Source organism: Halomonas maura, assembly GCF_030409305.1.
In the GTDB taxonomy this organism is placed as follows: domain Bacteria; phylum Pseudomonadota; class Gammaproteobacteria; order Pseudomonadales; family Halomonadaceae; genus Halomonas; species Halomonas maura.
This window is the reverse complement of record NZ_JAUFPQ010000012.1, coordinates 169,478-280,529: the sequence shown is the minus strand read 5'-3', so window position 1 is coordinate 280,529 and position 111,052 is coordinate 169,478. Positions and strand designations below refer to the sequence as shown.

Sequence of the window (111,052 nt, the reverse complement as noted above, 5' to 3'; positions counted from 1 at the left end):
CCTCCACCCCGACGTTGAGCAGGGCGACGCGAGGATGCGCGAGACCGTCGACATGGCGTGCCATGACCTCGCCCATCAGCGCGAAGTCGATCAGCCGGGCCGCCTCGACATCGACATTGGCGCCGAGGTCGAGCAGGTAGCAGCGGCCGTCCTCGCGGGTCGGGATGGCCGTGCTGATCGCCGGACGCGGCACACCGCCGACGGTCCCCAGCGCCCGCCGAGCCAGGGCCATGAGGGCGCCGGTATTGCCGGCGCTGACGCCGGCCTCGGCCCCGCCCGTGGCGAGGCAGTCGAGCATGGCGGCCATGCTGGTGTCACGGCCGTGGCGCAGCGCCTGGGCGGGACGCTGGTCCTCGCGCACCACGGCCGGCGCATCCTCGACCCACAGATGCGACGACGCCGCGGCCAGTGGCCGCGGCAGCCGGGAGATCTCCTCGTCCAGCTGGCGGGCGGGGCCGAACAGCCGAATCTCGAGATCGGGGTCGGCCATGACGGCACTGGCGGCGCCTACCACGGTGGCGCGGGGACCCAGGTCCCCGCCCATGGCATCCACGGCTATCCGCATGTCAGCGGCCAGGCGTCACGGCGATGCAGTCGCCATCGCCTCAGGCGTCGACGACCTTGCGACCGCGATAGAAGCCGTCCGGAGAGACGTGGTGACGCAGGTGAGTGGTACCGGTCTCCTTGTCCTGGGACAGCGCCTGGCCGGTCAGGGCGTCGTGGCTGCGACGCATGCCGCGCTTGGAACGGGTCTTGCGGTTCTGTTGAACTGCCATGAGATATCACTCCAGAGTGAATCGATGAGTATCAGGTTTTGCCCTTGAGGTGCTTGAGCACATCGAAGGGACTCTTGGAGGGCGCGTCCGACGCGTCGGAGCCCGCCCCGCTGCTCAGCTGGTCGCGCGAGACCGCGCAATCGGCCTCGTCGTGGTAAACCACCTGGGGCAGGCTGAGGATGAGCTCATCCTCCACCACCCCCAGCAGGTTCAGCTGTTCGTTCTCCACCAGCACCGGCTCGTGGGTGCTCGGCAGGTCGGCCGCCAAGGCGTCGCTGGTGACCATGCCCAGCAGGAAGTCGCTGGCGACGTCCTGGGCCATGGGCGAGAGGCAGCGGCGACAGGGCAGCTGCAGCTCGGCCTCGAGATGACCACTGATCACTCGACGCCCCTGGGCATCGATGGTGAAGTCCAGCCACACCCGGGCGTCACCCCGCTGCGCCCCGACTTCCTCGGCGAGCCGCGGCAGGTCGGCCAGCGCAACCAGGCCTTCGAGATGTTCGGCATGCGTGGCGAGCTTGTAAGGCTCGACCCTGCCAGGGAGTCGTGAGGTCAACATAGGCGCGCAATGATAGGCACTCCCCCTGCCCCTGTCAAAGCCACCGTGATTCACGGTTACAATGCCCGCGGGGTGCAGGGTTGCGCCCTCGCCACAGCGGCGTTCGACCACCTCTGGAGGACCTGCCATGCCACGCCTGGTGCTCGCCTCGGGCTCCCGCTTTCGCCGCCAGCTGCTCGACCGGCTGGAGATTCCCTATGCCTGGGACAGCCCCGACATCGACGAGACCCCACGCCCCGGGGAATCCCCCCGGGCCCTGGTGCATCGCCTGTCCCTGGCCAAGGCCGAGCGGCTGGCCGGGAACTGGCCGGACCACCTGATCATCGGCTCCGACCAGGTCGCGGTCTTCGATGGCGAGGCGCTCGGCAAGCCCGCCGACGAGGCCGCCGCCCGCGCCCAGCTGGCCCGCTTCTCGGGGCGGCGGGTCAGTTTCCTGACCGGGCTGGCGCTGATCGACACGCGCCACGCCAGCCACCGGGTCTGCCACGAGCGCTACGACGTGGTCTTCCGCCGCCTCGGCGACGACGAGATCGCCCGTTACGTGGCCCGGGAGCGCCCCCTGGACGCCGCCGGCAGCTTCCACATGGAAGGGCTCGGCATCAGCCTGTTCGAGCGGCTCGAGGGGGACGACCCCAACACCCTGGTCGGCCTGCCGCTGATCCGGCTGTGCGCGCTGCTGCGCGAGGCCGGGCTGGATCCGCTGGGCGAGCCATAAGAGGCAACAAGGAAGCGGCAAGGGAGGATGGCCGCCCTCCTCCCCTCCTGCCGCCGCCCAGCGGCGCGCTTCCTGCTGACGACCTTCAATTGAGCTGGTAGCGCAGCGGCGAATCGGCCCGCGGCACCCCGAGCCATTCCGCGACGACGCGCCCGAAGCGCCGCGACAGCCGCTCGAACGGGTCGAGCCGTGGCGTGTAGTCCTTGACCCGCGGCGTCTCGAGGCGCGCCCGGGCGATGCCGTCGAGGCTGTCGAGGTCATCCACCAGCCCCAGCGCCCGGGCCTGCTCGCCGGTCCAGATCAACCCGCTGAACAGCCGCTCGTCGTCGGCCAGCCGCTTGCCGCGACCGGCCTTGACGTCCTCGATGAACTGGTGGTGGGTGGTGGCCAGGACCCCCTGCCAGAACGCTCGCTGGTCGGCGGAGATGTCCGAGAAGGGATCGAGGAAGGCCTTGTTGTCGCCGGCCGTGAAGACCCGTCGCTCCACGCCGAGCCGGTCGATGGCCTCCTCGAAGCCGAAACCGGCATGGATCACGCCGATGGAGCCGACCAGGCTGGCCGGGGCGGCAACGATCTCGTCCGCCGCCGCGGCAATATAGTAGGCGCCGCTGGCACCGATATCCTCGATCACCGCGATGATCGGCTTGTCGCCCGAGGCACGCAGACGCATCAGCTCGTCATAGATGCGCTGGGACTGGACCGGGCTGCCGCCGGGACTGTCGATATGCAGCACCACCGCCTCCGCTCCGGGCGCCTTCCAGGCTCGCTCGACCCCGTCGAGGATCCGTTCGGCGTTGGCCGGGGATTCGCGGTCGATGACGCCCTCCACGCGCACCACCCCCAGGTGCGGGCCTTCCGTCCCTACCGGCCCCGGCACCAGGAAGAGCCCATACAGGGTGGTGGCCAGCGAGGCCAGGATCAGCAGGGCGAAGAAGAAGCGGAAGAACAGCTTCCAGCGCCGCGAGCGCCGCTGCTCGGTGAGCACGCCATCGATCCAGCGGTCGAGCATCGCCTGCTGGGCGAGGCGCCGGCGCTCGCGCAGCGTCTCGGCATCCTCCGCCGAATCGGCGGGCGCCGGCCGCCCCTCCCTCGCCTGGCGCGCCTGCTCGGCGGTGAGCTCGGCCCCCTGGGTCCACTTGTCGTCGCGTCGATCGTCGGCCATGAAATGCTTGCCTCCCTGCTGCCACTCAGGCGTGCAGCCAGTCGATGAGTTCGGAAAAGGCCTCGGCGGAGAACACCGGTCGGCTCGCCGCCAGGCGCTGCGGGGCGTGCACGCCGTAGGTCACGGCCACGCGATCCATGCCCAGCGCCCGGGCCATTTCCAGGTCGTATTCGGTGTCGCCGATCATCACCGCCTCCTCCACCGCCACGTCGAGCTCCGCGAGCAGCTCCTCCAGCATCCGGGGGTGAGGCTTGGAGCGCGTCTCGTCGGCGGTGCGGCTGGCATGGAACCAGTGACCGCAGTCGTTCTCGTGGAAGATCCGGTCGAGCCCTCGGCGACTCTTGCCGGTCGCCACCGCCAGGCGGGACGCGTCATCGGCGCGCAGCCGGGCCAGGCCCTCGACGACCCCGGGATAGAAGGGCATCGGGGTGACATCGCCCTCGACGAAGTGGTAGGCGTAACGGCGTCGCAGCGCCTCGGCACGCCCGGGGTCGATGCCCGGACAGAGCCGCTCGATGGCCTCGGGCAGGCCCAGGCCGATGATGTCTCGCACCTGATCCTCGCCGAGCGCTCCCCAGCCGATGTCGCGCCCCGCGGCCTGCATGCAGCCGACGATGCGGGCCACGGAATCCATCAGGGTGCCGTCCCAGTCGAAGATCATCAGTCGATAGCGCATGGGCATCGTTCAGCCGTCCTGGCGGGCACGGGAAAGCACCGCGTCGAGCTCCTCGCCCAGGGGGGCGCGGATCCTCACGGGCTTGCCGCTGGTGGGCTCGGGAAAGGTCAGCGCGGCGGCATGCAGGAACAGCCGCGACAGCCCCAGCCGGGCCGCGAGACGTCCACCCTCCCGGGTGCCGTACTTGTCGTCGCCGAGCAGCGGGTGGCCGGCATGGGCGGCATGCACGCGGATCTGGTGGGTGCGACCGGTGATGGGCTCCGCCTCGACCAGGGTCGCGCCGGCGAAGGCCTCGCGCACCGCGAAGCGGGTACGCGCCACCTTGCCGGCCGAGTCCACCCGCACCCGCCGCTCGCCATTGCCGGCGTCGAAGCGATCCAGCCGAGCGCTGACGAAGTCGCGCCGCGCCGGCCAGCGCCCGGCCACCAGCGCCAGGTACTGCTTGGTCATCTCGTGGCGCTTGAGGGCAGTGTTCAGGGTCAGCAGGGCGGGACGCGACTTCGCCAGCAGCAGGCAGCCCGAGGTATCGCGATCGAGCCGATGCACCAGCTCGAGGAAGTCGAGATCCTCGCGAACCTGGCGCAGCGCCTCGATCAGGCCGATCTTGACCCCGCTGCCCCCGTGCACGGCGAGCCCCGAAGGCTTGTTGATCACCAGCCAGTCGCGGCCCTCCAGCAGCACGCTGCCGGCCAGCAGGTTGCGCAGGTTGTCGCTGACCTCGCGCACCGCCTCCCGGGGGGCCAGCCGCAGCGGCGGGATGCGCACCACGTCGCCCAGCGCCAGCCGGGTGTCGGCCTTGACGCGCTTCTTGTTCACGCGCACCTCGCCCTTGCGCACGATGCGGTAGATCAACGCCCGGGGCGCTCCCTTCATGCGTGTCATCAGGAAGTTGTCGACCCGCTGGCCCACCTGGCCCTCGGTCACTTCCACCCACTGTACTTCGCGGCCCTCGGCCATGCCGACACTCCACTGGCAACCTGCGGAAATGCCGCATTCTATCGCAGTGCGCGCCATCCTGCCGCCCAATTGCCGGTCACCCCCTTTACTGTTATATTGCCAACTCGCTCCAGTGGGTCGACTCTGGCCCGTTCGAGCGCCTGCACGACAGACACGCAGGCCGGAGCGAATAGATCAGGCCGCGACGATACTCGCCGATTCGAGGTCCCGCCGCCGACAAGCAAGCGATACAACGCCACGCCCGCCCCGCCCCTCACCGATGAACGGGCGGCGATCACGGGATACGTACAACATCGTGCCGGAGGCCGGCGTTGGCGAATCGATGAATGCCAGGTGTTGGCGGTGACCGCAGGGCCGGATGGGCGAAGACCCGCCGAGACACGTCCTGCCTCCGCCCCGTACTCAACATGATCTTGCCGTGCCGGGCGGCCTCCACCGGTAACCCGACACGGCCGGGCGCAGTTCCGCATCCGCGACATGCGCTGAGCACAAGCACGCAGCACCCAGCGGTTCGCCTTCGCCGATGCACGGAAGCCTCTCGGGCTTGACCGATCACGGTGAGGTGCCAGGATTTCGAGACAAGGTTAGTGACCCCGGAAACGAATAGCACGCTATCGAAACCCCGGGATCGCAGGACATTGGCCGGAAACCGGGCCTCGCCAACGGTCGGTATCAGCTGAGAGAGACTCCCTGGGCGCCCACCGGCGCGTCCAATTTGCGAGACGACATGAAACGGATGCTCATCAACGCGACCCAGCCCGAAGAGCTGCGCGTCGCCCTGGTCGATGGACAACGCCTCTACGACCTGGACATCGAATCCGGTGCCCGGGAGCAGAAGAAAGCCAACATCTATCGCGGCAAGATCACCCGCGTGGAACCCTCCCTCGAAGCCGCCTTCGTCGACTTCGGCGCCGAGCGCCACGGCTTCCTCCCCCTCAAGGAAATCTCCCGCGAGTACTTCGTCAAGGACCCCTCGGGCCGGCCCAGCATCAAGGAAGTGCTCAAGGAAGGCCAGGAAGTCATCGTCCAGGTCGACAAGGAGGAGCGTGGCAACAAGGGCGCGGCCCTGACCACCTTCATCAGCCTGGCCGGCCGCTTCCTGGTGCTAATGCCTAACAACCCTCGTGCCGGCGGCATCTCGCGGCGCATCGAGGGCGAGGAGCGCAGCCAGCTCAAGGAGGCCATGAGCCAGCTGACCGTGCCCGACAAGATGGGCCTGATCGTGCGTACCGCCGGCATCGGCCGCTCCACCGAGGAGCTGCAGTGGGACCTCGACTACCTGGTGCAGGTATGGGAATCGGTGACCGAGGAAGCCGGCAAGCGCCCCGCGCCCTTCCTGATCTACCGGGAATCCAACGTCATCATCCGCGCCATGCGCGACTACCTGCGCCAGGACATCGGCGAGGTGCTGATCGACAGCGAGCAGGTGCACCAGGAGGCGCTGGCCTTCATCCGCCAGGTGATGCCCTCCTACCAGCAGAAGATCAAGCGCTACGCCGACGAGGTGCCGCTGTTCTCGCGCTTCCAGATCGAATCGCAGATCGAGACCGCCTACGAGCGCGAGGTCAAGCTGCCCTCCGGCGGGTCCATCGTCATCGACCACACCGAGGCCCTGGTCTCCATCGACATCAACTCGGCCCGGGCCACCCGCGGCAGTGATATCGAGGAGACCGCGCTGCAGACCAACAGCGAGGCCGCCGACGAGATCGCCCGCCAGCTGCGCCTGCGCGATATCGGCGGCCTGGTGGTCATCGACTTCATCGACATGAGTCCGGCGCGCAACCAGCGGGAGGTCGAGAATCGCATGCGCGACGCCCTCAAGCTCGACCGTGCCCGGGTGCAGATCGGCCGCATCTCGCGCTTCGGCCTGATGGAAATGTCGCGCCAGCGCCTGCGTCCTTCGCTGGGCGAGACCAGCGGCGTGGTCTGCCCCCGCTGCGACGGCCAGGGCACCATCCGCGACGTACGCTCCCTCTCGCTGTCGGTCATGCGCCTCATCGAGGAGGAGGCCATGAAGGAGCGCAGCGCCCAGATTCGCGCCATCCTGCCGGTGCCGGTCGCCACCTACCTGCTCAACGAGAAGCGCGCCGTGCTGGCCGAGATCGAACGCCGCCAGGGCGTGCGTGTGGTGCTGCTGCCCAACCCGGACATGGACACCCCTCACTACGACGTGCAGCGCCTGCGTGACGACCATGTCGACGAGGAAGGCACGGCGGGCGCGTCCAGCTTCGAGCTGCCCACCGAGACCGAGATCGGCAAGGAGCCCGAGGCGGCCTTCGGCAAGCCGATCAAGCGGGACGAGGCGGCGGTCAAGACCGTGGTCCACCACGAGCCGGCCCCGGCCTCGCTGCAGCAGGAGCCCCCCGCCAAGGTGGCCGACGAGACACCCGCCGCGGCCACCCGGCCGGCGCCGGCGCCCCGCCCTGCCCCGGCCACCCGGGAAGGGGTGCTGGGTCGCCTGGTGAAGGGCTTCACCCGCCTGCTCGGCGGCGAGGAGACCAGCGGGACATCGGCGGCCCAGCCGGCCACGCCGCGCCAGGGCGAGGAGCGCAAGGCCCGTGATTCCCGCCCGGCCGGCGCCGTCCGTGAGCGTGACGACAAGGCGCCCGGCGGCAATGGTCGCCAGCGGCAGCGCCGTGGCCAGCGCCCCGATCGCGGCGAAGGTGGCCGCGACGACAGCCGGGCACCCAAGGGGCGTCAGCCCACCGAGGATCGCCCGGACCAGGCGGAGAGCCAGGGCCGCGGCAACCGCGGCGGTCGCGGTCGTCGCCAGGATGACGGCCGCAGGCCCCAGGAGGCCCGCAAGCCCCAGGAGGCTCGCAAGGGCCAGGACGGCCGGAGCAAGTCCCCGGAGGCCCGCAAGCCCCAGGACACCGCCGGGGAGCGCGCCAAGGGCGACGCCGCGGCCACTCCGCCCCCCCAGAAGACCGAGGCACCGGCAGAGGCCGCCAGCGCGGATGCCAAGCCCAAGCGCACGCGCAACAACCCGCGTCAGCGGAGCCGCCAGCATGCACTGAACCCCCAGGCCGAGGCCGAGCAACAGCGCCTGCAGGCCCAGGCCGCCACCGGCGAGGCCGAGGTCCCGGCGGAGACCGGGCCCAAGCCGGAAGCCAAGGCGGAGCAGCCCGAGCCCCAGGCGGGTGCCAAGCCGCAGGCCAGGGTCGAGACCCCCGCGCCCCAGGCGGGTGCCAAGCCGCAGGCCAAGGACGAGAAGCCCGCGCCCCAGGCGGGTGCCAAGCCGCAGGCCGAGGTCGAGAAGCCCGCGCCCCAGGCGGGTGCCAAGCCGCAGGCCGAGGCCGAGAAGCCCGCGCCCCAGGCGGGTGCCAAGCCGCAGGCCGAGGCCGAGAAGCCCGCGCCCCAGGCGGGTGCCAAGCCGCAGGCCGAGGTCGAGAAGCCCGCGCCCCAGGCGGGTGCCAAGCCGCAGGCCAGGGACGAGAAGCCCGCGCCCCAGGCGGGTGCCAAGCCGCAGGCCGAGGCCGAGAAGCCCGCGCCCCAGGCGGGTGCCAAGCCGCAGACCAGGGTCGAGAAGCCAGCGCCCCAGGCGGGTGCCAAGCCGCAGGCCGAGGCCGAGAAGCCCGCGCCCCAGGCGGGTGCCAAGCCGCAGGCCGAGGCCGAGGCCGAGAAACCCGCGCCCCAGGCGGGTGCCAAGCCGCAGGCCAGGGACGAGAAGCCAGCGCCCCAGGCGGGTGCCAAGCCGGAACAGCCCAAGGCAGACGCCAAGCCCGAGGCCAAGCCGGAACAGCCCAAGGCAGACGCCAAGCCCGAGGCCGAGACCCCCGAGCCCCAGGCGAGTGCCAAGCCGGAGCCGAAGCCCGGGGCCAAGCCGGAACAGCCCAGGGCCGAGGCCAAACCGGAGCAGCCCAAGGCAGACGCCAAGCCCGAGGCCAAGCCGGAACAGCCCAAGGCAGACGCCAAGCCCGAGGCCAAGCCGCAAGCCAAGGTAGAGCCGCAAGAGGCGGCGGCCAAGGGCGAGGAAAAGCCTGCCGAGCGTCGCCGCCGTCGCCGTGCCCATAATGACCCGCGGGAGATCCGCCGGCGCGAACTGGAGGCGCAACGCCAGGAGGGCAACAAGGGCTGATCACGGCCCTGTACCGACGATGACAAACGCCCGTGGCCAAGGCCACGGGCGTTCTTCGTTCGAGGAGGCGCCGTGCGTCGAGCCGTGGCTGGCTAGCCGGCGCAAGCCTCGGCCAGCCGCGGCTCGCGCTCGAGTGCGATACCGAAGCGCGCCTGCACCTCCTCGGCCACGGCATCGGCAAAGTGCAGCAGCTCCTCGGCACTGCCCCCGCCGTGATGCACCAGGACCAGCGCCTGACGATCGTGGACCCCGAAGTGCCCCCGGCGCCAGCCCTTGAGTCCGCAACGGTCGATCAGCCAGCCGGCGGCGAGCTTGACTCGCCCCGCCGACTGGGGAAAGTGCGGCAGCTCGGGGTGGGCCTGCAGCAGGCGCTCAGCCTCGGCCGACGACACCACCGGGTTCTTGAAGAAACTGCCGGCGTTGCCCAGCGTGGCGGGATCGGGCAGCTTCTCGCGGCGCACGGCGCAGACCGCCTCGGCCACCTCGAGGGGCGTCGGCGCGGCACCGACCCGGCTCGCCAGGTCGCCATAGGCCAGGCGGGGGGCCGCCCGGTGCGACAGGCGCATGACCAGCCGGGTGATCACCACCCGCCCCGCCAGGGCCCGCTTGAAGACGCTGTCACGATAGCCGAAGGCACAGTCCTCGGGACCCAGGACGGCCTCGCGGCCATCGTCCAGGTGGATCAGGTGCACGGCCTCGAGCGCGTCGCACAGCTCCACGCCATAGGCGCCGATGTTCTGGATCGGCGCCGCCCCGCAATGCCCGGGAATCAGCGCCAGGTTCTCGAGGCCCCAGAGGCCGCGCCGGGCCAGGGCCATGACCAGCTCATGCCAGACCACGCCGGCCTCGGCATGCACCCTGGCTCCCTCGGGGCCGTCGTCCTCGAGCCACCACTCGGCCATGGCGGGACGCAGCACCAGGCCGGGGAGGCGCGCGGGGAGGATCAGGTTGCTGCCGCCGCCGAGCAGCAGGGTCGGCCAGCCCCGGGCCTTGGCCAGGTCCAGTGCCTCGTGCAACTGGGGCAGGGTCCGTGGCGCCGCGACGCGCTCGGCGATGCAGGGCAATCCCAGGGTGTTGGCCCCGGCGAGATCGACCTCGCGCCGCAGCGCGAGGCTCAAGAGTCGCCCTCCAGGCGCCGGCGCACCGCCTCCACCAGGCCCAGGGACGCCGCCTCCACCAGGTCGAGCACCTCCTCGAAGCCCTGGTCACCGCCATAGTAGGGGTCGGGGACCGCACGGCCCTGCAGGCCGGCGAAGTCCAGGAAGAGGCCGACATGGGCGTGGCAGTCCGCCGGTCGCCGGGCCTGGAGCGCGACGAGGTTGTCCTCGTCCATGGCCAGCAGGTAGTCGAAGCGCGCAAAGTCACCCGCCGCCAGCTGGCGGGCTCGCTGGGCGGAGAGGTCGAGGCCGCGCTCGGCGGCCGCCCCCTGGGCGCGGGGGTCCGGCGCCTTGCCCACGTGCCAGGGACCGATACCACAGGAATCGACCGCGACGCGATCGGCGAGGCCCGCCTCGTCGAGGTGGCGCCGGAACATGCCCTCGGCGGTGGGCGACCGGCAGATGTTGCCGAGGCAGACGAAGAGCACGCGCATCACCGACCTCCCCCGTCGGCCCGCACCGCCTCACGGACCCGCTCCAGGTCCTCGGCGGTATCGACGCCCGCCGGATGCGGCTGGCTCGCCAGGGCGACCTGGATGGCATGGCCATGGTGCAGGGCGCGCAGCTGCTCGAGCTGCTCGAGCTGTTCGAGGGGCGACGGCGACCAGTCCCGGTACTCGGCGAGAAAGCCCACGCGATAGGCATAGAGGCCGATATGGCGCAGCCAGGCATCGGTCTCGAGCAGCTCGGGCCGGGAGGCGAAGGCCTCACGATCCCAGGGAATCGGCGCCCGGGAGAAGTACAGCGCGCGTCCCGACAGGGCCCGGACCACCTTCACCGCATTGGGGTTGAAGAGCGTCTCGACGTCGCCGATGGGTTCCGCCAGGGTGGCGATCGAGGCACCGGGATCGGCGAACAGGCGGCCCGCCACCTGGTCGATCAACGCCGGCGGCAGCAGCGGCTCGTCGCCCTGCACGTTGACCACCACCGCCTCGTCCGGCAACCCCAGCCGCTCCGCCACCTCGGCCAGGCGATCGGTCCCCGAGGGATGGTCGTCGCGCGTCATCACCACCTCGGCACCGACCCCGGCCATGGCCGCGCGGATGCGCTCGTCGTCGGTGGCCACCACCACCCGGGCGGCGGCACTGGCCTGCGCCTGGCGCCAGACATGGGCGACCATCGGCTCCCCGGCGATCTCGAGCAGCGGCTTGCCCGGCAGCCGCGTGGAGGCAAAGCGCGCCGGGATCACGGCGATGAAATCCTGCATGGGTCCTCCTCAGGCCTCGCCGTGGCGACCGGCCGACGGCGGCAGTTTCTCGTCCACGTCCAGCGCCCGGGCCTCTTCCGGCAGCATGACCGGTATCCCGTCGCGCACCGGGTAGGCCAGGCCGTCGAAGCGACAGATCAGTTCCTGGGCCTCGCGATCGTAGGTCAGCTTGCCCTTGCACAGCGGGCAGACCAGCATCGCCAGCAGTTCCTTGTCCATGTGTCACGCCTCCGTGATCAGAGTCGGCGCCGCCGGTACGGCGGGCGCCCGGATTGTCATCGCGCCGCCAGGCGCGCATCGAGCCAGTCGACGAAGCCCGGCGCGGGGGCCGCCTCCACCTCGAGAACCCAGGTCCCGGGCCCCGCCAGGTCGCGGCACTTGACCGCGTCCTTGGCGGTCATCACCACCGGCAGGTCATCGCCGAACGCCAGGTCGGCGGCCGTGAAGCGGTGGTGGTCGCCGAAGGGATGGGGATCCACCTCGAGCCCCAGCCCACGCAGGGTGGCGAAGAAGCGCGCCGGTCGGCCGATACCGGCCACGGCGTGCACCTCACCGGCGAAGGGCGGCGGCGCGACCGCGTGCCGCTGGCCCCCGGCCAGCGACCGCCAGGCGATCGGCTCGAGGGTCATGGCGTGGCCGCCGGTGGGCAGCGGGCGACGAGGCTCGCCGTTGACCACCACCGCATCCACCGAGGCGAGCCGTCCCGCCGGCTCACGGAGCGGCCCGGCCGGCAGGCAGCGCCCGTTGCCGAGCCCCCGGTGGCCATCCACCACCAGGATCTCCAGGTCGCGCCCCAGCCCGAGATGCTGGAGGCCGTCGTCGCTGAGCAGGATATCGCAGCCCTCCTCCAGCAGCCGCCGCGCCCCGCGGGGACGGTCCGGGTCCACCACGACCGGCACGCCGGTCTGGTCGGCCAGCATGCGCGGCTCGTCGCCACTGGCCGCGGCCGAGGTCTGGTCGGTCAGGCACAGCGGATAGTGCGCCGAGCGCCCGCCATAGCCCCGCGACAGGATGCCGGGCGACCAGCCCCGCGCCTGCAGATGACGGGCCAGCCAGGCCACCAGCGGCGACTTGCCGGTGCCGCCGAGGGTGATGTTGCCGACCACCACCACCGGCACCGGGGCCCGCCAGACGTCCCGGCGTCCCTCGGCGTAGGCCCGGGCCCGGCGCGCGACGGCCAGACGGTAGAGCGCCTCCAGCGGCCGCAGTGCCACCAGCCAGGGCGAGCCGGCATAGGCCGCGCGGAGCCAGTGCTCGCCGATCCCGGCGCTCATGCCGGCTGGGGATCCTGGAACTGCAGGCGGTGCAGGGCCGCATAGGCGCCGTCGCGGGCCAGCAGCTCGGCATGGGGGCCCTGCTCGACGATCTCGCCGCCCTCCATCACCAGGATGCGGTCGGCCCGCTCGATGGTGGAGAGCCGGTGAGCGATGACGAAGGTGGTGCGGTCCCGACAGACTTCCTCCAGGGCCGCCTGGATGTGCCGCTCGGACTCGGTATCCAGGGCCGAAGTGGCCTCGTCGAGGACCAGCAGCGGGGCGTCCTTGAAGATCGCCCGGGCGATGGCCAGTCGCTGGCGCTGGCCGCCGGAGAGCATCACGCCGTTCTCCCCCACCACGGTGTCGTAGCCCTTGGGCAGCCGTTCGATGAACTCGTGGGCGTGGGCGGCCCGAGCCGCGGCCTCGATGGCTCCCGGCGTGGCGTCATCCACTCCATAGGCGATATTGGCGGCGATGCTGGCATTGAACAGGGTCACCTGCTGGGATACCAGGGCGATCCGCCGGCGCAGCGGATGCAGGCGATAGTCCTCGAGGGACACGCCATCGATCAGGATACGGCCGGCGGTCGGCCGGTAGAACCGCGGCAGCAGGCCCATCAGGGTCGACTTGCCGCTGCCGGAGCGGCCGACGATGGCGACCATCTCGCCGGGCGCCACCTCGAGGTCGATGCCCTTGAGCACCTCCGGCTGGTCCTCGCCGTAGGCGAAGCGCACGCCCTCGAAGCGCACCCGGCCCTCGAGGCGCCCCGGCTCCACGGTGCCTCGATCCTCTTCGGGCGGCTGCTCCAGCAGCCCGAAGAGTTCGCCGGCGGCGGCGATGCCCTTCTGGATGGTGGCGTTGATCTCGGTGAGCTGGCGGACCGGCTTGGCCATCAGCGATGCCGCGGTGATGAAGGCGACGAACTCGCCGGGGGTCATGTCCGCCATCAGCGCCGGCGACATGGCCAGCCACACCAGCAGCGCCAGCGACAACGCCACCAGCAGCTGGATCACCGGGGTGCTGGTGGCCTTGGTCAGGGCCTCCTTCATGCTCTGGCGACGATTGATCTCGCTGGCCCGGGCGAAGCGGGCCTTCTCGAAGGCCTCGGCGCCGTGGGTGCGCACCACCCGATAGCCGGACAGCGCCTCGGAGGCCACATGGGTGACCTCGCCCATGGAGCGCTGGATGCGTCGGGAGATGCGCCGGAAACGCTTGCTGGCGTAGCTGACCACGCCGCCGATCAGCGGGGTCACGGCCAGGAACAGCAGGGTCAGCATCCAGTTGGTCCACAACAGGTAGGCGACCAGGCCGACCACGAAGAGCCCCTCGCGCAGCAGGATGGTGATGGCCTTGGTGGCGGCGCCGGTGACCTGCTCCACGTGGTAGGTGACCCGTGAGATCAAATGGCCCGAGGAGTGCGCGTCGAAGAAGCGCCCCGGCAGGTGCAGCATGTGATTGAAGACGTCGCAGCGCAGGGCGTGGACCAGGTTGCGGGCCACGTTGCTCATGAAGTAGGTGCCGAGGAAGGTGCCCAGGCCCCGGGCGGCGAACATGCCGACCACGAACAGCGGCAGCATCATCCGGAAGCTCGCGTCGGGATTCTGGATGCCGTCGATCAGGCGCTTCATCATCTCGGCCAGGGCGGTGCTCGAGGCGGCGTAGATGACGTAGCCGAGGACGGCCAGGGCGAACGCCTTCCAGTGTGGCCTGACGTAGCCGAGCAGGCGCTTGTAGAGGGTCCAGCCGGAGTGTTCGATCACGGTATCTCCGCTTCAGTGGGTGTCGCCTCGGCGGTGGCGATGCGGACCTGACGAATGCCCAGGGCTCCGGCCCGGTCGAGGACACGCACCACCGCGGCATGGGCGGCCCGGCCATCGGCTTCCACTACCAGGCCCAGTTCCCGGGCGCGTTCGGCCTCCTCGGCCAGCGCCGAGGCCAGCGCGCCAGGCGCCAGGTCCCGCTCGCCCAGCCGGTAGTCGCCGCTGGCGGTGACCACCACGGTGACCGGCGAGACCTCCGCGGCCACCCCGGTCTCGCTCCTGGGCAGCTCGAGCTCCAGCGCCTGGCGAGTCTCGAAGGTCGTCGAGACCATGAAGAAGATCAGCAGCAGGAAGACCACGTCGATCAGCGGGGTGAGGTTCACCTCCACCGGCTCGCGTCGCGTGCGGGGAACCCTCATGAGGGCTTCACCCGCGGCGCACGGTGCCCGTCGGCTTCCTGCCGCTCGTCCTCCTGGGGCTCATGACGCTCCGCCAGGGTCAGGTCCCCCGGGTAATGCGCCAGGAACTCCACCACCTGCCCGGCCTGCTCCTCGATCCGCACGGTGATGTCCTCCACGCGGCGCTGGAAGTAGCGGTGGAACATCAGGGCGGGAATCGCCACGGTCAGGCCCGCGGCGGTGGTCACCAGGGCCCGGGAGATACCGCCGGCCAGGTCGGCGGTGCGCTCGACGCCGTCGCTGGCGACGATCACCGTGAACACCTCGATCATGCCCACCACCGTGCCCAGCAGGCCGATCAGCGGCGTGATCGAGGCGATGGTGCCGAGCGGGCTCAGGAAGCGTTCCATGTCGTGCACCACCGCGGTGGCCGCCTCCTGGAAGCGCGCCCTGACCTGCTCGTGGCCCAGGCGGGCGTTGCGCAGGCCGGCCGCCAGCACGCCGCCCAGCGGCGAGTGGCTCTCCAGCCAGTAGAGGTTGACCTGGCCGCGGTCCACCAGCGTGCAGACCTCCTGGCCGAGCCCCCGCGGGGCGATGCGTGACGCCCTCAGCGTCCACAGGCGCTCGATGACGATCACCACCGCCACGACCGAACATCCCAGCAACGGCACCATCAGCCAGCCCCCGGCGATCAGGGCCTCCATCATGTTCATATGGCGGTCACCTCTTTCGCGCCCTCACCGGCGAATCTCCGGCATCGATGGGGGCGATTCTACCGCAAGGCAGCCGCCTCCGACACCGCCGCGGCGCCCGGCGGGCGGCCGCTCGGCCCGCACCACCAGGCCCTCCCCGGGGCCCAGGCGCAGGGTCACCGCCCCGTCCCGGGCCGTGTTCCACAGGCAGCTGCCCACCCGCCGGAACCGGCGGACCACCAGCGGGTCGGGGTGGCCGAAGGGGTTGTCCCGGGCGGCACTGAAGATCACCTGGCGCGGCGACACCCGGCGCACGAAGCCCGGCCCGGAGCTGGTACGGCTGCCGTGGTGGCCGGCCACCAGCACCGTCACGGGGCCAGCCAGGGCGGGCAGCAGGCGGCGCTCCACCCGTCGCCCGGCATCGCCGGTGATCAGCAGGCGGTGGGCGCCGGCCGTGACCAGCAGCACGCAGGAGCGGTCGTTGTCCGACAGGCCCGCGACCGTCTCGGGGGGCCACAGCACCCGGAACGCCACGCCGTCGTGTCGCCATCGGCGCCCCGTGGTGCAGGGCGTCGTGGCCACCGGCAGGGAGGCGTCCGGAGGGGCCAGGTAGCGGTCGACCCGGTGGTCGGCGACCAGACCGGGGAGACCGCCGGCATGGTCCCGGTCGGCATGGCCGATGATGACGTCGTCGAAGTGCTGGCCCGGCGGCCACAGCGAGGTCAGCGGCATGAAGCCGGAGCCGAAGCGCGGCCCGGTGTCGACCAGCGCCCGATAGCCGGCGGTGCGCAGGCTCACCAGCTGGCCCTGGCCGACATCGTGGATGCGCACCCACAGCGTGCCGGGCGCCGGCTGCGGCGTCGCCAGCCACAGCGGCAGGGTCGCCAGCAGGCCGCTGCCGGCCAGGCGCAGGCGACGGTCCAGCCCGGGCAGGGCCCAGAGCAGGCTGAGCAGCCCCAGGCCGAGGGCCAGGGGCTGGATCCAGGCGGCCGGCGGATGCCACAGCGGCAGGAGCTCCACGCTCCGTGACAGCACCACGGCCAGCCCCGCCGCCAGCTTCGCGAACAGCCACCAGCAGGCGTCCCCCAGGGGCGGCACCCAGGCCAGCAGCCAGCCGGCGAGGCCCAGCGGCACCATCAGGCTGCCGACCAGCGGCACGGCAAGCAGGTTGACCAGGGGGCCGGCCGGGGCGAGGCGACCGAAGGCCAGCAGCACCGCCGCCGCCATCAACGGCGCCAGCAGCAGCTGGGTGCGCCCCAGCGCCCACAGCCAACCCCGCCAGCCGCGGGGACGCGCCCGCCCCTGCCAGACCAGGATCAGCAGCGCCACCGCGGCGAACGACAGCCAGAGCCCGGGCCGCCAGATCGACAGGGGATCGACCACCACCACCAGGCCGAGCGCCAGCCACCAGGCCTGCCAGGGGCCCGGCGCATGGCGACCGCTGGCCACCCAGAGCCCCAGCAGGGTCATGACCATGGCACGCAGCGCGGGGGGCTCGAGACCGGCCAGTCCGGCGTAGCCCACCGCCGCGGCCGCGGCCAGCCACCAGGGCCACACGGCCATGCGCCAGCCCGCCGGCGCCAGGCACCAGGCCAGGGCGCGTCCCAGCCACAGGGCGAAACCGGCCACCAGCCCCACGTGGAGCCCCGAGATCACCATCAGGTGGGTGGTGCCGCTGGCATTGAGCAGCTCCCAGTCCGCCGCCTCCAGGCGCTGGCTGGCGCCCAGCGTCAGGGCCGCCAGCCAGCGGGCCGCTCGCGGTGGCAGGTGGTGGTCGTCGAGCCAGGCCAGGGCCCGCTGCCGCCACGAGGGAGACGCCGCGGCGAGACGTCGCGGCGGCGGGTCCTGGCGCACGTAGCCGGTGGCCTGGATGCCTTCCCGCCACAGCCAGGCCCGATAGTCGAAGGCGCCCGGGTTGGCGAAGCCGCTCGGCGGTCGCAGGCGCACGACCAACCGCCAGGTCGCCCCCGCCTGGAAGGTGCGGCCCGTGGGAAGGGTCCCCGCGAAGGCACTGAGCCGGACCCGCGACAGTCCGCTGCAGCTCGGCAAGCCGGTCGCCAGGGGCCGGCAGTCGCTGACCGCCAGGTCCAGGCGCCACTGGCGCTGCTCCCGGGAGGCGGCCAGCAGCCGCCCCTCGAGGCGCAGGTCCTGCCGGCTCAGCCCCGGGGCCAGCTCACCGCCACGCACCATCAGCAGTTGGGCGGCCACCGCCAGCAGGACCAGCACCAGCAGCGTCTCCCGGCCGCGCCGGGCGGCGGCCAGGCCCAGCAAGGCCAGGCCCAGCGCCTGGAGCAGCGCGGTCGAGGTCAGGTGGCCCGTGAGTCCGCCCCCCAGGGCGGCGAGAGCCAGGGGCATGGCCAGTCCGCATCGCATCGCATCGTCCCTGATCGGCACCATGGCACGTGCTCGTTGACGCACGGCATGGCGAGGCAGTCGGCTTGTATGGATAATAGCCCGGGTATCGAAGCCGCGAGCCCGATCCCATGCCGCGCCGAGTCCTGCAGCGCTACCTGCCCCACCCCGAGACCCTCAGGCGCCAGCGCTCCCTGCGCTTCCTGCGGCACCTGTTCGGCAACCCGTCGCTGTGGATGCTGTCCCGACGCAGCGTGGCCAATGCCTTCTTCGTGGGCCTGTTCAGCGCCCTGCTGCCGATCCCCTTCCAGATGGCGGTGGCGGCCCTGGGCGCCTGGGGCCTGCGCGGCAACCTGCCGCTGTCGGTGGGCCTGGTGTGGATCACCAATCCCCTGACCATGCCACTGATCTTCTACGGCAATTACCGCCTCGGCGCCTGGCTGCTGGACCTTCCCGTCCGCGAGGCCCCCGAGCGGGTGTCCACCCACTGGGTCGCCGAACAGATGCTCGACATCCTCCCCGCCCTGGCGCTGGGATCGCTGGTGGCCGCGGTGCTGGCGGGACTGGCGGGAAGCCTGGTGATCCGGCTGATCTGGCGCTGGCAGGTGGCGCGCAGCTGGAAGCGCCGCGCCCTGCGGCGGCGACGCTGCCAGGCCGGCGAGCGCGCCTGAACGCCGGCCCGCCGGCAGCGGGCGCGGCGGGGAGGGTCAGCCTCGCTCGGACTGGGGGGAGAGACGACCGCCGTCCAGGCGCATCACGCGGTCCTGATGGGCGGCCAGGGCGGGGTCGTGGGTGACGATGACGAAGGCACAGGCGGCACTGTCGGCCAACTCGTCCATCAGCGCCAGGATGCTGGCGGCGGTGGCCTGGTCGAGGTTGCCGGTCGGCTCGTCCATCAGCACCAGGCTGGGGTCGGTGACCAATGCCCGGGCGATGGCCACCCGCTGGCGCTCGCCGCCGGAGAGCTCGCCGGGCTTGTGATCGGCGCGGTCTTCCATGCCCACCCGGGCCAGCAGCTCCAGGGCCCGGGCCTCGGCGACCTTCTTGCGCTGCCCGCGCACGATCAGCGGCAGGGCGGCATTCTCCAGGGCGGTGAATTCGGCGAGCAGGTGGTGGAACTGGTAGACGAAGCCGATATGGCGGTTGCGGAAGCGCCCCAGGTCGGCATCCCCCAGGGCCTGCAGCGACTGGTCGGCGATGCGCACCTCGCCATGGCTGGGCCGGTCGAGGCCGCCCAGCAGGTTGAGCAGGGTGGTCTTGCCGGAACCGGAGCTGCCCACCACGGCCACGCGCTCGCCGGCCCGCACGTTCAGCTCGAGCTCGTCGAGCACGGTGAGATCCCGGGGCCCCTCGCGGTAGATGCGGGTCAGGCCGCGGCACTCCAGCATCACCTCGCCCTGCACCGGCTGGCGGTCGAGGGTCCGGGTCATGGCGGTATCATTCATAGCGCAGCACCTCGGCAGGCTGGACCCGAGCCGCACGCCAGGCCGGGTAGAGGGTCGACAGGAAGGTCAGCACGAAGGCCGCGGCGATGATGTTGCCCACATCCGACCACAGCAGCTGGGACGGCAGCTCGCTGATGAAGTAGACCCCGGCATCGAGGAAGCTGATCCCCAGGGTCGACTCGAGGAAGCCGATGATGTCGGCCACCGTCAGCGCCAGCAGCACCCCGAGGCCCACGCCCATCAGGATGCCGATCACGCCGATGGCCAGTCCCTGGACCATGAAGATGCCCATGATCGAGCGGGGCGTGGCGCCGATGGTGCGCAGGATGGCGATGTCGGCGTGCTTGTCGGTGACCACCATCACCAGGGTCGAGACGATGTTGAAGGCGGCCACGGCGATGATCACGGTGAGCAGCAGCGCGATCATGCGCTTCTCCATCTGGATGGCCTGGAAGAGGTTGCCCCGGGTGTAGGTCCAGTCGAGGCCCCGGTACCCCGGCCCCAGGTCGTCGATGATTGCGCGGGTCACGCCACCGGCCTGGAAGAGGTCGTCCAGTTCGAGGCGCAGGCCGCCCACGGCATCGCCCATGCGCGCCAGGGTCTGCATGTCCTCGATGTTGGCATAGGCCAGGCTCGCGTCCAGGTCAGCGCCGACGCTGAAGATGCCGCTCACGGTGAAGCGCTTGAGACGGGGGAAGACGCCGGCGGGAGTGATCGAGGCCTCGGGCACCAGCAGGGTCACGCGGTCGCCCACGCCGACCCCGAGCTGGCGCGCCAGCAGCGAGCCGAGCACGATGTTCCACTCGCCCGGCGCCAGCTCATCGAGGCTGCCCCGGCGCATGTGCTCGTCGACGATCGACACCCGGCTCTCCCACTCGGGGTCGATGCCATTGACCATGGCCCCCTGGTTGCGACCGCCCACCGAGAACATGCCCTGTTGCTGGATGTAGGGGGCGGCCCCGATGACGTGCTCGCGCTGGGTCAGCCGCTCGGCCAGGGGTTGCCAGTCGGTCAGCCCGGATGGCACCTCGATGCGAGTGTGGGGGACCATGCCCAGCACGCGGGTGCGCAGCTCGCGGTCGAAGCCGTTCATCACGGACAGCACCAGGATCAGCACGGCCACGCCCAGGGTCAGCCCCAGCATGGAGGTCAGGGAGATGAAGGAGATGAAGTGGTTGCGACGCTTGGCGCGCACGTAGCGCAACCCGATCAGGAAAGGCAGGCGGTCCAGCATAAGAGCGTTCCTTGTCGGCGGGCGCTCATGGTACGGTTTTTTGCCAGGCACTGCATCGCCGTCGGGGGCGATTTGCGCGATCCTTGCATCATCCGCCCCGCCGGCCTAAATTCGCGCCTTTCATGACACGCGACGAGACCCCGCCGATGGCCAATCGCCTGCTGCCCGAATGGGCCCCCCAGGATGCCGTGCAACTCACCTGGCCCGGCCCCGACAGCGACTGGGCGCCGCTGATGGCGCGCATCGAGGCCACCCTCGAGAGTCTGGTGATGGCCATCGGCCGCTACCAGACGGTGCTGGTCGCCGTGCCCGACGCGGCGACCCGCGCCCGGCTGGCCGAGAGGTTCGCCCGACGCGGCCTGCCCGCCGGGCGCCTGCGGCTGATGGTCGCCGAGGCCGACGACACCTGGGCCCGGGACCATGGCCCGATCACCGTGATGCAGGACGGCACTCCCCGGCTGCTGGACTATGTCTTCACCGGCTGGGGCGGCAAGTTCGCCGCCACACGCGACGACAGCCTGACCCGCCGCCTGGCCGAGGCCGGCGTCTTCGCCTGCCCCCCGAGTTCCCGCGACCTGGTGCTGGAAGGCGGGGCCATCGACACCGACGGCGAGGGCACCCTGCTCACCACCGAGGCCTGCCTGCTCAACGACAACCGCAATCCGGGCCTCGACCGCGCCGCCATCGAGGCCCGGCTCGCGGCGGACCTCGGCGTCTCCCGGGTGCTGTGGCTCGCCCACGGCCACCTGGAGGGTGACGACACCGACAGCCATGTGGACACCCTGGCCCGCTTCTGCGACCCCGGCACCATCGCCTACGTGCGCTGCGACGACCCGGCCGACCCCCACTACCCGGCGCTGGCCGCCATGGAGGCCGAGCTGCGGTCCCTGCGCCGCGCCGACGGCGCGCCCTACCGGCTGGTGCCGCTGCCCTGGCCGGCCCCCTGCCACGACCCCGAGGATGGCCACCGGCTGCCGGCCACCTATGCCAACTTCCTGATCATCAACGCTGCCGTGCTGGTGCCGGTGTACGGCGACCCCGCCGACCACCGGGCCCTCGACGCCCTGGCCGACGCCTTCCCGGACCGCGACATCGTGCCCATCGACTGCACGACCGTCATCCGCCAGCACGGCAGCCTGCACTGCCTGACCATGCAGCTGCCCCGGGGCACCCTGGCCCCGCTCCCCGTTCCCGCCGAAGGAGAGAGCCCATGACCCGCACCCTCAAGGTCGGACTGGTCCAGCAACCGGCCTGGCCCGACAAGGCCCGGAGCCTGGCCGAGAGCGAGGCCGGCATCCGCGAGCTGGCCGCCGCCGGCGCCGAGCTGGTGGTGCTGCAGGAGCTGCACGCCACCCACTACTTCTGCCAGCACGAGGCCGTCGAGCTGTTCGACCTGGCCGAGCCCCTGGACGGCCCCACCGGCTGCCAGCTGGCGGGACTGGCCGCGGAGCTCGGCATCGTGCTGATGGGCTCGCTGTTCGAGCGTCGCGCCGCCGGTGTCTATCACAACACCGCCGTGGTCTACGATCGCGACCGGGGCCGGGTCGGCCACTACCGCAAGATGCACATTCCCGACGACCCGGGCTTCTATGAGAAGTTCTACTTCACGCCCGGCGACCACGACGCCGCCCGGGGCCAGGGCTTCGAGCCCATCGACACCTCGGTGGGCCGGCTCGGCGTGCTGGTGTGCTGGGACCAGTGGTACCCGGAGGCCGCGCGGCTGATGGCCATGGCCGGCGCGGAACTGCTGCTCTACCCCACCGCCATCGGCTGGCATCCACCCGACGACGACGACGAGAAGGCCCGCCAGAAGGAGGCCTGGACGCTGATCCAGCGCAGCCATGCGGTGGCCAACGGCCTGCCGGTGGTAGTGGCCAACCGGGTCGGCCACGAGCCCGACCATTCCGGAGTCAGCCCCGGCATCGACTTCTGGGGCGGCAGCTTCATCTGCGGCCCCCAGGGCGAGATGCTGGCCCATGCCGGCGGCGAGGCCGAGCGCCTGCTGGTGACCCTGGACCTGGACCGCGGCGAGGACGTGAGGCGCATCTGGCCCTACCTTCGCGACCGCCGTATCGATGCCTACGGCGACCTGACCCGGCGCTATCGGGACTAGCTACGCTCGAAGCTCGAAGCTCGAAGCTCGAAGCTCGAAGCTCGAAGCTCGAAGCTCGAAGCTCGAAGCTCGAAGCTCGAAGCTCGAAGCTCGAAGCTCGAAGCTCGAAGTCAGGATAATGACCCCATGAAAACCAAAACCCCCTCGGGCTTGACCCGCGGGGGTTTTCTTCCAGCTTCCAGCCGCGAAGCGGCGCTCTTCCAGCTTAACGCTTCATTTCCAGAAGTCGCGGATCGAAGCGATCCCCTGGGCCCCCACGGCCCGGGCATGGTTGGCGTCGAAGCGGGTCATGCCGCCCAGCGCGAAGACCGGCATCCCGGCATACTCGACCAGCTGCTGGAAGTCGTGCCAGCCGATCGGCGCCACTTCCGGGTGCGAGGGCGTGGTGCGCAGCGGCGAGAGGGTAACGAAGTCACAGCCGATGCGGTGCGCCTGGACCAGCTGGGCGCGGTCGTGGGTGGAGGCGGACAACCACTTGCCCTCGGGCAGGGGGCGCCGATCGAGGCTCATCAGCCGCTCGCTGGTCAGGTGGATGCCGTCGGCGTCGAGGCCCTCCAGCAGCTCCGGCTCACCGTTCAGTATCAGCCGCGCCTCGTGACGACGGCACAGCGCCAGCGCCTGCTCGGCACGCGCCAGGTACTCGCCCCGCGCCAGCCCCTTGGCACGCAGCTGCACCAGGCGGATGCCATCCTCGGTCAGGGCCCGCTCCAGGCGCGCCTGGAAGCCCCCCTCCTCGTCCTCCTCGCCGGTGATCAGGTACTCGGTGGGGAGCATCACCGCCCGCAGGATCGGCACGTTGGCCGCCGGGAACGGATAGTTGACCAGCTCCTCCATGGGCACCCAGCGCACCGCCTGCCCTTCGCGGCCGAAGGGCTCGCCGGCGAAGTCATGCACCTGCCAGACATCGAGCAGGATATGCTTGTCGGAGTACTCGTGATGGATGCGGATGAGCGGCTGGGCGCGCCGGATCTCCACGCCCAGTTCCTCGTGGAGTTCGCGCTTCAGGGCCTCGAGCCCCGTCTCGTAGGGTGCCAGCTTGCCGCCGGGAAATTCCCACAGGCCGCCGTGATCCACGCTGGACGGACGCCGGGCAAGCAGCACCTCACGACCGTCGGCACTGATGATGGCGGCAGCCGCCACGTGCACCCTTCTCTTCACCATTGCGTTCATTCACCTTTCCAACTTGTCCACGCACCCGGCGGTGCGGGGGATTTCTCGACTGACTCGACCGGCCTGGCGCGCCCTCGATGGGGTCAGCTGCGATAGTCGGCATTGATGGCGACGTATTCCCGGGTCAGGTCCGTGGTCCACACGGTGGCACTTTCCTCGCCGCGCCCCAGGCCGATGCGAATGGTGATCTCGTCCCTGGCCATCACCGCGCTGCCGGCCTGCTCCGTGTAGCCGGCAGCACAGCCGCCCTGCTCGACCAGGCGCACGTCACCGAGATCGATGGTCACCCGGGACACGTCGAAGCCTTCCAGCGGGGCACGGCCGACGGCGGCAAGAATGCGTCCCCAGTTGGCATCGCTGGCGGCCAGGGCGGTCTTGACCAGCGGCGAATGGGCCACGGTGAAGGCCACGTCCAGGGCTTCTCGCCGGGTCACCGCCCCTTCCACCTGCAGGCTGACGAACTTGGTGGCCCCCTCGCCGTCGCGGACGATGGCCTGGGCCAGCTCGGTCATCACCCGCTGCAGGGCGATGCGGAACACCGCCAGGCGTTCCTCGTCGGCCACCGCGGCTCCGCGCCCGGTGCTGACCAGCATGCAGGCATCATTGGTGGAGGTGTCGCCATCCACCGTGATGCAATTGAAGGAGCGCGCCACGGTCTCCTCCAGCAGGGTCTCCAATACCCTCGGCTCGATGGCCGCATCGGTGGCCACGAAGGCCAGCATGGTGGCCATGTTGGGCTTGATCATGCCCGAGCCCTTGCTGATGCCGTTGATGGTCACCGTCTCATCGCCCAGCGACACGCTCAGGCTGGCCCCCTTGGGACGGGTATCGGTGGTGAGGATGCCCTCACCGGCCGCGGCCCAGCCGGCGGCCCCCTCGTCCAGGGACCTCAGCGCCTCGGGCAACCCGCCGAGCAGCCGCTGCATGGGCAGGGTCTCCCCGATCACCCCGGTGGAGAACGGCAGCACCCTGTTCTCCGGCACCCCGGCGAGACGCGCCAGTTCGGTGCAGGTGGCCCGGGCATCGCGCAGGCCGGTCTCGCCGGTGCCGGCATTGGCATTCCCGGTGTTGATCACCAGGTAGCGGGGGGCCTGGCCACGGGTGGTGCAGGCGGCCAGGTGCTCGCGGGCCACCGTCACCGGGGCCGCACAGAAGGCGTTGCGGGTGAAGCTTCCCGCCACGGCAGCCCCCTCGGGCACCTCGATCACCACCAGGTCCCGGCGATCGGCGGTCTTGATGCCGGCACGGGCCGTGCCCAGGCGCAGGCCCTCGATCCGCGGCATGTCCGGAAAGCTTGCTTGACCCACTGCCATCGCCTCGTCTCCTGTTTGAATTCGCGTCGAGCGTCGCCCGTCAGCTAAGTTTGCCGCAGCACTGCTTGAACTTCTTGCCCGAGCCACAGGGGCAGGGATCGTTGCGCCCCACCTTGGGGCCCTCACGGCGCAGGGGGCGGCCATCGCTGCCCGGCGCCTGGTCGGCCGCCGCGGGTTGTCCCCCCTGCTCCTCGGCGGCGGCCTCCGGGGCGTCGTGCCGGCTGGCGGCCGCGGCCTTCTCGCGCTCCAGCGACTCGCGGCGCTGCTGCTCCAGGGCCTCGACCTCCTCGGGGCGACGAACCTTCACGTGGCTGAGGATACGGGTCACGTCGGCCTTGATATTGGTCAGCAGCATCTGGAACAGCTCGAAGGACTCGCGCTTGTACTCCTGCTTGGGGTTCTTCTGAGCATAGCCGCGCAGGTGGATGCCCCGGCGCAGGTGGTCCATGGACTGCAGGTGCTCCTTCCAGCGGGTATCCAGCACCTGCAGCATGACCTGCTTCTCGAAGCGGCGTATCAGCTCGGAACCGGCGACCTCGGCCTTCTCCTCGTAGGCCCAGCGATGCATCTCCTGAAGGCGCTCGCGCAGCTGCTCCTCGTGGAAGCGCTCGTCCTGCCGGGACCACTCCACCACCGGCGCCTCGAAGTTGAACTCGGCCTTGAGATGGGCCTCCAGGCCGGCCAGGTCCCACTGCTCCGGCAGGCTCTGGGGTGGCACGAACTCGCTGATCGCCTCGTCCAGCACCTCCTCGCGGATGCCGGCGACGTTCTCGGCGACCTCCTCGGCGGCGAGGATCTCGTTGCGCTGCTCGTAGATGACCCGGCGCTGGTCGTTGGCCACGTCGTCGTACTCGAGCAGCTGCTTGCGGATATCGAAGTTGCGACCCTCGACCTTCTTCTGGGCCCGCTCCACGGCGTTGGAGACCATCTTGTGCTCGATGGCCTCGCCACGCTCCAGCCCCAGCGCCTGCATCAGGCGCTGCACCCGGTCGGAGCCGAACAGGCGCATCAGGTTGTCTTCCAGCGACAGGAAGAAGCGGGTCGAGCCCGGGTCGCCCTGGCGGCCGGCCCGGCCACGCAGCTGGTTGTCGATGCGCCGGGACTCGTGGCGCTCGGAGCCGACCACGTGGAGGCCGCCGGCCTCGAGCACGGCATCGTGACGCTGCTGCCACTCGGCCTTGAGCCGCTCGACCTGGGCCTCGCTGGGGGCCTCGAGCTTGGCGGCCTCGGCCTCCCAGTTGCCGCCCAGCACGATATCGGTCCCCCGGCCGGCCATGTTGGTGGCGATGGTGATGGCCCCGGGCCGCCCGGCCTGGGCGATGATCTCGGCCTCGCTCTGGTGCTGCTTGGCGTTGAGCACGTTGAAGGCCAGGCCGGCGCCCTTCATCAGGTTGGCCAGGTACTCCGAGGTCTCGATGGAGGCGGTGCCCACCAGCACGGGACGCCCGGCCTCGGTCTGCGCCTTGACGTCCTCGATGATCGCTTCGAACTTCTCCTCGGCGGTGAGGTAGACGAGGTCATTGAGGTCGGCCCGGACCAGCGGCTTGTTGGTGGGGATCACCACCACGTCGAGGCCGTAGATCTGGCGAAACTCGAAGGCCTCGGTATCGGCGGTGCCGGTCATCCCGGACAGCTTCTCGTAGAGGCGGAAGTAGTTCTGGAAGGTCGTCGACGCCAGCGTCTGGCTCTCGCGCTGGACGGTCACGCCCTCCTTGGCCTCCACCGCCTGGTGCAGGCCCTCGGACCAGCGGCGGCCCGGCATGGTGCGGCCGGTGTGCTCGTCGACGATCACCACCTGGCCGTCGCTGACGATGTAGTCCACGTCGCGATGGTAGAGGTGCCGGGCGCGCAGCGCCGAGTGCATGTGCTGCAGCAGGTTGAGGTTCTGGGCCGCGTACAGGGAGTCCTCCTCGCCCAGCTGGCCCTCGGCGCGCAGCAATTCCTCGACCCTGTGATGGCCGCCCTCGGTGAGCTCCACCTGCTTCTGCTTCTCGTCGAGGGTGAAGTCGCCGCTCTCCGGATCCTCCTCGTCGGTGCACTGGGTCAGGTTCACCGCCAGGCGGTCGATGATCCGGTAGAGCTCGGTGTTCTCGTCCACCGCCCCGGAGATGATCAAAGGCGTTCTCGCCTCGTCGATGAGGATGGAATCGACCTCATCGACGATGGCGAAGTGCAGCCCGCGCTGGACCTTGTCCTCCAGCGAGAAGGCCATGTTGTCGCGCAGGTAGTCGAAGCCGAACTCGTTGTTGGTCCCGTAGGTGATGTCGCAGCCGTAGGCCGCGCGCTTCTCCTCGGGCGTCTGGCCGGCATAGATGGTGCCGACCGAGAGGCCGAGGAACTCGTAGAGGGGGCGCATCCACTCGGCGTCACGACAGGCCAGGTAATCGTTGACCGTGACCACGTGCACCCCCTTGCCCGGCAGGGCATTGAGGTAGACCGCCAGGGTCGCCACGAGGGTCTTGCCCTCGCCGGTCTTCATCTCGGCGATGCGGCCGTCGTGCAGGGTGATGCCGCCGATCATCTGCACATCGAAATGGCGCATGCCCATGACCCGCCTGCCGGCCTCGCGGACCGTGGCGAAGGCCTCCGGCAGCAGCGCATCGAGGGACTCGCCGCCATCGAGACGCTCACGGAAGGCCGCGGTGCGGGCCTTGAGGGAGGCATCGTCGAGACTCTCGAGCTCGCCTTCCAGGGCGGTGATACGGCCCACGGAGCGGCCCATGCGTTTGACTTCGCGGTCGTTCTTGGAGCCGACGACCTTGCGCAACAGAGTATTGATCATGAAGGGTCCCGAAATTGCGGGTGGCATCCTGCCGGGAATTCCCCGGCCTCTCGTCGTTCAACCTCGACGAGCGGATGGCGGCCCCCGCCGTGTCAGGACATCGTGGGCGGCCACGGCCCGTCGCGGCACGCCGCGGCCGAGGACGGGCCGCTCCGGGCGTGCCGCCATCACGGGCAGGCGAGGCCCGGGCCAGCGGCGATGCGCCCGACGCCGGGCCTGCAGGCGGGAGCTGGCTCGGATCAGCGCGGGGGCCAGGATGCAGATCTGGATGACCCGCTCGACGGGGCGCGACGACTCCAGCTGGGCGAGCCCCGCCGGCAACAGGCAACCCACCAACAGGCCCGCCAACCACCAGCGGGTCGGGCGGCGCTCCATCGGGCGACGCGCCGTGGCGCGAATGTCCGCGGTGAGGGTGGCCATGCTGTCGAGGGACTCCCTTGCGTGTGCTAGGCTCTTGCGTTCAGGGGTCGCCGGCGCGAGCGGCCGACGGCCAACGTCAGGGGTTCGCCCCCGAGAATCAAGCTGATGAGTATAAAGGTTAAGCGGTTCCGAGCACAGCCCATGTCCCGGCTACTGGAAGGCCGCGGGGAGCTGGGCACGCTGATGCGCATGGCCCGACTCATCGAGCGGGGCCAGCAGCACCTGCGCGACCAGCTTCCCGCCGAGCTCGCGGAGCACCTCTTCGTGGGCGGCTTTCACGACGGTCGCCTGACGGTGATCACCGACCGGGCGGTGTGGCTGACCCGCTTGCGCTACGAGCAGGCGCAGCTGCTGTCGCGGCTCCACGAACTCCCCGGCTTCGAGGCCGTGCGCGGTTTCGACTTCAAGGTCCGGCCGGTCCGCCCTCCCAAGGCGCCGGTGCGCCAGACCCGCCGTCTGCCCGCCCGGGCCGCCGACGAGCTCTCCAGCTGCGCCGCCGACGTGGATGACCCCCGGCTCAAGCAGGCCCTCGAACGCCTCGCCTCCCACGCCGAGCAAGAGCCGTAAGCCCGCAAGCTGGAAGCTGGAAGCTGGAAGCTGGAAGCTGGAAGTGGATCGTTCCGCCTGGTTACCGATAGAAAACCCCACCGGTTTATGCCGGTGGGGTCTATTCTTACAACGTAAGGCTTAGCGCGCTCGGCGGAGTCGGGCGGATCAGGCCATGGCCGGGGCCGCGTAGGAGATGGGCGCCTTCTGGGTGTCGTCCTCGAAGGTGACGATCTCCCAGCACTCCGGCTGCTCCATCAGCGCGCGACACAGCTGGTTGTTGAGGGCGTGGCCGGACTTCACGCCGCGGAACTCGCCGATCAGGCTGTAGCCCAGCTGATAGAGGTCGCCGATGGCGTCCAGCACCTTGTGCTTGACGAACTCGTCATCGTAGCGCAACCCGCCCTCGTTCACGATGCGATAGTCATCGACCACGATGGCGTTGTCGAGACTGCCGCCGAGCGCCAGGTTGTTCGAGCGCAGATGCTCGAGGTCGCGCATGAAGCCGAAGGTCCGCGCCCGGGACACCTCCTTGACGAAGGAGGTAGTGGAGAAGTCGACCACCGCGGTCTGCTTCTGGTCCTCGAACACGGGGTGGTCGAAGTCGATGGCGAAGGACACCTTGAAGCCCTGATGGGGCAGGAAGATGGCTTCCTTGTCGCCCTCGCGCACCACCACCTCTCGCTTGATGCGGATGAACTTCTTGGCGGCACTCTGCTCGGCGATGCCCGCGGACTGGATCAGGAACACGAAGGGCCCGGCGCTGCCATCCATGATCGGCACCTCGGGGGCGCTCACGTCCACGTAGGCGTTGTCGATGCCCAGGCCGGCCAGGGCCGACATCAGGTGCTCGACGGTGGCCACCTTGACGCCATCCTGGGACAGGGCCGTGCACAGGGTGGTGTCGGCGACATTCTCGGCGCGAGCCGGGATCTGCACCTCGGGGGCCAGGTCGGTGCGCACGAAGATGATACCGGTGTCGACCGGGGCCGGCCGCAGGGTCAGGTAGACCTTCTTGCCGGAATGCAGGCCGACGCCGGTCGCGCGGATGACGTTCTTGAGAGTGCGTTGTCTGATCATGGGCAGTCGCCAGGCAGTCGTTGGTTATCAAACACCGTTCACTATAACACCGAACGAGTGTTTCAACAAAACTTCCATCCCCTCAGGCTGCCTATGCTCGCAATAGCGCCTCTCAATCGGCCTGACGCCGCAGGAACGCCGGTATATCCAGGTAGTCGTCCAGTTCCTGGGACTTGCGCGGCTCCGCCTGAGGACGCGGGGCATCCTGGGGCTCCGCCTTGGGCGCGGCCGCCGCGGCACGATTGACCGAGGCCTGGGGCCGGGCGGCCACGGACTGACGCTGGCGATAGTCCCCGCCGGCATCGGCACGGCGCGTGGTCTGGCTCGCCGCCTTGGCCTGACGCTGCCCGTCGAGGCCGGCGGCCACCACGGTGACCCGTAGCTCGTCGGTCATTTCCATGTCGATGGAGGTGCCGACGACGATGGTGGCGTCCTGGGAGGCGAACTCCTGGACCGTGGCCCCCACGTCGTTGAACTCACCGATCGACAGGTCGGGACCGGCGGTGATGTTGACCAGGATGCCGCGCGCACCGTGCAGGTCGATATCCTCGAGCAGCGGGCTTCTGATCGCCTTCTCGGCGGCCTCGCGGGCGCGATTCTCGCCGGTGGCGCCGCCGGTGCCCATCATCGCCATGCCCATCTCGGACATCACGGTGCGCACGTCGGCGAAGTCGACGTTGATGATGCCGGGGCTGGTGATCAGCTCGGCAATGCCCTGGACGGCACCCAGCAGCACGTCGTTGGCGGCGCTGAAGGCGGTCAGCAGGCTGGCGCTCTTGCCCAGCACCGACAGCAGCTTCTCGTTGGGGATGGTGATCAGGGAGTCGACGTGCTCGGAGAGCTCCTTCATGCCCTCCTCGGCGGCCCGCATCCGCTTGGGCCCCTCGAAGGGGAAGGGACGCGTGACCACCGCCACGGTCAGGATGCCGAGTTCCTTGGCGACCTGGGCGACCACCGGCGCACCACCGGTGCCGGTGCCACCGCCCATGCCCGCGGTGATGAACACCATGTCGGCACCGCCGAGCAGTTCGGCGATGCGCTCGCGGTCCTCCATGGCCGCCTGGCGTCCCACGTCCGGGTTGGCGCCGGCGCCGAGTCCCTTGGTGATCTCGCTACCGAGCTGGAGAACGGTCTTGGCCGCCACCCGCTTCAGCGCCTGGGCATCGGTGTTGGCACAGATGAATTCCACGCCTTCGATGCTACTCTCGACCATGTGGTTGACGGCATTCCCGCCGCCGCCACCGACACCGATAACCTTGATGACCGCACTGCTAGAGGGTGCGCTATCTACAAGTTCGAACATTAGCCCCGTCTCCTGGACCGCGCACGCGGCCCTGTCAGAAATTTCCTTTGAACCAGCCTTTAAGCTTTACCAGCGCCGGAATCCCTTCCTCCAGTCCGCGCCGGGAGACGTCACCACGCCTCGGTTGCGCCGAGATGCTGCTACCCTGCCCCTGAGTACCCTGATGGCCATGCCCCTGACGGGCTTCCTGTAGAGCGTAATGTAGCAAACCGACCCCCGTCGAATAAATCGGGTTACGCACTACATCGGCGAGCCCCCGCACGCTCTGCGGGCAGGCGATTCGCACCGGCATGTGGAAGATCTCCTCGGCCAGCTCGACCACCCCTTCCATGCGCGAAGTGCCCCCCGTGAGGACGACCCCCGCGGCGACCAGGTCCTCGTATCCGCTGCGACGCAACTCGTCGCGCACCAGGGTGAAGAGCTCCTCGTAGCGTGGCTCGACCACCTCGGCCAGGGACTGGCGGGACAGGTCCCGGGCCGCCCGGTCGCCGACGCTCGGCACCTTGATCATCTCGTCGCTGGCGGCGAGCTGGGTCAGCGCACAGGCGTACTTGACCTTGATCTCCTCGGCATGCTGCGTGGGCGTGCGCAGCGCCATGGCGATGTCGTTGGTGACCTGGTCACCGGCGATGGGAATCACCGCGGTGTGGCGAATGGCGCCCTCGGTGAAGACCGCGATATCGGTGGTGCCGCCGCCGATGTCGACCATGCACACGCCCAGTTCCCGCTCATCCTCGGTGAGCACGGCGTGGCTGGAGGCCAACTGCTCGAGGATGATGGCATCCACTTCGAGACCACAGCGCCGCACACACTTCTCGATGTTCTGTACCGCATTGAGGGCGGCCGTTACCAGGTGGACCCTGGCCTCCAGGCGCACCCCGGACATGCCCAACGGCTCGCGGATGCCGCCCTGGGTATCGATGGCGAACTCCTGGGGCAGCACGTGCAGGACCCGCTGCCCCTCGGAGATGGCCCGCGCACGGGCGGAATCGATGACCCGGTCGATATCGGAGGGCGCGACCTCGCGCTCCTTGATGGCGACCACGCCATCGGAATTCATCGAGCTGATATGGCTGCCGGCGATGCCCACATAGACGGAGTGGATATCGCAACCCGCCATGAGTTCCGCTTCCTCCACGGCACGCTGGATCGATTGCACCGTGGACTCGATATTGATCACCACCCCTTTCTTCATCCCGCGGGAGGGATGGGAGCCGATACCGGCGATTTCAACGCCGCCATCATCGGTGGGTTGCCCCACGATCGCCACGACCTTGGATGTTCCGATATCCAGCCCGACTACCATATTGGACGCATTGGATGGACCTGACATGAGCCGGGAAATCTCCTCGAGCCGAACCCGCTAGGGGACATACATGATTGAAACGAAAAAACCTGGGCCAATTATAGGAACAACTCACCGTGATCCACCAGCCCATGGGAAGAAACACCCGTCACGATACGGCGATTTTCTTCCGAAAGGAACACCCTGGTGCCCCGGAGGCCGGGCAATTCACCATGAGGTGCCGTTCAGCCTTGATCGGTAGTGGCATCGTCCACGGGTTCGGTTTGTCCATGCCAGGCCACGGCCACGCCATTGGGGTAACGCAGATCGATGTAGCGGATATGCGACGCGGTCTCGCCGAGCTCACGCTCCCAGGCCGCCAGGAAACGCGCCAGCCGCTCGTCCCGATGATTGCGCCCCAGCATCACCCAGAGTCCACCCTCCAGCTGGAACCGCCAGGCGCCGCGCGCCTCGAGGCGCAGCTGGCGCAGAAACAACTCCTGGGGCGCGAGCCGTGCCGCCAGGGCGTCGTGATAGGCCAACACCTCGGCGCCACTGTTCGCCGGCCCCGAGAGCTCGGGCAGTTCCTCGGGCACCTCGAGGGGCGCGGGGTCGAAGGGCTCGCCGTCAGCATTCAGCAGCCGGTCGTCATTCCAGCGCGCCACGGGTACCTGCTCGACCAACTCGAAGACCAGTGCATCGGGCCACTCGCGACGGATGCGCACCTCGCTCAGCCAGCCGATGTCCCGAGCCCGCTCGCGCAGCTCGCCCAGGTCCACCGACAGCCAGGTCCGGCCCTGGACGAGGGGCGCGAGCCGGCTACGCAGGTAGTCGGCCCCGGCATGGTGCAGCTCGCCGCGGATCGAGACCCGCTCGATGGGGCGATCCAGCCACAGCCACAAGGCACGGCCACCGGCACCGACCAGCAGCGCCAGCAGCAGCACACCGAGCAGGGTTCCACGACGCGCCATGGGCTAGTCCCGCCCGGCGGTGTCGAGGATGCGCATCACCAGCGCATCGAAGTCGATGCCGGCATGCGCCGCCGCCTGGGGCACCAGGCTATGGTCGGTCATGCCGGGCACGGTGTTGACTTCGAGCAACCAGAACCGCCCCTGGGCGTCGCGCATGACGTCGACCCGCCCCCAGCCGGTGCAGCCGATGGCCTCGAAGGCCTCCCGGCACAGCGCCGCCAGGCATCGCTCCTCGTCCTCGGCCAGTCCGCAGGGCAGATGGTAGAGGGTCTCGTCGGAGAGGTACTTGGCCTCGTAGTCATAGAAGCCGCTGGGCACCTCCACGCGGATCGCCGGCAGCACCCTGTCGCCGAGCAATGACACCGTGTATTCCTCGCCACGGATGAAGCGCTCGGCCATCACCCGGGCATCGAAGCGCACGGCATCGCGGTAGGCGGCCGCCAGGGCCTCGGCACTGTCGACGATGGTGATGCCGAGCGTCGAGCCCTCGTGGACCGGTTTGACGATCAGCGGCAGGCCGAGCCGCTCCACCACCGCCGCCCAGTCGGCATCGGGGCCGAGCATCACGCTCTCGGGGGTGGGCAGGCCCAGCGCCTGCCAGACCAGCTTGGTGCGCTGCTTGTCCATGCCCAGCGCCGAGGCCAGCACGCCGCTGCCGGTATAGGGGATGCCCAGCAGCTCCAGCGCGCCCTGGAGGGTACCATCCTCGCCGCCCCGGCCATGCAGGGCGATAAAGACCCGATCGGGGGCGAGCGCCTCTAGGCCCGCGAGACCACCCTGCTCGGCCGGGTCGAAGCCGATGGGGGCCACCCCGGCCCGCTCGAGGGCGGCGATGACCTCTGCCCCGCTCTTCAGCGAGACCTCCCGCTCGGCGGACTCGCCGCCGTAGAGCACCACCACCCGACCGTGGCCGGTCATGACCGCCGTCATAGCGCCACCTCGTCGAGATCCAGTCGGGCATCGGCCAGGCGCTGGGCGATGCCCCCCACGTCGCCGGCGCCCTGGGTGATCAGGATATCACCGGGACGCAATACCTTGGCCAGCAGCCCCGGCAACTCGGCCTTGTCCTGCACGAAGATCGGGTCGACCTCGCCGCGCTGGCGGATCGAGCCGGCCAGGGTGCGGCCGTCGGCCCCGGGGACCGGCGCCTCGCCGGCGCTGTAGACATCCAGCAGCAGCAGGGTGTCGACCCCCGCCAGCACCCGCACGAAATCCTCGTAGAGGTCGCGGGTGCGCGAATAGCGATGGGGCTGGTAGACCATCACCAGGCGCCGCTCGGGCCAGCCGTCGCGGACGGCCTTGATCACCATCTCGACTTCCCGGGGATGGTGACCGTAGTCGTCGACCAGCATGACCTCACCCGCCTCGGCCGGGGCCGCGAAGTGGCCATGCACCTGGAAGCGGCGGCCGACCCCGGCGAAGCCGGCCAGCCCACGCAGGATGGCCTGGTCGTCGACGCCGGCGTCGCTGGCCACGGCGATGGCGGCCAGGGCGTTGAGGGCATTGTGGCGCCCCGGCATCGCCAGGCGCACCTCGAGCGGCGCCAGGCCATCGGGACGCACCGCGGTGAAGCACACCTCACCGGCCTGCTGGACGAAGTCCTCGAGCCGGTAGTCGGCATCGGCGCTGAAGCCATAGGTGACGAACTGGCGGTTGACCCGCTCGATCAGCCCACGGACATTGGCGTCGTCGATGCACAGCACCGCCAGGCCGTAGAACGGCAGGTTGTGCAGGAACTCGATGAAGGTGCCCTTGAGGCGCTCGAAGTCGCCGCCATAGGTGGCCATGTGATCGGCATCGATGTTGGTGACGATGGCCACCATCGGCTGCAGGTGCAGGAAGGAGGCATCCGACTCGTCGGCCTCGGCCACCAGGTACTCCCCCTCCCCCAGGCGGGCATTGGTGCCGGCGCTGGTCAACCGGCCACCGATCACGAAGGTCGGATCCAGGCCGCCCTCGCCGAGCAGGGTGGCGGTCAGGCTGGTGGTGGTGGTCTTGCCATGGGTGCCGGCGACGGCGATGCCGTGGCGGAAGCGCATCAGCTCGGCGAGCATCTCGGCCCGCCGCACCACCGGCACGCGATGCTCGTGAGCCCAGCGAATCTCGGGGTTGGTCTCGTCCACCGCGGTGGAGACCACCACCACGTCGGCGTCGCGGGCATTCTCCGCCGCATGACCGATGGCCACGCCGATGCCGCAGCGCTCCAGCCGCGCCACCACCGGCGAGGCCCTGAGGTCGCTGCCGCTGACGCTGTAGCCCTGGTTGGCCAGCACCTCGGCGATGCCGCACATCCCGGCGCCGCCGATGCCGACGAAATGGATGCGCCGGATGCGGCGCATGCCCAGCCCGAGGCCGGGACGCGGGGGCGTGGCTTGGCCGGGAACCGGCCCGAGGGTCTCGTCACTCAAAAGCTGTCTCCATGCAACCGGCCACCAGGCGCTCGACGGCGTCGAGATGCGCACAGCGTCGTGCCTGCGCCGCCATGGTGGCAAGGACTTCGGGGTCGAGCAACGTCGCCAGGCGCTCGGCCAGCGCCGCTGCGGTCATCTCGTGCTGCGGCATCAGGGCGGCGGCGCCCTCCTCCACCAGGGCCGCGGCATTGGCGGTCTGGTGGTCATCCACCGCATGGGGAAAGGGCACGAACAGCGCCGGCTTGGCCGCCGCCGCCAGCTCGGCCACGGTCAGCGCCCCGGCCCGGCATACCACCAGGTCGGCCCAGTCGTAGGCCGCCGCCATGTCGTCGATAAAGGCCGTCACCTCGGCGGCCACCCCCTGCTCGGCGTAGGCCTCGCGGGTCGCCGCGTCCTTGTCACGGCCGGCCTGGTGGCGCACCTCGGGGCGGCCCGCCGCCGGCAGCCGCGCCAGGGCTTCGGGCAGCCGCTGGTTCAGGGCCAGGGCCCCGAGGGAGCCCCCCACCACCAGCAGGCGCAGGGGGCGCTCGCGCATGGCGGCGGCCGCCCTCGGCGACTCGCCCAGGGCGGCGATCTCGCCGCGCACCGGGTTGCCGACCACCTCGGCCCGTCCCGGGAAGGCCTGGGGAAAGGCCGCATAGACGCGACGCGCCAGGCGTGCCAGGGCGCGATTGGTGAGGCCGGCCACGGCATTCTGCTCGTGGATCACCAGCGGTCGCCGCTTGAGCCAGGCGGCCAGGCCGCCGGGGCCGCTGGCGAAGCCGCCCAGCCCCACCACCAGCTGCGGGTCGACGTCACGGATCACCCGGGCGGCCTGCCCTACGGCCCGGGCCAGCCGCCAGGGCGCCAGCAGCCAACCGGCCAGGCCGTTGCCACGCAGGCCGCTCACCGCGACGTGGTACAGGGGGATGCCGGCGGCCGGCACCAGGCGATTCTCGATGCCTCGCGGGCTGCCCAGCCACGCCACCTCGACCCCGGCCGCCGTCAGCGAACGGGCCAGGGACAGGGCGGGAATGACGTGGCCACCGGTGCCACCGGCCATGATCAGGGCACGGCGACCCTCGCGTCGACTCATGTTCCGCTTCCTTGTGTCTTGCCGGTCGACGCCGCCCGGGGGGCCGTGGGCCGGGTTCGCCGCACCGCCTGGCGGGTCTCGATGTCCGCGCGCAGCAGGATCGCCATCATCACGCAGCTGATCATCAGGCTCGAGCCGCCATAGCTGAGCAGCGGCAGGGTCAGCCCCTTGGTGGGCAACATGCCGGTACTGACGGCGATATTGATGAACGCCTGGGCGCCGATCACCAGCGCGATGCCGTAGCTGATGTAGGCGGCGAACGGCAACTTGGCCAGCTCGGCCCGCCGCCCCACCGCCATGGCTCGCCACACCAGCAGGGCGAACAGCCCCACCACGGCGACGGCGCCGACCAGGCCCAGTTCCTCGGCGAGTACGGCGAAGACGAAGTCGGTGTGGGCCTCGGGCAGGTAGAACAGCTTCTGCACGCTGTTGCCGAGCCCCATGCCCAGCCAGTGTCCGCGGCCGAAGGCGATCAGCGCCTGGGTCAGCTGGTAGCCGCTGGCGAACTGGTCGGCCCAGGGATCGGCGAAGCTGGTCAGGCGTGCCATGCGATAGGGCTCGGCGATGGCGGCGATGGTACCCAGGGCCGCCACCAGCACCATCAGCAGCAGGAAGCGCCCCCAGGGCGCCCCTGCCATCAGCAGCATGCCCATCACGCAGCCGGTCATCACCACCACCGCGCCGTAGTCCGGCTCCAGGATCAGCAGCCCGCCCATCACCGCCATCACCGCCAGCGGCCGCAGGAAGGCGCCCCACTCCCGGCGCACCTGGGGCAGGAAGCGCTCGAGGTAGCCGGCCAGGTAGGTGATCAGGCACAGCTTGGCGACTTCCGAGGCCTGCAGGTTGAAGGGCACACCAGGCAGCGACAGCCAGCGCCGACTGCCGTTGACCTCGCGGCCGACCACCAGCACCAGCGCCAGCAGCACCATGCCCACCAGCAGCAGCAGGGGCCCGTTGGCCTTCCACCAGCCCAGGGGGACCCGCAGCGCCAGGGCGGCGATGACCAGCGACACCAGCAGGAAGATGCCGTGGCGCAGGCTGAAGTACCAGGCGTTACCGGTGAGGCTGGACGCCACCTCGGTGGAGGCCGAGGTGACCATCACCCAGCCGATCAGCAGCAGTGCCAGCGCCGCGAGCAGCAGCCAGCCGTCGAAGGGCTGCTCGGCGGTGGACAGGCGCTGCCTCAGGCGGGACAGACGACTCATGGCGCGCCCTCCCCCGCCAGACGCCGCACGGCCTGGCGGAAGGCCTCGCCACGCGCCTGATAGTCGCGGAACTGGTCGAGACTGGCACAGGCCGGTGACAACAGCACGCAATCCCCCGGCTCGGCGATCGCCACGGCTCGGGCCATGGCCGCCTCCAGGTCGTCGACCCGGGTCAGCGGCACGGCATCGCCGAGCGCGGTCGCCAGGCGCTCGGCATCGCGGCCGAAGAGGATCGCCTCGCGAGCATGGCGGGCCAGCGGCGCGGCCAGCGGGGTGAAGTCCGCCCCCTTGCCGAGCCCGCCGGCGAGCAGCACCAGGCGGCCCGCCAGGGTCGGGCCCAGGCCGGCGATGGCGGCGAGGGTGGCGCCGACGTTGGTGCCCTTGGAGTCGTTGATCCAGCGCACCCCGCCGTGCTCGGCCACCAGCTCGCCGCGGTGGGGCAGGCCCGAGAAGCGTTCGAGCACCCGACGCATGGCGGCAAGCCCGAGCCCCAGGCGATGCCCCATGGCCAGGGCCGCCAGGGCGTTGGCCTGGTTGTGCCGACCGGGCAGGCGCACCGCCTCGGCAGGCATCAGCGGCACGTCGCCATGCATCAGCCAGGGCCGGGGCCCCGCGCCGTCGTCATGCTCGCCGATGCCCCACTCCCCCGCCTCGGGCGGACGGGTGGTGAAACGGTCGAGCACCGCCAGTGGCGCGGCCGGCCAGGTATCGGGTTGCTCGGCGTTGACCACGCCATGGCGGGCCCCGCGGAAGATTCCCAGCTTGGCCGCCCGGTAACCGGCCAGGTCGCCGTGGCGGTCGAGGTGGTCCTCGGAGAGGTTGAGGAAGGCGGCGGTCTCGGCGCCGAGGCAGGGGGTAGTCTCGAGCTGGAAGCTCGACAGCTCGAGCACGTACAGCTCGGCGTCGGGCCGCTCGGCGAGCAGGTCCAGGGCCGGGGTGCCGAGGTTGCCGCCCACCGCGACGCGACGGCCGGCCTCGGCGGCCATCTCGCCGAGCAGGGTGGTCACCGTGGACTTGGCGTTGGCCCCGGTGATGGCGGCGATGGGGGCCCGACAGGCGCGCACGAAGAGCGCCATCTCGCCCACCACCAGGGGCTCGCCCTGCGCCCCGCGGCGGCCGGCCAGGGCGTCGAGGCCCGGCGAGCGGGGATCGACGCCGGGGCTCACCACCACCTCCCGCGCCGCGTCCATGTCGAGGTCGGTGAGCGGTCCGCAGTGGACCGCGACCCCCGGATGGGCGTCGCGGAAGGCCTCGAGGCCGGGCGGCTCTGCCCGGGTATCGGCGACCATGAAGGGACGCCCCAGGCGTTGCAGGTGGCGACAGATGGCTCGACCGGACACACCGAGCCCGACCACCAGTGTCATTCCCTTGGGCACCTTGACCATCAGCGGCTCCTCGCGTGGACGGCGAATGTCGGGCTCCTCGGGAGCGTCAACGGATCTTGAGGGTGGCGAGGCCCAGCAGCACCAGCACCACGGTGATGATCCAGAAGCGCACGATGACCCGCGGTTCCGGCCAGCCCTTGAGCTCATAGTGGTGATGCAGCGGGGCCATGCGGAAGATGCGCCGCCCGGTCAGCTTGTAGGAGCCCACCTGGAGGATCACCGAGACGGTCTCCATGACGAAGATGCCGCCCATGATGAACAGCACGATCTCCTGGCGCACGATCACCGCCACCACGCCGAGGGCGGCGCCCAGGGCCAGGGCGCCCACGTCGCCCATGAAGACCTGGGCGGGATAGGTGTTGAACCACAGGAAACCGAGCCCGGCCCCGGCGATCGTCGCACAGAACACGGCCAGCTCGCCGGCCCCCGGGATCATCGGGATCTGCAGGTAGTCGGCGAAGACCACATTGCCGCTGGCGTAGGCGAACACCGCCAGGCCCATGGCCACCAGCACGGTGGGCATGATCGCCAGGCCGTCGAGGCCATCGGTGAGGTTCACGGCGTTGGAGCTGCCGACGATCACCAGGTAGGTGAGCACGATGTAGAACACGCCGAGCGGCAGCACGAACTCCTTGAACAGCGGCAAGATCAGGCTGGTCTCCACCGGCGAGGCGGCGGTGACGTAGAGGACGGCCGCGGCGGCCAGGCCGATCACCGACTGCCAGAAGTACTTCCAGCGGGCCGGCAGCCCCCGGGGATTCTTCTCCACCACCTTGCGGTAGTCGTCGACCCAGCCGATGGCGCCGAAGCCCAGGGTCACGGCCAGCACCACCCACACGTAGTGGTTGGTCAGGTCGCCCCACAACAGGGTGCTGACGGCGATGGCCATCAGGATCATGGCGCCGCCCATGGTCGGGGTGCCGGCCTTGGAGAGATGCGATTGGGGACCGTCGTCGCGCACCGCCTGGCCGATCTGGCGTTCCACCAGCCGGCGGATCACCACCGGGCCGAGCCACAGGCACAGCACCAGGGCGGTCAGGGTGCCCAGGATCATGCGCAGGGTCAGATAGTTGAAGACGTTGAAGGCGCTCTGGAATTGCGCCAGCAGTTCAGCCAGAAAAAGCAGCATGTAGTGCGTTACCTTGATGCATCCGGACACAGCGCCGACACCACGGCTTCCATGCCGGCACTGCGCGATCCCTTGACCAGCACGCTGGCCCCTGGCGGCAGATGATGGAGGACGTGGCGCGTCAGCGCCTCCCGATCGTCGAAATGGCAACCCGCCTCGCCGAAGGCGCGGCTGGCCGGCCGCGCCGCCTCGCCGAGGGTGCCGAGAAAGTCGATTCCCTGTTCTCTTGCGTATCGCCCGACCTCGCCATGCAGCCGCTCGGAGGCCTCGCCCAGCTCGCCCATGGCCCCCAGCAGGCACCAGCGCGGTCCCGGCAGGGTCACCAGCAGGTCGAGGGCGGCCTTCACCGCCCCGGGGTTGGCATTATAGGTATCGTCCAGCAGCCGCGAGGACCTGATGCCGGCCACCACGCTGAGCCGCCCCGGCATCGGCGTGACGGCTGCGAGGCCGGCCAGGATATCCGCCTCGTCCAGGCCCATGGCCAGCGCCGCGCCGGCGGCGGCCAGGGCGTTGGCGACATTATGACGACCGAGCAGGGTCAACTGGACCCGGCCGAGCTCGCGACCGTCCAACAACAGCGTGAAAGCATAGCGTCCGAGGGCATCGCAGACCAGTGTCTCGGCACGCAGACGCGCCGGCCCCTCCACGGAGAAGTCCAGCACTTCCCGAGGGGCGGCGAGACTCGCCCAGCCGGGGAAGTAGCGATCGTCGCGGTTGAGCACCGCCACCCCGTCGTCGGGCAGCGTCACGAGGATCTCCGCCTTGGCCTGGGCGATCCGGCCGGGGCTTCCGAACTCACCGACATGGGCGCCGGTGACGTTGGTGATCACCGCCACCCGAGGCTCGGCCAGGCTCGCCGTCCAGGCGATCTCGCCGAGATGATTGGCGCCGAGTTCGACCACCGCCTGGCGGTGCTCGCGAGACAGCTCGAGCAGCGTCAGCGGCGCCCCGATATCGTTGTTGAGGTTGCCATGGGTGGCCAGGGTCGCGCCGCGACGGGCGAGCAGCGTGGCCAGCATCTGCTTGACCGTGGTCTTGCCGCTGTTGCCGGTCACGGCCACCAGGGGACCGCCCCAGGCCCGGCGTCGTGCGCGTCCCAGCAGGCCCAGCGCCAGCCGGGTGTCGGCCACCTCGAGCTGCGGCAGGGGATCGTCGATGCGCCGCTCGACCAGTGCCGCCACGGCCCCGGCCTCGCGCGCCTGGGCGAGGAAGTCATGGGCGTCGTAGCGGGCGCCGGCGAGGGCCACGAACAGCGCCCCCGGGGCCAGCCGGCGGGTATCGGTGACGATCCCGGTCAGCGGGACGTCCTCGGCGGGCGCTGCCAGGCCGAGGGCCCGAGCGACCTCGGCCAGTGTCTCGGGGCCTACGCCGCTCATGCTGCGCCCTCCCGTCGGGCGGCGAGCGCCGCCTCGGCCTCGGCCAGGTCCGAGAAGGCATGGCGCTCCCCGCCGATCTCCTGATAGGTCTCGTGACCCTTGCCGGCGATCAGGATGACGTCCTCGTCGGCGGCCTCGCGGATCGCCTCGCGGATCGCCGCCGCTCGCCCGTCGCGTGCCCGAACGGCACCGCGCGCCCTGGCCGAGAGGCCGTCGAGGATCTCGCCGCGAATCGCCGCCGGCGACTCGCCGCGGGGATTGTCGTCGGTGACCACCAGGCGGTCGGCATGGCGCTCGGCGGCGGCGGCCATCAGCGGCCGCTTGCCACGGTCGCGATCGCCGCCGCAGCCGAACAGGCACCACAGGCGCCCGCTGCCGGGCAGGTGGGCCCGCAGTGCCGCCAGGGCATTCTCCAGGGCATCGGGGGTGTGGGCATAGTCGATGACCACCGAGGGCGCGCCCTCGGTGGTCAGCGCCTGCATGCGACCGGGCACCGGGGCGAGTTCGGCGGCGGCGGCGAACAGCGCCTCGAGGTCGGCGCCGAGGCCGTAGAGGGTGGCCATGGCCAGCAGCACATTGGTGAGGTTGAAGCGCCCCATCAAGGGCAGCGTCAGCACCCGTTCGCCCTCGGGCGTGGCAATCAGGGCGCGCTGGCCTTCGGCATGCGGGATCCAGTCCATCACCCGCAGGGTGACGGCCTCCTCCTCGCCCACCGCCAGCACGCGCACGTCCTCGGCCAGGCCGGCCAGCATCAGCCGTGCCAGGGGATCGTCGGCGTTGACCACCGCCAGGGCCAGCTCCGGGCGGCGGAAGAGCCGCGCCTTGGCCGCCGCATAGGCGGCCATGCTGCCGTGATAGTCGAGATGGTCACGGGTCAGGTTGGTGAAGACGGCCGCCTGGAGCCGGCAGCCGTCGAGACGCCCCTGTTCCAGCGCATGGGACGACACCTCCATGGCCACCCGGGTGATGCCCTCGCCGGCCAGCTCGCCGAGGGCGGCCTGCAGCGCCAGGGGGCCCGGCGTGGTCAACGCCCCCTGACGCAGTGCCCCCGGGCGACCGTGCCCGAGGGTGCCGACCATGCCGGCATCGCGACCCAGGGCCCGGCTGAGGGCGGCGATATGGTGGGTCACCGAGCTCTTGCCGTTGGTGCCGGTGACGCCGATCAGCTCCAGGGTCTCGGGGACGGCGAAGAGGGCGCCGCCGAGTTCGCCGAGCCGCTGGCGTAGATCCGGCAGCCACAACACCCGGGGATCGTCGGCCGCCGTGCCGGCGTCGGCGCCATCGTCATGGGCCAGCACCAGCGCGGCCCCCGCCGCCAGGGCGGCGGGCACGAAGTCTCGGCCATCGGCCGCCACGCCCGGTACCGCCAGGAAGACATCGCCCGGCGCCAGGGTCCGGCTGTCCAGGCACAGCGACAGCCGCGCGGGCAGCTCGAGGTCGGCCAGGACCGTCCGATGGCTCGGCCAGTAGCGGGTCAGCTCGGCGATCAGGCGGGAGGCAGTCAGGTCCATGGGGTGCTCTCGTCACGGGGGAAAAGGAAGGTGTCAGGTCGCATCATCGGCCGACTCCCGGTCGCCCGTGACCCGGTCGGGCGGCACGTCGAGGATCCGCAGGGTATTGCCGGCCACCCGTGAGAACACCGGCGCCGCCACGGCCCCGCCGTAATAGGAATCGCCCCGGGGGTGATCGATCATCACCACGGTGATCAGGCGCGGGTCGGACACCGGCGCGATGCCCACGAACAGCGAGCGGTAAGCATCTTCCTCGTAGCCCGTGCCGCCGGACTTGCGCACCGTCCCGGTCTTGCCGGCCACGCTGTAGCCGGGCACCATGCCACGCCGCGCGCCGGTCCTCGGCGCCACCACCTGGTCCATCATGCCCAGCACGCGGTCGGCGACCGCCGGATCGATCACCGGCTCCCCGGCCGGCGGCTCGTCGAGACGCAGCAGCGAGGGGGGCAGGCGTTGGCCATGGTTGGCGATGGCGGTATAGGCGCTGGCCAGCTGTAGCGCCGAGACCGACAGGCCATAGCCGTAGGACAGCGCCGCCCACTGGCTGCTGGACCAGACACGCGGCGACGGCACGCTGCCACTGGCCTCGCCCGGGTAGCCGGTGCCCGGCGCACTGTCCAGGCCCAGCGCCCGATAGCGCTCGGGCACCACCGGGTCGTCGAGTTGCAGGGTCAGCTTGGACATGCCGATGTTGGAGGACTTCTCGAGGATCCCGGCCAGGCTCAGCTCGCCATAGTTGCGGATGTCCTTGATGGTGTAGCGATCGATGACCATCCAGCCCGGCGAGGTGTCCACCACGCTACCCGGCGGGAACTTCCCCGTCTCGAGCAAGGCCGACATGGCCAGCGGCTTCATCACCGAGCCGGGCTCGAAGACATCGACGATGGCCCGGTTGCGCAGCCCCTGGGGATCGAGGCCGGTGCGGTTGTTGGGGTTGTAGGACGGCTGGTTGGCCATGGCCAGCACCTCACCGCTCCGGGCGTCGAGCATCACCAGCACCCCGCCGTCGGCCTCGTGCTCGTCCACCGCCGCCTTGAGTTCGCGGTAGGCCATGTACTGCAGGCGCTGGTCGATGGCGAGCGTCAGGTCGCCACCGGGTTCGGCCTCGCGCAGCACCTCGAGGTCGCGGACCAGCCGCCCACGGCGGTCCTTGACCACGCGCCGCCGGCCGGGCTCGCCGGACAGGTAGGGCTGATAGGCCAGCTCGAGGCCCTCCTGGCCCTGGTCGTCGATGTTGGTCACCCCGATCAGCTGGGCGATCACCTCACCGGCCGGGTAGTAACGCTTGTACTCGGCGCGCTTGTGCACGCCGGGGACGCGCAGGTCGAGCACTCGCTGGGCGGCCTCGGGGGTCAGGCGACGGCGCAGGTACATGAACTCGCGATCGGCATAGCGCTCGATGCGCGCGTTCAAGGCGTCCAGGTCCTGGCCCAGGGCCCGGGCCAGCTGCAGGCGCTGGATGCCGTCATCGGGCAGGTCCTGAGGATTCGCCCACAGCGTCACCACCGGGGTGGAAATCGCCAGCGGCTCGCCGTGACGGTCGGTGATCATGCCGCGGTGGGCGGGGATCGCATCGACGCGCAGGGTGCGGGCATCGCCCTGCCCCTGCAGGAAGGAGCGGTCGAAGACATGCAGGTCGACGATGCGCCCGGCCAGCAGCGCCAGGCCGACCAGCACCAGGGTCATCATCACCCGGTAGCGGGCCTTGCCCATGGGCGCCATGGGCGGCGGCTTGCGCGAGGACACGGCCGGGCGCGGGGACTGACTCATGGCCGGATCACCTCCACTTCGTCGATTTCCGGCAAGCGCATCTCCAGGCGCTGGGTGGCCAGGCGCTCGATGCGGGCCGGGGATGACCAGGCCCCCTCCTCGAGCAGCAGCTGGCCCCATTCGGTCTGCAGTTGCTGGTGCTCGCGCTCGAGTTGCTGCAGGCGAGCATACTGGTCGCGGGTGAGATGGCTGGTGGCAATCACCGCCAGCGCCGAGCCCAGGCACAGCGCCAGCAGCACGCCGTTGCCGATCAGCGACAGGCTGGGGAACAGGCGCACCGGCCAGTCGAAGGCGGAGCTGGGGGCATTTCGTCCCTGAGCCATGGCGAGCCTCAGTAGCGTTTGCGCGCCGCGCGCATCACCGCGCTGCGCGCGCGAGGGTTGGCCTCGACCTCAGCCGCGCCGGGCCGGCGCGCCTTGCCCAGGGCCTCGAGGCGGCGCTGGATCTGGTCGTCGCGCAGCGGCACGCCACGCGGCACGTGGGTATCGCCGCGCACGTGGTCGCGGATGAAGCGCTTGACGCGACGATCCTCCAGGGAATGGAAGCTGATCACCACCAGGTGTCCGCCCGGCGCCAGGGCCTCCAGGGCCGCCGCCAGGGCGGCGTCGAGCTGCTCCAGCTCGCCGTTGACCTGGATGCGCAGCGCCTGGAAGGCGCGGGTCGCCGGGTGCTTGCCCTTCTCCCAGGCGGGATGGGCGGCCTTGATCACCTCGGCGAGGTCCGCGGTGCGGGTGAAGGGCCGCTCGCCACGGCGCGCGACGATGGCTCGCGCCAGCCGACGGGCGAAGCGTTCCTCGCCGTAGGCCTTGAAGACCCGGGCGATCTCGCCCTCGCCGGCCCGGGCGAGCCAGCCCGCGGCGCTCTCGCCCCGGGTCGGGTCCATGCGCATGTCGAGCGGGCCGTCGCGCAGGAAGCTGAACCCGCGCGCCGGATCATCCAGCTGGGGCGAGGACACCCCGACATCGAGCAGCACCCCGGCGAGCCGGCCGTGGAGGTCGTGATCGCGGGCGAAGTCCCCCAGGCGAGCGAAATCGCCCCGCTCGATGGCGAAGCGGGGATCAACGATGGCCGCCGCCTCGGCGATGGCCTGGGGATCGCGATCGATGGCCAGCAGGCGCCCCTCGGGCGCCAGGCGCTCGAGGATCGCCCGGGAGTGGCCACCGCGGCCGAAGGTGCCATCGAGGTAGGCACCGGCCGGATCATGGACCAGGGCGTCGACGGCGCCGTCGAGCAGCACGCTGGCATGGCGAAAACCGCGGACGGGGTGTTCGGGAGCGGATGACGACATGCACTTCTCGTTGGCGGCTGGCAGGAACCGTGCGCGACGGCGAATGAAGAAGATGGGGGAGTCGGCCGATAAGCCGGGTTCTGTCGAGGACAGTCATTCCTCTAGGGACGACGTCACCGTCGCCCTCAAGCAACCTACCCGAACCCAACGCGGGCCACGCCATGGGGTTCCTATTTGGTCTTGCTCCGAGTGGGGTTTACCGTGCCACGCACTGTTGCCAGGCGCGCGGTGCGCTCTTACCGCACCCTTTCACCCTTACCGGCCTCCCGGGGGAGACGTAGGCGGTCTGCTCTCTGCTGCACTTTCCGTCGGCTCACGCCGCCCAGGCGTTACCTGGCACTCTGCCCTGTGGAGCCCGGACTTTCCTCCCCCGGCCCGATCCGAGAATCGGGCGCAGCGGCGACTGTCTGGCCAACTCCCGCGGCAAGCATACCAGCGCCTCGACCCCCTCTCAATCCCCGTCCTTGAGCGCCTGGGCCCTGGCGTACCAGGTCTTCTTGGCGCCCCCCAGGGTGCGGGCCGCCACGGCGGCGGCCTGCTTGACGCCGACCCCCTCGGCCAACAGGGCCGCGAGCAGCGCCTCGGCCTCGATGGCCGCGGCCTCGCCGGCCTGCCGCGGCGCGGCCCCGGCCACCATGACCACGAACTCGCCGCGGGCCTGGTCCGGGTCCTCGGCCAGACGCGCCAGCAGCGCCTCGGCGCTGCCGTCCAGGAAGGTCTCGAAGGTCTTGGTCAGCTCCCGGGCCAGCACCACCCGACGCCCCCCGAGGGTGGCCGCCAGGTCGGCCAGGGTGTCGCGGATGCGGTGCGGGGACTCGTAGAACACCAGGGTCTCGTCGCGCTCGGCCAGGGCCTCGAGGCGCGCCCGGCGCGCGCCGCCCTTGGCGGGCAGGAAGCCGCTGAACAGGAAGCGGTCGGTGGGCAACCCGGCCGCGGACAGCGCCGCCACCAGGGCACAGGCGCCGGGCACCGGCACGACCCGCCGCCCCCGGGCGCGCAACTCGCGCACCAGCACGAAGCCGGGGTCGCTGATCAACGGGGTGCCGGCGTCGCTGACCAGGGCGACCGATTCGCCGGCGACCAGCCGGGCATCGAGCTGGTCGACCCGGGCGGCCTCGTTGTGCTCATGCAGCGAGAGCATGGCCGGCGCGATGCCCAGGTGGCGCAGCAGGCGGGCCGTATGGCGGGTGTCCTCGGCGGCCACCAAGGCAACCTCGCCGAGCACCCGGGCGGCCCGGGGGCTCAGGTCATCCAGATTCCCAATCGGCGTGGCGACCACGTACAATACCCCTTCATCGGCGTCTGACATTTCGGCTCCCTGGGATGCATTCCGGACATGAGGACAAGGAAGGATTCATGAAGATCTCGTCTCGCGGCCCCCTGGCCGCCGCGCTCCTGGCGCTGCTTATCGCCGGCTGCAGCCTGCAGCCCGGCATCACCCAGCGCCCGCCCGCCGGCGACCCGGACCGGCTGCTCCGGCAGGCCGAGCAGCAGGCGCCCGAGCAGGCCGCGCTGTCCCGTCTCGAGGCGGCGGACATCCTAGCACGCCAGGGACGCCGCCCCCAGGCGCTGGAGGTCGCCAAGGACATCGACGACGCACGCCTGCCGGCCGAGGCCCGTCGCCGCTGGGCGCTGCTGCTCTCCGACCTCGGTGAGACCGAGGATGATCCCTGGGCGGTGATCCAGGCCGCCCAGTTGCTCGACGAGGCCGAGCTGCCCCGCGAGGCGGCCAACCAGCTGCGCGAGCGCCAGGGCCGCGCCCTCGGCCGGGTCGACGAACCCCAGGCCGCGGCGCGGGTGCTGATGCGCCTGCAGGCGGACACCGACCGCCGGGACCTCAACGACCCGATCTGGGAGCAGCTCTCGCGGCTCTCCCCCGCCAGGGTCGACGAGCTGCGCGACGGCGCCGATGAGGCGACCCTCGCCTGGCTGGCCCTGGCCGACCTGGTACGCAGCGGCAGCGGCGACATCGAGCGCCTCTTCACCCGCCTCGACAACTGGCGGGGCCGCTACCCGGAGCACCCGGCCGCCCGCCGCCTGCCCACCGATATCCTCGCCCTGCGCGAGCTGCGCGGACAGGACGTCCGCCATATCGCGGTCTTCCTGCCCGAGTCCGGCCCCCTGGCCGGCGTCGCCGACGCCATCGAGGAAGGCCTGCGCGCCCACCACCTGAATGCCGTGAACAGCGGCGCCAGCGGCACCCAACTGACGTTCTTCGACTCCGCCCGGGGCGACCTCGAGGCGCTCTACCGCGAGGCCCGCAACCGCGGGGCCCAGGTCGTAGTGGGGCCGCTGGACAAGGCAGCCGTCAGCGCCCTCGAGCGCCGCGACCGGGTGCCGATGCCGACGCTCGCGCTCAACTACGGCGAGGCCGAGCGCAACGGCGCCGAAGGGCTCTTCCAGTACGGCCTCTCCGCCGAGGACGAGGCCCGCCAGGTCGCCGCCCGCGCCCGTCTCGACGGCCACCGCACGGCCTCGCTGCTGGTGCCGGACAACGCCTGGGGCCGGCGGGTCGGCGAGGCCTTCGCGACGGCCTGGCAGGACCGCGACGGCGACATCGCCAACGCCGTGCGCTACAACCCCGGCATGCCGGCCACCGAGAGCACGCGCCGCGCCCTGGGCACGAACCGGGCCGACCTGCTGTTCCTGCTCGCGCTGCCCGATTACGCCCGCCAGGTGCCGCCGACCATCGACTACTACGCCTATGAGCAGGGCCTGCCGGTGTATGCCACGTCCCACCTCTTCGAGGGACGCCCGCAGCCGCGCCTGGACCAGGACCTCAATGGCGTGATGTTCGTCGACATTCCCTGGCAGATCCCGGACGCCGCCGTCGGCGGTGAGGACGCCCTGCCCTTCCTGGCGAGCTTTCGCCAGCTGCGCGAGGAATCGGATCCGACGATGTTCCGGCTGATGGCCATGGGCGTGGACGCCTACGAACTGGCCCGGCGCCTGCCCCAGTTCCAGGCCATCCCGGGCAGCGAGCTGTTCGGCGCCACCGGGACGCTGAGCGCCGGGGACGACGGCCGCATCCACCGCAGCCTGCCCTGGGCGCGCTTCGTCGATGGCGTCCCCCAGCCGGTCCTCGGCTCGCGGCTGCTGGACCATGAGCGGGCCCGCTGACGCCCGCGCCCGCGGCGCGCGGATCGAGCGGCTCGCCGCCGACTGGCTGGCGGCCCGCGGCCTGACCCTCGAGGCCAGCAACCAGCATGCCCACGGCGGCGAGCTCGACCTGGTGATGCGCGATGGCGAGACCCTGGTCTTCGTCGAGGTGCGCCACCGCGCCGACAGCCGCCATGGCCATCCCCTCGAGACCATCACGACGACCAAGCAGCGCCGCCTGATCCAGGCGGCGCGTTTTTATCTCCAGCGCAACCGGCTATCATGTGCCTGCCGCTTCGATGTGCTGGCCGTCACCGGCACGCCGCCCCGCCTCGAGTTCGAATGGGTGGCGGGCGCCTTCGAAGCGTTCTGACCGCCCAAGGACCAGGAAGCCAAGATGGATTTCCAGACCCGCATTCTCGGACACTTCAACGCCAGCATCGACACCAAGACCTACGCCAGCGAGGTGCTGCCCCCGTTCATCGAGGTGGCCAGCCAGATGATGGTGCAGAGCCTGGTCAACGAGGGCAAGATCCTGGCCTGCGGCAACGGCGGCAGCGCCGGCGACAGCCAGCACTTCTCGTCCGAGCTGCTCAATCGCTTCGAGCGCGAACGCCCCAGCCTGCCCGCCCTGGCGCTGACCACCGACACCTCGACGCTGACCTCCATCGCCAACGACTACAGCTACAATGAGGTCTACTCGAAGCAGGTGCGCGCCCTGGGCCAGCCCGGTGACGTCCTGCTGGCGATCTCCACCAGCGGCAATTCCGGCAACGTCATCCAGGCCATCCAGGCCGCCCACGACCGCGAGATGACCGTCGTCGCCCTGACCGGCCGCGACGGCGGCAACATGGCCTCGCTGCTGGGCCAGGATGACTGCGAGATCCGGGTGCCGGCGACCTCCACTGCCCGCATCCAGGAGGTTCACCTGCTGGTGATCCACTGCCTGTGTGACCTGATCGACGAACAACTCTTCGGCGCAAGCGAGTGATTTCATGTCCTACAAGTCTTTGCTGTTTACCCTGTCCCTCGGCCTGATGCTGGCCCTCTCCGGCTGCACCACCATGACCGCGGCCACCACGCCCGGTACCATCCAGGAGAACTACGGCAAGCGCACCCTGGGCACCAAGGTCGAGGATCAGAGCATCGAGACCAAGATCGGTCATAATCTGGGCCGCACCGATGCCCGGCTGAGCGATGCCCGCATCAACATCGACAGCTACAATGGCGTGGTGCTGCTGACCGGCCAGGTGCCTAGCCAGGAGCTCAAGAACATGGCCGAACAGGTGGCGGGCCAGGTGCGCAACGTGCGCCGGGTCCACAATGAGCTGACCGTCGCCGCCAACCTGCCCGCCAGCCAGCGGCTCAGCGACACCTGGATCACCACCAAGGTGCGTACCGCGCTGGCCACCAACGAGGCCATCGACGCCAGCCGGCTGTACATCGTGACGGAGAACGCCAGCGTCTACCTGATGGGGATCGTCAGCCGCGCAGAGGCCGACCGCATCGTCTCGGCGGTGTCCAACGCCGGCGGCATGCAGCGCATCGTCAAGGTCTTCGACTACCTGGACTGACCCCGGCGCGAGCGCACTCGCCGACTCAAAAGCAAACGGCAGGCCGGATGGCCTGCCGTTTGCGTTGGTACGACGTGCAAGACCGGTCGCCGCAGGGGCCCGGCCTCGAGGGTCACTTGACGACGCGCAGCGAAGGACGCCCCTTCCTGGCGGGCTCGCTGCGCTCGTCCTCCTCGGCATCACCGCCGGGCCCCTCGACGCCGGACAGCGCCGGACCGGTCTCCGCCTCGGGTTCGTCGGGCTCGGCCGTAGCCGGCATGACCGGCTCGTGGCCGAAGACCATGCCCACACCGTTCTCGCGGGCATAGATCGCGATCAGCGCCTCCATGGGCACCATCACCTGCATCGGCTGACCGCCGAAACGCGCGGAGAAGACGATGGCCTCGTTCTCCAGGGACAGGTCGCGTACCGCGGTCACGCCGAGGTTGAGCACGATCTGGCCGTTCTGCACGAACTGCCGCGGCACCTCGACGCCCGGCTGCTCGGCGTCGACCACGATGTAGGGCGTCAGCTCGTTGTCCAGCAACCACTGGTACAGGGCCCGGGCGATATAGGGACGGCTCGACTGCATCGATTGGCCCTCCTGGGTTGGCGCCCCGACGAGGCCGGGGCTTGGCATTAAGGGATGATCAGGGGCGCATCTCGCGCTCGCCCTCGCTCAGCGCGGCCTTGAAGCCCTCGCGATCGAAGACCCGCTCCATGTAGCCCATCAGCGGCTTGACCTGCTTGTCCGGCAACTCGATGCCCAGCACCGGCAGGCGCCAGAGGATCGGCGCCAGGCAGCAGTCGACCAGGGTGAACTCCTCGCTCATGAAGAACGGCATGTCCTCGAAGATCGGCGAGATGCCGATCAGGCTCTCGCGGAGTTCCTTGCGCGCCTTGTCGGCTTCCTTCTTGGGCCCCTGCTGGATCTGCTCGACCAGCGGGCACCACTCGCGCTCGATGCGATGCATCCACAGCCGGCTCTGGGCACGGGCCACGGGATACACCGGCAACAACGGGGGATGCGGGAACCGCTCGTCCAGGTACTCCATCATCACCTTGGACTCGTAGAGCACCAGGTCGCGATCCAGCAGCGTGGGCACGCTGTTGTAGGGGTTGAGATCGGCGAGCTCCTCGGGGTGGCGCTCCTCGGTGACCTCGACGATGTCTACGGCCACGCCCTTCTCGGCGAGCACGATACGCACCCGATGACTGTAATGATCATCGCCTCCGGAGTAGAAGATCATCGACGACCGCTTGGCCACTACACCCATGAAACAATCCTCGCATCAATTCGTGCCGGGATGATAACACGACGCACCCTCTCCCGGGGGCGCCGCAAGCTTGCCCATTACCCGGGCAAGGACCATAAGGGGCGCATGGCTCGCACCATGCGCCCCCCACTCTCCGTCGCGGACGGATCAGTGAATATCGCGCCAGTACTCGCGCTTGAGCAGGTAGGCGATGACCCCGAAGATGAAGATGAAGATCAGCACCTTGGGGCCCAGCGCCTGGGCCTGAAGCTTGGAGGGCTCACCGACATAGGCGAGGAAATTGGTCAGATCGTAGACCGCCTCCTCGAACGCCTCCGGCTCCATCTGCCCCGGCTGGGTGACCTGCAGGGTCTCGCAGGACTGGTACTTGCCGGTCAGCGGATCGAGCTCGGCGCCCTCGATCGGCTGGTCGGAGGCCGCGCAGACCTTCTCCTGCACCCCCTGCAGCGGCTCCAGCACGTTGGGCATGGCCACCAGCGGGAAGACCCTGTTGTTCACCCCGGTGGGGCGCGACGGGTCCTTGTAGAAGCTGAGCAGGTAGGAGTAGACCCAGTCGGTGCCGCGCAGGCGGGCCTCGAGGGTCAGGTCGGGGGGCGCCGCGCCGAACCAGTTCTCGCCATCCTCGCTGCGCATGGCGTTGTGCATCTGATCGTTGTAGCCGAGCTCCTCGGCGAAGATCAGGTTGTCCTCGACCAGGTCCTGGGGCATCCCCAGGTCTTCGGCGGCCCGTGCGAAGCGCTGGTGCTCGAGGGAATGACAGCCCATGCAGTAGTTGACGAAGAGCTTCATGCCGTTCTGCAGCGACGCCTCGTCATGGAGATCCGGGTTCATCTCCTGCAGGTGCACGCCACCCCCTCCGGCGGCAAACCCGGCCATCGGCACCAGCGCGAAGAGCAGTGCGAACAGTTGCTTTTTCATTAGCCAGTCACCCTTTCCGGAACGGGTTTGGTCTTCTCCAGCCGGGTGTAGAACGGCATCAGCAGGAAGAAGGCGAAATAGACGGCGGTGCACACCTGGGCCAGGACGGTGCGACCCTCGGTGGCCGGCAGCACGCCCAGCACGCCGAGAATGACGAAGCTCACGGCGAACAGCGCCAGCATCACCCTGGAGATCCAGCCCTTGTAGCGCATGGAGTGCACCGGGCTGCGATCGAGCCAGGGCAGCACGAAGAGCACCGCGATCGCCGCGCCCATGCAGACCACGCCGAGGAACTTGGCGTCGAGGCCGAACAGCGAGAAGGTGATGGCGCGCAGGATCGCGTAGAAGGGCGTGAAGTACCATACCGGCGCGATGTGATCCGGCGTCTTCAGCGGGTTGGCCGGCTCGAAGTTGGGCTTCTCGATGAAGTAGCCGCCGCCCTCGGGGAAGTAGAAGATCACCACGCTGAACACGAACAGGAAGACGGCGACGCCGAACAGGTCCTTGACCGAGTAATAGGGATGGAAGGGAATGCCGTCCAGCGGCTTGCCGGCCTCGTCCTTCTTCTTCTTGATGTCGATGCCGTCGGGATTGTTGGAACCGACCTCGTGCAGGGCGATGATGTGCAGCACCACCAGCGCCAGGATCACGATCGGCAGCGCCACCACATGCAGGGCGAAGAAACGGTTCAGGGTGATGCCGGAGATCAGGAAGTCGCCGCGCACCCACTGGGCCAGGTCCGGGCCGATGGCCGGGATGGCGGAGAACAGCGAGATGATCACCTGGGCGCCCCAGTAGGACATCTGCCCCCAGGGCAGCAGGTAGCCCATGAAGGCCTCGGCCATCAGGGCCAGGTAGATGGTCATCCCGAAGATCCATACCAGCTCGCGGGGCGCCTTGTAGGAGCCATAGAGCAGGCCGCGGAACATGTGCAGGTAGACCACCACGAAGAACGCCGAGGCACCGGTGGTGTGCATGTAGCGGATCAGCCAGCCCCACTCCACGTCACGCATGATGTACTCGACCGAGGCGAAGGCACCTTCCGCCGAGGGGTTGAAGCTCATGGTCAGCCAGACGCCGGTGAGGATCTGGTTGACCAGCACCAGCAGGGCCAGCGAGCCGAAGAAGTACCAGAAGTTGAAGTTCTTCGGGGCGTAGTACTTGGACAGGTGCTCCTGCCACATCTGGGTCGCGGGGAAGCGGTCATCGACCCAGCGCATGACGCCGCTTTCCGCCTTCGCCTTGTTCGGATTGCCCATCAGGCTGTCTCCTTGTCTTCGCCGACGACGATCACGCCGTCGCTTTCGAAGCGGTATGGGGGCACCTCGAGGTTGATCGGGGCGGGCACATTGCGGAACACCCGGCCGGCCAGGTCGAAGCGTGAGCCATGGCAGGGGCAGAAGAAGCCGCCCGGCCAGTCATCGACCCCGACACCCTCGGCATTGGGCTCCGGCTTGAACAGCGGCGAGCAGCCAAGATGGGTACAGATGCCGATGATCACGCCGATCTCGGGCTTGATGGAACGCAGGGGGCCGTTGGCGTAGCTCGGCTGCTGCGGCTCGCTGGACTCGGGATCGGCCAGCCGGTCGGCGCCGAGCGCCTCGGTGCGCTCGATCATCTCCGGCGTGCGATTGAGGATCCAGATGGGTCGCCCACGCCACTCGACGGTCATGCGCTGCCCGGGCTCGAGCTTGGACACGTCCGCCTTGACGGGGGCACCCGCCGCCCTTGCCCTGGCACTGGGCTGCCAGGAAGCCACAAAGGGGACCGCTACCCCGACAGCGCCCGCCGCACCTACCACGGTGGTCGCGCCCACGAGGAAACGGCGCCGCCCTTTGTTCACGCCGTTATCTGCCATCTTCAGGTTTCTCCCATCAGCTTACCCGCTGTTCCATCACGAGTTCCGGATGACCCGCGACCACGGATTGCGAAATGTGTTATATGGTAAAAAAACGGATCGCCCCGCACAAGGACAAGCCCCTGGCCTGCAGCCGAAACTTGCCGGCAAATACTTGACCCAGAACAAAAAAACGCCCAGGTCTGGGACCCGGGCGTTTTTTCGTCGTATAGACGTCCGTCTTAACGCTTGGAGAACTGCGGACGGCGACGTGCCTTGCGCAGACCGATCTTCTTGCGCTCGACCTCGCGGGCGTCACGAGTGACGTACCCGGCTTCCCGCAGCGGCTTGCGGAAGTCCTCGTTGTACTCCATCAGGGCACGGGTGATGCCGTGACGGATGGCGCCGGCCTGGGCGCTGCCGCCGCCACCCTTGACGGTGACGTAGACGTCGAACTGGCCGAGCGTCTCGGTCAGCTCGAGGGGCTGACGGACCACCATGCGACCGGTGACGCGACCGAAATACTCGTTGAGATCACGGCTGTTGACGGTGATCTTGCCGGTGCCCGGCTTCAGGAAGACGCGCGCGGTAGAGGTCTTGCGGCGCCCGGTACCGTAATACTGCTGTGTCATGGCGAAGACTCCCTCAGATGTTCAGTTCTTGCGGCTGCTGGGCGGCGTGCGGATGCTCGGTGCCGGCGTAGACCTTGAGCTTGGAGTACATGGCACGACCCAGCGGGCCCTTCGGGAGCATGCCCTTGACCGCGGACTCGATGACACGCTCGGGGGCGTGAGCGATCATCTTCTCGAAGTTCATGGAACGCAGACCACCCGGGTAGCCGGTGTGGCGATAGTAGTTCTTGGCGCTGGCCTTGTTGCCGGTGACCTTCACCTTCTCGGCATTGATCACGACGATGTAGTCGCCGGTATCGACATGCGGGGTGTATTCCGGCTTGTGCTTGCCACGCAGGCGGCGAGCGATCTCGGTGGCCAGACGGCCGAGCGTCTTGTCCGCAGCGTCGACGACGTACCAGTCGCGCTGGACGGACTGCGGTTTGGCAGTGAACGTCTTCATGGGTGAATCACCAAATCGATGTATTGGGTCCTTTCCCGGCAGCGCGGTTCGGACCATCCCTATTCTTCTTGGTTGCCGCCACGCGGGCGACAACGGTCGAGCGAGCGCGCATTCTACACGAGCCGCCACCGCCAAGGCAATGGCGGCGCGCCAGCGGGAAGCCGGAAGAACTGCGCGCCGCCTCCAGGAGCCAGGCCGAGGGGGTGCTTCCAGCCTTCGGCCGCGCAGTGGCGCGCATTCAGCTTCCGGCCGGCGCCGCCGGCCGGGTCAGGGCTTGTGCGGCAGCGCCAGGTACTCGTGCGACTGCATCTCCTGCAGCCGCGACAGGGTGCGCTGGAACTCGAACGCCAGCCGGCCATCGCGGTACAGCGCCTCGGCCGGCGCCTCGGCGGACATCAGCAGCTTGACCCCGCGGTCGTAGAACTCATCGACCATGTTGATGAAGCGTCGCGCCTGGTCGTCGCTGGCACCGCTCATGCGGGTGACGTTGGAGACCAGCACGCTGTGGTATTCCCGGGCCAGTTCGATGTAGTCGTTCTGACTGCGCGGCCCGTCGCAGAGCTCGGTGAACTCGAACCACACCACGTCGTCGTGGAGCCGACGCGTATGCAACACCCGGTGATTGATCTCGATCGGCGCCCCCGCCTCGCCCTCGCAGCCGGCGATCTCGCGGAAGCTGCGCGCCAGCTCCGCCTCGGCCTCGGCGTCGAGGGGCGAGTGGAAGATCTCGGCGCGCTCCAGGGCGCGCAGCCGGTAGTCGATGCCCGAATCCACGTTGACCACCTCACAGTGACGCTCGAGCAGGTCGATGGCCGGCAGGAAACGAGCCCGCTGCAGGCCGTCACTGTAGAGCTCGCCGGGCACGATGTTGGAGGTCGCCACCAGTACCACGCCGCGGGCGAAGAGCGCCTCGAGGAGGTTGGCCAGGATCATCGCGTCGGTGATGTCCTTGACGAAGAACTCGTCGAAGCAGATCACCCGGGTCTCGTCGGCGAACTTGTCGGCGACCAGCATCAGGGGGTTGCGCTCGCCCTTGTAGTGCTCGAGCTCGTTGTGCACCCGCTGCATGAAGCGGTGGAAGTGGGTGCGCATCTTCTCGGGAAAGGGCAGCGCCTCGAAGAAGGTATCGACCAGGTAGGTCTTGCCGCGGCCTACCCCGCCCCAGAAGTAGAGCCCGGCCACCGGCGGCATCGCCGGCTCGGCCGGGGTCTCGCGCCGGCCGAACAGCCCGGCCACCCGCGACTTCAGCCCCTTGCCCGGACTCGCGGCCCGCGGCCGCTCGCGGGGCATGGCCACCAGTTCGTCGAAGAGCCGCTGGAGATGCTCCACGGCCCGCTCCTGGGCCGGGTCATACTGGAAGCCGTCGCGCTCGAGGTCGGCGCGGTAGCGCGCCAGCGGCGCGGCCGGTCGAGAGTCATCGGGGGCATTCGGCGTCCTGTGGCGTTCGCTCTTCGGCATACCTGGCGACCTGTCCTTCGGTGGCATCGAAACCGGCATTATACGTACCGCGAGGCCACTTGGCATCGCCGGCCGGCCGTTGACCGCGCCGACGGCCTCGGCCCTATAATGGGCCGCCGGCTCCGTCCGGCCACCGGCACCGGACCGACGGCCGGGCCGTCCGACAGCTCAGGGAGACAGACGTGGAAGAAAGCTATATCAACTGGGTGCTGGCCATCGCCTGCCTGCTGGCCGGCGTGGGCATCGGCGCCCTGGGCTATCACCTGCTCAACGCCGGCGCCGGCAATGTCCAGCGGCTCCGCCAGCGCCTTGCCGAACGCGACCGCCAGCTCGCCGAGCTGCGCGATGGCCTCGGCGAGCACCTCGAGCGCGTCGGCGCGCTCGCCGAGGCGCTGAACCGTGACGGCCAGGCGCTGCACCGGGAGATGGTGGACGCCAGCGCGACCCTGGGCGCGACCCCGCCACGCAAGCCGGACTTCACGCCGGCCGCGCCGCCGGAGGCGGGAGACGGCGAGGACACCCCGGCGGCCCCCCGCGACTATGCCGACGGCAATCGCGGCACCCTCTCCGAGGACTTCGGCCTGAAACCCGGCGAGGCCAGCCCCCCCCAGCCGCCCCGCTACTGAACATCAACGGCGCCGCCAGCGCCGTAGTGTGTGCCGTCATCAGGCCGGGTTGTCGATATCCACGAAGCGATGCTCGATCGCGAAGGTCTCGGCCAGCCAACCCCCCAGCGCCTGGACCCCGTAGCGTTCGGTGGCATGATGGCCCGCGGCGAGGTAGTGAATCCCCATCTCGCGGGCCAGATGGGTGGTCCGTTCCGAGATCTCGCCGGAGATGAAGGCGTCGGCGCCGGCCTCGGCGGCCTGGATAATCATGTCCTGGGCGCCGCCGGTGCACCAGGCGACGCGCCGCACCTCGCCGACACCGGGGGCCTCCACCAGCAGCGGCGCCCGCTCCAGGCGGGCGCCGACGTGGGCGGCCAGCTCGCGGGCGCTCAGCGGTGCCGGTGGCGCGCCCCTCCAGAGCAGCCCCTCGCCCGGTTCGCCATCGACACAGCCCTCGACCTCGAAGTCCAGCCGACGCGCCAGGGTGGCATTGTTGCCCAGCGTCGCGTGGGCATCCAGGGGCAGATGATAGGCCAGCAGGCCGATGCCATGGGTCAGCAGGGTGGTCAGCCGACGCCGCTTCATGCCGGTGATAGTGACCGGCTCGTTCTTCCAGAAGTAACCGTGGTGGACCAGCAGCAGGTCGGCCTGCCAGGCCACCGCCTCGTCGAGCAGGGCCTGACAGGCCGTGACGCCGGTCATCACCCGGCCGACGCGCTCGCGACCACCGACCTGCAGGCCGTTGACGGTGTAATCCTTGAAGCGTTCGGGGACCAGCAGCCGGTCGCAGGCCGCCAGCAGTTCGTCGCAAGTCGTCATGTCGCCTCCGGGCGTGCTCGGGGATGCAATGTTACAATTCGCTCATTCTACCCGGCACCCTCCCGCCTCGCGACCACGCACCATCGACAAGGAACCCTGCCGCATGCGACGCGCCCTCCCCTACCTCTGGCCTGCCCTGATCGGTCTGCTGGTGGCCATCGTGCTGCTCAACGCCTTTCCGCAGCTGCTGGGGCGCCGGGCCGTCCCGCCGAGCCCGCCCGCCCCGATCCCCGAGCAGCAGACCCGTGCCCCGGCACCGGAGCCGGAGCCGGAGCCGGAGCCGGTCTCGCGGCCCTCCCCCGAGCTGCGCGAGGCCGCGCCGATGTCCCGCAACCAGGGGCCGGCGAGCTATGCCGAGGCGGTGGAGCGGGCCGCCCCGGCGGTGGTCAACATCTATTCGTCGCGGGTGGTCGAGCGGGAGGGCCATCCGCTGATGTCGGACCCCTTCTTCCGCCAGTTCTATGGCGACAACATGCCCCGCCGGCAGCGCATGCTGTCGAGCCTCGGCTCCGGGGTCATCGTCAGCGATGACGGCTACGTGCTGACCAACCATCACGTGATCAGCGGCGCCGACCAGATCCAGGTAGCCCTGCGTGACGGCCGCGAGACCCTCGCCGAGGTGATCGGCACCGACCCGGAGAGCGATCTGGCGGTGCTGCGCATCGACCTCGACGAGCTGCCGGTCATCGAGCTGACCGACTCCACCCGGGTGGCGGTGGGCGATGTCTCCCTGGCCATCGGCAATCCCTTCGGCGTGGGGCAGACCGTGACCATGGGCATCATCAGCGCCACCGGACGCAGCCACCTGGGACTCAACGCCTACGAGGACTTCATCCAGACCGATGCGGCCATCAATCCGGGCAACTCCGGCGGCGCCCTGGTCAATCCCGAGGGCGCCCTGGTCGGCATCAACACCGCCATCTTCTCGCGCTCCGGCGGCTCCCAGGGCATCGGTTTCGCCATTCCCACCAACCTGGCCCGCAACATCCTCGAGGAGATCGTCACCCAGGGGCGGGTGATCCGCGGCTGGTTGGGCGTCGAGGCCCAGGAGCTCAATCCCGAACTCGCCGCCTCCTTCGGCCTCGAGGCCCCCACCGGCGTGATCATCGCCGGCGTGGTGCCGGAGGGGCCCGCCGACCAGGCCGGCCTGCAGGCCGGCGACGTGCTGCTCGAGGTGAACGGCCAGCCGATCCTCGACCCCCGCCAGACCATGAGCGAGATCGCCGCGGTGACGCCGGGCAGCCAGCTGCCGGTGACGGTGGTGCGCGGCGGCGAGACCATGCGGGTGACCCTGGAGGTCGCCGAGCGCCCCACCCCGCGGCGCCCGCTGTCCATCGAGAACCCCGAGACGCCCTGAGCGCAGCTCCGCCCCACGCCCTCCTCGAACGACCACGGCCCCGTCGGTGACGGGGCCGTGGTCGATGCCGCGAGAACCGCATCGCTCAGTCGCGGATACGGTACTCCGCGCTGCGGGCGTGGGCGGTCAGCGACTCGCCCCGGGCCAGCACCGAGGCGGTGGCGCCCAGGGTGGAGGCCCCCTCGGCCGAGCACTGGATCAGCGAGGAACGCTTCTGGAAGTCGTAGACGCCGAGCGGTGAGGAGAAGCGGGCCGTGCCGGAGGTCGGCAGCACATGGTTGGGGCCGGCACAGTAGTCGCCCAGGGCCTCGGCGGTATAGCGGCCCATGAAGACGGCCCCGGCATGCCGCACCTCGGGCAACCAGACCTCGGGGTCGGCCACCGAGAGCTCCAAGTGCTCCGGGGCAATGCGGTTGATCAGCTCGAGCGCCTCGTCGCGGTCGCGGCAGTGGATCAGCGCGCCGCGCGCGGCCAGCGAGGCACGGATCATGCCCTCGCGCTCCATGGTCGGCAGCGCCCGAGCCATCGCCTCGGCGACCGCCGCCAGGTGGTCGGCGTCCCAGCTCACCAGGATCGCCTGGGCGTCCTCGTCATGCTCGGCCTGGGAGAACAGGTCCATGGCCAGCCAGTCGGGATCGGTGCCGCCGTCGGAGATGACCAGGATCTCCGAGGGACCGGCGATCATGTCGATCCCCACCTGGCCGAACACCGCCCGCTTGGCGGTGGCCACATAGATGTTGCCGGGCCCGACGATCTTGTCGACCCGCGGCACCGTCTCGGTGCCATAGGCCAGGGCGGCCACCGCCTGGGCCCCGCCGATGGTGAAGACATGATCGACGCCGGCCAGGTGGGCGGCGGCCAGCACCAGCTCGTTGAGCACGCCATCGGGGGTCGGCACGACCATGACGATCTCGCGCACCCCGGCCACGTGGGCCGGCAGGGCGTTCATCAGCACCGAGGACGGATAGGCGGCCTTGCCGCCGGGCACATAGATGCCGGCCCGGTCCAGGGGCGTGACCTGCTGGCCGAGCACGGTGCCGTCGGCCTCGGTGTACTGCCAGGACTCGGGCTTCTGGTGCTCGTGGTAGCGGCGCACCCGCTCGGCGGCGGTGGACAGCGCCTGGCGCTGGGCCTCGGGCAGGCCCTCGAAGGCCTCGCGCAGGCGCGCCGGCCCCAGGGTCAACTCCACCATGCTCGCCACCGAGAGGCGGTCGAAGCGGTTGCTGTACTCGATCAGGGCGGCGTCGCCGCGGGCCTTCACCGCGGCCAGGATCTCGTCGACGCGTCCCTGGACCTCGCCGCTGGAGACGCCTTCCCAGGCTAGCAGGGCATCGAGGCGGGCGACGAAGTCGGCGTCCGCGGTGGCGAGCCTGGCGAGCTCGATGCCGGCGGCAGAAGAGTCAGTCATGGCCATAGGGTCCTCTCGCAAGGGATGGAATCGATGCCGGTCCGCCCGCCGCTAGGCGGTGGCCTCGCTGCGGCGGCCTTCCACGGCCTCGCGCAGGCGATGGAGCAGCGGCTTGAGGCGCGCGTGCTTCATGGTCATCGCGGCCTTGTTGACCACCAGCCGGGTGCTGATCGGGGCGATCAGCTCGCGGGGCTCCATGCCGTTGGCCCGCAGGGTGTTGCCGGTGTCGACGATATCGACGATCTCGTCGGCCAGGTTCATCAAGGGGGCCAGCTCCATGGCGCCATACAGCTTGATCACCTCGGCCTGGATGCCCTGCTCGGCATAGTAGCGCTTGGCCACGTTGACGAACTTGGTGGCCACCCGGCGCCGCGCCCGGGCCGGCTCGGCGCCGGTGATGCCCGCGGTCATCAGCTTGCAGCGGGCGATCTCCAGGTCCAGCGGCTCGTAGAGCCCCTCCGCGCCATGCTCCAGCAGCACGTCCTTGCCGGCCACACCGACGTCGGCGGCGCCGAGCTGGACATAGGTGGGCACATCCGTGGCGCGGATGACCACCAGCTTGACGTCCGGCAGGTTGGTGTCGAACAGCAGCTTGCGACTGGCGCCCAGGTCCTCGGCGGGGGTGATGCCCGCCTCGGCCAGCAGCGGCAGGGTCTCGTCGAGAATGCGGCCCTTGGAGAGGGCCAGAATCAGTTGCTTGCTCATGGTCTCGCCTGTTGTCGGCTCAGCCCGGAATACGCCGTATCTTGGCACCCAGCAGCTGCAGCTTTTCCTCGATGCACTCGTAGCCACGGTCGATGTGGTAGATGCGGTCGACCAGGGTCTCGCCCTCGGCCATCATCGCCGCGATCACCAGCGAGGCCGAGGCCCGCAGGTCGGTGGCCATCACCGGGGCACCGGAGAGGCTCTCGACCCCGGTGACCACGGCGGTATTGCCCTCCAGGGCGATGTTCGCCCCCATGCGGTTGAGTTCCTGGACATGCATGAAGCGGTTCTCGAAGATCGTCTCGACCACCCGGGCGGTTCCCTCGGCGACCGCGTTCAGCGCCACGAACTGGGCCTGCATGTCGGTGGGAAAGGCCGGATAGGGGGCGGTGCGCACGTTGACCGCCTGCGGCCGCCGACCCTGCATGTCCAGGGCGATCCAGCCGTCGCCGGTGGTCACGCTGGCCCCGGCCTCCTCGAGCTTGACGAGCACCGCCTCGAGGATGTCGGCCCGGGTGTTGCGCACCCGCACCCGCCCCCGGGACAGGGCGGCGGCCACCAGGAAGGTGCCGGTCTCGATGCGGTCGGGCATGACGTCGTGCTCGGCCCCGTGCAGCCGCTCGACGCCCTCGACGACGATGGTGTCGCTGCCATGGCCGCGGATCCGCGCGCCCATCTTGATCAGGCACTCGGCCAGGTCGACCACCTCCGGCTCCCGGGCGGCGTTCTCGAGCACCGTGGTGCCCTCGGCCAGCACCGCGGCCATCAGCAGGTTCTCGGTGCCGGTGACGGTGACGGTGTCGAAGAAGATGGTGGCGCCCTTGAGCCGCCCGTCGACCCGGGCGCGGATATAGCCGGCCTCCACGCGGATCTCGGCCCCCATGGCCTCGAGGCCGCGAATATGCAGATCGACCGGCCGCGAGCCGATGGCGCAGCCGCCGGGCAGGGAGACGTCGGCATGGCCGAAATGCGCCAGCAGCGGGCCCAGCACCAGGATGGAGGCACGCATCTTCTTGACCAGCTCATAGGGCGCGTGACAGTCGCTCACCTGGGAGCCATCGAGCTGGATGCTCATGCGCTCGCCCATCACCGGCTGCACGCCCATGTGGCCGAGCAGTTCGAGCGTGGTGGTGATGTCCTGCAGGTGCGGCAGGTTCCCGATGGTCACCGGCTCGTCGGCCAGCAGGGTGGCGCAGAGGATGGGCAGGGCGGCATTCTTGGCGCCGCTGGCCCAGACCTCGCCGTCGACGGGACCGTTGCCGGTTATGATCAGCTTGTCCATGATCGCTCGAGCCTCAGCCCCCCTTGTTCTCGGCGGCGGACTGCCACTGCTCGGGGGTATAGGTGCGGATGGTCACGGCATGCAGTGCGCCTGAGGCGATCTCCTCGGACAGCGCCCCGTAGATCAGCTGCTGCCGCTTGACCCGGGACAGCCCCTCGAACACCTCGCCCACGGCGACCACCTGGAAGTCACAGCCCTCGCCCTGGATATGAAATTCGCAGCCGTCGAGTCGGCTCTCGAGCAGCGCCTTGACTTCACTGGGATGCATCGAACCCTCGCTTGTGTGTTGGATCGGTGAATGCGCCAGCGGCGGCAGGCGCCGTCTGGCGGGACAACTGGAGACGCCATGGTAAAGAAAAGCGGCGCGCTTGGCGACGGGCGCGTCGATGAAGGAGGGGGGGGGACAAGGAGTCAGGGGCAAGGGGTCAGGGGCGAGGCCCCCTTACCCCTCAGGCCTCCACCGCACCGCTGGGGGACTCCACGGGCAGCAGGGTGTCGAGCCCCGCCACCTGGGTGAGCCGGGCCAGGGGGCGCGACAGGCGCACCACCTCGAGCTCGAGCCCCCTGGCCCGGACCTGGCGGGTCCATTCCAGCATCACGCTGATCGCCGCGCTGCTGACGCGGTCGACGCCGCGCAGGTCGAAGGTCACCGGGGTGCCCCCGGGGCGGTCGGCGAGCCAGGCGCGGCCGGCCGCGGCCAGGGCCGTCGCCCCGTCGAAGTCCACCTGACCGGTCACCGCCAGGGTGGCCGCGTTCGCCTCGAGACGGTTGTCGCCATTCTCGAGCAACACGCTCATCCCTGGCCGCCCTGCTCCAGCTCCTCGACCTCCAGCTCCGGGGCCCAGCCCTGGATCACGGCATCATAGTCGCGGTTCTGCGCGCGCATGGCCTCATCGAACTGGTTGCGGAAGGTCAGCCCGAGGTTGATGCCATTGACGATCACGTTGACCACCTGCCACCGCTCGTCGTCCAGGCGCAGGGTGTAGCTGACGGGATAGACGGTGCCGTCGACGGCGACCACTTCCATGGCCACGCTGGCCTGGTCCTCGTAGCGGCCGGCGTCCTGGTCGTCGAGAACCCGAATCTCGCGGTAGTCGAAGGTCACCAGGCCCTTGGCATAGGTGTCGATGAGGGTCTGGCGGAAGGTCTCGGCGAAGCGCGAGCGCTGCTCGGGGGTGGCATTGCGAAAGTAACGCCCCATCACGCTGGCCCCGATGTAGCGGAAATCGGCGATGTCGGCGAGGCTGTCGTCGACGATGGCCTCGAGCTCATCGGTGTGCTCGGCGAAATAGCCCTCGCGCCCCTCGATGCGCGACATCAGGTCGGTGACGCTGTCCCGGATCAACTGATCCGGCGAGATCGCCCCCTGGGCCAGCGCCGGGAGCGCGGCCAGCATCAACACCAGCACGAGGAACCCGGCACGGCACCGGGCGAACAGGGAAGGCAGGGTCATTGTCATCACTCCTTGACCATGTTGGACACGAACTGCTGGATGAGTTCTTCCAGCACCAGGGCCGACTGGGTATCGCGGATGCGATCCCCGTCGTCCAGCGTTTCGGGGGCGCCGCCGACGGAGAGGCCCACGTACTGCTCGCCGAGCAGCCCCGAGGTCAGGATCGCCGCCGTGCTGTCCTGGGGAAGCGCCCCCTCGAGGTCGGCGTCGAGCTCCATGACCACCCGGGCGTCATACCACTCGGCATCGAGCTCGATGGTCTCGACCCGCCCCACGGTGACGCCGGCCATGGTCACCCGGGCCCGCGGCTTGAGGCCGCCGACATTGGCGAAATTGGCCTCCACACGGAAGCTGTCGCCGGGCGCCTCCAGGCTCAGGCCGCTGACGCGCAGGCCGAGGAATATCAGGCCGAGGATCCCGGCCAGCATGAACAGGCCGACCCCCAGCTCCATCGTCTTGCTGCGTTTCATTCCATGTCTCCAAAAAGTCGCAACGCTCCGGACGCCCCCGCCCCGTTGGGGCGAGGCGTCCTGGCGGCCTGTCCCGGGCCCTGCCGGCAAGCCATCATCAGGACAACTCCCCGAACATCAGCGCGGTCAGCACGAAATCCAGCCCCAGCACCGCCAGGGAGGCATAGACCACCGTGCGGGTGGTGGCTCGCGAGATGCCTTCCGAGGTGGGGATCAGGGCATAGCCCTGATACACCGCGATCCAGGTCACCACCAGGGCGAACACCAGGCTCTTGATCAAGCCGTTGGCGACATCGTCGAGGAAGTCGACGCTGGCCTGCATGTTGCCCCAGTAGGAGCCCTCGAACACCCCCAGCCACTGCACCCCGACGAGCTGGCCGCCCCAGATGCCGATCACGCTGAAGCCGATGGTCAGCAGCGGCAGGGCCACGAAGCCGGCCCACAGCCGGGGCGCCACGACGCGCCGCAGCGGATCGACACCGATCATCTCCATGCTGGTGAGCTGCTCGGTGGCCTTCATCAGGCCGATCTCGGCGGTCAGGGCCGACCCCGCCCGCCCGGCGAACAGCAGCGCGGCGACCACCGGGGCCAGCTCGCGCAGCAGCGACAGGGCGACCATCTGGCCCAGAGCATCCTCGGCGCCGAAGTCCACCAGGATGGTGTAGCCCTGCAGGGCCAGCACCATGCCGATGAACAGCCCCGAGACCAGGATGATGGCCAGCGACATCACCCCGACGAAGTGCATCTGGCGCAGCCACAGGCGGATGCCCTCGGCCGAGGGCAGGCCGGCGCCCGACAGGCCCAGGAAGATCGCCGCCCGGCCGAGGCCCTCGAGCACCTCGCAGCCCAGCCGGCCGAGACGGCGGATGCGCTCGATCATCGCGGTCCCCCCGTGCCCAGCAGGTCGGCATGGAAGTCCACGGCCGGGTAGTGGAAGGGCACCGGGCCATCGGGCTCGCCGTGGATGAACTGGCTGACCCGCGGGTCGCGGTCCACGTCGAGGCTCTGCGGGGTGCCATGGGCCATGACCTGGCCGTCGGAGATCACGTACACATAGTCGGCGATGGACAGGGTCTCCTTGATGTCGTGGGAGACCACCACCGCGGTCAGCCCCAGGGCGTCGTTGAGACGCCGGATCAGCTGGACCAGCACGCCCATGGAAATCGGGTCCTGGCCGACGAAGGGTTCGTCGTAGAGAATCAGCTCGGGATCCAGGGCGATGGCGCGGGCCAGCGCCACGCGGCGCGCCATGCCCCCGGACAGCTCCGAGGGCATCAGCGCCCGGGCGCCGCGCAGCCCGACCGCCTGGAGCTTCATCAGCACCAGATCACGAATCATCGTCTCGGGCAGGTCGGTATGCACGCGCAGGGGAAAGGCCACGTTCTCGAAGACGTCGAGATCCGAGAACAGGGCCCCGCTCTGGAACAGCATGCCCATGCGCCGACGCAGCCGGAACAGCGCCTTGCGCGACAGGGCGTGCACCTCCTGGCCATCGATGCGCACCCGCCCGGCATCGGGCGTCAACTGGCCGCCGATCAGCTTGAGCAGGGTGGTCTTGCCGGTACCGCTGGGGCCCATGATCGCCGTGATCTTGCCCTTGGGCACGGCCATGTCGATGCCGCGGAAGATTTCCGTTTCTCCGCGGGAGAAGTGCAGGCCCTCCACTTCGACGAGAGGGGAATCGGTCATCCACTTGGCTTCCCTGTAAAATTATCGAACATCGTATCCTAACGGGGTCCCGCGGCGCCAGCGCCAGGGTGTCGCGGCTTGCGCCGGCGGGACGCAACGGGTTCAATGGGCGCCCTTTCCGCCACCGGACGCCGCCCCTCGCCATGCTGGTTCCCTCTCTCACCGTGCTTCTCGGCTTCATCGGCCTGCTGTGGAGTGCCGACCGCTTCGTCGGCGCCGCCGCCGCCACCGCCTGGCGCGCGGGCATGAGCACCCTGCTGGTGGGCATGACCATCGTCTCCATCGGCACCTCGGCGCCGGAGATCGTGGTCTCGATCATGGCCTCGCTGGACGGCGTGCCGGACCTGGCCACCGGCAACGCCCTGGGCTCGAATATCGCCAACATCGGCCTGGTGCTGGGCGTCACCGCCCTGGTCGTGCCGATCCCGGTGCGCTTCTCCATCGTGCGCAAGGAACTCCCGCTGCTGCTCTGCGCCACCGGCCTGGCCGGCTATGCCCTGGCCAATGGCCACCTCGACCGATGGGATGGCCTGCTGCTGGTGGTGCTGCTGGTGTTCAGCCTGTGGTGGCTGTTCCGCGCCGATGCGCCGGACACGACCGATGGCGAGGGCGAGATCCCCGACATGCGCCTGGCCCGCGCCCTGCTGTGGCTGGTGGCCACCCTGGCGATCATGGTGGCCAGCTCCCGGGCCCTGGTGTGGGGCGCCAGCGAGCTGGCCAGGGGGCTCGGCATCAGCGAACTGGTCATCGGCCTGACCGTGGTGGCCATCGGCACCAGCCTGCCCGAGCTCGCCGCCTGCGTGGCCAGCGCCCTCAAGCGCCATCACGACCTGGCGATCGGCAACGTCATCGGCTCGAACCTCTTCAACATGCTGGCGGTGCTGCCGGTGCCGGCGCTGCTGAGCCCGGGTGTCACCGACCCGGCCGCCGCCGGCCGCGACTACCCGGTGATGCTGCTGCTGACCCTGGCGCTCGGCATGCTGCTGCTGTGGCAGCGGCGCGGCCGGGTCACCCGCCTGCCGGGCGCCCTGCTGGCCCTGGCCTACCTCGCCTACCTGGCGTGGCTGGGCGGCGGCCAGGCGCTTGTCGCCACCTGACCCCTTGAGACAATCCCCGCAACGGGCAACAATCACCGCCATGACTGATGACACTTCGCGCCCCGCCGACGGCCTGCTGAATAGCGCCGTGCGCACCCTGACCCTGGAACAACAGGCCATCGCCGCCCTCATCGAGCGGCTGGATGGCGACTTCGAGCGTGCCTGCGAACTGATCCTGGCCTGTCGCGGCCGGGTCGTGGTCACCGGCATGGGCAAGTCCGGGCACATCGCCGGCAAGATCGCCGCGACCCTGGCCAGCACCGGCACGCCGGCGTTCTTCGTGCATCCCGGCGAGGCCAGCCACGGTGACCTGGGCATGATCACCCCGGGCGACGTGGTCCTGGCGCTGTCCAACTCCGGCGAGACCGCCGAGGTCACCGCCCTGCTGCCGCTGCTCAAGCGCCTGGGCACGCCGCTGATCAGCATGACCGGCCGCCCCGGCTCGACCCTCGCCCGGCATGCCGACGCCCACCTGGATGCCGGGGTCGAGCGCGAGGCCTGCCCCCTGGACCTGGCCCCCACCTCCTCGACCACCGCTTCCCTGGCATTGGGCGATGCCCTGGCCGTGGCGCTGCTCGAGTGCCGGGGCTTCACGGCCGAGGACTTCGCGCTGTCCCACCCCGGCGGCAGCCTCGGCAAGCGGCTGCTGCTCAGGGTCTCGGACCTGATGCACCAGGGCAGCCGTCTGCCCCGGGTGGCGCTCGGCAGCCCGCTGCGCGATGCGCTGCTGGAGATCACCCGCCAGGGCCTGGGCTTCACCTGCGTGGTCGACGACGACGGCCGGCTGGCCGGCGTCTACACCGACGGCGACCTGCGCCGCACCCTCGACCAACACAGCGACCTGAGCGGGCTCAGGGTGGATGCGGTGATGACCGTGCCCGGCAAGCGGGTGGCCCCCGACATGCTGGCCGCCGAGGCGGTCCGCATCATGGACGACAGCCGCATCACGGCCCTGGCCGTGGTGGATGACGAGGGACGCCCGGTCGGCGCCCTGCACATGCACGACCTGCTCGCCAGCGGCGTGATCTGACCCCCACAAGGAGCTCCCATGACCCTCGACGCCCCCCCGATGGCCCCCGGCCTCGTCGACCGCCTGCGCCGCGTCCGCCTGCTGGCCATGGACGTGGATGGCGTGCTGACCGATGGCCGCCTCTACTTCCAGTCCGACGGCAGCGAGACCAAGGCCTTCCATACCCTGGACGGGCATGGCATCAAGCTGCTGCACCGCGCCGGCATCGAGGTCGCCCTGATCACCGGGCGCGATTCCCCCATGGTCAGCCGTCGCGCCGCCGCGCTGGGCATCCAGCACCTCTACCAGGGCATCGAGAAGAAGCTGCCGACGCTGCGCCAGCTGTGCACCCGGCTGGGCATCGGCCTCGAGCAGGTGGCCTACTGCGGCGACGACATGCCCGACGTGGCCGCCATCCGCCAGGCCGGCGTCGGCATCAGCGTCCCCGGCGCGCCGAGCTATATCCGCCAGCATGCCGACTGGGTGACCGAACGCGAGGGTGGCCACGGCGCGGTGCGCGAGATCTGCGACACCCTGCTGCAGGCCCAGGGGCACTGGGACGCCGTACTGGACACCTACCTGCACGGCAAGGCCTGACGCCATGCGCCTGCCGCGCCCCGGGTTCCGGACCTGGCTGTTCCTGCTGCTGCTCGCCCTGGGCGGCGGTCTGGCGCTGCTCGACCAGCGCGAGGCCTCGCGTCCGGGCGCGGTGCCGCGGGACGCCGCCGGCGAGCCGGACTACTTCCTCGAGGACGCGCGGCTGACCCGCTTCGATGCCCAGGGCCGCCCCCACCAGCGCCTCGAGACCCCACGCCTGGTGCATACCCCCGACGATGATGTCACCCGCCTCGAGACGCCCGACGTGCGGCTGCGCGACGACAGCGGACGGCGCTGGCTGGCCACCGCCGCCCGCGGGCGCCTGGGTGCCGGTGGCAACCCCCTGCTGCTGGAGGGGGACGCCCGGCTCTCGGCGCCCGAAGAGCGCTGGCACCTGGACACCGAGGCCCTTCATTACGACGCCGACACCGGACACGCCTGGAGCGAGACGCCGGCCCTGCTGCGCCAGCCCCCCCAGCGCATGCGGGGCGAGCGGTTCGATGCCTGGATCCATGACAATCGTGCCCGGCTGACCGACAATGTGCGCGGTCATCACCCGTCGACCACCCCAGAGGACCCCGAGCCATGATGCGACCGCCCCTCGCGCCCCTGCTGGCCCTGAGCCTCGCCGCCCTGTCTCTGGCCACCGGCCCGGCGCTGGCCCTGGAGGGCGATGCCAGCGCCCCCATCCAGGTCGAGGCCGATCGTCTCGACCTGGATGATCGCGCCGGCACGGCCGTCTATCGCGGCGACGTGACGATCACCCAGGGCAGCATGCAACTGACCGGCGAGCGCGTCGAGATCCAGCGCAATGCGGCCGGCCGGCTGACCCGGGCCACCGCCACCGGACAGCGGGCCTACCTCGAGCAGAAGCCCGCCCCCGACGAGCCGCTGGTCCGCGGCTGGGGACGCACCGTGGTCTACCACGTCGCCGAGCGCCGCATCGAGCTGATCGACCAGGCCGAGTTGCACCAGGGAGGCGATACCTTCGACGGCGGCTACCTGGAGTACTTCCTCGACCGCCGCGTGGTCCAGGCCCGTTCCGCAGCCGAGGAGGGCGACGACCGCCAGCGGGTCCGCATGACCCTGGAACCGGAGCAGCAGGACGCCCCATGAAGACTCTCAGCGCGCGTCACCTCGCCAAGAGCTACAAGCGTCGCCGCGTCGTCCACGACATCAGCCTGGAGATCGAGCAGGGCCGCATCGTCGGCCTGCTCGGCCCCAACGGTGCCGGCAAGACCACCTCCTTCTACATGATCGTCGGCCTGGTGCGAGCCGATGCGGGCTCGGTGGCCATCGACGACCGGGACCTCTCCGGCACCGCCATGCACGAGCGCGCCCGGGCCGGCATCGGCTACCTGCCCCAGGAGGCCTCGATCTTCCGCAAGCTCTCCGTGGCCGACAACATCCTGGCCATCCTCGAGACCCGCCGGGACCTCGACCGCGCCGGCCGCCAGGCCCGCCTGGAGCAACTGCTGGAGGACTTCCATGTCACCCATATCCGCGACAACCCGGGCATGAGCCTGTCCGGCGGCGAGCGTCGGCGGGTCGAGATCGCCCGCGCCCTGGCCACCGAACCCGACTTCATCCTGCTCGACGAGCCCTTCGCCGGGGTCGATCCGATCTCGGTGGGCGAGATCAAGGGCATCATTCGCCAGCTCAAGGCCCGCGAGATCGGCGTGCTGATCACCGACCACAACGTGCGCGAGACCCTCGACATCTGCGACGGCGCCTACATCGTCGGCGACGGTCAGATCATTGCCGAGGGCGATGCCGAGGCGATCCTCGCCAACCAGAAGGTCCGCGACGTCTACCTGGGCCAGGACTTCCGCCTGTGACCCGACATTAATTTGTAAGTTACTGATATAAGCCCATTAAGCAACGACAGGCACGCCGATTGCCATTGGCACGCTAATTGCTAGCATCAGGGCTTGCATGCCCCCCTCCGGCGCACTAGGGTGGTGGCTTCATCGCCAGTCGAATGGATCCCCCAATGGCCATGAAGGCTTCCCTGCAACTCCGCGTCGGCACCCAGCTGACCATGACCCCCCAGCTGCAGCAGGCCATCGCCCTGCTGCAGCTCTCCACCCTGGACCTGCGCCAGGAGATCCAGCAGGCCCTGGAGGCCAACCCGATGCTGGAAATGGAGGATGAGTTCGGCGAGCAGGCCGTCAGCGAGGTCGCGGACGACGACTGGGCCAGCGATATCCCCGACGAACTGGCCGTCGACAGCGACTGGGCCGATACCTTCCAGGACGCCGGCCTGGGCGGCGGCGGCGAGGCCCCGGACTTCGAGCGCCAGGCCGCCGGCCAGAGCCTGCAGGGCCATCTGGCCTGGCAGTTGGCCATGAGCGGTCTGGACGAACGGGAGACGCAGATCGCCGAGAGCCTGATCGATGCCGTGAACGGCGACGGCTACCTGGAGCAGTCCCTCGACGAGCTGCGCGACGGGCTGCGCGCCCAGGGCCTGGAGGGCCTGGCCACCCGCGAGGTCGAGGGCGTGCTGCTGCGCCTGCAGCAGTTCGAGCCCACCGGGGTCTTCGCCCGGGACCTGCGCGAGTGCCTGCTGCTGCAGCTCGCCGCCCTGCCCCAGGACACCCCGCTGCTGCCCCAGGCGCGGCGACTGGTCCGCCAGTTCCTCGAGGCCCTGGCCGGCAACGACCGGCGCCTGCTCAAGCGCCGACTGGGGCTGGACGATGGCGTGCTCGACGAGGTGATCGCGTTGATACGCGGCCTCGACCCACGCCCGGGCAGCGCCTTCGCCGCCGGCGACAGCGACTACGTGATCCCCGACCTGATCGCCCGCCACAGCGAGCAGGGCTGGCGGATCGAGCTCAACCCGGAGGCGCTGCCGCGGCTGCGCATCCAGCCCGACTATGCGGCGCTGATCAAGCGCGCCGACAAGAGCCAGGACAACCAGTTCCTCAAGGACCACCTCCAGGAGGCGCGCTGGCTGCTCAAGAGCCTGACCAGCCGCAACGACACCCTGCTGCGCGTCGGCCGCGAGGTGATGGCCCGCCAGCTGGACTTCCTGGAACGCGGCGAGGAGGCCATGCGACCGCTGATCCTCGCCGATATCGCCCAGGCCGTGGAGATGCACGAGTCGACCATCTCCCGGGTCACCACCCAGAAGTTCATCCACACCCCGCGGGGCGTGTTCGAGCTCAAGTACTTCTTCTCCAGCCAGGTGGGCGGTGGCGACGAGGCCCATTCGAGCACCGCGATTCGCGCCCGCATCCGCAAGCTGATCCAGGAGGAGCCGCCGCGCAAGCCGCTGTCGGACAGCAAGCTCGTCGCCCTGCTCGCCGAGGAAGGCATCGAGGTGGCCAGGCGCACGGTGGCCAAGTACCGTGAGGCCATGCACATCCCCTCCTCGAGCCAGCGCAAGCGCCTCGCCTGAGGGCGTTCGGCGGCGCGGCCGAGCGCGTGAAAGCGCGCCTGGCACGGGGGGTTTGCACGGCACCAAAAAGGGTTACAATCGAGGCACCACCCAAGGAGCAAGGAGCGTGTCATGCAAGTCAACCTCACCGGCCACCACGTGGAACTGACCGACCCCCTGCGTGACTATGTGCAAGAAAAGCTCACGCGCCTGGAACGCCACTACGACAACATCACCACCGTGCAGGTCACGCTCTCCGTCGAGAAGGAACGTCAGCAGGCCGCTTGCACCCTGCATGCCGCCGGTGCCGATCTTCATGCCGAAGCCATGGACGGCGACATGTACGCCGCCATCGATGCCCTCGCCGACAAGCTGGATCGCCAGCTGGTCAAGCACAAGGAAAAGACCCAGGCTCGCGCTCAGGGCGCCGCCGGCGTCCGTTGAGCCGCCCCATGTCACTGGAAACCATCCTGCCCCCCGAGCGCACGCTCTTCGCGGTGCCGGGGGGAAGCAAGAAGCGGGTCCTGGAATTCTTCAGCACCTTCATCGCCCAGAACACCCCGAGCCTCGACAGCCAGGAGGTCTTCAGCCGGCTGATCGGCCGCGAGCGCCTCGGCAGCACCGGCATCGGCCACGGGGTGGCCATCCCGCATGCCCGCAACCCCCACTGCAAGGCGCCCATCGCCGGCTTCCTCAAGCTCGCCGAGCCGGTGGATTTCGACGCCGTGGACGGTGATCCCGTCGACCTGGTGTTCGTGCTGCTGGTGCCCGAGGAGGCCGACGATGCCCACCTCGCCCTGCTCGGCCAGGTGGCCGGGGTGATGAACGACGCCGAGACCCGCAGCGCCCTGCGCCATGCCGAGAGCCAGCAGGAGCTGCACGCACGCCTCACCGAGGCCATCCGACGACAGACACCGGCCGACGGCCACGGCTAGCCGGCCCGGGCCGGTCGGCCCCGACCAGGAGATCCCCCCATGCAGCTCGTGATCATCAGTGGCCGCTCCGGCTCGGGCAAGTCGATCGCGCTGCAGGCCCTGGAGGACCTCGGCTACTACGCCATCGACAATCTTCCGGCCATGTTGCTCGGCCCCCTGGTGGACGAGCTGCGCAGCGGCCAGTCGCTGCGCAGTTCCATCGCCGTGAGCATCGATGCCCGTAACCTGCCCCACGCCCTGGAACGCTTCCCCACGCTGCTCGAGGATGTCCGGGCCCGCAACATCCACTGCCAGGTGGTCTACCTGACCACCGACGCCCGCATCCTGCTGGAGCGCTACTCGGCGACCCGCCGCCGCCACCCGCTGACCCGAGACAGCCAGATGACCCTGGCGGAGGCCATCGACTGCGAAGAGGCCGCCCTGGCGGAGATCCGCGACCTCGCCGACCTGGTGATCGACACCTCCCGGCTCTCGGTGCACGACCTCCGGGGACGCATCACCGACCAGGTGGCCGGCCATCGCCGCGAGGGGCTGACCCTCACCGTGGAGTCCTTCGGCTTCAAGCGCGGCGTGCCCCTGGATGCCGATATCGTCTTCGATGCCCGCTGCCTGCCCAACCCCTACTGGGATCCCCAGCTGCGCGACGCCACCGGCCGCGATGACAGCGTGATCGCCTTCCTCGACAGCTACCCGATGGTCGCCGAGATGGCCGCCGATATCCTGGCCTGGGTCGAACGCTGGCTGCCCCACTACCAGGCCAGCCAGCGCAGCTATCTCACCGTCGCCATCGGCTGTACCGGCGGCCAGCATCGCTCGGTATACCTCGCCGAAGGGCTGGCCCATCGCCTGGCCGCCGCCTATCCCGGGATCCGACTCCGCCACCGAGAGCTCGGCCTGCAGCGCAACCTGCCCGCCCCCGACACCGACGAGGACCGCTGAGACGTGCCGAGACGCAAGCTCACCCTGACCAACAAGCGCGGCCTGCACGCCCGCGCGGCCACCCGCCTGGTGCAGTGCTGCCAGCCCTATGCCTCGCAGGTCACCGTCTACCATGGGCAGCAGCAGGCCGACGCGGCCAATATCATGGCACTGTTGATGCTTGCCGCGCCCTGCGGCACCGAGCTCACCCTCGAGGCCGAGGGCGAGGATGGCGAGGCGGTGCTGGACGCCCTCGAGGCGCTGTTCCACGCCCGCTTCGACGAGGACGTTTGAACGCTGGACGCTGGCAGGCTGCGTAACGCGAACCGCCCCTATGGCGAGTGCCTAGGGGCGGTGGTGCTTCCAGCGTCCAGGCGCGTCGCGCCGCTGTTGCTTCTTCGAGCGGCGCAGCCGCGTCTCGGGCGCTACGCGCCGGCGACGGTCATCTCATCGATCAGCCAACTGCCGGAATGGATGCTGCCGCGGGTGTCGATGTCGTCACCGACGCCGACCAGCCCCTTGAACATCGCCTCCAGGTTGCCGGCGATGGTGAATTCCTCCACCGGGTACTGGATCTCGCCGTCCTCGACCCAGAAGCCCGCCGCGCCCCGCGAGTAGTCGCCGGTGACGCCGTTGACCCCCTGGCCCATCAGCTCGGTGACCAGCACGCCGCGCCCCATCCGCTCGAGCAGGGCATCGCGGGAGGCGAGCGGCGCATCGAGGCGCAGGTTGCGGGCCCCGCCGGCATTGCCGGTGGTCACCATGCCCAGGCGCCGGGCGCTGTAGGCGGAGAGCATGTAGCTGGCCAGCCGACCGCGCTCGATGAAGACGTTGTCGCGGGTCGCCACACCGTCGTTGTCGAAGGGGCTGCTGGCCATGGCGCCGACCTCCGTGGGCCGCTCGAACAGCGAGAACCAGTCCGGGAAGAGGCTCGCGCCGAGTCGCTCGCAGAGGAAGGAGGACTGGCGGTAGAGGGCCCCACCGGCGATCGCCCCCAACAGGTGGCCGACCAGGCCCGCGGCCAGGGTCGGATCGAACAGCACCGGCAGGCGACCGGTGGCCGGGCGCCGCGCGCCCAGCCGCCGCAGGGTGCGCCGCGCCGCGCTCTCGCCCACCGCCTCCGGGGCGAGCAGGTCATGGGGGTTGCGCGCGCTGGTGTAGTCGTAGTCGCGCTGCATGCCGCCCTCGTCCTCGGCGATCAACATGCAGGACAGCGAATGGCGGCTGCCGCGCTGGCTGCCCAGGAAGCCGTGGCTGTTGGCGTAGACCCGCACGCCCTCACCGCTGGAGAGGCCGGCGCCGTCGGAACTCTTGATCCCCGCCATGCCGCGACCGGCGCCCTCGCAGGCCAGCGCCAGGTCGATGGCCTGCTCGGTGGTCAGCGGCCAGGGATGGTGGACGTCGAGGTCCGGCCGCTCGCGGGCCATCAGCGCGGCATCGGCCAGTCCCGCGGCCGGGTCCTCGCCGGTGTGACGGGCGATCGCCAGGGCCTTCTCCACCACGTCGCGGATCGAGGCCTCGCCGGCATCCGTGGACGAGGCACTGCCCTTGCGTTGCCCCACGTAGACGGTCACCGCGATGCCCTGGTCCCGCGACAGCTCGACGGTTTCCACCTCGCCCTCGCGCACATTGACGCCGACCCCCTGGTCGACGCTGGCCCCCACCTCGCAGGCGTCGGCGCCCAACCGGCGCGCCAGCGCCAGGGCCGCCTCGGCGCGGGTTTCCAGCAGCGACTGCTGGGCGGCGGCATCGAAAGCCTGTGTCATGATCTCTCTCCTTACTCGACCGGCCTGCGGGCCGATGCTGCAGAATATGGCATGCGTCCAGCCCGCCGCGACAGGCTGGTATACTGGGCCGATCCCACGCCCCGAATCCTCACGACCCAGGACGCCGCATGACCCAGGATGATGTCTCTCCGGCCGACGAACGGCCCAGCAAGTCCCAACTCAAGCGCGAGATGCACGCGCTGCAGGCCCTCGGCGAACGGCTGATCGCCATGAGCGCGGCCGAACGGGCCCGCTTTCCCCTCTCCGACGACCTGCTCGCGGCCATCGAGGAGACCGGGCGGGTCCGTGCCCGGGAAGCCCGCCGACGCCATATGCAGTACGTCGGCAAGCTGATGCGACGCGAGGACCTCGCCGGCATCCAGGCGGTGTTCGACGAGATCGACCAGGAGCAGCTGCGCCGTGACCACACCTTCCATCGCCTGGAGAAGTGGCGCGACCGGCTGGTCGACGAGGGCGACGACGCCGTCGAGGCCTTCATCGCCGAGTTCCCCGACGTCGACCGCCAGGCGCTGCGCCAGCTGATCCGCAACGCCCGCCGCGAGCGCGAGCAGGGCAAGCCGCCCACCAATGCCCGCCGGCTGTTCAGGCTGATCCGCGACACGGCCGGCCTGTAGGGCGGATAAGCGAGCCTGCGAGCGCATCCGCCAGTTCCTCGGTGGATGCGCTGACGCTTATCCACCCTACGATTCTGGCGGCCCGAAGCCCGAAGCCCGAAGCCCGAAGCCCGAAGCCCGAAGCCCGAAGCCCGAAGCCACCAAGATTTTCCCTTCCAGCTTCCAGCCGCGAAGCGGCGCTCTTCCAGCTTCGAGCTTTATGACTGGGTGCCGCCCACGGTCAGTTCGTCCAGCTTCAGCGTCGGCTGGCCCACGCCCACCGGCACGCCCTGGCCTTCCTTGCCGCACACGCCGATCCCGGTGTCCAGCTCCAGGTCGTGGCCGATCATCGAGACCCGCCCCATGGCCTCGGGACCGTTGCCGATCAGGGTCGCGCCCTTCACCGGCGCGGTGATCCGGCCGTCCTCGATCAGGTAGGCCTCGCTCGCCGAGAACACGAACTTGCCCGAGGTGATGTCCACCTGGCCGCCGCCGAAGCTGACCGCATAGAGCCCCCGCGAGACGCTCTTGATGATATCGGCGGGGTCGTCGTTGCCGGCCCGCATGTAGGTGTTGGTCATGCGTGGCATGGGCAGATGGGCGAAGGACTCGCGACGGGCGTTGCCGGTGGGCGCCATGCCCATCAGCCGGGCATTGAGCTTGTCCTGCATGTAGCCGGTGAGGATGCCGTCCTCGATCAGGGTCGTGTCCTGCCCCGGCGTGCCCTCGTCGTCGATGGTCATCGAGCCGCGACGGTCGGCGAGGGTCGCGTCGTCGACCACGGTGACGCCGGGAGCGGCCACGCGCTGGCCCATGCGACCGGCGAAGGCCGAGCTGCCCTTGCGGTTGAAGTCCCCTTCCAGGCCGTGGCCGACGGCCTCGTGGAGCAGGATGCCCGGCCAGCCGGCGCCCAGCACCACCGGCATCTGGCCGGCGGGGGCATCCACGGCGTCGAGGTTGACCAGGGCCTGGCGTACCGCCTCCCGGGCATAGCGCTCGGCGACATTCTCGTCGCGCAGGCGCGCCATGGCATAGCGACCGCCGCCACCGGCGCTGCCGCGCTCCCGACGACCGTCGCGGACCGCGATGACGCTGACGTTGAGACGCACCAGCGGGCGGATGTCCGCGGCCAGGGTGCCGTCGCTGGCGCGCACCAGCACCACCTCGTAGACCCCGGTCAGGGAGGCGCTGACCTGGCTCACCGCCGGGTCCGCCGCGCGGGCCACCCGGTCGGCGAGCTTGAGCATGGCGATCTTGTCATCGGCGGACAGCCCCGACAGCGGGTCGATGCCGGCATAGCGGCCCGCCGGCGCGGCCAGCACCTGCGGGGCCGCCGCCAGCCGGGCGCCACTCCTGACGATGCCGGCGGCGGTGCGCCCGGTCTCGGCCAGGGCATCGGCGGTGATCTGGTTGGAGTAGGCGAAGCCGGTCTTCTCGCCGGCCATGGCCCGCACCCCGACGCCACCGTCGATATTGTAGCTGGCCTCCTTGACCTCGCCGTCCTCCAGCACCCAGCCCTCGTGCCAGCTGCGCTGGAAGTAGAGATCGGCGTAGTCGATGCCGGGCCCCAGGGCATGGCCGAGGCCGGCCTCCATGGCCGCGAGGTCGAGGCCACCGGGGGCGAGCAGCACCTCGGTGGCCTGGTCGAGCAGGGAGTGGGTCTGTGATGTCATTCGGCACTTTCCAGAGAGATGCGCGGCGAGGTCCAGGGCCCCTGCACGCGATAGTGAATTCGGGTCACGCGATCGATGGCATCGCCGAAGATCTTGTCGGCGATGAACAGCGCGCCGCCCACCACGGGGGCGCCGGCGATCACCGCTGCCAGTGGCAGGTTGTTGCTCACCGGGACTGTGACGCCGAGCCGCTGATCGAGTTCCCGACGGGCCAGGTCGACGTTGCCCTGCAGGGTGAAACGGGTCGCCGGTCCGTCGATGATCACCGGCCCCCGGGTCTCCAGCACGCCACCATACAGGGTCGCCGCGCCGCTGACACGATCGAAGGCGGTGCCCCGGCCGGTGATGTCGGAAAAGTCCAGGGTCAGCCGGCGCAGCAGGTTGTCGACGTTGAGCAGGCCGACCACCCGGGCGGAGGGGGACTCGAGGTTGACGAAGCGGCCGTCGCGCAGCTCGACCCCGATGTTGCCCCGGGACCGGGCCAGGGCGAATTGCCAGGGGGCGCCGGGCCAGGCCAGCTGGCTGTCGACTCGCGTCTCGCTGCTGCGCACCGCCACCGGCTGGCCCAGGGCCTCCAGGGCCGAGCCCAGGTCGCGACCGTCCAGCGACAGCCGTGCCCGGGTCAGGCTGGCCTCGGGCCCGGTGGCCTCCCAGGTCAGGTTGCCGTGAGCCGAGATCTCTCCCAGGGTCAGGCCGACCGGATCCACCACCAGCTGCTCGGGGGTAGCCCGCCAGTAGGCGGTAACGGGGCCGAGCCGCCGGGCCCGCCAGTGGATGTCGGCCACCCGCAGGCGCCCCGCGGGCAGCTCACCGAGCCAGTCCGGCATGGGCACCGGGTCCGGCGCCGCGTCGAGTTCGTCGAAGAGCTCGCCGCCGCCCCCGGCCTCGCCGGGCAACCAGCCCTCCAGCGACAGGCTGCTCAGAGACACGTCCAGCGGCAAGGCCTGGTCCTCGCGGTAGACGACCCGGCCGGCCAGCAGGGTGCCATCGAGGGCCAGGTCCCAGCCCCCGGATACGGGGCGGCCGTCGACGATCAGCGAGCCGAGACAGCGGTCGTGGACGCTCAGGCAGTCGGTGTCCAGGGTCAGCCGGGCCAGGCCCTGGCCGCCGCCCGGCGCCCCGAGATCGCCGGCCAGGGGCGACAGCCGCCGCGCCCAGTCGCCGGGGGCCAGCCGCGGCAGGTAGGCCTGCACCGACCAGCCGGGCTCGGCCGGCCAGGCCGTGGGCCCGCCCCCGCCCAGCCACACCTGGCCCTGGCCGCCGCCCCGGTCCCGCCAGCGCAGCCCGAGCCGCGCGCCGAGGCGGCCGGAGACGTGCAGCGTCTCGCCCAGCTCGGCGGACAGCCGCAGCGGCCGAATCTCCTCGGCCGCCTTGCCGAGCGGGGCCGGCAGGTCGATGGCGGTGCCCTGGAGGGCGCTCTCCAGCGTCAGCCTGGGCGGCCCCTCGCCGAACGCCAGGCGCGCCTGCCAGGGCAGCCGGCCGGAGACGATCTGGTTCGCCCCCTTCGGGGCCCCCTGGTCGAGCAGCGCCTCGACGGCGGCGGTCCCGGACATCGCGATGCCCTCGCCGCCGGTGTCGATGTCGGCCTCGACGGGCCCGCCCAGCAGGCGTCCGTCGAGCCGTCCCTCCAGGACGCCGGCCTCGCCCTGCTGGTGCCAGGCCAGGGGACCCGCCAGGGATTCGATGACCAGGCCGGTGGGCGAATGCACCAGGCGCGGCAGCGTCGCCTCGCCGCTGATGTCCAGCGACAGGGCCTCGGGGTCGGCCAATGGCAGGGACAGGGCGAGGCGTCCCTCTACCCGGCCGTCGCCCTGCCAGTCGGCGGCCAACGAGGTGTTGTCGACGGGCATGGCGGCGAGATAGCGGGTCAACGCCGGGACGTCGGCGCTCAGCGGGGAGGTGACCTCGAGGGTCTCGTCGACCATCCGCACCACGGCATCCCGGGCCTGGACCCCCAGGCTCTCGGCGCGGGCCACCCGGGCGGTGAGACGTTCCCCCTCGAGTTCGAGACGCCCCTCGACGCCATCCACGGCCGGCCAGCCGGGGGCGTAGGGCAAGTGACCGTCGCGCACCTCGAGGGCCAGGCCCAGCGTCGGGTCGATCGGCGTGGTCGCGTTGCGGGACTCGCGGGACACCGGGACGTGCAGCCGCAGCGCCCCCTCCGGCACCCGGCCGGCCAGCCCCCCGGCGAGCCACTCGGCGAGCTCGGGGTCGACCCGTTCACGCAGCAGTGGCATGGGCAGCCAGTCCGTCAGCGGCCGCGACACGGCGTCCACGTCGCGGAAGTCCAGTTGCAGGCCGAAGCCCCCGCGCCCCGGCCCGCCGACGGACAGGCCGAAGCCGCCCTCGACCTCGGCGCCCTGCCAGCCAATCGCCAGCTGCCGTCCGCTGACGAAGCTGCGCGGCCCGTCATACACCCAGTCGACCCGCCCGCTGGCGTGGTCCAGGGCCAGCGGCGCGGAGAAGATCTCGGGGAACGCCAGCTCGGCGCCGCCGCTGTCGACGAAGCGCACCCGACCGCGGGTGCCGTCGGCCTCCAGCCAGATGTCCAGGGGACCGCCCCCCGGGGCCTGCTGCCAGGGCGAGACGGCGACCTCGGTGGCGCTGACCCGGGCCTGCCACTGGCCGTCGCGCCGGCCCAGGCCCAGCGCCGAGACCCGCCCCCGGGGGGCCAGGCTGGCCACGGTGCGCGAGAGCCCCTCGGGCAGCGGCAGGCGCTCCCGCCAGGCGGCCAGCGCGCCCAGGTCGAAGCCACTGGCGTTGAGCCACCAGCCGTCCGGCCGGCTCTGCAGGTGCCAGTAGCGGGGCACGGGGGGACCGGACGCCGGGTCGACGCTGCCGGTGGCATTACGGGCATCCCCCTCGAACCAGGCCTGCCAGTCATCACCGCCCTCGCCACGCAGCCACTGGCCCTTGAGCACCGCCTCCTTGAGCACGACACCGGAACCGGCGGCGCCCTCGGCGGGTGGCGTGCGCTGGTTGAGGGCCAGGCGCGGCGCCTCGATGTCCAGGCGCACGTCGGCGAGACGGCCGCGGGTCCAGCGCCCCCAGAGTCGCGCCTCGCCCTCGGCCTCGTCGACGCTCAGCAGGTCATCGTAGCCCAGCAGCTCGGACAGCCCGATCAGGCTCGACAACGGCATGTCGGCCTGCAGGGCGGCGCCGAAGTCATCCAGCCCCTGCTCCCCCGGCACCACTTCCATTGCCACCTGGAAGGCCTGCTCCGGGCGGTCTCGGCGGCGGACCTCGCCTTCCAGGTGGGCGCTGCGCTCGTCGCCGACCATCAGCAGGCGGGGCGCCTCGAGGACCGCCTCGCCCTGGCGGCCATGCAGTACCACTCGGACATCCTCGACCCAGGCACGCTGGCGCAGCAGCACGCCGACCCAGAAGTCCAGGCGCGAGAGATCGAACTCGCTCTCGGGGATCAGTTCGGGGGGCAGCTCGGCGGGTGCCGGCCACTGCCAGCTCCGGTCCGCGGCCTGGTAGAGGTGCAGGGTGATCCCGGCGAGGCGCGCATCCGCCACCACCGGCATGCCCTGGCGCAGGCTCGCCGCGGTGTCCAGGCGCAGGCGAGCGGTCTCGATCTCCAGCAGCGGCTCGTCACGCAGCCCCGGCCGGGCCTTGAAGGCCAGGTCGGCCACCTCGAGCCGCGGATCGAGGCCGGCCATGCCGCCCTCGATGCCGCCCAGAGAGACCGCCGCCTCGAAGCGGCTGGCGAGCAGCGCCTCGAGACGCGGCGTCAGACGATCGGCCTGGCCGAGCAGCAGCTGCGCCACGATCACCAGCATCGCCGCCAGCGTCAGTAGCAGGGCCAGCAGCGTCAGCGACCAGCGAATGACCAGACGGGTCGGCGACATGGCTCACATCAGCACGATGTCGTACTGCTCCTGGGAATAGTGGGACTCCACCTGGAAGCGGATGGTCTTGCCGATGAACTCCTCCAGGTCCGCCACGGCCGCCGACTCCTCGTCGAGCAGTCGGTCGACCACCGACTGCGAGGCCAGCACCGTATAGGTCTCGGCGCTGTAGGCGCGCTCCTCGCGCAGGATCTCGCGGAAGATCTCGTAGCACACCGACTCGGGGGTCTTGAGCGTGCCGCGGCCATGGCAGCAGGGGCAGGCCTCGCAGAGCGTCTGCTCCAGGCTCTCCCGGGTGCGCTTGCGGGTCACCTGGACCAGGCCGAGCTCGGTGACGCCGGTGCACTTGGTCTTGGCGTGGTCGCGCTCCAGCGACTTCTCGAGCACCCGCAGCACCTGGCGCTGGTGCTCCGGGTCCTCCATGTCGATGAAGTCGATGATGATGATGCCGCCCAGGTTGCGCAGCCGCAGCTGGCGGGCGATGGCGGTGGCGGCCTCGAGGTTGGTCTTGAAGATCGTCTCCTCGAGGTTGCGGTGTCCCACGTAGCCGCCGGTGTTGACGTCGATGGTGGTCATCGCCTCGGTGGGATCGATGACCAGGTAGCCTCCCGACTTGAGCTGCACCTTGCGGCCCAGCGCCTTCTGGATCTCGTCCTCGACACTGAACAGGTCGAAGATCGGGCGCTCGCCGGCGTAGTGCTCGATGCGCTCCACCGCCGTGGGCATGAACTCCTCGGCGAACTCCAGCAGCTTGACGTGGTTCTCCCGGGAATCGATGCGCACCTTCTCGATGTCGTCACGCATCACGTCGCGCAGGGTGCGCATGAACAGCGGCAGGTCGTCGTAGATGGCGCTGGGGGCCGAGGCGGTGACCTTGCGCTCGCTGACCTTGCGCCACAGCCGCAGCAGGAAGTGCATGTCGCCGGCGAGCTCCTCGAGGCTGACCCCCTCGGCGGCGGTGCGCACGATGAAGCCCCCGCTGACCTCGAGGCTCTGTTCCTCGGTGGCCGCCTCGACCAGCGCCCGCAGCCGCTCTCGCTCGCCGTCGTCCTCGATGCGCTGGGAGACGCCATGGTGGGGCGAGTCGGGCATGTAGACCAGGTAGCGGGACGGCACCGACAGGTGGGTGGTCAGCCGGGCGCCCTTGGAGCCGATCGGGTCCTTGGTGACCTGGACCACCAGGGCCTGGCCCTCGTGGAGCAGTTGGGCGATGGAGACCTGTTCGTCGGCGGGGGTGCCCGGCGGCATCACCTCATGGGCATGGATGAAGGCGGCGCGGTCGAGGCCGATATCGACGAAGGCGGCCTGCATCCCCGGCAGCACGCGCACGACCCGGCCCTTGTAGATGTTGCCGACGATGCCCCGACGACGCGCCCGCTCGATGAAGGCCTCCTGCAGCACGCCGTTCTCCACCACGGCGACGCGGGTCTCCATCGGCGTCAGGTTGATGAGTACTTCACCGCTCATGCGGAAATCCTTGTCCAGAGGAAACTCGGGCCATTATGACATAGCCGGCGCCGGCCGCGACCGGTTCCATAGCGGCACGCCCTGGCGCGACAGCAGCGCGGCCGTCTCGTACAGCGGCAGCCCCACCACCGCCGAGTGACTGCCCTCCAGGCGCGCAACGAACACCGCACCGCGCCCCTGGATGGCATAGCCGCCGGCCTTGTCGGCGGGCTCGCCGGTGGCCCAGTAGGCGGCGATCTCCTCCTCGGCAATCTCGCCCATCGTCACCCGCGAGACCACGCGGGTCGAAAGCAGCCCCGCCGGGCCGGTCACCGCCACGGCGGTCAGCACCTGGTGGCAATGGCCCGACAGCGCGCGCAGCATGGCGGCGGCATGGTCGCGGTCCCGGGGCTTGCCGAGGATCCTCGCGTCACACACCACCGCGGTATCGGCCCCCAGGGTCGGCAAGGCACCCAGGGCGGCGCCCGCCCGGGCCTTCTCCTCGGCCAGGCGCAGCACGTAGGCCTCGGCGGCCTCACCGGGCCGCGGCGTCTCGTCGATGTCCACCGGGCGCACCTCGACGGGCACGTCGATGGAGGCCAGCAGCTCGCGACGCCTCGGCGAGGCCGAGGCCAGACAGATCAGCGGGGAAGCGGCGGGCATGGCGTCTCCGGGGTCAGTCGCCATCGGCGCGGCGACGGAAGACCCGGAACAGCGTGGTCAGCCAGGGCCAGAGCACCGCCCCGATCAGCGAGGGCAAGAGGAAGGAAAGGTGGATCGAGAACGGCCCGAGCAGGGTCCGCAGCCATTGCTCGACGAGCTGTACCGTGCCCAGCAGTACCAGGATCAGCACCGCCTGCTGGAGCAGGGAGTAGGCCCGGAAGCGGGGATAGACCAGCGCACAGAGGAAGGCCAGCAGCGACAGCAGCAAGGCGTTCTGGCCCAGTGGCGCCCCCTCGATCAGGTCGAGCAGGATGCCCAGCACGAAGCCATGGAAGACGCCGACCTTGTGGGGCGCCTGCATGCACCAGTAGATCAGCATCAGGCCCAGCCAGTCGGGCCGCCAGATCTGCCAGCCGTCGGCCAGGGGCATCACCTGCAGGCACAGGGCCAGCAGCAGCGTCAACCAGATCCACGGCAGGCTGGCGGAAGACGGGGTGGCCATCAGGGCTCCTCCTCGAGGGGACCGGCGGCCTCCAGCGCGCCGCGGATGGCGACGGGATCGAGCCGCACGGTCCAGCCGCCCCGTCCGGGGGCCTCGGGGGGCTCCGGGGGAAACAGCAGCAGGAAATGGCGCGAGCGCTGCAGCTGGGCCACGGGACGCGCATCGACCCGGGCGAAGGGCTCGCCGGGATCGTGCACCACCTGGGTGACCCGGGCGACCGGGTAGCCGGACGGGAAACGTCCCGCCAGCCCCGAGGTCACCAGCAGGTCCCCCTCGCGGATATCGGCGGTGTCGGGGACATGCAGCACCCTCAGGGCCTCGTAGCGGCCGGTGCCCTGGATGATGAAGCGCAGGCCGTTGCGATTGACCTGGATCGGCAGCGCATGGCTGGCATCGGCCACCAGCAGCACCCGGCTGGAATAGGCCGACACGGCCGTGACCTGCCCCAGCAGCCCTGCGGCATCCATGACCGGCTGGCCGACGAAGACGCCGTCGCGGCGACCGCGATCGATCACCATGCGATGGGTGAAGGGATCAGGGTCCAGCGACAGCAGCTCGGCGGTGATGAAGGGAATATCGTGCTCCCGGGTGGCGTCCAGCAGTTCGCGCAGGCGGACATTCTCGGCGGTGAGACTGGCCATGCGCTGCACCCGGTGCGACAGGGTCAGGATCTGCTCCCGCAGGCGCCGGTTCTCCTCCACCAGCGCCCGCTGGTCGGACAGCGCCAGGGCGCCCCAGTTGAGCACGTCGCTGGGCAGGCTGACGGCCCACTGGATCGGCGCCACCAGGGTGGAGAGCTGGGCCCGCACGGGCTCCATGCGCGTGAAGCGCAGGTCGACAAACATCAGTGCAGCGGCGAGGACCGCACACAGCAGCATGCGATAGCCCGGCACCGATCCGTGCGAGAACAGCGGCTTGATAGCGTCCTCTCCCTAATCTCCTTGCCGCGCCCGGCGTCCTGCCGAATCGCCTGACGGCACAGCCCTCGCGGGGCATCGCCCGCCATAACAGGGTTCCGAGCGCTCCAGGGGAGCTCCGATTGATGTCGCGAGCGACGCGTGGCGAGGACGCCTAGTCCGCTCGCCGACGGCCAGGATGGCCAGGCTCGTTCCCGACGAACCTGCGCACGTCCTTATCCCCGATGAGTCATCGAACGCCGCAATGATTCAGGGTTTCCCCTAGTCGCTGGAGAGCAGCTCGAAGGTATGCTGGTCGATCATCTCCAGGGCCTTGCCGCCGCCGCGGGCCACGCAGGTCAGCGGGTCCTCGGCGACCACCACCGGCAGGCCGGTCTCCTCGGCGATCAGCTTGTCCAGGTCGCGCAGCAGGGCCCCGCCGCCGGTCAGCACCAGGCCGCGCTCGGCGATGTCGGAGGCCAGCTCGGGGGGCGACTGTTCCAGGGCGCTCTTCACCGCGGCGACGATGGAGCCCAGGGTCTCCTGCAGGGCATCGAGGATCTCGTGGGAGTTCAGGGTGAAGCTGCGCGGGATGCCCTCGGCGAGGTTGCGGCCGCGCACGTCGATCTCGCGCAGCTCGCCGCCGGGGTAGGCGCAGCCGATCTCTTCCTTGATGCGCTCGGCGGTGGATTCGCCGATCAGGCTGCCGTAATGGCGGCGCACGTAGGCGATGATCGCCTCGTCGAAGCGGTCGCCGCCGACGCGGATGGATTCCGAGTAGACCACGCCGTTGAGCGAGATGATGGCGATCTCGCTGGTGCCGCCGCCGATGTCGACGACCATGGAGCCCTGGGCTTCCTCGACCGGCAGCCCGGCGCCGATGGCCGCCGCCATGGGCTCCTCGATCAGGAACACCTCGCGGGCGCCGGCGCCCTCGGCCGACTCCTTGATGGCCCGGCGCTCCACCTGGGTCGACATGCAGGGCACGCACACCAGGACCCGTGGGCTGGGTGTCAGGAAGGTGCTCTGATGGACCTTGCGGATGAAGTACTGGAGCATCTGCTCGGTAACGGTGAAGTCGGCGATGACACCGTCCTTCATCGGCCGGATGGCGGTGATGTTGCCGGGCGTGCGTCCCAGCATGCGCTTGGCGTCGGCGCCCACGGCCGCCACGCTGCGCATGTTGCCGGACTGGCGGATCGCCACGACCGATGGTTCGTCGAGCACGATACCGCGCCCGCGGACGTAGATCAGCGTATTGGCGGTCCCCAGGTCGATCGACAGATCGCTGGAGAACAGCCCCCTCAAACGTTTGAACATGAAGTCGTTACCTAGTGCAGACCGGGAACCCTGTGCGGGGGCAAACGGTATCACTGCACCCCATGAGCGGCAAGCGAAACGCCCCTCGGCCGGATGCAACGGACCTGCCAGCGCAGGCGCGAATGTGGTACCTTTTGCGGTCTTTTCCCCACCCCTTCGAGGACACCCGATCATGGCGCTTGAACACGCAGACGTTCTCAGGGCCGCCCACCTGGCCCGACTCGGCCTGGACGAGAGTGAGGCCGCCCACTACCTCGACGATCTGGGGCGCATCCTGGAGATGGTCGACCAGTTGCAGGGGCTCGACACCGAGGGCGTCGCCCCGCTGGCCCACCCGCTCGACGCCACCCAGCGCCTGCGCGCCGACGAGGTCACCGAGACCGACCAGCGCGACACCTTCCAGCGCTGCGCGCCGGCGGTGGAAAACGGCCTCTATCTGGTGCCGCGGGTCGTCGAATGACCGCCTCGCCCTCCCACGACAACGGCAAGTCTTCACGGAGCCACGGGCCCATGCACGACAAGACACTGACCGAGCTCGCCGCCGGCCTGGCCGCCGGCGAGTTCTCCAGCCGCGAGCTCACCCAGAGCCTGCTGGCACGCATCGAGCGCCTCGACGGGTCGCTCAACAGCTTCATCACCGTCACCGGCGAGCAGGCCCTCGCGGCCGCCGATGCCGCCGATGCGGCCCGCGCCAGGGGCGAGGCCGGCCCGCTCACCGGCCTGCCGCTGGCCCTGAAGGACATCTTCTGTACCCGCGGGGTGAAGACCAGCTGCGGCTCGCGGATGCTCGACACCTTCACCGCCCCCTATGACGCCAGCGTGGTGGAGAGGCTCGCCGCCGCCGGCGCCGTCAGCCTCGGCAAGACCAACATGGACGAGTTCGCCATGGGCTCGTCCAACGAGAACAGCTTCTATGGCCCGGTGAAGAACCCCTGGGACCTCGCCGCGGTGCCCGGCGGCTCCTCCGGCGGCAGCGCCGCCGCGGTGGCCGCGGGCCTGGTGCCGGCGGCCATGGGCACCGACACCGGCGGCTCGATCCGCCAGCCCGCCGCCTTCTGCGGCATCACCGGCCTCAAGCCCACCTACGGCCGGGTGTCCCGCTACGGCATGATCGCCTACGCCTCGAGCCTCGACCAGGCGGGGCCCATGGCCCGCTCGGCCGCGGACTGCGCCCAGCTGCTCGGCGCCATCGCCGGCCACGACCTGCGCGACTCCACCTCGGTGGCCCGCGGCGTCCCGGACTACAGCGAGGGTCTCGACGCGCCGCTGTCCGGGCTCAAGATCGGCCTGCCCCGGGAATACTTCGGCGACGGCCTGTCCCCCGAGGTGGAAGGCGCGGTGCGCGAGGCGATCAGGGTCTACGAGTCGCTGGGCGCCACGGTCCGCGAGGTCAGCCTGCCGCATACCCACTACGCCATCCCGGCCTACTACGTGATCGCCCCGGCCGAGGCCTCCTCCAACCTGTCGCGCTTCGATGGCGTGCGCTTCGGCCATCGCTGCGAGGCGCCCGCCGACCTCATCGACCTCTACAAGCGCAGCCGCGCCGAGGGCTTCGGCGAGGAGGTCAAGCGGCGTATCCTGATCGGTACCCATACCCTCTCCGAGGGCTTCTTCGATGCCTACTACAAGCAGGCCCAGAAGGTCCGCCGGCTGATCCGCCAGGACTTCCTCGACGCCTTCGAGGAGGTCGACGTGCTGATGGGCCCGGCCTCGCCGACCCCGGCCTTCGACCTGGGCGCCAACAAGGATCCGGTGTCGATGTACCTGCAGGACATCTACACCATCGCCGTCAACCTGGCCGGCATCCCCGGCATCAGCGTGCCGGCCGGCTTCGCCGGCGGCCGCCCGGTGGGCCTGCAGATCCTCGGCACCCACTTCGCCGAGGCGCAGCTGCTCAACGTCGCCCACCAGTTCCAGCAGGCCACCGACTGGCACCTGCGCCGTCCCGCCCTCGCCGAGGAGACCGCCTGATGCAATGGGAAACCGTGATCGGCCTGGAGGTCCACGTCCAGCTCGCCACCCGTTCCAAGATCTTCTCCGGCGCCTCCACCGCCTTCGGCGCCGAGCCCAACACCCAGGCCTGCGCCGTGGACCTGGGGCTGCCCGGGGTGCTGCCGGTGCTCAACGAGGCCGCGGTGGCCATGGCCGTGCAGTTCGGCCTGGGCATCCACGCCGAGATTCCCGAGGTCTCGGTCTTCGATCGCAAGAACTACTTCTACCCGGACCTGCCCAAGGGCTACCAGACCAGCCAGATGTACCAGCCCATCGTCGGGCCCGGCGAGGTGGAGATCACCCTGGAGGACGGCAGCACCAAGCGCATCCGCGTGCACCACGCCCACCTGGAGGAGGACGCCGGCAAGTCGCTCCACGAGGACTTCCACGGCATGACCGGCATCGACCTCAACCGCGCCGGCACGCCGCTGCTGGAGATCGTCTCCGAGCCGGACATGCGTAGCGCCAAGGAGGCGGCGGCCTACCTCAAGGCGATCCACTCGATCGTGACCTACCTGGGCATCAGCGACGGCAACATGGCCGAGGGCTCGATGCGCTGCGACGTCAACGTCTCGGTACGCCCCGCCGGCCAGGAGGCCTTCGGCACCCGCGCCGAGATCAAGAACGTCAACTCCTTCCGCTTCGTCGAGCGCGCCATCGCCTTCGAGGTCGAGCGCCAGATCGAGCTGATCGAGGATGGCGGCGAGGTGGTCCAGGAGACCCGCCTCTACGACCCCGAGGCCGACGAGACCCGCAGCATGCGCACCAAGGAGGAGGCCAACGACTACCGCTACTTCCCCTGCCCCGACCTGCTGCCGGTGGTGCTCGACCAGGCCTACGTCGATCACCTGCGCGACAACCTGCCGGAGCTGCCCGCCGAGAAGCGCGCCCGCTTCGAGGGCGAGCTGGGGCTGTCCGCCTACGACGCCGGGGTGCTCTCGGCGAGCCGCGCCATGGCCGAGTACTTCGAGGCGGTCAAGGAGGTCTGCGGCGATGCCAAGCTGGCCGCCAACTGGGTCCAGGGCGAGCTCTCCGGCGCCCTCAACCGGGAGGGACTGGCCATCGACGACAGCCCCGTCTCGGCCGCCCAGCTGGGCGAGCTGGTCGCCCGGGTCAAGGACGAGACCATCAACGGCAAGGCGGCCAAGCAGGTCTTCCAGGCGCTGTGGCATCACGAGGGCGACTCCGCCGATGCCATCATCGAGGCCAAGGGCCTCAAGCAGGTCACCGACACCGGCGCCATCGAGGCGATGATCGACCAGGTCATCGCCGACAGCCCCGCCCAGGTGGCCCAGTATCGCGACGCCGAGCCCGACAAGCGCGGCAAGATGATCGGTTACTTCGTCGGCCAGGTGATGAAGGCCTCGCGGGGCACCGCGAATCCCCAGCAGGTCAACGCCCTGCTCAAGGAAAAGCTCGACGCCCTGTGCTGAGTAGTGTGGCATCGCTGTCGATCATGATGCCGGGGACGGGGCGAGGAGGAGGTCCTGCGCCAGGGGTGAGGCGGAGAAAGAAGCACATCCGGTGGATGTTCTTCCCGCCGAACGGGTTGGCCACGGATGGCCAACCCAGGCCCTGCAAGCGAAGCAGGATGCGAGAGCGCAGCAGGGCGCCGGTAGCGCCCAGGGAAGGGTTCACAGCGCCTCCTCCGAGTCCCGCCACCGGCCATCTTTTAGCGATACAGCAACGACAGTGGCCTTACCCCCGTGGATTTCAGAGGACGACCCATGGCAGACGATGTCGGCGCGCGGCTGCGTGCCCTGCGTAACCTGAGAGGCATTTCCCAGCGCGAGCTGGCCAAGCGCTGCGGGGTGACCCACTCCAGCCTGTCGCTGATCGAGCAGGGCAAGGTCTCCCCCTCCGTCAGCTCGCTGAAGAAGATCCTCGATGCCATCCCCATGAGCGTCGGCGACTTCTTCACCATGGACCTGGAGAGCCGCGACCAGGTGTTCTACTCGGCCGACGAGCTGGCCGACGTGGGCACCGGGGACGTCATCTACAAGCTGGTCGGCGGCAACCGCGGCAGCCGTGCCCTGAACTTCATGATCGAGACCTATCCCGCCGGCGCCGACACCGGCCGCGAGATGATCGCTCACCAGGGCGAGGAGGCCGGCGTGGTGCTGGAGGGCGAGATCGAGATCACCATCGGCGCCGAGACCCGCGTGCTCGGTGCCGGCGAGGCCTACTACTTCGACACCAACGTGCCCCACCGCTTCCGCAACGTCGGCGAGGCCGCCTGCCGGCTGGTCAGCTGCGCCACCCCGGCCAGGACCTTCTGAGACGCGCCCGCCCCGTCGCTGCCCCGCCCCGCGCCTTTCCCCGACACCAGGCGACGCCGGCGGTCGCCCCCGGCGGACACGTTGCCGGATGTCATCCCGGCGCCCATGCTGAAGCCATGGCGGCCGCCGCTCCCGCCCGGGGGCGGGCGCCCCGTGACATCCTGTCGATCATCACCAGGAGGCAGCCCATGGATATGCCCCAACGCGTCCTGCTGGCCCTGATGCTGGCCCTGCTGGCGCCGGCCGCCCTGGCGCAGGACCCGGTGGACGACCCGCACGACGTCGATGTCGTCGTGATCGACGACGCGGAGGAGCCGGATGACGACCCGGTCGATGCTGTCGACCTCGATGATCCCGACGTCATCGTCGTCGAAGAGAGCGAACCCTCGATCACCCTGGAGGGCGTGAGGGAGAGCGCCCCCGAGGCCGCCACCTTCGGCCTCGGCACCGCCCAGCAGGCGGTCGAGAACGGCGGCGTCGATGGCGCCGCGGTCAGCGACAGCGCCAGCGACGGCCGGCGCGACGAGGCCCGGACGGCGGCCGAGACAGGCGACAGCCTGGGGGACAGCGATGTCGGTGGCCCCGGGACCGGCGGCCGGGACGCGGGCGCCGGGGGCGGTGGCAATGGCGGTGGCCCCGGCGGCGGTAACGGTGGGCCCGGCGGCAACGGCGGCGGCCCCGGGCGCGACTGACCGGGCGTCATCGGGTCGGCGGGCCGCCGCCGGCCCGGTGGCCACCCCGCCCCCGCGGCCGGCTCAGGCCCCCTTCTGCCGGTCGATGGCTTCCCGCAGGGCCTCTGCCTCCTCGGTCAGTGAGGCGTTGGCGCGCATGTCCCCGTTGCGGGCGGCCACCATGGCCTGTTCCAGCCTGCGCTCGTAGTCCCGCTGCAGGCGCTTGGCGGGATCGCGTTTCCGCCAGCGCAGCATCCGGTCTCTGCGGTGCCGGCCAGGCCAGCTGCGCACAATAACCGCCTCGCTGTGGTACAAGAACCAGCGACCTGCCGGCCGTTGACAACGGCCGTCCTGCCTGGAATCATTTCAGAAAATATTTCCACATCATGGAGACCGGCATGCCGATCGTGAACATCCAGCTGATCGAGGGGCGCAGCGACGCCCAGAAGGAAGCCCTGATCGAGAAGGTGACCGCCGCCTGCGTGGAGGCCGTGGACTGCACCCCGGAGAGCGTGCGGGTCGTGCTGGCCGACATCGCCCCCCAGGACTTCGGCGTCGCCGGCGCCTCGGTCAGCAAGCGCCGCGAGACCACCCGCTGACCCCTCCCCCCGCCCCTCGCCGGGGCCCGCCGCGCCCCGGCTCCCTCATCGCCCGACCCGCCTTCCGCTGGTGGCCCCCGACGCCCGCCGAGCACGCCGTCATCACACCCGCATCGCTACTTTCCCCCTAGGGAATTTGAGCCACTGCGCCGGCCGCGACCATCCAGACTGATCAGCAGGAGCATCGCAACGACCCAGCGGGATCCCGGCGGGGCCGCGCCACTCCGGTGGTCCCCATGCAGATGAGGGAAAGCACCATGACAGCGCTCACCTATCGCACCCTGGATGGCGACCAGGCCGCCCTGCCGACCGAGGACGTCGACGACTTCGCGGCCCGCCTCAGGGGGCGCCTGATCACCCCGGCCGACGAGGATTACCCGTCGCTGCGACACGTCTGGAACGGCATGGTCGATCGTCACCCGGCATTGATCGCCTGCTGCCAGGGCAATCAGGACATCGTCCAGGCCATCGACTTCGCCCGCGCCCGGCGCATGTGGTTGAGCGTGCGGGGCGGCGGCCACCATATCGCCGGCAACGCCATCGCCGAGGGCGGCCTGGTGATCGACCTCTCGGCCATGCGCTCGGTCCATGTGGATCCCCGGCAAGGCACCGCCCGGGTGGCGCCGGGCGCCCTGCTCGGCGATGTCGATGCCGAGACCCAGGCCTTCGGCCTGGCGACCCCCCTGGGCGTCAACTCCACCACCGGCGTGGCCGGCCTCGCCCTGGGCGGCGGCTTCGGCTGGCTGACCCGCAAGTACGGCATGACCGCCGATAACCTGCTCTCGGCCGATGTGATCACCGCCGACGGGCAGCGGCACCGCGTCTCGGCCGAGGACGAACCCGAGCTGTTCTGGGCCCTGCGCGGCGGCGGCGGCAACTTCGGGGTGGTGACGTCCTTCGAGTTCCGCCTTCACCCGGTGGGCCCGGAGGTGCATGCCGGACTGGTGGTCTACCCCTATGACCAGGCCCGCCAGGTGCTGCACGCCTGGCGCGACTTCACCCACCAGGCGCCGGATGAACTCAGCGTCTGGGCGATCCTGCGCGACGCGCCGCCCCTGCCCTTCCTCCCCGAGGCCGTGCATGGACACCGCGTGGTGGTGTTCGCCCTGTTGCATTGCGGCGATCCGGCCAACGCCGAGCGCGACGTGGCCCCGCTGCTGAGGTTCGGCGAACCGGTCGGCCAGATGCTGGGCAGCCAGCCGTATGCCGGCTTCCAGGCGGCCTTCGACCCCCTGCTCGCCCCGGGGGCCCGCAACTACTGGAAGTCCCATGACTTTGCCGACCTCACCGACGAGGCCCTGGAGCAGGCCATCACCGCGGCCGAGATGCTGCCGAGCCCGGAGTGCGAGATCTTCCTGGCCCAGCTGGGGGGCGCCATGTCGCGGGTCGACCCGACCGCCACCGCCTATGCCGGCCGCAACGCCCACTACGTGATGAACGTGCACGCCCGCTGGCAGGAAGCCGACGAGGATGACCGCTGCCGCGACTGGGCACGCGACGTCTTCCGCGCGCTCGCCCCCTTCGCCACGGGCGGTGGCTACGTCAACTTCCTCACCGAGGACGAGGGCGATCGCGTCGCCAGCGCCTACGGCGTCAACTACGAGCGCCTGCAGGCGGTCAAGCGCCGCTATGACCCGGACAACCTGTTCCGCGTGAACCTGAATATCCCGCCCGCCGCCGCCGAGGACGCCGCCTGACGGGCCCCCAACGACGCCCGGTGCCCTGAAGGGCGCCGGGCATCGGTCACGCGGACACGCGCCGGGCGGTCCCGATCGCGGCGACGCTCAGGGGGCGAGCGTCATCCATACGCTCTTGAGGTCGGAGTACTCCTCCAGCGAGTGGTGGGACTTGTCGCGGCCGTTGCCCGACTGCTTGACGCCGCCGAAGGGCACCGTCTGGTCCATGTCCGCCCAGTTGTTGACGAACACCTGGCCCGAGCGCAGCCGGCGCGTGACGCGCATGATGCGGTCGATATCCTGGCTCCACAGCCCGGCCGCCAGGCCGTAGTCGCTGTCGTTGGCCAGCCGCACGGCCTCGTCCTCGCCGTCGAAGCCGAACACCGAGAGCACCGGGCCGAAGATCTCCTCGCGGCCGATGGCCATGGCCTCGGTGACGCCATCGAACACCGTCGGCGGGATAAACAGCCCCGGGCCGTCCAGCGCCCGACCGCCCGTTCTCAGCCGGGCGCCCTCTTCCACGCCGCGGCGGATATAGTCGAGCACCCGCTCGTGCTGGGCCTGGTCGACCATCGCGCCCATGAAACTGGCCGGGTCCAGCGGGTCGCCGGGCTGCATGCGTTCGGCGGCGGCCAGCACCTTCTCGACGAAGGCCTCGCGGATCGAATTCTCGACCAGCAGCCGCGAACCGGCGATGCACACCTCGCCCTGGTTGTGGAAGATCGCCGCCGCGGCATGCTCGGCCACCCGGTCGAGGTCCTTGCAGTCGGCGAACACCAGGTTGGGGCTCTTGCCGCCGCATTCCAGGAACACCTTCTTGAGGTTGGACTGGCCGGCGTACTGCATCAGCTGCTTGCCGACCGCGGTGGAGCCGGTGAAGGCCAGGCAGTCGACGTCCATCGACAGCGCCAGGGCCTTGCCCACGCTGTGCCCGTAACCGGGCAGCACCTGGAAGACGCCCCGCGGCAGGCCGGCCTCGCGGGCCAGGCTCGCCAGGCGCAGCGCGGAGAGCGGCGACTTCTCCGAGGGCTTGAGGATCACGCTGTTGCCGGCGGCCAGCGCCGGGGCGATCTTCCAGGCGGTCATCATCAGCGGGAAGTTCCACGGCACGATGGAGGCCACCACGCCGAGCGGCTCGCGCAGCACCAGGCCCAGGGCGTCGTCGCCGGTGGGCGCGACCTCGCCGTAGAGCTTGTCGATGGACTCGGCGTGGTGGCGCAGGCAGCCGATGGCGCCGGCCATATCGCCCAAGGCGCTGGTGACAGGCTTGCCCATGTCCAGGGTGTCGAGCAGCGCCAGCTCGTGCCGGTGCGCCGCCATCAGCTCGGCCAGGCGCAGCAGCACGGCCTTGCGCTTGCCCGGGGCCAGGCGCGACCAGGCGCCGCCGTCGAAGGCGCGCCGCGCGGCCGATACCGCGCGTTCGGCGTCGGCGGCGTCGCAGCTCGCCACCTCGGCGAGCGCCTCGCCGGTGGCCGGGTTGGTGGTGGTCAGGGTCGCGCCACCTTCGGCGTCGACGAAGGCATCGTCGATATAGGCGCGGGTCTCGAACCCTTGCTCGACGCTCAGGCGCTCGGCCAGCGCCTGCCAGTCGGCATGGGTCGTCGGATGGCGTGCGCGGCTCATGCGCGAATCTCCTCGGGTTGGGCGGCGGACGGGGCCTGCGGGCGTGGCTCGGCCAGGCGACGGGCGGTCTCGTCCAGGGCCCGGCGCGCCAGGCGCACCAGCTCGTCGATCTCGTCGCGGGTGATCACCAGCGGCGGGGCGATGATCATGGTATCGCCCACCGAGCGCATCACCAATCCGGTGGCGAAGCAGATGTCACGGCACAGGTTGCCGGCCGAGAGGGCCTTGTCGAAGCGCTTCCCGGTGGCCTTGTCGGCGACCAGTTCCAGGGCGCCCATCAGGCCCAGCGAGCGCGCCTCGCCGACCAGGGGATGGTCGCCCAGGGCCGCCCAGCGCTCGGCCAGGTAGGGCCCCAGGTCGTCGCGGACCCGCTCGACGATCCCTTCGGCCTCCAGCAGTTCCAGGTTCCTCAGCGCCACGGCCGCACAGGCCGGATGCCCCGAGTAGGTGAAGCCATGGAAGAACTCGCCGCCCTCCTCGATCAGCGTCTCGGCCACGCGGTCACCCACCAGCACGCCGCCGATGGGCAGGTAGCCCGAGGACAACCCCTTGGCGATCGGCATCAGGTCCGGCTCGAGGCCGAAGTGCTGGCTGCCGAACCACTCGCCGAGGCGGCCGAAGCCGCAGATCACCTCGTCGGCCACCAGCAGGATGTCGTACCTGGCCAGCACCTCCTTCACCGCCGGCCAGTAGCTCGCCGGCGGCATGATGGCGCCGCCGGCGCCCTGCACGGGTTCGGCGATAAAGGCCGCCACCCGGTCCTCGCCGAGGGCGAGGATCTTCTCCTCCAGGGCCGCGGCACAGGCGCGACCGAAGGCCTCCGGCGACTGGTCGCCCTCCTCGCCGAACCGCCCTTCACCGAACCAGTAGGGCTGGCGCACATGGGTGATGCCCGGCACGCAGGGGCCGCCCTGGTCGTGCATGGGCGCCATGCCGCCGAGGCTCATGCCGGCCAGGGTGGAGCCGTGATAGCCGTTCTCGCGGCCGATGATCCACTGCTTCTCGGGCTTGCCCTCGAGGGACCAGTAGCGGCGCACCATGCGCAGCACGGTATCGTTGGCCTCGGAGCCGGAGCCGGTGAAGAACACGTGGTTGATGTGCGCCGGCGCCAGCTGGCAGAGCTTCTCGGCCAGGCGGGCCGCCGGCGGATGCGTGGTCTTGAAGAAGGTGTTGTAGTAGGGCAGCTCGGCGAGCTGGGCGCGGGCGGCCTCGACCAGCTCGTGGCGCCCGTAGCCGAGGTTCACGCACCACAGCCCGGCCATGCCGTCGAGGATGCGGTGGCCGTCACTGTCGTGGATATAGACGCCCTGGGCATGGGTGATGACGCGACTGCCCTCCTCGCCCAGCGCCTTGAAATCGGTGAAGGGGTGCAGGTGATGGGCCCGGTCCAGGGCCTGGCACGCTTGGGTCTGCATGATGATTCTCCGGGATCGAGGGCCCTCAGGCCGGCAGGGACAAGGGGCTGGCCTGATGCTGCGCGCAGGCCTGGGCGAAGGCGGTGAACAGGGCGTCATTCAGCGGATGCTCCCGCGGGCGCCATTCGGGGTGCCACTGCACCGCCAGGGTGAAGGCGGGCGCGTCGCTGACCGAGAGGGCCTCGATCAGGCCATCGGGCGCCACCGCCTCGGCGGTGAGGCCCTCGCCGAGCCGCTCGATGCCCTGCTGATGCAGGGAGTTCACCCGGGCCTGGCGCTCGGGGTAGAGCGCCGCCAGCCGTCCGCCCGGGAGGATCTCCAGGTCATGACAGGGCGCGTACTGGGCCTCCCGGTCGCCGGCCGGCTCCCGGTGGTCGAGCCTGCCCGGCTGGTGCTGCACCGCCTGGTAGAGGCTGCCACCGAAGGCCACATTGAGCTCCTGGAAGCCCCGGCAGATGCCCAGCAGCGGCACCCCCAGGTCCAGGGCCACCGGCACCCAGGCCATGGCCGCGGCATCGCGGTCGCGGTCGGCCCGGGTGTTCTCGGGCGCGCGCTCGGCCCCGTAACGCTGCGGCGCCACATTGGTGTAGCTGCCGGTCAGCACCAGGCCGTCCAGACGGGCCAGCAGGGGCTTGATGGCCACCCCTTCGACCGCTTCCCAGACCGGCAGCACCACCGGCTCGAGGCCATACTCTCGCAGGGCGCTCAGGTACTTGTCGGTGACCATATGGGCGGGATGGCCCTCCACCTCTCGGCGGCAGGCGATCACTCCCACCAGGGGTCGGGTCTGCATGGCAGTCTCCTCGATATCGCGTGACAGCGTGCTTGGTATGGTTTGCTCAACATAGCGCGGTTGATTAATCTTGCCAACCCGAGAACCACTCTCGCGGGGCATAATCGCATCATCTATTTGATTTTTATGTGTTTATGCGAAGACGCGCCGCGCAGGCTCCCTGAAGGATCGCGGCAATAACGTAAAAGATTTGACAACACACATCGCTTGCGCCAAAGATGACCCCAACGTCAATGCCCCAAGGAAACAGGTGCCATCATGCCGCCCCTCACCGTCGACGAAGCCCGTGACTTCCTGGAACGTCACCCCGACATTGCCAGCATCGACCTGCTGATCAGCGACCTCAACGGCGTGCAGCGCGGCAAGCGCATCCCCCGCGAGAACCTGGAGAAGGCCTGCCGCGACGGCGTCAACCTGCCGGCCTCGGTGTTCGCCCTGGACATCCTCGGCAACACCATCGAGGAGACCGGCCTGGGGCTGTCGAGTGGCGACGGCGACCGGGTCTGCCGCCCCGTGCCGGGCACCCTGATGCCGAGCCCCTGGCTGCGCAATGGCCGCCAGGCCCAGCTGCTGATGTCCATGGTCGAGGTCGACGAGAGCCCCTACTTCGCCGACCCGCGCCAGGTGCTGTCGCGGGTGCTGGAGCGCTTCCAGCGGGCGGGCCTGACACCGGTGGTCGCCGTGGAGATGGAGTTCTACCTGGTCGACCGCCAGCGTGACGCCCTGGGCATGATCCAGCCCCCCTGCTCGCCGGCCAGTGGCGAGCGCGCCACCCATAGCCAGCTGTACTCGATCAGCGAGCTCGACGAGTACGCCGATTTCCTCGAGGACATCCACGCCGCGGCACGCCTCCAGCGCCTGCCGCTGGACACCGCCCTCAAGGAGTGCGCCCCGGGGCAGTTCGAGATCAACCTGATTCACTGCGATGATGCGCTGGCGGCCTGCGACAGCGCCGTGCTGCTCAAGCGACTGATCAAGGGCGTGGCGCTCCAGCACGGCTTCGAGGCCACCTTCATGGCCAAGCCCTACGGCGACGAGGCCGGCAACGGCACCCATGTGCATATCAGCCTGCTCGACGAGATGGGCCGCAATGTCTTCGCGGCCGAGGACCAGGATCCCCTGGGCACGCCTCGGCTCAAGCAGGCCGTGGCCGGGTTGCTGGAGCTGATGCCGGCCTCCATGGCGCTGTTCGCGCCCAACCTCAACTCCTTCCGCCGCTTCCAGCCGGGGCTCTACGTGCCCATGGCCCCGACCTGGGGCTACGACAACCGCTCGGTGGCGGTGCGCATCCCGTCCGGCCCCAACGAGGCCCGGCGCATCGAGCACCGGGTCGCCGGCGCGGATGCCAATCCCTACCTGCTGATGGCGGCGCTGCTGGCGGCCATCGACCACGGCCTGCAGCGCCGGCTCGCGCCGCCCCCGGCGATCAGCGGCAATGCCTACGACCAGGTGCCGCCCAGCCTGACCAACAGCTGGAGCCAGGCGCTGGCCCTGCTGGAAGGCAGCGAGGCCCTCGCCGAGGCCCTCGGCCGGGACTTCATGCGCGTCTTCCTGGCCAACCGCCGCGCCGAGCGCGACCAGGCCATGCAGGCGGTCAGCAAGCTGGAATACGACTGGTACCTGCGCCAGGTCTGAGCCAGACGGCCTCCGGCTCGCCGGCCTCCCCCACCCGCGTCAGCGATGCCCCCCGGCGTCCCCGCCGGCGCGCGTCCGGAGACCCCGTGCCGGACGAGCCTCCCGTTCACTATCCGCCCACAAGGGAGCCACGAGATGACAACCACAATCCCCCGTGCCCCGGCTCTTGCCACCCGACCCGCGACAGCGCACAACGGAGGTCGCCCATGAGCCAGTCTACCCACCCCTTCGCCCCCTCGCTGCCGGCCCGCCGCGGCACGGGCCGCACCCTGCTGCTGGTGCTGGCCGTGCTGGGCTCGGTCGTCGGCCTGACGCTGACCCACCAGCCGGGCAACGACTACGGCTGGATCAGCCTGGTGCCGTCGTTGATCGTGCTGGTGGTGGCCATCGCCACCCACCGCACCCTCGAGGCCCTGGCGGTCGGCGTGCTCGCCGGGCTGATCCTGCTCCAGCCCGAGGACTTCGTCGGTGAACTCGCCGACATCTCGCTGTCGGTGATGATGAACGAGACCATCGCCTGGCTGATCCTGGTGTGCGGCCTGATGGGGGGCTTCATCGCCATGCTCGAGAAATCGGGTTGCACCCTGAGCTTCAGCCACTTCATGACGCGGCTGGTGAAGACCCGCCGCCAGTCGCTGCTCAGCACCGTCGCCCTGGGCGTGCTGATCTTCATCGACGACTACCTCAACGCCCTGGCGACCTCGGCGGCCATGAAGCGACTCACCGACCGCTTCGGCGTCTCCCGGGAGAAGCTGGCCTATATCGTCGACTCCACCGCGGCCCCGATCTGCATCCTGGTCCCGCTGTCCACCTGGGCGGTGTACTTCGCCGAACTGCTCGAGACCAACGCGGCCACCGAGGGCCCGGGCATGGGGCTGTACCTCCAGTCCATCCCCTTCATGCTCTATGGCTGGGTGGCCATGGGCCTGGTGCTGCTGGTCGCCGTGGGCAAGCTGCCCGACCTGGGGCCGATGCGCGCCGCCGAGGCCCGCGCCCGCGCCGGCCAGCCGATTCCCGACGGCGCCCCGGACCAGCCGCTCGGCGACGACGCCGCCCCGGCCATGCGCCCCTGGCTGGGGGTGGTCAACTTCCTGGCCCCCATGGCCGTGCTGATCGGCGCCAGCGCCTGGTTCGAGATCGACCTGCTCAAGGGCGTGATCGTCGCCACCCTGTTCACCCTGGCGCTCTACCTGGCCCAGCGGCTGGCCAGCTTCAACACCCTGATGGACGCCATCATGGACGGCTTTCGCACCATGATGCTGCCGCTGGCCATCGTCGCGGTGGGCTTCGTGCTGCGCGAGGTCAACGACCAGTTGGGCATGACGGCCTTCATGATCGACGCCCTCTCGCCCTACCTGACGGTGGCCCTGCTGCCCGCCCTGGTGTTCGTCTCCATGGCCGTGGTGGTGTTCGCCACCGGCTCGTCCTGGGGCGTGTTCGTGATCTCCATCCCCATCGTGGTGCCCATGGCCCAGCACCTGGGCGCGCCGATGCCGCTGGTGGTGGGGGCGCTGCTCTCCGCCTCGAGCTTCGGCAGCCACGCCTGTTTCTTCTCCGACTCCTCGGTGCTGTCCTCCCAGGGCAGCGGCTGCCTGCCGATGCAGCACGGCCTGACCCAGTTCCCCTATGCGCTGCTCGGCGCCCTGCTGACCGCCGGGGGCTTCGTGGTGCTGGGCTATGCGATGACCTGACCGCTTGCTCGTCCCCCGCTTCGCGGCGCCCCGGCGCCGCGTTTTTTCTGTCAGTCGGGCAGCAGCGCCTCCACCCCCTCCACCTCGCCGCAGCGATCCGGCGTATAGCCCGGCAGCGCTGCCACCGCGTCCTGGAAGGCCGCGCCGCCCAGCACCTCGAGCAGTCGCCGGAGCTTGGGCTCGGCCAGGCTGCGTCGATGACAGACCAGCAGGTAGTCCTCCAGCGCCAGCGGCACGAACCCGAGACCGAAGCGCCGTGCCGCCGCCTCGACGCCGAAGCCCGCATCCGCCATGCCGGCGGCGACGTAGGCCGCCACCGCCGAGTGGGTGTACTCCTCGAGCTCGTAGCCGCGGACCCCTCGCGCCGGCAGCTCGGCTTCCTCGAGCAGTCCGTCCAGTAGCGCCCGGGTGCCCGAGGCCGCCTGGCGATTGATGAAGCGGGTCCCACCCTTGGCCAGGTCGGCGAGCCCCCCGATGCCCAGCGGATTGCCCGGCGCCACCATCAGCCCCTGACGGCGGGTGATGAACCGCACCACCCGATAGCTGCGCGGCTTGAGCAGATCCCGGTACCCCCGGCTCACCCGACGGCCGACCTCGCCATGGGGCAGGTGGAAGCCGGCCAGGTCGCAGGCGCCCCGCTGAAGCGCGGCCAGCGCCTCGCGGGGACTGCAGTACTGCAGGTCGAGGCGCAGCCCGTCGAGATGTGCCGGCAGTTGCTCGACGGCATAGCCATGGCTGGCATGCAGCCGCAGTACCGGCTTGACGCCCTCCAGGGTCTGCTGGATGGCCAGGTTGAGCTCCGAGCCCAGGCTCTCGAGCTGCGGACCCAGGCGGGCGATCACCCGCTGCTCGGCCCACAGCAGCTTCTCGCCCAGGGCCGACAGCCGCGCGCCCTTGCCTCGCTCGAGCTCGACCAGGGGTATGCCGAAGAACTCCCCCCACTTGTTGAGCAGGTTCCAGGCGTGGCGGTAGGAGACGCCGACGGTCTCGGCGGCCCGGGTCAACTTGCCATGCCGATGCACCGCCTCGAGCAGCGCGAAGAGCTTGGGATCGAGCTGGTTGCCGGCCTCGTCGCTGAAGTACCAGGCGGGGGTGATCCGGATTCGCTTCATGTGAACAAAGTTTCATATTTTGCCTTGGACACACCAATGCTAGCGTTACCGCTACCGTGACGCACGCTCCAGCTAAAATATGAACTGGCGTGCATATTCAGCCAGTACCACAACAACCAGGGGGACTCGATGAGCGATTCCCGTGAGTGGACGCCCCAGGCGATCCAGGCCGAGATCGACGCCCTGAAGCACAAGCCCGGCGCCCTGCTGCCGATCCTGCATGCGATCCAGGATCGCGTCGGCTTCGTTCCCGAGGGAGCGGTGTCGATCATCGCCGAGTCGCTGGGCCAGACCCGTGCCGAGGTGCACGGGGTGATCAGCTTCTATCACCATTTCCGGACCTCGCCGCCGGGGCGCCACCTGGTGCAAGTCTGCCGCGCCGAGGCCTGCCAGGCGGTGGGTGGCCGCACCCTGGAGGCCCACGCCAAGGCCAGCCTCGGCGTCGACTACCACCAGACCACGGCCGACCGCGAGATCACCCTGGAGGCGGTCTACTGCCTGGGCAACTGCGCCTGCGGCCCCTCGATCCGCGTCGACGACGCGGTGCGGGGCCGAGTCACGCCCGACGCCTTCGACGCCCTGGTCGATGAACTCCGCACCCAGCCCCTGGAGGTGATCGGATGAGCGTTCGCGTCTTCGTTCCCCGCGATACCACCGCCCTCTCGCTGGGCGCCGACGCCGTGGCCGACCGCCTCCGGCGCGAGGCCGACAGCCGCGGCCTCGAGCTGACCCTGGTGCGCAACGGCTCCCGCGGCCTGGCCTGGCTCGAGCCGCTGGTCGAGGTCGAGACCCCCGCCGGCCGAGTCGCCTACGGCCCGGTGACGCCCGCCGACGTGCCGGCGCTGCTCGACGACGGCCTGCTCGAGGGGCGCGATGCTCACCCGCTGGCCCAGGGGCCGACCGAGGCGATTCCCTACCTGGAACGTCAGCAGCGTCTGACCTTCGCCCGTATCGGCGTCACCGACCCGCTGTCGATCGACGACTACCGGGCCCACGAGGGTTTCCGCGGCCTCGAGGCGGCGCTCGCCCGCGCGCCCCAGGACATCGTCGAGGAGGTCAAGGCCTCCGGCCTGCGCGGTCGCGGCGGTGCGGCCTTCCCCACCGGCATCAAGTGGCAGACGGTGCTCGACGCCCCGGCGGACCAGAAGTACATCGTCTGCAACGCCGACGAGGGCGACTCCGGCACCTTCGCCGACCGCCTGGTGATGGAGTGCGACCCCTACGTGCTGATCGAGGGCATGGCCATCGCCGGCCTCGCCGTCAACGCCACCCAGGGCTACATCTACCTGCGCTCCGAGTACCCGCTGGCCAAGCAGATCCTCGACGACGCCATCGCGCGCGCCGAGGCCGCCGGCTATCTGGGCGACGACCTCCAGGGCAGCGGCCGCGCCTTCCACCTGGAAGTGCGCCTGGGCGCCGGCGCCTACATCTGCGGCGAGGAGACCTCGCTGCTGGAGAGCCTCGAGGGCAAGCGCGGCCTGGTCCGCTTCAAGCCGCCGCTGCCGGCCATCGAGGGGCTGTTCGGTCGGCCCACCGTGGTCAACAACGTGCTGTCGCTGGCCGCCGTGCCCTTCATCCTCGCCGAGGGGGCCGGGGCCTACGCCGATCACGGCATGGGCCGCTCCCGCGGCACCCTGGCGCTGCAGCTGGCCGGCAACGTCAAGCGCGGCGGGCTGATCGAGCTGGCCTTCGGCACCACCCTGCGCACGCTGATGGAAGACTTCGGCGGCGGCACCGCCAGCGGTCGCCCGCTGCGCGCCGTGCAGGTCGGCGGCCCGCTGTGCGCCTACCTGCCCGAGAGCCAGTGGGACCTGCCGCTGGACTACGAGACCTTCGCCGAGGTCGGCGCGGGCGTCGGCCACGGCGGCGTGGTGATGTTCGACGACAGCGTCGACATGGCCGAGCAGGCGCGCTTCTCGATGGAGTTCTGCAAGGAAGAGTCCTGCGGCAAGTGCACCCCCTGCCGCATCGGCTCGACCCGCGGCGTGGAGGTCATCGACCGCATCCGTGCCGGCGACAATCGCGAGGCCAACCTCGAACTGCTCGGCGAGCTCTGCGAGACCATGGAGGACGGCTCGCTGTGCGCCATGGGCGGCATGACGCCCTTCCCGGTGCAGAGCGCCCTGAAACACTTCCCCGACGACTTCCAGCGTGCGCCGGAAGGAGACCGCTCATGATTCAGCACTTCGACCCCAGCCAGCTCGACAAGGCGCTTTCCAAGGACCTGGGCACCCCGGCACCCGCCGCCGATGCGGCCCCGGTGAGCGTCGAGATCGACGGCGTCGAGATCACCGTGCCCGAGGGCACCTCGGTGCTGCGCGCCGCGGCCCTGGCCGACATCAACATTCCCAAGCTGTGCGCCACCGACAGCCTGGAGGCCTTCGGCTCCTGCCGGCTGTGCGCCGTCCAGGTCGAGGGCCGGCGCGGCACCCCGGCGGCCTGCACCACCCCGGTCGCCGAGGGCATGAAGGTCACCACCCAGAACGAGCGCCTGGCCCGGCTGCGCCGCAACATCATGGAGCTCTACATCTCCGACCACCCGTTGGACTGCCTGACCTGCCCGGCCAACGGCGACTGCGAGCTGCAGGACATGGCCGGCGCGGTGGGCCTGCGCGAGGTGCGCTACGGCTTCGAGGGCGAGAACCACCTGGCCGCCGAGCAGGATCACTCCAACCCCTACTTCAGCTTCGATCCCAGCAAGTGCATCGTCTGCTCGCGCTGCGTGCGCGCCTGCGAGGAGGTGCAGGGCACCTTCGCGCTGACCATCGACGGCCGGGGATTCGACTCGACGGTGGCGGCCGGCCAGGACGAGGCCTTCATGGACTCCGAGTGCGTGTCCTGCGGCGCCTGCGTCCAGGCCTGCCCGACCTCGACGCTGATGGAGAAGAGCGTCATCGACGCCGGCCAGCCCGAGCACAGCGTGATCACCACCTGTGCCTACTGCGGCGTGGGCTGCTCCTTCGAGGCCCAGATGAAGGGCGACCAGTTGGTGCGCATGGTGCCCTACAAGGGCGGTGACGCCAACCACGGCCACTCCTGCGTCAAGGGGCGCTTCGCCTTCGGCTACGCGACCCACCCGGATCGCATCACCACGCCGATGATCCGCGATGCCATCGACCAGCCCTGGCGCGAGGTCGACTGGGAGGAGGCCATCGCCTTCGCCGCCCAGCGCCTCCAGGCGATCCAGGCCGAGCACGGCCGCGAGAGCATCGGCGGCATCACCTCCTCGCGCTGCACCAACGAGGAGACCTACCTGGTGCAGAAACTGATCCGCGCGGCCTTCGGCAACAACAACACCGACACCTGCGCGCGGGTCTGCCACTCGCCCACCGGCTACGGGCTCAAGACCACCCTCGGCGAGTCCGCCGGCACCCAGACCTTCGACTCGGTGATGCAGGCCGACGCCATCATCGTGATCGGCGCCAACCCCACCGACGCCCACCCGGTGTTCGGCTCGCTGATGCGCAAGCGGCTGCGCCAGGGGGCGTCGCTGATCGTCGCCGACCCGCGGCGCATCGACCTGCTCAAGACGCCCCACCTCGAGGACGCCCAGCACCTGCCGCTGCGCCCGGGCACCAACGTGGCGCTGGTCAACGCCCTGGCCCACGTGGTGATCACCGAGGGCCTCGAGGACCAGGCGTTCATCGCCGAGCGCTGTGACACCGAGGCCTACCGCGCCTGGCGCGACTTCATCGCGGAAGAGCGCCACTCCCCCGAGGCCAGCGAGGCGACCACCGGCGTGGCCGCCGAGGCGGTCCGCCGCGCCGCGCGCACCTATGCCACCGCCGGCAACGGCGCCATCTACTACGGCCTGGGCGTCACCGAGCACAGCCAGGGCTCGACCATGGTGATGGGCATCGCCAACCTGGCGCTGGCCACCGGCAACATCGGTCGCGAAGGCGTGGGCGTGAACCCGCTGCGCGGCCAGAACAACGTGCAGGGCTCCTGCGACATGGGCTCCTTCCCCCATGAGCTGCCGGGCTACCAGCACGTCGCCGACGCTGCGGCCCGCGGCCGCTTCGAGGCCGCCTGGGGCGTCACGCTCGACGACGAGCCGGGGCTGCGCATCCCCAACATGTTCGACGCCGCCATCGAGGGCAGCTTCAAGGCACTCTATGTCCAGGGCGAGGACATCGCCCAGTCCGATCCCAATACCCACCACGTGGAAGCGGCGCTGTCCTCGCTGGACTGCCTGATCGTCCAGGACATCTTCCTCAACGAGACCGCCAAGTTCGCCCATGTGCTGCTGCCGGGCTCGAGCTTCCTGGAGAAGGACGGCACCTTCACCAACGCCGAGCGGCGCATCAACCGCGTGCGCAAGGTGATGCCGCCGCTGGCCGGCAAGGCCGACTGGGAGGTCACCGTCGATCTGGCCCGCGCCCTGGGCTACCCCATGGACTACGGCCATCCGTCCGAGATCATGGACGAGATCGCCCGGCTCACCCCGAGCTTCGCCGGCGTCAGCTACGAACGGCTCGACGAGCACGGCAGCCTGCAGTGGCCCTGTCACGCCGAGCAGCCGCTGGGCACGCCGACCCTGCACGAGGTCGACTTCCCCATCGGCCGCGGGCGCTTCGCCATCACCGAGTACGTGGCCACCGAGGAGCGCAGCACCCGGCGCTTCCCGCTGCTGCTGACCACCGGCCGCATCCTGTCCCAGTACAACGTCGGCGCCCAGACCCGGCGCACCGACAACCAGGTGTGGCACGACGAGGACGTGCTCGAGCTGCATCCCTCCGACGCCGAGGTGCGCGGCATCCGCGACGGCGACTGGCTGGGCATCACCAGCCGCGCCGGCCAGACGGTACTGCGCGCAAGGCTCAGCGAGCGCATGCAGCCGGGGGTGGTCTACACCACCTTCCACCATCCGGGCAGTGGCGCCAACGTGATCACTACCGACAGCTCCGACTGGGCCACCAACTGCCCCGAGTACAAGGTCACCGCCGTGCAGGTGGAGAAGGTCAGCCGACCCTCGGAGTGGCAGCGGCGCTTCGACGACTTCGACCGGGTACAGCGGGACTATCTGGCCTCGGCCCGGGGAACGGATCGGGTGAGCGTCCCTTGAGCGGTCGCGAGGATGCCCCGGGGATCCGCCGCCAGTCCGTCGAAGTCCGGCGTGGCGCGACGGGCTGGTACGCCGAGGAGATCGAGGATGCCCTGGCCCGGGAGGTGCCGGTGGCGTTGGTCTACAACGGCATCTCCCATGCGGTGATGATGGCCACGCCCGAGGCGCTCGAGGACTTCGCGCTGGGCTTCAGCCTCTCCGAGGGCATCCTCGCGCACCCTCACGAGTGCTATGACCTGACGATCCACGAGGAAGCGCGGGGCCTGGCCGTGCACCTGACGATCGCCAGCCGGCGGCTGGCGGAACTCAAGGCCCGCCGGCGTAACCTGGCCGGGCGCACCGGCTGCGGTCTGTGCGGCACCGAGGCGCTGGATCAGGCGATCCGGCCGATTCCGGCGGTGCAGGCACCGGCCCTGGCCGATGCCACCATCCAGCGCGCCCTGGCCGGACTGGCCGATCACCAGGCGCTGCAGGCGGCCACCGGGGCCACGCATGGCGCGGCCTGGTGCGACGGGCTCGGGCGCATCCGGCTGGTGCGCGAGGACGTGGGCCGCCACAACGCCCTGGACAAGCTGATCGGCGCCCTGTCGCGGCAGGGTGGCCCCGAGGCCGACGGCTTCGCCCTGGTCTCGAGTCGCGCCAGCTACGAGATGGTCCACAAGAGCGCCAGCGCCGGCATCGGCGCCCTGGTGGCCGTCTCGGCGGCCACCGCCCTGGCGGTGGAGCAGGCCCGCGAGGCCGGCCTGCTGCTGGTCGGCTTCGCCCGCCCCGGCCGCCACCTGGTCTATCACCGCCCCGTCGACGCCCCGTCGACGCGGGCCTACGGTTGTTGAGGAAGAGAGCATGTCGCACGATCAAGGCGAGACCCTGGTGCATATGGTCAACCAGATTGCCACCAACCTGAGCGGCGGCCGCGCGGAAGCCGAGGCCGTGGAAGGCGTCTGTACCCACCTGGAGAAGTTCTGGGCCAGGGCCATGAAACAGCGCATCGTCGCCTGTCTCGACGAGCCGGACGCCGGCGGCCTGGAGCCCCTGGCTCGCCAGGCCGTGGCGCGGCTGGGCGAACGTCAGGCCCCGAAGGCCGGCTGACGCCTGACGCGCCGCTCGTCAGAGCAGGCAGAACGCAGCAGGGCCGCCCCGTCAGGGGCGGCCCTGCTGTTTCCTGCACGCGGTGTCCGTGAACGCCGCGGTGTGGATCAGCCCTGGCTGCGGGGCTCTGCCCACTGCGGCTCGCCGTTCACGACACGCACCGTCTCGCCCTCGGGGCGGTGATCCAGCTGGGTGGTATGTTCCTGGCCGTCATAGCGCCAGCTGACTTCGTAACCGGTGGTTTCCTGGTGGGAATCGGTCACGGTGTGGCACTGGCGCTGGGTATCGGCAACCGTCTGGCCGGACTCGATGCGCTTCTGCACCTCGCGACCGGCCAGGCCGCCGCCGACCGCCCCCGCCACGGTGGCGATCTTCTTGCCGCTGCCACCGCCGATCTGATTGCCCAGCAGGCCACCGACGATGGCGCCGGCGGCGGTGCCGACCACGCGATGCGGGTCGCGGGTCGGCGCCTGACGCTGCACCACCACGTCCTCGCAGACTTCCCGCGGCGTCTCCACGGTGCGGGTCTGGGGCTCCACGCCGGTGATATCGGCGAACTGCGGCTGACGGCTTTCCTGGATCTGCCAGGCACCGAAGGCCATGCCTCCCAGCCCCAGCACGGCCAGGGTACTACCCACCACGATCGACTTGCTCATTTGTTGTCACCTCCTCCTATGGCTCGACCTCGGCTCCGCGAGAGGCGTGATGCCGGCGAGCGACGAGAGCGGGACGACGCCTCCTGCGCCGCCCATGATGGACAGCATACCGCCTCGCCGCGCCAGCGATGGCGCGCTGGTCGATGTTCCTTAATTACTGCCCCGTCGTCGGCGGAGAGCGACACCGGCCGGGGGAACGGCGCATCTTACGGACTACCTCGCCCCGCGATGTCGCGTCACGGGCGACCTCGGCGCCGCCCCCTGTCGCCACGGCGCATGCCGGCGTCGCCGTCGAGCAGCCCAGGCCGGCGAGGTGCATTACGTTGACAGAGGAGCCACACTTTCCGGGCGGGTGAGCGAAGGAGAATGAGCATGGCGACACTCCCCAAGCAGGCGGACGCGGTGATCATCGGCCAGGGCGGCATCGTCGGGGCGTCGGTGGCCCACCATCTGATCGAGCTGGGCTGGGACAACCTGGTGGGGCTCGACAAGTCCGCCATCCCCTCGGACATCGGGTCCACGG

108 protein-coding genes and 1 other RNA gene (2 of these 109 cut by a window edge) are annotated in these 111,052 nt (G+C 70.2%); 39 read left to right on the top strand and 70 right to left on the bottom strand.

The window, feature by feature from the left end; translation table 11 throughout:
* The 3 genes in view from plsX to QWY76_RS06745 are tightly spaced (at most 40 nt apart) and all read right to left on the bottom strand, a layout consistent with a single transcriptional unit that may run on beyond the window.
* On the bottom strand, positions 1-565 hold the 5' portion of the coding sequence (gene plsX / locus QWY76_RS06755) for a phosphate acyltransferase PlsX (protein WP_290310341.1). The gene continues 560 nt to the left of window position 1, outside the view; the window shows 565 of its 1,125 coding nt (coding positions 1-565); it begins with the start codon at positions 563-565; its stop codon lies beyond the left edge, outside the window.
* Positions 566-605: 40 nt separating this feature from the next.
* Positions 606-776, bottom strand: coding sequence for a 50S ribosomal protein L32 (gene rpmF / locus QWY76_RS06750; RefSeq protein WP_097788703.1), 171 nt, complete (start codon positions 774-776; stop codon positions 606-608).
* A 31-nt stretch (positions 777-807) separates the two neighbouring features.
* Positions 808-1,335, bottom strand: a complete 528-nt coding sequence (locus QWY76_RS06745; protein ID WP_290310339.1) for a YceD family protein — start codon at positions 1,333-1,335, stop codon at positions 808-810.
* 127 nt (positions 1,336-1,462) lie between these two features.
* Here QWY76_RS06745 and QWY76_RS06740 point away from each other — a divergent pair, with 127 nt between their 5' ends.
* Positions 1,463-2,050: a Maf family protein gene (locus QWY76_RS06740; RefSeq protein ID WP_290310338.1), complete on the top strand. Its 588-nt coding sequence runs from the start codon at positions 1,463-1,465 to the stop codon at positions 2,048-2,050.
* Positions 2,051-2,135: 85 nt separating this feature from the next.
* On the opposite strand, the gene QWY76_RS06735 is transcribed toward QWY76_RS06740, so the two are convergent.
* The 3 genes from QWY76_RS06735 to QWY76_RS06725 are packed head-to-tail and all read right to left on the bottom strand — an operon-like array spanning position 2,136 to position 4,845.
* Positions 2,136-3,212, bottom strand: a complete 1,077-nt coding sequence (locus QWY76_RS06735; RefSeq protein ID WP_290310337.1) for a S49 family peptidase — start codon at positions 3,210-3,212, stop codon at positions 2,136-2,138.
* Between the two features lie 25 nt (positions 3,213-3,237).
* Complete coding sequence (locus QWY76_RS06730; RefSeq protein ID WP_290310370.1) at positions 3,238-3,888, bottom strand: HAD family hydrolase; 651 nt, start codon at positions 3,886-3,888, stop codon at positions 3,238-3,240.
* A 9-nt stretch (positions 3,889-3,897) separates the two neighbouring features.
* On the bottom strand, positions 3,898-4,845 hold the full coding sequence (locus tag QWY76_RS06725) for an RluA family pseudouridine synthase (RefSeq protein ID WP_290310336.1): 948 nt from the start codon (positions 4,843-4,845) through the stop codon (positions 3,898-3,900).
* A gap of 727 nt (positions 4,846-5,572) precedes the next feature.
* Here QWY76_RS06725 and rne point away from each other — a divergent pair.
* Complete coding sequence (rne, locus tag QWY76_RS06720; RefSeq protein ID WP_290310335.1) at positions 5,573-8,923, top strand: ribonuclease E; 3,351 nt, start codon at positions 5,573-5,575, stop codon at positions 8,921-8,923.
* Positions 8,924-9,015: 92 nt separating this feature from the next.
* On the opposite strand, the gene murB is transcribed toward rne, so the two are convergent.
* Genes murB through QWY76_RS06675 form a run of 9 tightly spaced genes read right to left on the bottom strand, consistent with a single transcriptional unit; the run spans position 9,016 to position 17,748 of the window.
* The gene (gene murB, locus QWY76_RS06715; RefSeq protein WP_290310334.1) at positions 9,016-10,041 is read right to left on the bottom strand and encodes a UDP-N-acetylmuramate dehydrogenase; all 1,026 of its coding nucleotides are present in this window, start codon (positions 10,039-10,041) and stop codon (positions 9,016-9,018) included.
* Positions 10,038-10,514: a low molecular weight protein-tyrosine-phosphatase gene (locus QWY76_RS06710; RefSeq protein ID WP_290310333.1), complete on the bottom strand. Its 477-nt coding sequence runs from the start codon at positions 10,512-10,514 to the stop codon at positions 10,038-10,040. Before QWY76_RS06710 ends, murB begins: the two co-directional genes overlap by 4 nt.
* A complete protein-coding gene (gene kdsB / locus QWY76_RS06705) occupies positions 10,514-11,287 on the bottom strand; it encodes a 3-deoxy-manno-octulosonate cytidylyltransferase (RefSeq protein ID WP_290310332.1) in 774 nt (257 codons plus the stop codon). Before kdsB ends, QWY76_RS06710 begins: the two co-directional genes overlap by 1 nt.
* 9 nt (positions 11,288-11,296) lie before the next feature.
* Complete coding sequence (locus QWY76_RS06700; RefSeq protein ID WP_290310331.1) at positions 11,297-11,506, bottom strand: Trm112 family protein; 210 nt, start codon at positions 11,504-11,506, stop codon at positions 11,297-11,299.
* A 56-nt stretch (positions 11,507-11,562) separates the two neighbouring features.
* A complete protein-coding gene (gene lpxK, locus QWY76_RS06695; protein ID WP_290310330.1) occupies positions 11,563-12,561 on the bottom strand; it encodes a tetraacyldisaccharide 4'-kinase in 999 nt (332 codons plus the stop codon).
* Positions 12,558-14,300, bottom strand: coding sequence for a lipid A export permease/ATP-binding protein MsbA (gene msbA, locus QWY76_RS06690; RefSeq protein ID WP_435388958.1), 1,743 nt, complete (start codon positions 14,298-14,300; stop codon positions 12,558-12,560). The genes lpxK and msbA overlap by 4 nt, the downstream gene beginning before the upstream one ends.
* Positions 14,300-14,722, bottom strand: coding sequence for an ExbD/TolR family protein (locus tag QWY76_RS06685; protein ID WP_290310328.1), 423 nt, complete (start codon positions 14,720-14,722; stop codon positions 14,300-14,302). Before QWY76_RS06685 ends, msbA begins: the two co-directional genes overlap by 1 nt.
* Complete coding sequence (locus tag QWY76_RS06680; protein WP_290310327.1) at positions 14,719-15,414, bottom strand: MotA/TolQ/ExbB proton channel family protein; 696 nt, start codon at positions 15,412-15,414, stop codon at positions 14,719-14,721. Before QWY76_RS06680 ends, QWY76_RS06685 begins: the two co-directional genes overlap by 4 nt.
* A gap of 24 nt (positions 15,415-15,438) precedes the next feature.
* Positions 15,439-17,748: a DNA internalization-related competence protein ComEC/Rec2 gene (locus tag QWY76_RS06675; protein WP_290310326.1), complete on the bottom strand. Its 2,310-nt coding sequence runs from the start codon at positions 17,746-17,748 to the stop codon at positions 15,439-15,441.
* A 128-nt stretch (positions 17,749-17,876) separates the two neighbouring features.
* Here QWY76_RS06675 and QWY76_RS06670 point away from each other — a divergent pair, with 128 nt between their 5' ends.
* Positions 17,877-18,416, top strand: a complete 540-nt coding sequence (locus QWY76_RS06670; RefSeq protein WP_290310325.1) for a DUF2062 domain-containing protein — start codon at positions 17,877-17,879, stop codon at positions 18,414-18,416.
* Between the two features lie 36 nt (positions 18,417-18,452).
* Here QWY76_RS06670 and QWY76_RS06665 read toward each other — a convergent pair whose 3' ends face one another.
* Both QWY76_RS06665 and QWY76_RS06660 read right to left on the bottom strand, forming a co-directional pair.
* The gene (locus tag QWY76_RS06665; protein ID WP_290310324.1) at positions 18,453-19,190 is read right to left on the bottom strand and encodes an ABC transporter ATP-binding protein; all 738 of its coding nucleotides are present in this window, start codon (positions 19,188-19,190) and stop codon (positions 18,453-18,455) included.
* Positions 19,183-20,424, bottom strand: coding sequence for a lipoprotein-releasing ABC transporter permease subunit (locus tag QWY76_RS06660; protein WP_290310323.1), 1,242 nt, complete (start codon positions 20,422-20,424; stop codon positions 19,183-19,185). Before QWY76_RS06660 ends, QWY76_RS06665 begins: the two co-directional genes overlap by 8 nt.
* 146 nt (positions 20,425-20,570) lie before the next feature.
* On the opposite strand from QWY76_RS06660, the gene QWY76_RS06655 reads away from it, so the two are divergent.
* Both QWY76_RS06655 and QWY76_RS06650 read left to right on the top strand, forming a co-directional pair.
* Positions 20,571-21,638 carry an agmatine deiminase family protein gene (locus QWY76_RS06655; protein WP_290310369.1) on the top strand — a complete coding sequence of 356 codons (1,068 nt, stop codon included), beginning with the start codon at positions 20,571-20,573 and terminating at the stop codon, positions 21,636-21,638.
* Positions 21,635-22,537 (top strand): carbon-nitrogen hydrolase, encoded by a 903-nt coding sequence (locus QWY76_RS06650; protein WP_290310322.1) that lies wholly within the window; start codon positions 21,635-21,637, stop codon positions 22,535-22,537. The genes QWY76_RS06655 and QWY76_RS06650 overlap by 4 nt, the downstream gene beginning before the upstream one ends.
* A gap of 213 nt (positions 22,538-22,750) precedes the next feature.
* Here the strand turns inward: QWY76_RS06650 and QWY76_RS06645 are convergent, their stop codons facing one another.
* From QWY76_RS06645 to QWY76_RS06630, 4 genes are all read right to left on the bottom strand, one after another.
* A complete protein-coding gene (locus QWY76_RS06645; protein WP_290310368.1) occupies positions 22,751-23,698 on the bottom strand; it encodes a Nudix family hydrolase in 948 nt (315 codons plus the stop codon).
* Between the two features lie 92 nt (positions 23,699-23,790).
* Positions 23,791-25,020, bottom strand: a complete 1,230-nt coding sequence (gene argJ, locus QWY76_RS06640; RefSeq protein ID WP_290310321.1) for a bifunctional glutamate N-acetyltransferase/amino-acid acetyltransferase ArgJ — start codon at positions 25,018-25,020, stop codon at positions 23,791-23,793.
* A 40-nt stretch (positions 25,021-25,060) separates the two neighbouring features.
* Positions 25,061-27,802, bottom strand: coding sequence for a preprotein translocase subunit SecA (secA, locus tag QWY76_RS06635; RefSeq protein WP_290310320.1), 2,742 nt, complete (start codon positions 27,800-27,802; stop codon positions 25,061-25,063).
* A gap of 57 nt (positions 27,803-27,859) precedes the next feature.
* On the bottom strand, positions 27,860-28,222 hold the full coding sequence (locus QWY76_RS06630) for a hypothetical protein (RefSeq protein ID WP_290310319.1): 363 nt from the start codon (positions 28,220-28,222) through the stop codon (positions 27,860-27,862).
* A gap of 141 nt (positions 28,223-28,363) precedes the next feature.
* Between QWY76_RS06630 and QWY76_RS06625 the strand changes: the two genes are divergently transcribed.
* Positions 28,364-28,789: a DUF721 domain-containing protein gene (locus QWY76_RS06625; protein ID WP_290310318.1), complete on the top strand. Its 426-nt coding sequence runs from the start codon at positions 28,364-28,366 to the stop codon at positions 28,787-28,789.
* A gap of 147 nt (positions 28,790-28,936) precedes the next feature.
* On the opposite strand, the gene lpxC is transcribed toward QWY76_RS06625, so the two are convergent.
* The 17 genes from lpxC to rsmI all read right to left on the bottom strand — a co-directional run bounded on the left by lpxC (position 28,937) and on the right by rsmI (position 47,866).
* Positions 28,937-29,848 (bottom strand): UDP-3-O-acyl-N-acetylglucosamine deacetylase, encoded by a 912-nt coding sequence (lpxC, locus tag QWY76_RS06620; RefSeq protein ID WP_290310317.1) that lies wholly within the window; start codon positions 29,846-29,848, stop codon positions 28,937-28,939.
* Between the two features lie 112 nt (positions 29,849-29,960).
* Positions 29,961-31,151 carry a cell division protein FtsZ gene (ftsZ, locus tag QWY76_RS06615; RefSeq protein WP_290310316.1) on the bottom strand — a complete coding sequence of 397 codons (1,191 nt, stop codon included), beginning with the start codon at positions 31,149-31,151 and terminating at the stop codon, positions 29,961-29,963.
* 34 nt (positions 31,152-31,185) lie between these two features.
* The gene (gene ftsA / locus QWY76_RS06610; protein WP_290310315.1) at positions 31,186-32,484 is read right to left on the bottom strand and encodes a cell division protein FtsA; all 1,299 of its coding nucleotides are present in this window, start codon (positions 32,482-32,484) and stop codon (positions 31,186-31,188) included.
* 197 nt (positions 32,485-32,681) lie between these two features.
* On the bottom strand, positions 32,682-33,407 hold the full coding sequence (locus tag QWY76_RS06605) for a cell division protein FtsQ/DivIB (protein WP_290310314.1): 726 nt from the start codon (positions 33,405-33,407) through the stop codon (positions 32,682-32,684).
* 3 nt (positions 33,408-33,410) lie between these two features.
* Entirely contained in the window at positions 33,411-34,337 is a 927-nt protein-coding gene (locus QWY76_RS06600; protein ID WP_290310313.1) for a D-alanine--D-alanine ligase, read from the bottom strand.
* Entirely contained in the window at positions 34,334-35,746 is a 1,413-nt protein-coding gene (gene murC, locus QWY76_RS06595) for a UDP-N-acetylmuramate--L-alanine ligase (protein ID WP_290310367.1), read from the bottom strand. Before murC ends, QWY76_RS06600 begins: the two co-directional genes overlap by 4 nt.
* 61 nt (positions 35,747-35,807) lie before the next feature.
* On the bottom strand, positions 35,808-36,893 hold the full coding sequence (gene murG, locus QWY76_RS06590) for an undecaprenyldiphospho-muramoylpentapeptide beta-N-acetylglucosaminyltransferase (RefSeq protein WP_290310312.1): 1,086 nt from the start codon (positions 36,891-36,893) through the stop codon (positions 35,808-35,810).
* Positions 36,890-38,098: a putative lipid II flippase FtsW gene (gene ftsW / locus QWY76_RS06585; protein WP_290310311.1), complete on the bottom strand. Its 1,209-nt coding sequence runs from the start codon at positions 38,096-38,098 to the stop codon at positions 36,890-36,892. The genes murG and ftsW overlap by 4 nt, the downstream gene beginning before the upstream one ends.
* Positions 38,095-39,483: a UDP-N-acetylmuramoyl-L-alanine--D-glutamate ligase gene (gene murD, locus QWY76_RS06580; protein WP_290310310.1), complete on the bottom strand. Its 1,389-nt coding sequence runs from the start codon at positions 39,481-39,483 to the stop codon at positions 38,095-38,097. The genes ftsW and murD overlap by 4 nt, the downstream gene beginning before the upstream one ends.
* Before the next feature lie 46 nt (positions 39,484-39,529).
* The gene (gene mraY / locus QWY76_RS06575; protein ID WP_290310309.1) at positions 39,530-40,612 is read right to left on the bottom strand and encodes a phospho-N-acetylmuramoyl-pentapeptide-transferase; all 1,083 of its coding nucleotides are present in this window, start codon (positions 40,610-40,612) and stop codon (positions 39,530-39,532) included.
* Between the two features lie 8 nt (positions 40,613-40,620).
* On the bottom strand, positions 40,621-41,988 hold the full coding sequence (locus tag QWY76_RS06570) for a UDP-N-acetylmuramoyl-tripeptide--D-alanyl-D-alanine ligase (RefSeq protein ID WP_290310307.1): 1,368 nt from the start codon (positions 41,986-41,988) through the stop codon (positions 40,621-40,623).
* Positions 41,985-43,499 (bottom strand): UDP-N-acetylmuramoyl-L-alanyl-D-glutamate--2,6-diaminopimelate ligase, encoded by a 1,515-nt coding sequence (locus QWY76_RS06565; RefSeq protein WP_290310306.1) that lies wholly within the window; start codon positions 43,497-43,499, stop codon positions 41,985-41,987. Before QWY76_RS06565 ends, QWY76_RS06570 begins: the two co-directional genes overlap by 4 nt.
* Positions 43,500-43,532: 33 nt before the next feature.
* The gene (locus QWY76_RS06560; protein WP_290310305.1) at positions 43,533-45,269 is read right to left on the bottom strand and encodes a peptidoglycan D,D-transpeptidase FtsI family protein; all 1,737 of its coding nucleotides are present in this window, start codon (positions 45,267-45,269) and stop codon (positions 43,533-43,535) included.
* The gene (gene ftsL / locus QWY76_RS06555) at positions 45,266-45,592 is read right to left on the bottom strand and encodes a cell division protein FtsL (protein ID WP_290310304.1); all 327 of its coding nucleotides are present in this window, start codon (positions 45,590-45,592) and stop codon (positions 45,266-45,268) included. The genes QWY76_RS06560 and ftsL overlap by 4 nt, the downstream gene beginning before the upstream one ends.
* An 8-nt stretch (positions 45,593-45,600) precedes the next feature.
* Positions 45,601-46,557, bottom strand: a complete 957-nt coding sequence (gene rsmH / locus QWY76_RS06550) for a 16S rRNA (cytosine(1402)-N(4))-methyltransferase RsmH (RefSeq protein ID WP_290310303.1) — start codon at positions 46,555-46,557, stop codon at positions 45,601-45,603.
* A 53-nt stretch (positions 46,558-46,610) separates the two neighbouring features.
* An RNA gene (rnpB, locus tag QWY76_RS06545) (RNase P RNA component class A) lies at positions 46,611-46,976 on the bottom strand.
* Between the two features lie 32 nt (positions 46,977-47,008).
* Positions 47,009-47,866 carry a 16S rRNA (cytidine(1402)-2'-O)-methyltransferase gene (gene rsmI, locus QWY76_RS06540; protein ID WP_290310302.1) on the bottom strand — a complete coding sequence of 286 codons (858 nt, stop codon included), beginning with the start codon at positions 47,864-47,866 and terminating at the stop codon, positions 47,009-47,011.
* A 47-nt stretch (positions 47,867-47,913) separates the two neighbouring features.
* On the opposite strand from rsmI, the gene QWY76_RS06535 reads away from it, so the two are divergent.
* From QWY76_RS06535 to QWY76_RS06520, 4 genes are read left to right on the top strand one after another with little or no spacing between them, the layout of a single operon-like run.
* On the top strand, positions 47,914-49,677 hold the full coding sequence (locus QWY76_RS06535) for a penicillin-binding protein activator (RefSeq protein WP_290310301.1): 1,764 nt from the start codon (positions 47,914-47,916) through the stop codon (positions 49,675-49,677).
* Complete coding sequence (locus tag QWY76_RS06530) at positions 49,661-50,029, top strand: YraN family protein (protein WP_290310300.1); 369 nt, start codon at positions 49,661-49,663, stop codon at positions 50,027-50,029. Before QWY76_RS06535 ends, QWY76_RS06530 begins: the two co-directional genes overlap by 17 nt.
* A 24-nt stretch (positions 50,030-50,053) precedes the next feature.
* Positions 50,054-50,647, top strand: a complete 594-nt coding sequence (locus QWY76_RS06525; protein ID WP_126481554.1) for a phosphoheptose isomerase — start codon at positions 50,054-50,056, stop codon at positions 50,645-50,647.
* Positions 50,648-50,651: 4 nt separating this feature from the next.
* Positions 50,652-51,230, top strand: coding sequence for a BON domain-containing protein (locus QWY76_RS06520; protein ID WP_290310299.1), 579 nt, complete (start codon positions 50,652-50,654; stop codon positions 51,228-51,230).
* A gap of 112 nt (positions 51,231-51,342) precedes the next feature.
* On the opposite strand, the gene QWY76_RS06515 is transcribed toward QWY76_RS06520, so the two are convergent.
* The 8 genes from QWY76_RS06515 to zapE form a co-directional block, all read right to left on the bottom strand.
* Positions 51,343-51,801 (bottom strand): ClpXP protease specificity-enhancing factor, encoded by a 459-nt coding sequence (locus QWY76_RS06515; RefSeq protein ID WP_290310298.1) that lies wholly within the window; start codon positions 51,799-51,801, stop codon positions 51,343-51,345.
* Positions 51,802-51,859: 58 nt separating this feature from the next.
* Positions 51,860-52,486: a stringent starvation protein SspA gene (gene sspA / locus QWY76_RS06510; protein ID WP_290310297.1), complete on the bottom strand. Its 627-nt coding sequence runs from the start codon at positions 52,484-52,486 to the stop codon at positions 51,860-51,862.
* A gap of 147 nt (positions 52,487-52,633) precedes the next feature.
* Positions 52,634-53,404 (bottom strand): cytochrome c1, encoded by a 771-nt coding sequence (locus QWY76_RS06505; protein ID WP_290310296.1) that lies wholly within the window; start codon positions 53,402-53,404, stop codon positions 52,634-52,636.
* A complete protein-coding gene (locus QWY76_RS06500) occupies positions 53,404-54,663 on the bottom strand; it encodes a cytochrome b (protein WP_290310295.1) in 1,260 nt (419 codons plus the stop codon). Before QWY76_RS06500 ends, QWY76_RS06505 begins: the two co-directional genes overlap by 1 nt.
* Positions 54,663-55,262 (bottom strand): ubiquinol-cytochrome c reductase iron-sulfur subunit, encoded by a 600-nt coding sequence (petA, locus tag QWY76_RS06495; protein WP_290310294.1) that lies wholly within the window; start codon positions 55,260-55,262, stop codon positions 54,663-54,665. The genes QWY76_RS06500 and petA overlap by 1 nt, the downstream gene beginning before the upstream one ends.
* Before the next feature lie 221 nt (positions 55,263-55,483).
* Complete coding sequence (gene rpsI, locus QWY76_RS06490; protein ID WP_126481568.1) at positions 55,484-55,873, bottom strand: 30S ribosomal protein S9; 390 nt, start codon at positions 55,871-55,873, stop codon at positions 55,484-55,486.
* Positions 55,874-55,886: 13 nt separating this feature from the next.
* The gene (rplM, locus tag QWY76_RS06485; RefSeq protein WP_097788653.1) at positions 55,887-56,315 is read right to left on the bottom strand and encodes a 50S ribosomal protein L13; all 429 of its coding nucleotides are present in this window, start codon (positions 56,313-56,315) and stop codon (positions 55,887-55,889) included.
* Positions 56,316-56,582: 267 nt separating this feature from the next.
* Positions 56,583-57,773, bottom strand: coding sequence for a cell division protein ZapE (zapE, locus tag QWY76_RS06480; RefSeq protein WP_290310293.1), 1,191 nt, complete (start codon positions 57,771-57,773; stop codon positions 56,583-56,585).
* Positions 57,774-57,955: 182 nt separating this feature from the next.
* Between zapE and QWY76_RS06475 the strand changes: the two genes are divergently transcribed.
* A complete protein-coding gene (locus QWY76_RS06475; RefSeq protein ID WP_290310292.1) occupies positions 57,956-58,399 on the top strand; it encodes a Z-ring associated ZapG family protein in 444 nt (147 codons plus the stop codon).
* Between the two features lie 39 nt (positions 58,400-58,438).
* Here the strand turns inward: QWY76_RS06475 and QWY76_RS06470 are convergent, their stop codons facing one another.
* A complete protein-coding gene (locus QWY76_RS06470; protein ID WP_290310291.1) occupies positions 58,439-59,200 on the bottom strand; it encodes a Nif3-like dinuclear metal center hexameric protein in 762 nt (253 codons plus the stop codon).
* A gap of 103 nt (positions 59,201-59,303) precedes the next feature.
* Between QWY76_RS06470 and QWY76_RS06465 the strand changes: the two genes are divergently transcribed.
* On the top strand, positions 59,304-60,557 hold the full coding sequence (locus tag QWY76_RS06465; protein WP_290310290.1) for a Do family serine endopeptidase: 1,254 nt from the start codon (positions 59,304-59,306) through the stop codon (positions 60,555-60,557).
* An 85-nt stretch (positions 60,558-60,642) separates the two neighbouring features.
* On the opposite strand, the gene hisD is transcribed toward QWY76_RS06465, so the two are convergent.
* The 9 genes from hisD to QWY76_RS06420 all read right to left on the bottom strand — a co-directional run bounded on the left by hisD (position 60,643) and on the right by QWY76_RS06420 (position 67,564).
* A complete protein-coding gene (gene hisD / locus QWY76_RS06460) occupies positions 60,643-61,965 on the bottom strand; it encodes a histidinol dehydrogenase (protein ID WP_290310289.1) in 1,323 nt (440 codons plus the stop codon).
* Between the two features lie 51 nt (positions 61,966-62,016).
* The gene (gene hisG / locus QWY76_RS06455; RefSeq protein ID WP_126481576.1) at positions 62,017-62,670 is read right to left on the bottom strand and encodes an ATP phosphoribosyltransferase; all 654 of its coding nucleotides are present in this window, start codon (positions 62,668-62,670) and stop codon (positions 62,017-62,019) included.
* 19 nt (positions 62,671-62,689) lie between these two features.
* The gene (gene murA, locus QWY76_RS06450) at positions 62,690-63,952 is read right to left on the bottom strand and encodes a UDP-N-acetylglucosamine 1-carboxyvinyltransferase (protein WP_290310288.1); all 1,263 of its coding nucleotides are present in this window, start codon (positions 63,950-63,952) and stop codon (positions 62,690-62,692) included.
* Positions 63,953-63,965: 13 nt separating this feature from the next.
* Positions 63,966-64,220: a BolA family protein gene (locus tag QWY76_RS06445; RefSeq protein WP_290310287.1), complete on the bottom strand. Its 255-nt coding sequence runs from the start codon at positions 64,218-64,220 to the stop codon at positions 63,966-63,968.
* 181 nt (positions 64,221-64,401) lie between these two features.
* Entirely contained in the window at positions 64,402-64,749 is a 348-nt protein-coding gene (locus QWY76_RS06440) for an STAS domain-containing protein (protein WP_290310286.1), read from the bottom strand.
* Entirely contained in the window at positions 64,746-65,405 is a 660-nt protein-coding gene (locus QWY76_RS06435; protein WP_290310285.1) for an MlaC/ttg2D family ABC transporter substrate-binding protein, read from the bottom strand. The genes QWY76_RS06440 and QWY76_RS06435 overlap by 4 nt, the downstream gene beginning before the upstream one ends.
* A gap of 5 nt (positions 65,406-65,410) precedes the next feature.
* Positions 65,411-65,875 carry an outer membrane lipid asymmetry maintenance protein MlaD gene (mlaD, locus tag QWY76_RS06430; RefSeq protein ID WP_290310284.1) on the bottom strand — a complete coding sequence of 155 codons (465 nt, stop codon included), beginning with the start codon at positions 65,873-65,875 and terminating at the stop codon, positions 65,411-65,413.
* Between the two features lie 97 nt (positions 65,876-65,972).
* Entirely contained in the window at positions 65,973-66,755 is a 783-nt protein-coding gene (gene mlaE / locus QWY76_RS06425) for a lipid asymmetry maintenance ABC transporter permease subunit MlaE (protein WP_290310283.1), read from the bottom strand.
* Positions 66,752-67,564: an ATP-binding cassette domain-containing protein gene (locus QWY76_RS06420; protein ID WP_290310282.1), complete on the bottom strand. Its 813-nt coding sequence runs from the start codon at positions 67,562-67,564 to the stop codon at positions 66,752-66,754. The genes mlaE and QWY76_RS06420 overlap by 4 nt, the downstream gene beginning before the upstream one ends.
* Before the next feature lie 143 nt (positions 67,565-67,707).
* Here QWY76_RS06420 and QWY76_RS06415 point away from each other — a divergent pair, with 143 nt between their 5' ends.
* The 11 genes from QWY76_RS06415 to QWY76_RS06365 all read left to right on the top strand — a co-directional run bounded on the left by QWY76_RS06415 (position 67,708) and on the right by QWY76_RS06365 (position 75,793).
* Positions 67,708-68,661 carry a calcium/sodium antiporter gene (locus QWY76_RS06415; RefSeq protein WP_290310281.1) on the top strand — a complete coding sequence of 318 codons (954 nt, stop codon included), beginning with the start codon at positions 67,708-67,710 and terminating at the stop codon, positions 68,659-68,661.
* 40 nt (positions 68,662-68,701) lie between these two features.
* On the top strand, positions 68,702-69,691 hold the full coding sequence (locus tag QWY76_RS06410; RefSeq protein ID WP_290310280.1) for a KpsF/GutQ family sugar-phosphate isomerase: 990 nt from the start codon (positions 68,702-68,704) through the stop codon (positions 69,689-69,691).
* 18 nt (positions 69,692-69,709) lie between these two features.
* The gene (locus QWY76_RS06405; protein ID WP_290310279.1) at positions 69,710-70,267 is read left to right on the top strand and encodes a KdsC family phosphatase; all 558 of its coding nucleotides are present in this window, start codon (positions 69,710-69,712) and stop codon (positions 70,265-70,267) included.
* Positions 70,268-70,271: 4 nt separating this feature from the next.
* Positions 70,272-70,856 (top strand): LPS export ABC transporter periplasmic protein LptC, encoded by a 585-nt coding sequence (lptC, locus tag QWY76_RS06400; protein ID WP_290310278.1) that lies wholly within the window; start codon positions 70,272-70,274, stop codon positions 70,854-70,856.
* Complete coding sequence (lptA, locus tag QWY76_RS06395) at positions 70,853-71,383, top strand: lipopolysaccharide transport periplasmic protein LptA (protein ID WP_290310277.1); 531 nt, start codon at positions 70,853-70,855, stop codon at positions 71,381-71,383. The genes lptC and lptA overlap by 4 nt, the downstream gene beginning before the upstream one ends.
* Positions 71,380-72,105 carry an LPS export ABC transporter ATP-binding protein gene (gene lptB, locus QWY76_RS06390; protein WP_290310276.1) on the top strand — a complete coding sequence of 242 codons (726 nt, stop codon included), beginning with the start codon at positions 71,380-71,382 and terminating at the stop codon, positions 72,103-72,105. The genes lptA and lptB overlap by 4 nt, the downstream gene beginning before the upstream one ends.
* Positions 72,106-72,260: 155 nt before the next feature.
* On the top strand, positions 72,261-73,667 hold the full coding sequence (locus tag QWY76_RS06385; RefSeq protein WP_290310275.1) for an RNA polymerase factor sigma-54: 1,407 nt from the start codon (positions 72,261-72,263) through the stop codon (positions 73,665-73,667).
* Positions 73,668-73,778: 111 nt separating this feature from the next.
* On the top strand, positions 73,779-74,090 hold the full coding sequence (gene hpf, locus QWY76_RS06380) for a ribosome hibernation-promoting factor, HPF/YfiA family (protein ID WP_126481604.1): 312 nt from the start codon (positions 73,779-73,781) through the stop codon (positions 74,088-74,090).
* An 8-nt stretch (positions 74,091-74,098) separates the two neighbouring features.
* The gene (locus QWY76_RS06375; protein WP_290310273.1) at positions 74,099-74,581 is read left to right on the top strand and encodes a PTS sugar transporter subunit IIA; all 483 of its coding nucleotides are present in this window, start codon (positions 74,099-74,101) and stop codon (positions 74,579-74,581) included.
* Positions 74,582-74,620: 39 nt separating this feature from the next.
* Positions 74,621-75,520: an RNase adapter RapZ gene (rapZ, locus tag QWY76_RS06370; RefSeq protein WP_290310272.1), complete on the top strand. Its 900-nt coding sequence runs from the start codon at positions 74,621-74,623 to the stop codon at positions 75,518-75,520.
* A 3-nt stretch (positions 75,521-75,523) separates the two neighbouring features.
* Positions 75,524-75,793 carry an HPr family phosphocarrier protein gene (locus QWY76_RS06365; RefSeq protein ID WP_290310270.1) on the top strand — a complete coding sequence of 90 codons (270 nt, stop codon included), beginning with the start codon at positions 75,524-75,526 and terminating at the stop codon, positions 75,791-75,793.
* A gap of 131 nt (positions 75,794-75,924) precedes the next feature.
* Here QWY76_RS06365 and pmbA read toward each other — a convergent pair whose 3' ends face one another.
* A complete protein-coding gene (gene pmbA, locus QWY76_RS06360; protein ID WP_290310269.1) occupies positions 75,925-77,265 on the bottom strand; it encodes a metalloprotease PmbA in 1,341 nt (446 codons plus the stop codon).
* 128 nt (positions 77,266-77,393) lie between these two features.
* Between pmbA and yjgA the strand changes: the two genes are divergently transcribed.
* Positions 77,394-77,900, top strand: a complete 507-nt coding sequence (yjgA, locus tag QWY76_RS06355; protein ID WP_290310268.1) for a ribosome biogenesis factor YjgA — start codon at positions 77,394-77,396, stop codon at positions 77,898-77,900.
* 197 nt (positions 77,901-78,097) lie between these two features.
* Here yjgA and tldD read toward each other — a convergent pair whose 3' ends face one another.
* The 7 genes from tldD to QWY76_RS06320 all read right to left on the bottom strand — a co-directional run bounded on the left by tldD (position 78,098) and on the right by QWY76_RS06320 (position 88,233).
* On the bottom strand, positions 78,098-79,552 hold the full coding sequence (gene tldD, locus QWY76_RS06350; RefSeq protein WP_290310267.1) for a metalloprotease TldD: 1,455 nt from the start codon (positions 79,550-79,552) through the stop codon (positions 78,098-78,100).
* Positions 79,549-83,406 (bottom strand): YhdP family phospholipid transporter, encoded by a 3,858-nt coding sequence (locus QWY76_RS06345; protein WP_290310266.1) that lies wholly within the window; start codon positions 83,404-83,406, stop codon positions 79,549-79,551. Before QWY76_RS06345 ends, tldD begins: the two co-directional genes overlap by 4 nt.
* 3 nt (positions 83,407-83,409) lie before the next feature.
* Positions 83,410-84,873, bottom strand: coding sequence for a ribonuclease G (gene rng, locus QWY76_RS06340; RefSeq protein WP_290310264.1), 1,464 nt, complete (start codon positions 84,871-84,873; stop codon positions 83,410-83,412).
* A gap of 33 nt (positions 84,874-84,906) precedes the next feature.
* Positions 84,907-85,515, bottom strand: coding sequence for a Maf family protein (locus QWY76_RS06335; protein ID WP_290310263.1), 609 nt, complete (start codon positions 85,513-85,515; stop codon positions 84,907-84,909).
* Between the two features lie 13 nt (positions 85,516-85,528).
* Positions 85,529-86,017, bottom strand: coding sequence for a rod shape-determining protein MreD (gene mreD, locus QWY76_RS06330; protein WP_290310262.1), 489 nt, complete (start codon positions 86,015-86,017; stop codon positions 85,529-85,531).
* A complete protein-coding gene (mreC, locus tag QWY76_RS06325) occupies positions 86,017-86,895 on the bottom strand; it encodes a rod shape-determining protein MreC (protein WP_290310261.1) in 879 nt (292 codons plus the stop codon). Before mreC ends, mreD begins: the two co-directional genes overlap by 1 nt.
* Positions 86,896-87,195: 300 nt before the next feature.
* Positions 87,196-88,233, bottom strand: a complete 1,038-nt coding sequence (locus tag QWY76_RS06320) for a rod shape-determining protein (RefSeq protein WP_016854442.1) — start codon at positions 88,231-88,233, stop codon at positions 87,196-87,198.
* A 172-nt stretch (positions 88,234-88,405) separates the two neighbouring features.
* Here QWY76_RS06320 and gatC point away from each other — a divergent pair, with 172 nt between their 5' ends.
* From gatC to QWY76_RS06295, 5 genes are all read left to right on the top strand, one after another.
* Positions 88,406-88,693 (top strand): Asp-tRNA(Asn)/Glu-tRNA(Gln) amidotransferase subunit GatC, encoded by a 288-nt coding sequence (gene gatC / locus QWY76_RS06315; protein ID WP_126481628.1) that lies wholly within the window; start codon positions 88,406-88,408, stop codon positions 88,691-88,693.
* A gap of 50 nt (positions 88,694-88,743) precedes the next feature.
* Positions 88,744-90,204 carry an Asp-tRNA(Asn)/Glu-tRNA(Gln) amidotransferase subunit GatA gene (gatA, locus tag QWY76_RS06310; protein ID WP_290310260.1) on the top strand — a complete coding sequence of 487 codons (1,461 nt, stop codon included), beginning with the start codon at positions 88,744-88,746 and terminating at the stop codon, positions 90,202-90,204.
* The gene (gatB, locus tag QWY76_RS06305; RefSeq protein WP_290310259.1) at positions 90,204-91,658 is read left to right on the top strand and encodes an Asp-tRNA(Asn)/Glu-tRNA(Gln) amidotransferase subunit GatB; all 1,455 of its coding nucleotides are present in this window, start codon (positions 90,204-90,206) and stop codon (positions 91,656-91,658) included. Before gatA ends, gatB begins: the two co-directional genes overlap by 1 nt.
* 294 nt (positions 91,659-91,952) lie before the next feature.
* Positions 91,953-92,504, top strand: a complete 552-nt coding sequence (locus QWY76_RS06300) for a cupin domain-containing protein (RefSeq protein ID WP_290310258.1) — start codon at positions 91,953-91,955, stop codon at positions 92,502-92,504.
* 188 nt (positions 92,505-92,692) lie between these two features.
* Positions 92,693-93,196, top strand: coding sequence for a hypothetical protein (locus QWY76_RS06295; protein WP_290310257.1), 504 nt, complete (start codon positions 92,693-92,695; stop codon positions 93,194-93,196).
* 63 nt (positions 93,197-93,259) lie between these two features.
* Here QWY76_RS06295 and QWY76_RS06290 read toward each other — a convergent pair whose 3' ends face one another.
* A complete protein-coding gene (locus QWY76_RS06290) occupies positions 93,260-93,430 on the bottom strand; it encodes a DUF6435 family protein (protein WP_290310256.1) in 171 nt (56 codons plus the stop codon).
* 143 nt (positions 93,431-93,573) lie between these two features.
* Between QWY76_RS06290 and thmT the strand changes: the two genes are divergently transcribed.
* Together thmT and QWY76_RS06280 are read left to right on the top strand one after the other, a co-directional pair.
* On the top strand, positions 93,574-93,774 hold the full coding sequence (thmT, locus tag QWY76_RS06285; protein WP_290310255.1) for a 2-hydroxymuconate tautomerase: 201 nt from the start codon (positions 93,574-93,576) through the stop codon (positions 93,772-93,774).
* Between the two features lie 257 nt (positions 93,775-94,031).
* The gene (locus QWY76_RS06280) at positions 94,032-95,471 is read left to right on the top strand and encodes an FAD-binding oxidoreductase (protein WP_290310254.1); all 1,440 of its coding nucleotides are present in this window, start codon (positions 94,032-94,034) and stop codon (positions 95,469-95,471) included.
* 87 nt (positions 95,472-95,558) lie between these two features.
* Here QWY76_RS06280 and QWY76_RS06275 read toward each other — a convergent pair whose 3' ends face one another.
* Genes QWY76_RS06275 through QWY76_RS06265 form a run of 3 tightly spaced genes read right to left on the bottom strand, consistent with a single transcriptional unit; the run spans position 95,559 to position 99,281 of the window.
* On the bottom strand, positions 95,559-97,073 hold the full coding sequence (locus QWY76_RS06275) for an aldehyde dehydrogenase (RefSeq protein ID WP_290310253.1): 1,515 nt from the start codon (positions 97,071-97,073) through the stop codon (positions 95,559-95,561).
* Entirely contained in the window at positions 97,070-98,488 is a 1,419-nt protein-coding gene (locus QWY76_RS06270; protein WP_290310252.1) for an aspartate aminotransferase family protein, read from the bottom strand. Before QWY76_RS06270 ends, QWY76_RS06275 begins: the two co-directional genes overlap by 4 nt.
* A gap of 25 nt (positions 98,489-98,513) precedes the next feature.
* The gene (locus QWY76_RS06265) at positions 98,514-99,281 is read right to left on the bottom strand and encodes a gamma-glutamyl-gamma-aminobutyrate hydrolase family protein (protein WP_290310251.1); all 768 of its coding nucleotides are present in this window, start codon (positions 99,279-99,281) and stop codon (positions 98,514-98,516) included.
* 258 nt (positions 99,282-99,539) lie between these two features.
* Between QWY76_RS06265 and QWY76_RS06260 the strand changes: the two genes are divergently transcribed.
* A complete protein-coding gene (locus QWY76_RS06260; protein WP_290310249.1) occupies positions 99,540-100,916 on the top strand; it encodes a glutamine synthetase family protein in 1,377 nt (458 codons plus the stop codon).
* 206 nt (positions 100,917-101,122) lie between these two features.
* On the top strand, positions 101,123-102,607 hold the full coding sequence (locus tag QWY76_RS06255) for a Na+/H+ antiporter NhaC family protein (protein WP_290310248.1): 1,485 nt from the start codon (positions 101,123-101,125) through the stop codon (positions 102,605-102,607).
* Between the two features lie 50 nt (positions 102,608-102,657).
* Here the strand turns inward: QWY76_RS06255 and QWY76_RS06250 are convergent, their stop codons facing one another.
* Positions 102,658-103,719: a substrate-binding domain-containing protein gene (locus QWY76_RS06250; protein WP_290310247.1), complete on the bottom strand. Its 1,062-nt coding sequence runs from the start codon at positions 103,717-103,719 to the stop codon at positions 102,658-102,660.
* A gap of 129 nt (positions 103,720-103,848) precedes the next feature.
* On the opposite strand from QWY76_RS06250, the gene QWY76_RS06245 reads away from it, so the two are divergent.
* From QWY76_RS06245 to QWY76_RS06225, 5 genes are read left to right on the top strand one after another with little or no spacing between them, the layout of a single operon-like run.
* Positions 103,849-104,343: a formate dehydrogenase subunit gamma gene (locus QWY76_RS06245; protein WP_290310246.1), complete on the top strand. Its 495-nt coding sequence runs from the start codon at positions 103,849-103,851 to the stop codon at positions 104,341-104,343.
* Positions 104,340-105,896 (top strand): formate dehydrogenase beta subunit, encoded by a 1,557-nt coding sequence (locus QWY76_RS06240; RefSeq protein ID WP_290310245.1) that lies wholly within the window; start codon positions 104,340-104,342, stop codon positions 105,894-105,896. The genes QWY76_RS06245 and QWY76_RS06240 overlap by 4 nt, the downstream gene beginning before the upstream one ends.
* Positions 105,893-108,784 carry a formate dehydrogenase subunit alpha gene (fdhF, locus tag QWY76_RS06235; RefSeq protein ID WP_290310244.1) on the top strand — a complete coding sequence of 964 codons (2,892 nt, stop codon included), beginning with the start codon at positions 105,893-105,895 and terminating at the stop codon, positions 108,782-108,784. The genes QWY76_RS06240 and fdhF overlap by 4 nt, the downstream gene beginning before the upstream one ends.
* Positions 108,781-109,617 carry a formate dehydrogenase accessory sulfurtransferase FdhD gene (gene fdhD, locus QWY76_RS06230; RefSeq protein ID WP_290310243.1) on the top strand — a complete coding sequence of 279 codons (837 nt, stop codon included), beginning with the start codon at positions 108,781-108,783 and terminating at the stop codon, positions 109,615-109,617. The genes fdhF and fdhD overlap by 4 nt, the downstream gene beginning before the upstream one ends.
* A 10-nt stretch (positions 109,618-109,627) precedes the next feature.
* A complete protein-coding gene (locus tag QWY76_RS06225; RefSeq protein WP_290310242.1) occupies positions 109,628-109,873 on the top strand; it encodes a formate dehydrogenase subunit delta in 246 nt (81 codons plus the stop codon).
* Between the two features lie 107 nt (positions 109,874-109,980).
* Here the strand turns inward: QWY76_RS06225 and QWY76_RS06220 are convergent, their stop codons facing one another.
* Positions 109,981-110,529, bottom strand: coding sequence for a glycine zipper 2TM domain-containing protein (locus QWY76_RS06220; RefSeq protein ID WP_290310241.1), 549 nt, complete (start codon positions 110,527-110,529; stop codon positions 109,981-109,983).
* 372 nt (positions 110,530-110,901) lie between these two features.
* Between QWY76_RS06220 and QWY76_RS06215 the strand changes: the two genes are divergently transcribed.
* A protein-coding gene (locus QWY76_RS06215) for a GcvT family protein (RefSeq protein ID WP_290310240.1) crosses the window boundary here: on the top strand, positions 110,902-111,052 show its 5' end (the start). Its footprint extends 2,417 nt past the window's final position; the window shows 151 of its 2,568 coding nt (coding positions 1-151); it begins with the start codon at positions 110,902-110,904; its stop codon lies beyond the right edge, outside the window.

Coding starts and splice junctions, on each gene's coding strand:
- rpmF (WP_097788703.1), bottom strand. CDS start 776: ATGGCAGTTCAACAGAACCGCAAGACCCGTTCCAAGCGCGGCATGCGT.
- QWY76_RS06745 (WP_290310339.1), bottom strand. CDS start 1,335: ATGTTGACCTCACGACTCCCTGGCAGGGTCGAGCCTTACAAGCTCGCC.
- QWY76_RS06740 (WP_290310338.1), top strand. CDS start 1,463: ATGCCACGCCTGGTGCTCGCCTCGGGCTCCCGCTTTCGCCGCCAGCTG.
- QWY76_RS06735 (WP_290310337.1), bottom strand. CDS start 3,212: ATGGCCGACGATCGACGCGACGACAAGTGGACCCAGGGGGCCGAGCTC.
- QWY76_RS06730 (WP_290310370.1), bottom strand. CDS start 3,888: ATGCGCTATCGACTGATGATCTTCGACTGGGACGGCACCCTGATGGAT.
- QWY76_RS06725 (WP_290310336.1), bottom strand. CDS start 4,845: ATGGCCGAGGGCCGCGAAGTACAGTGGGTGGAAGTGACCGAGGGCCAG.
- rne (WP_290310335.1), top strand. CDS start 5,573: ATGAAACGGATGCTCATCAACGCGACCCAGCCCGAAGAGCTGCGCGTC.
- QWY76_RS06710 (WP_290310333.1), bottom strand. CDS start 10,514: ATGCGCGTGCTCTTCGTCTGCCTCGGCAACATCTGCCGGTCGCCCACC.
- kdsB (WP_290310332.1), bottom strand. CDS start 11,287: ATGCAGGATTTCATCGCCGTGATCCCGGCGCGCTTTGCCTCCACGCGG.
- QWY76_RS06700 (WP_290310331.1), bottom strand. CDS start 11,506: ATGGACAAGGAACTGCTGGCGATGCTGGTCTGCCCGCTGTGCAAGGGC.
- lpxK (WP_290310330.1), bottom strand. CDS start 12,561: ATGAGCGCCGGGATCGGCGAGCACTGGCTCCGCGCGGCCTATGCCGGC.
- QWY76_RS06685 (WP_290310328.1), bottom strand. CDS start 14,722: ATGAGGGTTCCCCGCACGCGACGCGAGCCGGTGGAGGTGAACCTCACC.
- QWY76_RS06680 (WP_290310327.1), bottom strand. CDS start 15,414: ATGAACATGATGGAGGCCCTGATCGCCGGGGGCTGGCTGATGGTGCCG.
- QWY76_RS06675 (WP_290310326.1), bottom strand. CDS start 17,748: ATGCCCCTGGCTCTCGCCGCCCTGGGGGGCGGACTCACGGGCCACCTG.
- QWY76_RS06670 (WP_290310325.1), top strand. CDS start 17,877: ATGCCGCGCCGAGTCCTGCAGCGCTACCTGCCCCACCCCGAGACCCTC.
- QWY76_RS06665 (WP_290310324.1), bottom strand. CDS start 19,190: ATGAATGATACCGCCATGACCCGGACCCTCGACCGCCAGCCGGTGCAG.
- QWY76_RS06660 (WP_290310323.1), bottom strand. CDS start 20,424: ATGCTGGACCGCCTGCCTTTCCTGATCGGGTTGCGCTACGTGCGCGCC.
- QWY76_RS06655 (WP_290310369.1), top strand. CDS start 20,571: ATGGCCAATCGCCTGCTGCCCGAATGGGCCCCCCAGGATGCCGTGCAA.
- QWY76_RS06650 (WP_290310322.1), top strand. CDS start 21,635: ATGACCCGCACCCTCAAGGTCGGACTGGTCCAGCAACCGGCCTGGCCC.
- QWY76_RS06645 (WP_290310368.1), bottom strand. CDS start 23,698: ATGGTGAAGAGAAGGGTGCACGTGGCGGCTGCCGCCATCATCAGTGCC.
- argJ (WP_290310321.1), bottom strand. CDS start 25,020: ATGGCAGTGGGTCAAGCAAGCTTTCCGGACATGCCGCGGATCGAGGGC.
- secA (WP_290310320.1), bottom strand. CDS start 27,802: ATGATCAATACTCTGTTGCGCAAGGTCGTCGGCTCCAAGAACGACCGC.
- QWY76_RS06630 (WP_290310319.1), bottom strand. CDS start 28,222: ATGGCCACCCTCACCGCGGACATTCGCGCCACGGCGCGTCGCCCGATG.
- QWY76_RS06625 (WP_290310318.1), top strand. CDS start 28,364: ATGTCCCGGCTACTGGAAGGCCGCGGGGAGCTGGGCACGCTGATGCGC.
- lpxC (WP_290310317.1), bottom strand. CDS start 29,848: ATGATCAGACAACGCACTCTCAAGAACGTCATCCGCGCGACCGGCGTC.
- ftsZ (WP_290310316.1), bottom strand. CDS start 31,151: ATGTTCGAACTTGTAGATAGCGCACCCTCTAGCAGTGCGGTCATCAAG.
- ftsA (WP_290310315.1), bottom strand. CDS start 32,484: ATGTCAGGTCCATCCAATGCGTCCAATATGGTAGTCGGGCTGGATATC.
- QWY76_RS06605 (WP_290310314.1), bottom strand. CDS start 33,407: ATGGCGCGTCGTGGAACCCTGCTCGGTGTGCTGCTGCTGGCGCTGCTG.
- QWY76_RS06600 (WP_290310313.1), bottom strand. CDS start 34,337: ATGACGGCGGTCATGACCGGCCACGGTCGGGTGGTGGTGCTCTACGGC.
- murC (WP_290310367.1), bottom strand. CDS start 35,746: ATGCGCCGCATCCGGCGCATCCATTTCGTCGGCATCGGCGGCGCCGGG.
- murG (WP_290310312.1), bottom strand. CDS start 36,893: ATGAGTCGACGCGAGGGTCGCCGTGCCCTGATCATGGCCGGTGGCACC.
- ftsW (WP_290310311.1), bottom strand. CDS start 38,098: ATGAGTCGTCTGTCCCGCCTGAGGCAGCGCCTGTCCACCGCCGAGCAG.
- murD (WP_290310310.1), bottom strand. CDS start 39,483: ATGGTCAAGGTGCCCAAGGGAATGACACTGGTGGTCGGGCTCGGTGTG.
- mraY (WP_290310309.1), bottom strand. CDS start 40,612: ATGCTGCTTTTTCTGGCTGAACTGCTGGCGCAATTCCAGAGCGCCTTC.
- QWY76_RS06570 (WP_290310307.1), bottom strand. CDS start 41,988: ATGAGCGGCGTAGGCCCCGAGACACTGGCCGAGGTCGCTCGGGCCCTC.
- QWY76_RS06565 (WP_290310306.1), bottom strand. CDS start 43,499: ATGGACCTGACTGCCTCCCGCCTGATCGCCGAGCTGACCCGCTACTGG.
- QWY76_RS06560 (WP_290310305.1), bottom strand. CDS start 45,269: ATGAGTCAGTCCCCGCGCCCGGCCGTGTCCTCGCGCAAGCCGCCGCCC.
- ftsL (WP_290310304.1), bottom strand. CDS start 45,592: ATGGCTCAGGGACGAAATGCCCCCAGCTCCGCCTTCGACTGGCCGGTG.
- rsmH (WP_290310303.1), bottom strand. CDS start 46,557: ATGTCGTCATCCGCTCCCGAACACCCCGTCCGCGGTTTTCGCCATGCC.
- rsmI (WP_290310302.1), bottom strand. CDS start 47,866: ATGTCAGACGCCGATGAAGGGGTATTGTACGTGGTCGCCACGCCGATT.
- QWY76_RS06535 (WP_290310301.1), top strand. CDS start 47,914: ATGAAGATCTCGTCTCGCGGCCCCCTGGCCGCCGCGCTCCTGGCGCTG.
- QWY76_RS06530 (WP_290310300.1), top strand. CDS start 49,661: ATGAGCGGGCCCGCTGACGCCCGCGCCCGCGGCGCGCGGATCGAGCGG.
- QWY76_RS06525 (WP_126481554.1), top strand. CDS start 50,054: ATGGATTTCCAGACCCGCATTCTCGGACACTTCAACGCCAGCATCGAC.
- QWY76_RS06520 (WP_290310299.1), top strand. CDS start 50,652: ATGTCCTACAAGTCTTTGCTGTTTACCCTGTCCCTCGGCCTGATGCTG.
- QWY76_RS06515 (WP_290310298.1), bottom strand. CDS start 51,801: ATGCAGTCGAGCCGTCCCTATATCGCCCGGGCCCTGTACCAGTGGTTG.
- sspA (WP_290310297.1), bottom strand. CDS start 52,486: ATGGGTGTAGTGGCCAAGCGGTCGTCGATGATCTTCTACTCCGGAGGC.
- QWY76_RS06505 (WP_290310296.1), bottom strand. CDS start 53,404: ATGAAAAAGCAACTGTTCGCACTGCTCTTCGCGCTGGTGCCGATGGCC.
- QWY76_RS06500 (WP_290310295.1), bottom strand. CDS start 54,663: ATGGGCAATCCGAACAAGGCGAAGGCGGAAAGCGGCGTCATGCGCTGG.
- petA (WP_290310294.1), bottom strand. CDS start 55,262: ATGGCAGATAACGGCGTGAACAAAGGGCGGCGCCGTTTCCTCGTGGGC.
- rpsI (WP_126481568.1), bottom strand. CDS start 55,873: ATGACACAGCAGTATTACGGTACCGGGCGCCGCAAGACCTCTACCGCG.
- rplM (WP_097788653.1), bottom strand. CDS start 56,315: ATGAAGACGTTCACTGCCAAACCGCAGTCCGTCCAGCGCGACTGGTAC.
- zapE (WP_290310293.1), bottom strand. CDS start 57,773: ATGCCGAAGAGCGAACGCCACAGGACGCCGAATGCCCCCGATGACTCT.
- QWY76_RS06470 (WP_290310291.1), bottom strand. CDS start 59,200: ATGACGACTTGCGACGAACTGCTGGCGGCCTGCGACCGGCTGCTGGTC.
- QWY76_RS06465 (WP_290310290.1), top strand. CDS start 59,304: ATGCGACGCGCCCTCCCCTACCTCTGGCCTGCCCTGATCGGTCTGCTG.
- hisD (WP_290310289.1), bottom strand. CDS start 61,965: ATGACTGACTCTTCTGCCGCCGGCATCGAGCTCGCCAGGCTCGCCACC.
- hisG (WP_126481576.1), bottom strand. CDS start 62,670: ATGAGCAAGCAACTGATTCTGGCCCTCTCCAAGGGCCGCATTCTCGAC.
- murA (WP_290310288.1), bottom strand. CDS start 63,952: ATGGACAAGCTGATCATAACCGGCAACGGTCCCGTCGACGGCGAGGTC.
- QWY76_RS06445 (WP_290310287.1), bottom strand. CDS start 64,220: ATGCATCCCAGTGAAGTCAAGGCGCTGCTCGAGAGCCGACTCGACGGC.
- QWY76_RS06440 (WP_290310286.1), bottom strand. CDS start 64,749: ATGAGCGTGTTGCTCGAGAATGGCGACAACCGTCTCGAGGCGAACGCG.
- QWY76_RS06435 (WP_290310285.1), bottom strand. CDS start 65,405: ATGACCCTGCCTTCCCTGTTCGCCCGGTGCCGTGCCGGGTTCCTCGTG.
- mlaD (WP_290310284.1), bottom strand. CDS start 65,875: ATGAAACGCAGCAAGACGATGGAGCTGGGGGTCGGCCTGTTCATGCTG.
- mlaE (WP_290310283.1), bottom strand. CDS start 66,755: ATGATCGAGCGCATCCGCCGTCTCGGCCGGCTGGGCTGCGAGGTGCTC.
- QWY76_RS06420 (WP_290310282.1), bottom strand. CDS start 67,564: ATGACCGATTCCCCTCTCGTCGAAGTGGAGGGCCTGCACTTCTCCCGC.
- QWY76_RS06415 (WP_290310281.1), top strand. CDS start 67,708: ATGCTGGTTCCCTCTCTCACCGTGCTTCTCGGCTTCATCGGCCTGCTG.
- QWY76_RS06410 (WP_290310280.1), top strand. CDS start 68,702: ATGACTGATGACACTTCGCGCCCCGCCGACGGCCTGCTGAATAGCGCC.
- QWY76_RS06405 (WP_290310279.1), top strand. CDS start 69,710: ATGACCCTCGACGCCCCCCCGATGGCCCCCGGCCTCGTCGACCGCCTG.
- lptC (WP_290310278.1), top strand. CDS start 70,272: ATGCGCCTGCCGCGCCCCGGGTTCCGGACCTGGCTGTTCCTGCTGCTG.
- lptA (WP_290310277.1), top strand. CDS start 70,853: ATGATGCGACCGCCCCTCGCGCCCCTGCTGGCCCTGAGCCTCGCCGCC.
- lptB (WP_290310276.1), top strand. CDS start 71,380: ATGAAGACTCTCAGCGCGCGTCACCTCGCCAAGAGCTACAAGCGTCGC.
- QWY76_RS06385 (WP_290310275.1), top strand. CDS start 72,261: ATGGCCATGAAGGCTTCCCTGCAACTCCGCGTCGGCACCCAGCTGACC.
- hpf (WP_126481604.1), top strand. CDS start 73,779: ATGCAAGTCAACCTCACCGGCCACCACGTGGAACTGACCGACCCCCTG.
- QWY76_RS06375 (WP_290310273.1), top strand. CDS start 74,099: ATGTCACTGGAAACCATCCTGCCCCCCGAGCGCACGCTCTTCGCGGTG.
- rapZ (WP_290310272.1), top strand. CDS start 74,621: ATGCAGCTCGTGATCATCAGTGGCCGCTCCGGCTCGGGCAAGTCGATC.
- pmbA (WP_290310269.1), bottom strand. CDS start 77,265: ATGACACAGGCTTTCGATGCCGCCGCCCAGCAGTCGCTGCTGGAAACC.
- yjgA (WP_290310268.1), top strand. CDS start 77,394: ATGACCCAGGATGATGTCTCTCCGGCCGACGAACGGCCCAGCAAGTCC.
- tldD (WP_290310267.1), bottom strand. CDS start 79,552: ATGACATCACAGACCCACTCCCTGCTCGACCAGGCCACCGAGGTGCTG.
- QWY76_RS06345 (WP_290310266.1), bottom strand. CDS start 83,406: ATGTCGCCGACCCGTCTGGTCATTCGCTGGTCGCTGACGCTGCTGGCC.
- rng (WP_290310264.1), bottom strand. CDS start 84,873: ATGAGCGGTGAAGTACTCATCAACCTGACGCCGATGGAGACCCGCGTC.
- QWY76_RS06335 (WP_290310263.1), bottom strand. CDS start 85,515: ATGCCCGCCGCTTCCCCGCTGATCTGTCTGGCCTCGGCCTCGCCGAGG.
- mreD (WP_290310262.1), bottom strand. CDS start 86,017: ATGGCCACCCCGTCTTCCGCCAGCCTGCCGTGGATCTGGTTGACGCTG.
- mreC (WP_290310261.1), bottom strand. CDS start 86,895: ATGCTGCTGTGTGCGGTCCTCGCCGCTGCACTGATGTTTGTCGACCTG.
- QWY76_RS06320 (WP_016854442.1), bottom strand. CDS start 88,233: ATGTTCAAACGTTTGAGGGGGCTGTTCTCCAGCGATCTGTCGATCGAC.
- gatC (WP_126481628.1), top strand. CDS start 88,406: ATGGCGCTTGAACACGCAGACGTTCTCAGGGCCGCCCACCTGGCCCGA.
- gatA (WP_290310260.1), top strand. CDS start 88,744: ATGCACGACAAGACACTGACCGAGCTCGCCGCCGGCCTGGCCGCCGGC.
- gatB (WP_290310259.1), top strand. CDS start 90,204: ATGCAATGGGAAACCGTGATCGGCCTGGAGGTCCACGTCCAGCTCGCC.
- QWY76_RS06300 (WP_290310258.1), top strand. CDS start 91,953: ATGGCAGACGATGTCGGCGCGCGGCTGCGTGCCCTGCGTAACCTGAGA.
- QWY76_RS06295 (WP_290310257.1), top strand. CDS start 92,693: ATGGATATGCCCCAACGCGTCCTGCTGGCCCTGATGCTGGCCCTGCTG.
- QWY76_RS06290 (WP_290310256.1), bottom strand. CDS start 93,430: ATGCTGCGCTGGCGGAAACGCGATCCCGCCAAGCGCCTGCAGCGGGAC.
- thmT (WP_290310255.1), top strand. CDS start 93,574: ATGCCGATCGTGAACATCCAGCTGATCGAGGGGCGCAGCGACGCCCAG.
- QWY76_RS06280 (WP_290310254.1), top strand. CDS start 94,032: ATGACAGCGCTCACCTATCGCACCCTGGATGGCGACCAGGCCGCCCTG.
- QWY76_RS06275 (WP_290310253.1), bottom strand. CDS start 97,073: ATGAGCCGCGCACGCCATCCGACGACCCATGCCGACTGGCAGGCGCTG.
- QWY76_RS06270 (WP_290310252.1), bottom strand. CDS start 98,488: ATGCAGACCCAAGCGTGCCAGGCCCTGGACCGGGCCCATCACCTGCAC.
- QWY76_RS06265 (WP_290310251.1), bottom strand. CDS start 99,281: ATGCAGACCCGACCCCTGGTGGGAGTGATCGCCTGCCGCCGAGAGGTG.
- QWY76_RS06260 (WP_290310249.1), top strand. CDS start 99,540: ATGCCGCCCCTCACCGTCGACGAAGCCCGTGACTTCCTGGAACGTCAC.
- QWY76_RS06255 (WP_290310248.1), top strand. CDS start 101,123: ATGAGCCAGTCTACCCACCCCTTCGCCCCCTCGCTGCCGGCCCGCCGC.
- QWY76_RS06250 (WP_290310247.1), bottom strand. CDS start 103,719: ATGAAGCGAATCCGGATCACCCCCGCCTGGTACTTCAGCGACGAGGCC.
- QWY76_RS06245 (WP_290310246.1), top strand. CDS start 103,849: ATGAGCGATTCCCGTGAGTGGACGCCCCAGGCGATCCAGGCCGAGATC.
- QWY76_RS06240 (WP_290310245.1), top strand. CDS start 104,340: ATGAGCGTTCGCGTCTTCGTTCCCCGCGATACCACCGCCCTCTCGCTG.
- fdhF (WP_290310244.1), top strand. CDS start 105,893: ATGATTCAGCACTTCGACCCCAGCCAGCTCGACAAGGCGCTTTCCAAG.
- QWY76_RS06225 (WP_290310242.1), top strand. CDS start 109,628: ATGTCGCACGATCAAGGCGAGACCCTGGTGCATATGGTCAACCAGATT.
- QWY76_RS06220 (WP_290310241.1), bottom strand. CDS start 110,529: ATGAGCAAGTCGATCGTGGTGGGTAGTACCCTGGCCGTGCTGGGGCTG.